Raw genomic sequence first — 95,285 nt, 5'->3', positions numbered from 1 at the left:
CCTCGCGCTGTTCATAAGGCTTGCCTTCCGGACGCGGCCCTTTGCTGAATGGCCGGTCGCCGCCTTTGAAGTCGCGCTTCGGCCGCTCGCCTTCGGCAGCTGCCGGCCGGTCGCCGCGCGGCGCATAAGGCTTGCGTGGACCCTCGCGCTGTTCATAAGGCTTGCCTTCCGGACGCGGCCCTTTGCTGAATGGCCGGTCGCCGCCTTTGAAGTCGCGCTTCGGCCGTTCGCCTTCGGCCGCCGCCGGCCGGTCGCCGCGCGGAGCGTAAGGTTTTTTGGCGCCGAAGGACGGCTTGCCGCCCTTGCCGGGAGCGCTATCGCGACCACGCGTCCCTGCCGGCTTCGGGCCGGCCTTGCGCGGGAATTTCTTGTTTTTGTCGTCCATGTGGCCTTTGCTCGTTTGCGCGGGTAGTAACAGGATCGCGCTCTAGTGGCGAGGAGATAATCGGAATGGAAACCGCGTGAAGCGGCAGGATTTCATGGCACTGGCGCTGAAAGAAGCCGAAGCCGCCGCCCAGCGTGGCGAGGTGCCGGTTGGCGCGGTCGTCGTCGGCGGCGATACGGTCGTTGCGAGTGCCGGCAACCGCACCCGCGAGTTTGCCGATCCCACCGCCCATGCCGAGATGCTGGCGATCCGCGAGGCCTGCCGCAAGCTTTCCAGCGAGCGGCTCAGCGGCCACGATCTCTATGTGACGCTGGAGCCGTGCGCCATGTGTGCCGGCGCCATCTCCTTCGCCAGGCTGCGCCGGCTTTATTTCGGCGCTGCCGACGAGAAGGGCGGCGCAGTGGTCAACGGCGTTCGCTTCTTCACGTCACCGACCTGCCACCATGTGCCCGACATCTATCCGGGCATGGCCGAGAACGCAGCAGCAGCATTGCTGAAGGACTTTTTTCGCGAGCGACGCGGAGCCTGATTTTCTGGTCCGGCAGACGGTCCATCCAAGTCAGCCAATCCAGGGCAAGAACGTCTCTGGCGCCGTCAGCCTACCAGGGCAGCCAGTCGAACATGCCGCCGCTCTTACTCTTGGCGGCCGCCTCCCTCTTGAGGCGGCGTTCCTTCTTGTACTCGTCCTCGCCGAGGTCACCCTGCGGCGCGGTGGCGGCGGCAGCGCGGTATTGCACCGGTGGCTCGCTCAGATATCTGCGGGTGGTCGGGTCGCCCTGTTTGCCTTCAGCCCGGCGGCGCATGATTTCCGCGGCGCGGCTCTTGTCCGAATCGGCCGGAGTCCAGGCTGGCGGGTGGCTCGAGCCCGACAGCTTCAGCGCGGCCTTGACCGACGCCGGATCCGTCTGCACGTCATCGATGACCTGCGCCTGGTAGGCCGGGTCGTCCTGATGCAGGGTGGCATCGGCGCGCAGGCGGGCACGGCGCTGCTCCGGCGATTCGGGCCATTCGGCACTCGCCGTCTCGATGCTTTCCTGCGGCGGCGGCAAGACTTCCTTCTGCCCCGGCCCTGGCTTCACCAGTGTGGGGCGCGGCTTGTAGTCGATACTATCCTTGCGCTTGGGTGCGAAGGAAAAAGCCCCGGTGAGGTCGCCGGCAAGCTGCGCGCCCGCGGTCTTGTCTGTCCCGTAAGTGGGCGAGCCCATGCAGCCGGACAAAGCGAGGCCCGATACGACAAGCGGCGCCAGCAGCGCAACGCGCGCGTAAGTTCTCTCGGTCATGCCAAAAAGTCCCACTGTAGACAGCCTCTCGATTGCCGCCGGCCAAAGAAAGGTCCGGTCCCCATCGCCTATGCTCTTCCGACGGAATTCCGGCGACAATTTGTCGTCCGGAGTTTCGCGTGTTTACCTCAACCACTCGTTAAGGGCAACGCGCGGGGGCCGATCGGCCGCCCGCCGTGGCATTTGTGCACCGCCTTAAAGACGGCTCAAAGCCTTCAGCTCATGCAGAACAGCGGCGTCACGGGCCGAAACATCCGGGAATTCCGGATCTGAGCCGACATCGGCGGTGTAGCGCCAGGAGCGCGCGCACTTCACCAGGCCACGGTCCTCCGCCTTCTCGACGACCACGGCGACGCCCTTGACGTCGTCGAGGGTAAAGCTGCCCGCCGACGCCTTGCCGTGCACGATTGCCAGATCGCTGGTGATCGCCATCTCGGCCATATCGACATCGGCGATCGCCGCTTCGAGCACGGCATCGTCGAGGGTAACGACCGGCACCGCTTCCAGCGAAGAGCCGATGACCTTCTGCGCGCGGGCAATTTCCAGCGCGCCGGTGACGACACGGCGAACCTGCCGAACCTTGCGCCACTTCTCCGCCAGCGCTTCGTTCCTCCAGTCCGCCGGGATTTCCGGGAACTGGTCGAGATGCACGGAGACCGCATCCGGATGACGGTCGAGCCAAGCCTCTTCCATGGTGAAGGGCAGCATCGGCGCCAACCATTTCACCAGGCAGTCGAAGAGATGGCGCACCACCTGCACTGAAGCCTTGCGCTTCACGCTGGAAGGCGCTTCGCAGTAAAGCGCGTCCTTGCGGATGTCGAAATAGAAGGCCGACAGCTCTACCACCATGAAGTCGAGCAGCGCGCGGGTGATGCGCTTGAATTCGAACGCGTCGTAGCCCGAGCGTACGACCTCATCGAGTTCAGCGAGCCGGTGCAGCATCAGCCGCTCCAGTTCAGGCATCTTATCCAGCGGCACCTCCTCGCCATCGTCGTGGGCGAGCGTGCCCAGCATCCAGCGGATGGTGTTGCGCAGCTTGCGGTAGGCGTCGATATTGGTCTGCAGCACGTTCTTGCCGAGCCGCTGGTCTTCCCAATAATCGGTCGTCACCACCCACAGCCGCAAGATGTCGGCGCCGGACTGCCTGATGACGTCCTGCGGCACGACGGTGTTGCCGAGCGACTTCGACATTTTCCGCCCCTCCTCATCCATGGTGAAGCCATGGGTGACGACGGTGTCGTAGGGCGCCCTGCCCCTGGTGCCGCAGCTTTCGAGCAGCGAGGAGTGGAACCAGCCGCGATGCTGATCGGAGCCTTCGAGATAGACGTCGGCCGGCCATTTCAGGTCGGGCCGGTCCTCAAGCGTGAAGGCATGCGTCGAGCCTGAATCGAACCAGACATCGAGGATGTCCATGACCTGCTGCCATTTCGAGGCATCGTGATTGCCGAGGAACCGCTCCTTGGCGCCGGCGGCGAACCAGGCGTCGGCGCCTTCTTTCTCGAAGGCGTCCATGATGCGCCGGTTGACTGCCTCGTCGCGCAGCACATTGCCGTCGGCATCGGCAAAGACGGCGATCGGCACACCCCAGGCGCGCTGGCGCGACAGCACCCAGTCGGGGCGCTCCTCGATCATGGCGCGGATGCGGTTCTGGCCGGCGGCGGGCACGAAGCGGGTATCGTCGATGGCTTTCAGGGCGCGGCTGCGCAGCGTCGTGCCGTCGCCAAGTTCCTTGTCCATATAGACGAACCATTGCGGCGTGTTGCGGAAGATGATCGGCTTCTTCGAGCGCCAGGAATGCGGATAGGAGTGCTTCAGGCGGCCGCGCGCGAACAGCGCGTTGCGCTTGATCAGCTCGTCGATGACAGCCTGGTTGGCGTTGCCCTTCTTGCCATTGTCGTCGATGACGCGCGCCGCTCCACCCTCGCGGTCCGGGCCAAAGCCCGGCGCGTCCTTTGTGAAGAAGCCGGCATCGTCGACGGTGAAGGGGATCGCGGTGTCGATGCCACGCTGGCGAAGATCAGAGGCAGCATCCATCCAGGCGTCGAAGTCTTCGCGGCCATGTCCCGGCGCGGTGTGGACGAAACCGGTGCCGGCATCGTCGGTGACGTGATCGCCGGCGAGCATCGGCACGGGGAAATCGTAGCCGCCACCCAGAGCTTTGAGGGGATGCGAAAGCGTAAGGTTTTCAAGCTCTTCGGCGCCAACGCTGCGAAGCCGATTCAGAGTGACCTTGGCCTTCGCGGCAGCGTCGTCCGCAAGCTTCTCGGCAAAGATCAGCTTTTCGCCGGGCTGAGGACCAAAGGCGTTCTCGGCCGCCGTAACCTCGTAGAGACCATAATTGATGCGCGGCGAGTAGTTGACGGCGCGGTTGCCGGGGATCGTCCACGGCGTCGTCGTCCAGATGACGACGTTGGCATCAAGCAGATCGAGCGACGTCTGCGTCAGCTTGGGATCAAGGGCTGGCTGCCCATCCTTGATGTTGATGACCTGGCGAGCGAGGCTGACGACCGGAAACTTCGCCCAGATCGTGTCCGACTCATAGTCCTGGTATTCGACCTCCGCCTCGGCCAGCGCGGTGCGCTCGACCACACTCCACATCACCGGCTTGGAGCCGCGATAGAGCTGGCCGGACATGGCGAATTTCAGCAGCTCGCCGGCGATGCGCGCCTCGGCATGGAAAGCCATCGTCGTATAGGGATTGTCGAAGTCGCCGACGACGCCGAGCCGCTGGAATTCGGAACCCTGCACCTTGATCCAGTGCGCCGCAAACTCACGGCATTCCTGCCGGAACTCGTTGACCGGCACCTCGTCCTTGTTCTTGCCCTTGGCGCGGTACTGCTCCTCGATCTTCCATTCGATCGGCAGGCCGTGGCAATCCCAGCCTGGTACATAGTTCGAGTCATAGCCGCGCATCTGGAACGAGCGGGTGATGACGTCCTTGAGGATCTTGTTCAGTGCGTGGCCGATATGGATGTTGCCATTGGCGTAGGGCGGGCCGTCGTGCAGCACGTATTTTTCGCGGCCGACTGCGTCTTCGCGCAACTTGCGGTAAAGGTCCATGTCCTGCCAGCGCTTGACCAGCAGCGGTTCCTTTTCCGGCAACCCGGCGCGCATCGGGAAATCCGTCTGCGGCAGGTAGAGCGTTTTGGAATAATCGATCGTCTCGGCGGTCTCGGTATCAGTCATTCGTCTGCCATATGCGTTGCCGGCGGCAAAAGAGCCCGGGCGTTGAACTATCATGATCTGGAAAAAGCGCGAGAGGCCGCGCGCAAGATTCCCGGCGGCTCCGGCGGCGGTCAGGCCGCCCGGAGCACCGGGCCTGTAATTCGTAGCGCAGGCGCGAGAAGGCGCGAAAGGCTCGTCATGGCTGGGCTTTTAACCGAGACAGGCGATATTGAAAAGCCCGAACTCTGATGCTTCCTTGCGGAAGGTGCCAATTGCGCATACATTTGTAGGCAAATGGCAAGCAGAATGGCCTGCAGTGCCAAGGAAACAATTCATGTCGGTCGCAGCAAGGGCAATTCGCGCAACACACGACTTTTCCGTCCCTACGGACAAGATCGATCATCTGCGCAGTCTGGGTTTCAGTAGCGAAGAACTCTATCGTATCGTTGCCCCCCGCCGCACGCTGGCGCGTCGCAAGGAACATGCCGAGCCGCTTTCGCCAGCTGAATCCGACCGCGCCCTGCGCCTTGAACGCATCGCCGAGCAGGCGGATCGGGTATTCGGTAGCCATGAGAAAGCCCAGCGTTGGCTGAGAAGCGAGATCATAGCATTGGATGGTGCAAGGCCGATCGATCTCCTTGAGACAGAGACCGGCGCCCACGTCGTTTCCGAAGAGCTTATCCGTATCGACTTTGGCATGCTTGCCTGACGATGCGCATCTGGCGCATCTCCAATTTCGCGGATCTCTCGGGTCGTGGCGGAACGCTCGTTGATGGAAGATGGAACAGGCGCGGAATGCCCATCGTCTATTGCACCGACCACCCTTCGACGGCACTGCTGGAGATACTGGTGCATGCGACGCGCGAAACCGTTCCGGAAACCTACCAGCTTATCGAAATCGACGTTCCGGACGGAATAGAAATGACCGAACCGGTTATCCATGACGGCTGGGACAAGGACATGGAATCAACACGGCGACAGGGCACGGACTTTCTCTCCGCCAATCGTTACGCGCTCATGAAAATTCCTTCGATCATAATGCACAAGGCAAACAACTATCTGCTCAACCCGACCCATGACGATGCGTCACGCATTACGATTGCGGGCCTATACCATTATCCGTTCGACAGCCGTTTGATCAAATGAGCCGACGCCCGCCCGCTCACATCGAGAAATCGAAGCGATAGGTCGTCGACACGCCGATCATGAACTGATCCCTGGAGCCGCGCTCCTTGACCAGGCTGGAATCGGCGGCCGGGCCCATCAGGCGGGAATATTCGCCGAACAGACTGGCCGTCATCGGCTCGGTCACCTTCCAGGTCACTGCGCCGCCCAGGCCCGCCGACTTCACCCCGCCGCCGGGATGATATTCGCTAAGTCCCGAGGCCAGGGACTCCTTGGCATCAACGCCGTAATAGGCGTCGAAATAGTCCGATGAGGCGAACGAAACGCGCGGTCCGGCCGAAATCCTGACGTCGGGCGTCACATCGTAAAAGGCGTCGGCGGCGATGTCGGCGACAAAACCGTTATGGGCGCGAATGCCGTGCCGCAATTCGGCGCGGGCACGCAGCCAATCCAAAGGATAGAATTCGAAGAAGCCGCCAGCCTCGCCGCCCCAGCGCACCGGGTCGAGACCCTTCAATTCGTCGGCGTCACCACCGTCGCGGGAAAACAGGAACTTGCCTGTCAGGCCGGCGCGGACGCCGCCATCGTCGATCAATGCCAATGAAATATTGTCGTTGCGCGAGGTGAAGCGCGCCGCGGGACCAGCCTTGCCGAGCGAGATGATCGGCGAGGCACTGAGCAGGTACTTCTTGCCGCCCTCGAAATTCGGAGCAACCATGCCGGTGGCGCCGACCGTCAGGTACCAGTCTCCGGACAGCCAGCCGAAGGTGCCCTCGCCGGCCTTGGCAACGCCGCAGGTGCCGAGCATGAATGCGGCCAAGATCGTCGGGACAGACCGCATCGTTACTCCATACGTCGAACGCATTGGCCGATACAACCAGCCTTGACTGAAGCCATGGCGCCAGTTCGGTAAAATTTGACTTAATATCCGCAACATTGGCCGCGTTGGCCGGCCTGTTCCGCGTTGCAGTCGATTGTTTGGCGCACCAAGATTCCAGATCAAGTGTTTGGAATACGATAGCAGTTGGCTCGGCAGGGGTTACAAACATTCGCGGACAAACATGCCTGCGCTGTGAAGGGCACGGCGACCGGCGCTCAACCCCGCATTCCAAACCGGCCAAGCGTGAATCATATGCGGCCAAATTTCGAGACCTACTTTAACGTCAGCCGCGCCAGCGGCTTCGGCGAGCCGAGTTGCGTCCGACAACAGCGTCTCGGCCGAACCGGCTTGTATCAGCATTGGGGGAAATCCGCTCAGATCGGCGAACAAGGGCGAGATCAGCGGATCGCGCCGACCAACGCCATTGGGAACATAGGCCGTTGCCAGTTCCTCCAAATACGCCCGGTGGATGATAGGGTCGATTGCGTCCTTGGTTGATAGTGTCGCGCCGGACATCGAAAGGTCCGTCCAGGGCGAAACCAGCCAAAGACATTGCGGCAACGGCTCGCCTGCCGTGCGCAATATACTGACCAGGCACAGAGTGAGGTTGCCGCCCGCACTGTCTCCGCCAACCACGATGCGATCCGACGCGATGCCTTGCCGGCTCAGAAAGCGCCATGCGGTGAGTGCGTCTTCATGTTGCGCAGGGAAAGGATGTTCCGGTGCGCGGCGATAGTCGATCGCGAGGGTGCGCATTCCCATTCCCCGACCTGCCTCGGTCACCATTCGACGATGACTTTTAAGAGAGCCGGAGCAGTAGCCACCACCGTGGAAAAACAGCAGAATCTTGTCCCTGTCACTCCCAGGCGCCAGCGACCACTCTCCCTCGAGGCCATCGAAAACCACATGCTCGCATCGGATGTCCTCCGCGACTGGCCACACCGAACCGACTTCGTCGAGCCGTGCCCGGCGTTCGTCCCAGCGGACCGTTCGAGGCTTTGAGGTCAACAACCTGCGGACGGCGTTGATCTCCGTCAGATCGAGGTGTTCGTCCGCATCGCTCATTTTGCTTCCCTAGCCTCATCAAGCGTAGAAAACGGCATATAGCAGCAGCACACGTCATCGTATAAAGGGCCAATGCCAGCACTGGGAATTTTCGTTACACTTGCGCCGCGGCGAATACACGGGACGACGGGTCGCCCGTAAACCCGCTTGTTATCTTTTAGCACTGGCTCACCCCCCACATGATCGAATCATTCCATCTGGTATTTGGCCGCTTCGGGTCAAAAACGGAGGTCTAGCGGATCGCTCGGGAGTGTGGCGCTCACAGCCTGCTCGCTGGACGGGCAAGGCGATCGGCGCTACCTTCCGGAACAAAGAAGCTAGGCAACCTTGAGGGAAAAGGGCAATGACCGTGCACAGCGATGCCATGAAAGACGCCATTGGCCAGACGCGGGCGAAATGGGGATGGTTCGTCGCGCTCGGGGTGCTGCTGCTTGTCTTCGGCGGCATTGCCTTCGGCAATCTGTTCATCGCAACCGTCGCCTCGGTCTTTGTCGTGGGCTGGCTGATGCTGATGGCCGGCATTGTCGAGATCATCCATGCCTTCGGTGTGAAGACATGGGGCCGCTTCTTCTATTGGCTGCTCAGCGGCCTCCTCTATGCCGTCGCCGGCTTCTTCGCGTTCGACAATCCGGTCCTCGCCTCGACGGTGCTGACCTTCCTCCTGGCGGTCGCGCTTCTTGCCTCAGGCGTGCTCAGGGCCTGGGTCGGCTACAGCCACCGGCCACAGCCCGGCTGGGGCTGGGTGGTCGCGGCCGGCGTCATCAGCGCGCTGGCGGGACTGGTCATCGCCATGGGCTGGCCGGTCAACAGCGTGTGGGTGCTGGGCCTGTTCCTGGCCGTCGACCTGATCTTCCAGGGTTGGAGCTTCATCGCTCTTGGCTTGGCGCTGAAGAGATAAATTCTGGTTGAGCATGATCTTAATCGGAAAACCGGTTCCCACTTTTTTGCTTCGCTGACCTTCGGTTCGGGACCATGCTCTAAAAAGCTATGGCCGCGTCCAGCCCGGAAAGCGGCCTGACGCCGGCGAGCAGTGCCTTCGCCTCGGCCTCGTCACGCTTCATCTGGGCGACCAGCGCGTCAAGCCCGTCGAATCTCACCTCCGAGCGCAGGTAGCCGAAGAAGGACACGGCACAAATCTCGCCGTAGAGGTCGCCGGAAAAGTCGAAGACGAAGGTCTCCAGCAATGGCGCGCCATTGTCGTCGACCGTCGGCCGGCGGCCGAAGCTGGCGACGCCATCGTGAAGCGAACCGTCGGCGCGGCGGAAGCGGACGGCATAAATCCCTTCCTTGAGGGTGGCTTCCGGCGAAAGCCTCATGTTTGCGGTCGGAAAGCCGAGTGTCCGGCCGAGCTGCTGGCCGCCGATCACCTCCGCCTCGACGGTGAAACGGTAGCCGAGCAAACCGGCGGCCTCGGCCACATTGCCCTCGCACAGCAGCGTGCGTATGCGGCTCGACGACACCACCTCGGCGCTTTCGTCACGAAACGCATCCACCAGCGTGACGCCGAAGCCGTGGCGCTCGCCGGCAGCCATCAGATAGGCCGGGCCGCCCTGGCGGTCCTTGCCGAAATGGAAATCGAAGCCGGTGACGGCGTGGCTTATGCCGAGGTTGCGCTCGAGCACGCCGGTGACGAAAGCCTCCGCCGACAAGGAGGCGAACTCGCGTGTGAACGGCTGCTCGACCAGCGCCGCAAAGCCCAGATGCGACAACAGCCGCGCCTTCATCGGCGGCGGCGTCAGCACGAACAACGGCATGTCCGGCCTGAACACCTTTCGCGGATGCGGTACGAAGGTCAGCACCAGGGCGGGTACGCCGCGACGCTCCGCTTCGGCGCGCGCGCGTTCGAGCACCGCCTGGTGGCCGCGGTGGACGCCGTCGAAATTGCCGATAGCCACCACGCCGCCGCGCAGATGGGCCGGCAGCGGTGCGGTTGCGGAAATGCGTTCGAACATGGCCGTCATGGCTTGAACCTATTGCAGCCTGGGAATCACCGCGACCGGCCTGTAGCCATATTTTTCCAGGAAGGCCGCGAGCCTGGCCGGATCCGGCTGCAGCGTCTCACCGTAATCACGGGCATGGATGCCGCCCGATACGTAGAGCACGTCGAAGCCATTGTCGGCCGCGCCCTTGATGTCGGTCATCATGCCGTCGCCGATGGCCAGAACTTGCGAACGCTCGACCGGGCGGCCGAGAATGACGGCGATCTCCTTCATGGCGACATCATAGACCGGCGCGTAGGGTTTGCCGGCGATCAGCGTGCGTCCGCCAAGCTGTGCGTATTCGCGGGCCAAAGCGCCCGCGCACCAGATCATGCGTTCGCCGCGCTCGACGACGATGTCGGGATTGGCGCAAATGAAGGGCAGGTTCCTGGCACGCAGCCGCAGCAGAAGATCGGCATAATCCTCCGGCTTCTCCACCTCGTCATCGAACAGGCCAGTGCAGACCACGCCGGATGCTTCGAACTCCTCGACGAGTTCGACGTCGAGGCCCTCATAGAGCGTGAAATCCCGATCGGCGCCTATGTGGAAGATCTTTCGCGGCCCTTCCGCGATCAGGTCGCGGGTAACGTCGCCGGACGTCACGACACGGTCGTAGGCGGCGGGAGGAACGCCGATGGCGTTCATCTGCGCCACCACGTCGGCGCTGCGACGCGGCGAATTGGTGATCAGCACGACAGGTATTTTCGCCGCGCGAGCAGCGATCAGCGCGGCAGCCGCCGCCGGGAAATGCCATTCGCCGTTGTGCACCACGCCCCAGACGTCGCACAGGATGGCTGAATAGGCTCCCGACAAGTCTGCGAGCGAACCGATGATGTCGGGCGAATCCGCCATGCCGTTGTCCCTGTACCATGATGCTTGCAAGCGCCGCGACCGACGGTCCGCCGCGACCGGCTGGGATTAACCGAAGCGCTTCACCCTGTCACCAGCTTTCATAGCGCCGCAAGATTGTGGCACGGGGACGCCGGCGAGGACGCGAGGTGAAAGCTTTTCTTTTCCAGCGCCTTATCCCCTTTTTTAGAGGCTTTGCCGCGGGAAGCTCGAAGCAGCATTGCCGATTGCGGATGCGTGGTTAACAGGGATTGAAAACCCGTACCGGCCTTGAACGTATTTCAGCAATCGGAAATTTAAAAATGCGTGGCATCGTCCGGGAAAAATGGGGCGGGCGGGAATGCTGAAGGCAATAGTCGGAGAATTCCGACACGACAGACGTGGCAACTACTCGTTAATGACTGCAATCACCATTGTGCCACTGATGGCCGGTCTGGCGCTCAGTGTCGATTACGGGGAGTTGCTGCGCCAAAAGCACGAAACGCTGAACGCCCTTGATGCGGCCGGCCTCGCCGCCGCCCAGCAGATCGTTGCCGGCGCCAGCGACAACGACGTCAAGGCCTACGCCAAGACATTTTTCGAAACCAATCTCGCACGTATCGACCCGGCGAATACAGCGCTGACCGTCACGCTGCCCAACAACAATGCCGGCGGCGGCACCCTGAAGCTCTGCGCCAGCCTCACCTTCCACCCCTATTTTCTACCGGCCGCCAGCCTGCTGATCGGCGGCACGGCAAGTGACACGACCTTCACCGAATGTTCGGAACTCCGCCTCAAGAACACCCTCGAAGTCGCGCTTGTGCTGGATAATTCCGGCTCGATGAGTGATCTCGGCTCCGGCACCGGCGAGAAGCGAATAAACCTGCTGAAGTCGGCCGCCAAGCAGCTTGTCGATACGCTGGCGCTTCAGGCGCAGCAGATGAAGCAGATCACCAAACCGGTGCAGTTTTCTCTCGTGCCGTTTGCGGCCTCGGTCAATGTCGGCCCTACCCACGACCAGGACGGCTGGATGGATCAGGACGGCATGTCCCCGATCCAGCACGAGGATTTCGACTGGACGACGATGAGTGCCGCCAACAATCCGGACAAATATGCCGAGAAGCTCAACGGCGTCTGGTACAAGCGCGGCACCGGCTGGGGCGAGACCAAGGACCAGCCGCTGACGCGTTTCAGCCTCTACGCCGACATGACGGTCGAATCGGGCCGCGAAGAGGTACCCAATTCGAAGCAATATGTCTGCGACACATACAAGAAGAACGGCACCTGCCAGTACGGCCACTGGAGCGCACCGGAATATATCTACACCACAAGCCGCTATGCGAGCTGGCAAGGTTGCGTCGAAGCACGGCCATATCCCTACAATGTCGACGACACCACGCCCGATACAGCCGCGCCGGCCACGCTTTTCGTGCCGATGTTCGCCCCGGATGAGGCTGGCACTCTGTGGCTTGATTTCAACCGTGACGGCATCAACGACGTCATCAGCACGTCCTACAATTACGGCAACAACTGGTGGGCCGATTGGCCCTATGTCGCCGGTCCTACCGCTTCCCAGCGCCAGTCTGACATGCGCAAATATTTCCTGGTAAAACCATACGGTTCGCAATCCGCAGCCGCGGGCGATGGGCCGAATTCCTCCTGCACCACCAACCCGATCACGCCGTTGAAGGACGTCAGCCAGGACGCACAGAAGCAGGAAATCAAGGACGCCATCGACGCCATGGCGCCGAACGGCAACACCAACGTGCCGGAGGGCCTTGCCTGGGGCTGGCGAACTGTATCGAGCAACCCACCGTTCACCGATGGTCGGCCGAACAGCGAGAGGGGCAACGACAAGGTGGTCGTGGTGCTGACCGACGGAGCCAATACCTATAGCGCCGTCAGCGACGGCAGCTACGCCAACAACAGGTCGACCTACGCCTCCTACGGCTACACTGGCCTGACCTATCCGGGATCTGGAAGCGTAACCCGCCTGTTTATGAATACCAGCACCGATATCGGCAAGACCACCTATACCGGTGCCAACTACACGGCAGCACTCGACGAGCAGATGAAAACGCTCTGCGCCAACGCAAAGAATTCGAACATTCTGGTGATGACGGTGGCGCTCGACCTGTCGCCTACGGATGCCGGCGACAAGAAGGCAATCGATGCGCTGAAGGCGTGTTCCTCGGATTCGCGCTTCCGCAAGGATCCGGCGGACCCGAGCAAGCCGGCCAAGCTGTTCTGGAATGCGACGGGCGCGACGCTGTCCGACAATTTCAAGGAAATCGCCAACGAATTGTCGAACCTGCGCATCGTCGGCTGAAGGCGATGGGATTGGCGACTAAGGCAGGGGGGCCCGGCGCGCTGGCGCAAAGGCTCCTGCCGCCATGCCCTTGCGGGTGATGGAAGCATGTGGTGAGTGTCCCCACCGGAGATGCGCTCTTGCCTGAACCCGCCAACCATCTTGCCTTCGCGCTGGTCTGCCTCGGTATGGTGCTGACGCCCGGCCCGAACATGATCTATCTGATCTCGCGCTCGCTGTCGCAAGGGCCGAAGGCCGGACTGATCTCGCTGGGCGGCGTGGCGCTCGGTTTTTTGTTCTACGTGCTGTCGGCGGCGTTCGGCATCACCGCGTTGCTGCTCGCCGTGCCCTTTGCCTATGATGTGCTGCGCCTTGCCGGCGCGCTCTATTTGCTGTGGCTCGCCTGGCAAGCGGTGAAGCCCGGTGGGCGCTCGCCCTTCCAGATCCGCGAACTGCCGAGAGACAGGCCGCGCAAGCTGTTCGCCATGGGCCTGATGACCAACCTGCTCAACCCGAAGGTGGCAGCGCTCTATCTGTCGCTGCTGCCGCAATTCATCAGCCCCGGCAAGGGCCACGTGCTGTCGCAGCTTCTGGTGCTCGGTGCCACACAGGTCGCGATCAGCCTGACCGTCAACGCCATCATCGCGGTGACGGCCGGCTCGATCGCCCTCTTCCTCGCCGGGCGGCCGCTATGGCTGGTGATCCAGCGCTGGATGATGGGCACGGTGCTGACCGCGCTGGCCGTCAAGATGGCAACCGACGCGCAACGCTGATCGGTCCTACATCGGCCGCCGGTCCGGCTGTGCCCGCTCCGGTTCGACCACCCTGCGGTAAAGATGCCAGGTCGCGTGGCCAAGGATGGGCATGACGACGGCAAGCCCGGCAAATAGCGGGATCGAGCCGATGACCAGCAGCACGGCGACCATCAGGCCCCACAGCGCCATCTGCAGCGGGTTTGTCAGAACTGCCCTTGCCGACGTCTCGATTGCCGAGACCGCGCCGACATCGCGGTCGAGCAGCAGCGGAAAGGCGACGACGGTCGTCGCCAGCACGATCGCGGCAAAGGCGAACCCGGCCAGGTTGCCGAGCAGGATCAGCGTCCAGCCCTTGCTGGTCGTCAGCACCTCGCGAATAAAGCCGACAATAGAGGCCGGAGGCTGATTGCCGTACAGGCTGGTATAGATCGATTGCGCGGTGAACAGCCAGAGCAGGAACAGTACCACCAGCATGATACCGATGACCGCAATCGCGGGCAGCGCCGGAGAGTGGCGCACGTCGAGCGCATGCCACCAGGATGTATCCATGCCGAACTCGCGCCGGCGGCTGATTTCGTAAAGGCCGATAGCGGCGAACGGACCGACCAAAGCGAAGCCGGACATCAGCGGATAGATGAGTTGGATGGCGTTCGAGCCCGACGTCCACTGCGTCAGGATCAGGCCGACCACCGGATAGATCAGGCACAGGAACACGTAGTGCGACGGCTTGGCCCAGAAATCCTCTACGCCGAGACGGAGCGCATCGAGCAGATCCTCGGTGCTGATGCGGCGCACCGTGGGCTGTACATGCATTCCACGTGCGTCCGCCATGACATGAAAGCCGGCCATAACTTTTCTCCCGTGGGTCGGGACGGCCGCCGCCAGGATGGCCGCCCGTAGCTGCCACTTCTCGTATAAGCACTATGGTAGTCGATTTAGGGGTGATTGTCGCCAAGTCGATGGTCACGATGGTAAATCCCGGTTATAGATTTCCGACGCCACCATCGACGAGCAGTTCCGTGCCAACGACGAAGCTCGACTCATCCGATGCTAGAAACACCGCCGCCTTGGCGAGTTCCCAGGGTTTGCCCATCCGGCCGATCGGCACTAGCGCGCGTATCTGATCGCCAAGCGCCTTCTCGTCCGCTTCGGGCAGACCCAGCTTGCCCAAGGCCGGCGTCTCGGTCGGCCCGGGGCTGAGGCCATTGACGCGAATACCGCGCTCGATCATCTCACCCGAGAGGGTGCGCGCCAACGACAGGAGGCCAGCCTTGCTGGCGGCGTAGGCGCTACTCTGGGGCAGGCCGATATGGGCACTGACCGAACCGCACAGGATGATCGATGACGGGTTGGAGAACATCGGCAACAGGGCTTGGATCAAAAAGAACGGCCCCTTGAGATTGGTCTGCATCAGACGGTCATAGACCACCTCGTCCCAATCCTGAAGGGGCTGATGCATCACATCGCCGGCGTTGATGTTCAGTATGTCGAGCCGAGGCCAGCACTGCGCGAGTTCGGCGGCAAGCGCACGCTGATCAGCGAGGTTGCCGGCATCATTCCTGATCACCTGCGCCGATCCGCCCAGCTCGCGCTGCGCAGCTTCCAGCCCGGACGGGCTCCTGCCGGTGATTGCCACCGTCGCACCCTCGGCCAGGAACTGGCGCGCGGTTTCGAGACCGATGCCACTGGTTGCCCCGGTAATGAGGGCATATTTGCCTTTCAAGCGACCCATGATTTGGCGACCCATGATTTGCCTTCCCAAAGACGATGAGAATGGCATTGTCGACACGATAGTATGCTTTGTATAGTAGGCACCGAATGGGTACTAAAGGAAATAATTTCATGGCGCAGGCAAAAGCCATCGAGGTAACGCCAGTCGAAGGCGGAAATGGCACTACCGATCGTTGCCCGATGATCGATTTCGTCAATCTGGTTTCGGGAAAATGGGCCATTCCCATTCTTTATCGCCTGATCGTCACCGGTTGTCCGATCCGCTTCGGCGAGCTCCAGAGGGCCGTCGCACCGATTACGCAAAAGGAGCTCACGCGGCAGCTGCGCCTGTTCGAACATCGCGGTCTGGTCTATCGGAGGGTCTATGCCGAGATGCCGCCGCGCGTGGAGTATGAGATAACGCCGCTGGGTAGAACCTTGCGTGGCACGCTGGATTCGCTGGCCGACTGGATGCGTGTCAACGCATCCCACCTGATCACCTGACTAATCGTGCACGGATTGTTTGCCCTGCCCGGCTAAAGCCACAGGCGGTCACCGCGCGGCACCACACTTTGGCGCCGCGCGGCTGAGATGCGTGACAAAAGCTAGGCAGCGAAACGATCGATCACTTCGGCCAGGGGGACATGGCCAAGACAGGCACCCGAACCCGCCGGCTTTTCGCCACCCTCGATGGCCTGCGCGTATCGCACGGCCGGATCGGCTTCGATGCGGCGGCGTAGCGCCGCCAGCCTGGGATAAGCGGCGCCGTCGACCGCCTGGTGGAACTCCGCCCAGCGCGCTACGCCGATCAGCGTGGTATCGGCAAGCGTCGGCCGGTCGCCGACCAGGAAATCCGTGTCGAGGATCATCGCCTCGAGCTGGTCATGGCGGTTGGTAACGACCTTGCGGCCGAAATCACGCAAGGTCGCCAGCAGCACCGGTTCGGCCGATTCCATTTCATAAGCCGCCCAGAGCGGGGTGAAAGCGGCGGTGAAACCGGTGTTCACGAAAGCCATCAGCTGATGCATCCGGTCGCCCTCCGGCGAGCGAGGATCGAAGCTGATACGGCGTTGCGTATCGCGGGCTTCGAGCCAGGCGGCAATCGCCATGGTCTCGGTGAGCACCCTGCCCTCGTCCGTGATCAACACCGGTGTTTCCTGACGACCGTTGATGCTGGCATAGGCGTCGTTCTTCATCTCAGTGAGCATATCGACGCGACACAGGCGGTAGGGTTGTCCGACGCGTTCAAATGCAGCGACAAGCCCCATCGAACTTCCCAGCGGGAAGCCGTAAAGGAGAATAGGTTCCATTTCTTTGTCTCTTCCATGATTTAGGGATTACGCTGCGCAGCGAAACTTGACCCTAAACGCTGGTCGCCCCATGTAAATTACGCACTATTCTGTAACCAGGTCCCCGCCATGAAAGATGTCGTCTCACGCTGCCCGATCGAGGAGACTATGCGTGTGCTCAGCGGTCGCTGGCCCACCTTGCTGCTCTACTACCTCAAGGACGGGACCAAGCGCTTCAGCGATTTGAGGCGTGACAACCCGACAGTTTCGCACCGCATTCTGGCGCTGGAACTGCGCAAGCTGGAGGAAGCCGGGATCGTGCGGCGAACGGCGCGTACCGGCTATCCGCTTCGCGTGGATTACGACCTCACGGAGCCCGGTCTCAAACTTGTGCCGCTCATCGACGCCCTGGGCGATTGGTGGGAAGATACCGAGGACGATCGGGCCGACCGGGCTACATCGACGCCGGAAACCAAACTCGTGGCGGCGGAATAGCCGACCGGCGATCACCGCCGCAAAGAACTGCCGGCGAGAGCCCAGAGCGCTCCAAGCCGTTCATACATTAGATTCCGCAAGACCAAGGCGGCCGGCTATGGGGCGCGCCATTGTGGCCAGCCAAACCGGGACAAGGCACCGCCATCCGGCACCAACTCCTGTAGCATAGCTCGCCAATCCTGATCACCTGATCCGCCGTTCGATCTCGTTGCCCGATCAGATCGGCTTGACCATGCTGGCTGGCTGTCGCTTTCGATCCTGACGTGAACGAAGAGCCTACTTATCCTCTTGAAGTTTCTCCTGAGACTTTGCCATTTGATCGTCCCCAAGTTCCATATTGTGCATCGTTGCAATCAACCATTCATCATGATCCCGCGTCGCCACTACGCTGATTAATCCGCGCCGACGCGGCCATTCGTTTCCCATCGGATCGAGCGCGCCAGTCATGGACCACCGCAGGTCGAGCGTGGCAACATCAGGGCGAACAAGCCTGTTCCGCACGCTTTCGGCGGATAGGTGGCTGTGCTTGAACATCTTCTCAAAAATTGGGGCATGGAACTGCTCGATCTTGTCACGTCCAGTCGCCTGCATCCCGAAGACGTTTGTAAATTCGGCATCTGCCGCGAATACGGCGGCAAAGGCGCGAGCATCGTGACGATTCCAAGCTTCGATCAGCCTGTGCGCGACACTTTCCACCCCTTCAGTTCGGACGTTGCCGGTAGCCATGCTGATCTCCTGTCATATAGTTCGGTTGCCATACTATATGGGCACCATATAAGTTTGAAAAGATGGATAATCAGCCCTACACGCAGTCTCTGCTTCTCTATGCTTATCAATCGTCGGCGAGCGCTTTGGTCCAGGTTCTCCGGGAGAGCGGCCATTCGGCAATCAAGCCCAAACACGGCGCTGTATTCGCCAACATCGACGCAGAAGGAACCCGACCCAGCGTCCTCGCAGAGCGTGCGGGCATTGGCAAAGCATCGATGGGTGAGTTGATCGATGAACTGGAGCGCCTCGGTTATGTTCGGCGTTCGCATGATCCGAACGACAGACGGGCCAAATTAATCGTTGCAACTGACGCGGCGCTTGCGGTGATCCGGACCGTCCACGATTTCAATCAGCGTCTCGAAGACCAATACCGAAGGCTGCTTGGTGCTCAGGCGTACGAATCGCTGCGGTCGTCACTGCAAGCGATATCCCCCAGCGAAAATTTGCAACCGAGGATACCTCGCCAGCGCTCGTGAAGCCGCAAAGGTAGGGCAAAAGAAACTCTCTGTCCGTGAAGGCCTGACTGGGTATCGAGCTCCTGGGAGTATCGAGCCCGAACAGCCGTCTGGGCGAATGCTGCCATCCGAGCAGGCCTGTTTCGATTGAGCGGTGAAATCAATCTGACAAAGTGTCATCGCGTCGAAACCATTCATCACGCATTTTCACGGCCCTGCCCGGCAAAAGCCATGATCGCGGTTATGTCAGGCGGGCATGACCGTTACGAAAATCGAAAATTACGAGGTCCAACCAAGCCTAAGCAGGCGCGTGCTGCTCAGAGCTGCCGGCCTTGGCGCCCTTGCCGGGCTCACCGCCTGCGCAACCGCCGTGCTGCCTACCGGTGAAAGCGCCGGTGTCTCTGCTTCCGCCGCCGGCACGCTGGCCGGCATCCGCGCTTCGGCGGGTCTGGGGCCGCTCGCCCCCGATGCCCGGCTCGAGCAGGCGGCGCTCCAGCAGGCCGGATATATGGCGCGCGGCGGCCGAATGAATCACACCACCGGCTGGGGCAAGGACTTTGCCTCGCGCGTCAAAGACAATGGCATTGCCGGCGCTGCCGCCGAAAATATTGCCGAAGGCCGCTTCGACCAGCAGAAGCTGTTCGATATCTGGGTGCATTCGCCAGGCCACCGCCGCAACATGCTCGACCCGCGCTTCACCCGCTTCGGCCTCGCCTATGTGCGCGACGGCCGCGACAGCACGCTTCGCTACTGGTGCCTTGTGCTCGGCAGATAATTTCCACCATTTGGACGGCGGAAGCCTGCTGGCGACCGATCCGTCAGTCTTTGCGGCCGCCGCCGAGCAATTCCTCGATGTCCTGCGCACAAACCGGCCTGCTGAAATGATAGCCCTGCATTTCGTCGCAATTGTTCCTGCGCAGGAAAGCAACCTGATCATCTGTCTCAACGCCCTCGGCGATGACCCTCAGGTTGAGATTTTGCCCCAATGAAATCACCGCGCTGGCCACAGCCTGATCGTTCTCGTCGGCGGCGAGATCCTTGATGAAGGACTTGTCGATCTTCAGCCGCGCCACGGGAAAGGTCTTGAGTGCACTGAGGCTGGAATAGCCGGTGCCGAAATCATCGATCGAGATCTGGACACCCAGGCTTTGCAGGGCGTTCATGGTGGCGACCGCCAGCTCGATATCCTGCATGATAAGGCTCTCGGTCACCTCCAGCTCGAGATACCTGGCCTCCAGGCCGCTGTCCTTCAGCGCGCTGACGATGCGATCGATCAGGTTGCGCTCCCTGAATTGCCGCGCCGACACATTCACGCAAACGGTCAAGGGCGGCAGTCCTGCGTCTTGCCAGGCTTTGTTCTGCCGGCACGCCTCATGCAGAACCCAGTCGCCGATCGGTACGATCAGACCTGTCTCCTCGGCGGTCGGGATGAACATCGTCGGCATTACCGTGCCAAGCGTTGGGTGGTTCCAGCGTATCAGCGCCTCGACCGCAAAAACCCGACCTGACCGAAGGTCCACCTGCGGTTGGTAGAGCAGCGTGAATTCCGAACGCGCCAAGGCGTTTCGCAACTCTTCCTGAAGCACGAATTTTTCATGCGCCCTGGTGTTGAACTCCGGAGCGTAAAACTGGAAATTATCGCGGCCGAACTCCTTGGCGCGATACATGGCCGCGTCGGCATTTGCCAGCAGCGTATCGGGATCCGTCCCATCCTTGGGATAGTTGGCAATGCCGATGCTGGCCGTCGCCCGCACAAGATGCGCTCCGAGCCGAACCGGTTCGGCGAGTGCAGCCCTGAGCTTTTGCAAGGTCTCGGAAACGAGATCGACGTTCGCCGGCTGGTCGAAAAGCACGACGACGAATTCGTCGCCGCCAAGCCGCACGACGGTATCGGTCGCCCGGACGCAGTCGACCATGCGACTTGCGACGGTCTTCAGAAGCTCGTCGCCGGCATTGTGGCCGAGCGTGTCGTTGACGAATTTGAAATTGTCCAGATCAATGAACACCACCGTCACCCAGCGATCGTATCGCTGCGCGTACAAGACCGCCTGTGAAAGCCGGTCCTCCAACAAGGCGCGATTGGGAAGCCCGGTCAGCACGTCATGATTGGCCATGAAGTGGATCCGGTCTTCGGCCTGTTTGCGTTCGATGGCGATCCCGGCGATGCGCGTGGTGAAATCGATGAGGCGAGTCTCGGCCTTGGTCGGTTCGCGCACCGTCATAGAATACATCGCAAAGACGCCGAGCACGGCGCCCTGATGCGACAGGATCGGCGTCGACCAGCATGAACGCAAACCGTGTGGCCGCGCGAGTTCGCGATAGTCCTGCCAAAGCGGATCCTGCATGATGTCAGCGACAATCACCGGCTCGCGCCGATAGACTGCGGTACCGCAAGACCCTGCCCTTGGGCCTACCGCGGCGCCGTCGACGGCGTCGGTGTAGTCTCTCGCCAGGCTCGGCGCGGCGGCGTGGCGCAAGTGGCTGCCATCCTTGTCGAGCAGCAAGACCGAACCGAATATCCCCGCCAGTTGGGACTCGACCAGACGCATGAGCCGCTCGAGCACGTCTTCGAGGGGAGCGCTCTTTGCGATCATCTCGAGGATATGCGCCTGCCCGTCGCGAAGGATTTCGGCCTGCTTGCGCGCAGTGATGTCACGGGCAATGCCGACGAGGCCGAAAATGTTGTTCTGAACGTTGCGCAACGGCAGTTTCGTAGACAGGAACCATTTGCCGGTGCCTGACGCATCGACGACGAACTCCTCCTCGTCGATCATCGGTTGTCCGTCGCGCATCAGTTGCTGCTCGATGAGGCGAAATTTCTGCGCAAGATCCGGCGCGTGAAGGTCGAAGTCGCTCAGACCGATCATGTCGCTCGTGCTGTCTCGACCGCTGTCGGACGCAATGGCTCGGTTGGCGACGACGAAGCGGCTTTCGGTGTCCTTCACCCACATGTAGTCAGGCACCAGGTCGATGAGCGTCTGCAAGGAGATACGCTCGTCGACGACCAAGCGGTTGGCGCTGAGCTCGCTGATGTCCTCATGCGTGGCCACCCAGCCGCCGTCAGGCATCGGCTGATGGCAGACCTGAATTGTCCGGCCATCGGCGAGCTCGGCTGTCCAGTTCCCCGAAGCCGTGCCCGAATTGACTGCCCGGGCCAACGCCAGATAAGCGTCCGCATTCATTGCCGAGGTTCCGACAGCGACGCGCCGCTCGACGATTTCGCGCAGCGCCGCACCCGGCTGCAATTGCTCCGGGGCAAGGCGATAGATTTCCGCGTAGCGTCGATTGCACAGGATCAGCCGTTCACCGGCATCAAAGAAACAGATGCCTTGCGAGATGTTCTCTATCGCGGTCTGGAACCGCAGTGCCTGGTCCTGAAGTGCCGCAATCGTGGCGCGAAGCTCGCACTCGAGGGCCTCATATGAGGCAGTCGCCAGTTGTGCCAGCGTCGTCAAATTTGCGGATTCGGGCGCGTCGGCGGTTTGCCTGGATGACTTCGTGGCCAAACACAATTCCTCCCGCTGATGCTTGAGGCAAGCAAAGGAGGCTCGCCTTCAACCCAAAAGCGACTGCATATTGGTCCGGATATACTAATGGCAGGTGAACCTGGCTCAACGCCGACGCGACCGGCACGGCAACGGAAACCGTGGCCGGTCGCGGTTGCCGTAAGCCCTGAGGCTTAGTCCATATGCGCGGCAGGCGCCCCACCGGCGGGCGGCGCAGCCTTTGGCTTGCGCAGCAGGAAAACAAACGGGACAGCAAGCAGCGTCATCATCATCAGCAGCTTGAAGTCATTGACGTAGGAGATCATCATCGCCTGGATATTGACCATGCGATCCATCAGCGACAGCGCCGTCGGATCGCCGCCCGCCGCTGCCGGCGATGCCGCCCAGAGGTTGGGATTGAACGGATTGATATAGGCCGAGAGCTCGGCGTGGTTGATCTGCGTGTTGCGTACCAGCAGAACCGTCACCACCGATACGCCGATCGACGAGCCAAGATTGCGCACCAGGCTGAACAGCGCCGTTGCATCGGTGCGGAAACGTGCGTCGAGCGTGGCGAAAGCCACGGTGGACAGCGGCACGAACACCATTCCCATTCCAAGGCCCTGGATGACGCCGGAGCTGAGGATAAGCCAGTTGTCCATCTGCGGCGAAAAGCTCGACATCGTGTAGAGCGATTGCGCGGTCAGCAGGAAGCCGATGACGACGAGGATCCTGGCATCGATCCTGTGCATGATCCGCCCGACGAACAGCATCGCGATCATCGTGCCGACACCGCGCGGCCCCAGGACGACGCCGATGGTGAGGGTCGGATAGCCGAAGATGGTCGACAGCATTGGCGGCAGCAGCGACATGCTCGCCAGGATGAGCACGCCCATGACAAAGATGAACGCCAGCCCGGTGACGAAATTGCGATCGAGGAAGATCTTGGGGTCGATAAAGGGGTGCTCCGCCGTCAACGTATGTATGGTGAATACCCAGAAGCCGGTGATGGAAAGACCAAGCTCGATCCATATCTCGATCGAGGAAAACCAGTCGACCTCGCCGCCGCGATCGAGCATCAGCTGCAGCGCGCCGACACCCAGCGAGAGCATGGTGAAGCCGAAGAAATCGAAGCTGCGCACCCGCCGGGCGACGCTGGGAAGATATGCCGCCATGCCAAGGAAGGCGATGATGCCGACCGGCAGGTTGATGAAGAACACCCAGCGCCAATTGAAATTCTCGGTCAGCCAGCCACCCAGCGTCGGGCCAAGGATTGGTCCCAGCATGATGCCGGCGCCCCAGATGGCCATGGCCTGGCCGTGGCGTTCCCTAGGGTTGATGTCGAGTAGGAAGGTCTGTGACAGCGGCACGATGGCCGCGCCGAACACGCCTTGCATGAGCCGGAACAAAACGATGGTCTCAAGGCTCCAGGCGATGCCGCACAGCATTGAAAAGACGGTGAAACCGACCACGGCCGTCAGGAACAGCTCCTTGCGGCCGAAGCGGTCGGCAAGCCAGCCGGTCACCGGCGTCATGATCGCCGCGGCAACGATGTAGGAGGTCAGCACCCAGTTGATGTTGTCGGGGGAGGCGCCGAGATCGCCGGTCATGGTCGGCAGCGCAACGTTGGCGATCGTCGTGTCGAGCGCCTGCATGATCGTCGCAAGCATGAGCGCAACTGTGATCAGGCCGCGGTGCGGTACTTCGCGAAAGGGTTCTGGGCTGCTCATGACGTAAAACTTCCAGCAGGTAACAAAAACGTGTACATTAGGTTTCCGGACGGCGAGGCCCCGCTGTAGAGAGACCCTCATCGCGGTGGGACGCGAGCATCGATGTGGGGGTTACATCGACTGAGCGTCTCGACAAAGCGGGCGCCTGCCGCCCGGAAACCTGAGGACCGAAGATCCTGCGCGGCGTTGTCTGCTCAGGCAGGCTACAGCGCAGCCCGTCCACGCATTCAACTTTTCCCGCGCCTCCCTCGGACCAATCCTGCATCCATCTCGCTGTTTGCTATGCGGCCGCTACCAGGCCTCTTTACCTGGCCTCGCCTGTCGTGGCGCGGCGGAAAATGCTCGGCAGCCCGCGGGAAACGCCGGTGTCCACCGTGACGGTCGCGCTCATGCCGGTGCGCAGCGCCGCCTTGGCGTCGGCATCGGTCAATTCCAGGCGGACCGGAATGCGCTGCGTGACCTTGACCCAGTTGCCGGTAGCGTTCTGCGCGGGCAGCAGCGAGAACTCGGCGCCGGTGCCGGCGCCGATCGCCTTGACGGTGGCTTCGAACGTCTTGCCCGGATAAGTATCGACCATGATTTCGGCCTTCTGGCCGGGTTTCATGTTGGTGAGCTGGGTTTCCTTGAAATTGGCGTCGACCCAGGTGTCGCCGGTCTCGACCAGCGAAAACAGCGGCGTGCCCGAACCGACATACTGGCCGACCTTGAACGAAGCGGCCTGGCTGATGATGCCGTCGGCGGGTGCCTTGACCGTGGTCTGGACCAGATCGTAGGCCGCCTTGTCGCGTGCGGCGAGCGCCGCCATTACCGTTGGATGCTTGTCGGTCTCGATGTCGGGATTGCCGCCAAGTGCCGCCTTGGCGCTGACGATCCCTTGCTGGGCCACGGCCAGCTGCTGCTTCGCCTTGTCGAGGTCGTTCTTGGCTTCGTCCAGAGACGACTTGGCGTTGATGCCCTTCTGGGCAAGGTCGGCGGCGCGGTCATATTGCGACTGCGCGTACTGGACCTGGCTTTCGTCGGACTTCTCCTGCGCCAGCGCCTGGCTGTAGGCCGCACGCAACTGCTCGACATTGAGCCGTGCGCCGGCCACCGCCGCGTCGGCCTGGGCCAATGCGATCCGGTAGGGCTCGGGATCGATAGCGAACAACACGTCGCCCTGCTTGACAGACTGGTTGTCGAAAATGTCGACCTGAACGATGCGGCCCGCCGTATCGGCGGCTATCGACACCTTGGCCTGCTGCAGATTGGCGTTCTCGGTCTCCTGATAGCGGCCGCCGGTCACCCAGACATAGCTGCCGCCGGCGATCAACGCAGCGGGCAGCACAAACATCAAAAGGAAGCGGCCGGCACGGCGCTTCTGCTTCGGCGCCACCGGCGCCGGAGCTATCTGCGGAGCGACCGTTACCGGAGCTGCCGCCGGCTTCGCGGGAGCTTCCATCTCCAGCTTGGCCGCATTCTCATCTAGTTTGGCTACCGCGTTCATGCTGCTGTGCCTTCCGTATTCTTCACTTTTTCCGAGGGCGGCGCCTCACCATCTGCAAGATTCTGCACCATTGTCTCCAGCGCCCTGACCAGGACGCGGCGATCTTCCGGCGAAACGCCAACGAGCGATTCCTCATAGACCTCGCCGGCAAGGCTCTTGACGTGGGTGTAGGCCGCGTTTGCCTTGGCGGTCGGGAAAATCATGCGCACTCGCCTGTCGGTTGCGTCGGGACGGCGCTCGATCCAGCCGCCCTCCTCCATGCGATCGACAAGACGCGAGACGCTGATCGGCTCGATCTCAAGAAGCTCGGCAAGCCGCGCCTGCGCGACACCCGCCTCCTTGGCGACACGTACCAGAAGCCGCCATTGCGCTGAAGAAAGGCCGAAACCACTGGCGCGCGCCTCGAAGCGCTTGCGCATCAGGCGCTGCACGTCGTGGATCACAAAGCCTAATCTGTCGATGCCGTCGGAAACCATGAGCGACGTATATAATAAGCGTGCTCATAATTCAAGGAGCCGGATTGTGCCAGAAGCCGGCGAGTGTGCATGGCAGTTGGTGCAGGGCGATCGTAGTTAGCAATTTATTACGCCGGGCGCTTGTAACGCGAAGCGATGCGGTTCTCGAGCGGCGCCCCGGATGAGCTGAGCCTGGATGCAGCGCTTGTGACGGCGCCCTCGGGCGAACGCTTCTTCAGCATATCGGCGTGCTACATCGGCCCACTCGACGAAGGCCAGCAAATCATTCAACCTCTGAGAGAGTATGGCACGCCAGTTGAGCGCCGGATTGCTCCTGTCCCCTATCTTCAAATCCAATCGGCCGGGGACAGCCTCTTTCCGCGCGGGCGGCGCTACTACTGGAAGGCGCAGTTCATGCGCGAAATCACAGATCAGGCGATCGATACCATGCTTGCGACTTACATGACTGCACCCAGCGAATCGCTTCTGGTCCTGCAGCAGGTTGGCGGCGCCATCTCGCGAGTACCGATGGACGGAACGCCCTCGCCAACAGAGATGCACTTTACGATTGCTTCCCGATATCGATCTGGGACAATCCGTCTGACGACGAAACGCACATCCGATGGGCGCGCGACCTGTGGGATGCAATGAGACCGTTCTCGACCGGCGGCGTCTATGCGAACAATCTCGGCGAAGAGGGCACTGATCGGGTTCTGGCGGCTTACGGCGAGAATTATCCGAGATTGGCCGCACTAAAGAACAAGTATGATCCCACCAATTTCGTTCGCTTGAACCAAAACATTAAGCCTGCGGCCTGAGCGACCGCCCCAGGCTGATGCTCGAAATTCTGCGGCACCGCTACAGCTCCAAATTCCAGTTCTGGCCGACCAGATCCTTGCCGAAGGAATGGTGGCGCTCCTCGTTGGTCAATTTAAAGCCCGCAGCCTCATAGATGTGGCGGGCGGCGGCGAGCACGTCGTTGGTCCACAGCGTCAGTGTCGTGTAACCCGTGGCGCGGCAAAAGCCGATACATTCCTCGACCAGCCGCTTGCCGATGCCGAGGCCGCGCGCCGACGGCTCGACATAGAGCAGGCGCAACTTCGCCACCGCGTCCGACTGGCGCACGACGAAGACCGAGCCTACGACCTCCCCGTCCCGCTCGGCGATCCAGCTGCGTTCCCATTTCGGATCGAAGGATTTGACGAAGGCACCGAGGATTTCGGCGACCAGCGCTTCATAGGTTTCGTCCCAGCCATATTCCTGCGCGTAGAGCAGGCCCTGCCGATGGATGATCCAGCCGATGTCGCCGACTTGCAGGGACCGCAGCATATAGGGAATTTTGGGCTCGGTGCTTCCGCCCAGCAGAAGCTGCACCGTCTGCATGGCCTTGACCAGCCTGTCCTGTTCGGCAACCGAAAGCCGTTCGAGCAAAGCCGCGACCTGGTCGTGCGAACCCTGGTTCAGCGGCGCGAAGGCCTGCCGCCCGGCCTTGGTCAGCGCGATCGACGAGCGCCGCGCATCCGCCTCGATCGTGGCGCGCTCGACCAGATCACGCTCCTCGAACTTCTTCAGCAGCCGGCTGAGATAACCGGCATCGAGGCCGAGATCGCGCGCAAGGTCGGTGGCGGTCAGGCCATCGCGATGCGCCAGCTCATAGAGCACCCGCGCCTCGGTCAGCGAGAAGGTGCTTTTCAGCAGCCCTTCGTCGAGCAGCCCGATCTGGCGGGTGTAGAAGCGGTTGAAGGCTCGCACCGCGTCGATCCGCTCCTTGCCTGGGTGATGATGAATGGTCATGGCATCCTCCTCCCGGCAAGATCAGCGATTTAGTTGACTTGGTCAAGTATCCGTTTGAAGCAATTGTCCTGATTATGCCCAGCGGGCGCCTTGACTCGCACGAGCTGCCAGCCTATTTCAGCGCCACGTTAGCACTCCCCCAAGATGAGTGCTAACCACATGTCCGGCGCCGCCGGACGGAGGAACTGTTCTCACCATTCTCATCGAGGAATAAAAAATGGCAAAGTCGAAGTTCCGCCCGCTTCATGACCGCGTGGTCGTTCGTCGGGTCGAATCCGAATCCAAGACCGCGGGCGGGATCATCATCCCCGATACGGCTAAGGAAAAGCCGCAGGAAGGCGAGATCATCGCCGTCGGTTCCGGCGCCCGCGACGAAGCCGGCAAGCTCGTCCCGCTGGACGTCAAGGCCGGCGACCGCATCCTGTTCGGCAAGTGGTCGGGCACCGAAGTCAAGCTCAATGGCGAAGACCTTCTGATCATGAAGGAATCCGACATTATGGGCATCATCGGCTGAATATCGGCCTCACCCTCGTTTAAATCTTCGGGCTCAATCCAAGCCCCTGCCAGGAGCTAAAAATGGCTGCCAAAGACGTAAAATTCTCCCGCGACGCTCGTGAGCGCATGCTGCGCGGCGTCAACATCCTCGCCGACGCGGTGAAGGTCACGCTCGGCCCCAAGGGCCGCAACGTCGTCATCGACAAGTCGTTCGGCGCACCGCGCATCACCAAGGACGGCGTCACCGTCGCCAAGGAAATCGAGCTTGAGGACAAGTTCGAAAACATGGGCGCGCAGATGGTCCGCGAAGTTGCTTCGAAGACCAACGACATCGCCGGCGACGGCACCACCACCGCGACCGTTCTGGCACAGTCGATCGTCCAGGAAGGCCACAAGTCGGTTGCCGCCGGCATGAACCCGATGGACCTCAAGCGCGGCATCGACCTCGCCGTCGCCGACGTCGTCGCGACGCTGATCAAGAACGCCAAGAAGATCAAGACCTCGGAAGAGGTTGCCCAGGTCGGCACCATCGCCGGCAATGGCGACGTGTCGGTCGGCTCGATGATCGCGGAAGCGATGCAGAAGGTCGGCAATGAGGGCGTCATCACCGTCGAGGAAGCAAAGACCGCCGAGACCGAGCTTGAAGTCGTTGAAGGCATGCAGTTCGACCGCGGCTATCTCTCGCCCTACTTCGTCACCAACGCCGAGAAGATGGTTGCGGATCTGGAAGACGCCTACATTCTTCTCCACGAGAAGAAGCTCTCCAATCTGCAGGCCATGCTGCCGATCCTCGAGGCCGTCGTGCAGACCTCGAAGCCGCTGGTCATCATCTCGGAAGATGTCGAAGGCGAGGCCCTGGCCACGCTGGTCGTCAACAAGCTGCGCGGCGGCCTGAAGATCGCTGCCGTCAAGGCGCCGGGCTTCGGTGATCGCCGCAAGGCCATGCTGGAAGACATCGCCATCCTCACCGGTGGCCAGGTCATTTCCGAAGACCTCGGCATCAAGCTCGAGAATGTCGGCCTGAACATGCTCGGCCGCGCCAAGAAGGTGTCGATCTCCAAGGAGAACACCACCATCGTCGACGGCGCCGGCAAGAAGGCCGAAATCCAGGGCCGCGTCGCCCAGATCAAGCAGCAGATCGAGGAGACCACCTCGGACTACGACAAGGAGAAGCTGCAGGAACGTCTCGCCAAGCTGGCGGGCGGCGTTGCCGTCATCCGCGTCGGCGGTGCGACCGAAGTGGAAGTCAAGGAAAAGAAGGACCGCGTCGATGACGCCCTCAACGCGACCCGCGCGGCCGTCGAAGAAGGCATCGTTCCCGGCGGCGGCGTCGCACTGCTGCGCGCTTCGCTGAGCATCAAGGCAACCGGCGCCAACTCCGACCAGGCCGCCGGCATCAACATCGTGCGCCGCGCGCTGCAGGCTCCGGCCCGCCAGATCGCGGCCAACGCCGGTGCGGAAGCATCGATCGTTGCCGGCAAGATCCTTGAGAACAAGGGCGCGACCTTCGGTTACAACGCCCAGACCGGCGAATATGGCGACATGATCGCCATGGGGATCGTCGATCCGGTCAAGGTTGTGCGCACAGCCCTGCAGGACGCGGCCTCGGTCGCCGGCCTGCTGGTCACCACCGAAGCCATGATCGCGGAGGCTCCGAAGAAGGAGTCGGCTGGCGGCGGCATGCCTGGCGGCATGGGCGGCGGCGGCATGGGCGGCATGGGCGGCATGGACTTCTAATCCAGCCAATCTCGCAAGCTTACGGAAAGGGCGGCAGCGATGCCGCCCTTTTTCGTTGATGTGGCGGAAATTGAGAGGCCGTCCGATCCCAAGTAAGCAGGCGCGTATCCCGCAGGACGCGTCTGTTCGGCTACCATGCCGTTGCTTCCAGGCGGCGCGGCGGCGCAGAACATGAATCGTCGAGCTGCAGCCTTGGCCCTTTTGGCGGAACGCCGCGCCGCCTTCGATGCGATGAAGGCATAAACGTCAATGCACCGCGGCAGCGGCACTCTTGGCCGGCAATGCCCCCTCAATCAGCGCCGCGACCTCATCGGCTACCGCCAGCACCGGGGCGCGGTCGTGGGTGGCGCGTGCGATCACCATCAGTCCTTCAAGCGATGATTCGACCAGCAATGCCAGCGCGTGCGCGCGTCGCTCGGGCACCCCTGCCCTGACGAAGGCCGCCCTGAGCAAGCCTATCCATTGCTCGAAGGCGGACCGGCACAATTCGGCCAGTTCCGGCATGTCGATCGGCGAGTCCAAGACCACGGGCGCGATCGGGCAACCGAGCGTGAACCGATTGTCTTCCAGCATGCGCGCGACCGACTGGTAGATGTGGTGGACGGCCACCGCCGGGTCCTTTTCGGCCGCAAGGGCCTCGCCCAGCCTTTTCGAGACGTCCTCGACGCTGTCGCGCGTCACCTCGATGACCAGCTGGTCCTTGCCGCCCGGAAAATGAAAATAGAGCGAGCCTCTCGGCGCGCCTGAGGCGCTCAATATGTCGTTGAGCGAAGTGCCGTGATAGCCGCGCTGCCGAAGCAGGCGCCCCGTGGTCTCGAGTATGCGGGTACGGGTGTCGTTCGCCATGTCAACCTCTGTCAGGAGTGAGCATTATAGGCCTTGCCTCGAATATGACAATCGGTCTACATAATATGTAGATCAGTCTACATATCGAGAGGCAAATGCGCAGTTATCGTCTTGAAGGAACCTGCGGGACCAAGTGCCTGGTGATGCGCGACGAGGCGCAGCCGACGCCGAAGCCGCACGAGATCGTCGTGCGTGTCCGCGCCGCTTCGCTCAACCGCCGCGACACGATGATCCTCAACGGCAGCTATCCACTGGCGCCGCGCCAAGGGGTCGTTCCGCTGAGCGATGGTGCCGGCGAAGTCGTTGCGGTCGGCGAGGCCGTCACCCGCTTTGCCGTCGGCGACCGCGTCACCGGCAGTTATTTTGCGCGCTGGATCGATGGCCGCATCAATGCCGGTCTGATCGACCAGCTTGGCTGCACGCTGGACGGGATGCTGGCCGAATACGCCGTGCTCGACGAGCAATGGGCGGTGCGGCTTCCCGATCATCTCGACTCGCATCAAGCGGCGACACTAACCTGCGCCGGCCTGACCGCCTGGAATGCCGTGACGGCGGCCGAAATGCCGAAGCCCGGCCAATGGGTTCTTGTCATCGGTTCAGGTGGCGTCGCGCTATTTGCGCTGCAATTCGCCAAGCTGCTCGGCTGCCGTGTCGTGGCAGTCAGCTCGCGCAACGAGAAGCTGGACCGGCTGCGGGCGCTGGGCGCCGACCTCGTCGTCTCGACCGCCGACATGCCGGAATGGGGTGCTGCGGTGCGCGAGCAGACCGGCGGCATCGACCTCGTCGTCGAGACCGGCGGCCCGCCGACCTTCGCGCAATCGATGATCGCCTGCGCGCTTTACGGGCGCATCGTGCTTCTCACCATACAGGATGCGAAAGGCGGGACGGTGCAGATCCCCGGCCCGGTCTACCAGCGCAGCCTCGCCACCATCAGCCGCCTGTTCGTCGGCAATCGCACCAACCTCGAAGCCATGCTGCGCGCCATCTCGGTGCATCGCCTCAGGCCTGTCATCGACAAGGTGTTCGCCTTCGACGAGGCCAACGACGCCTATCGCTATTTCCAGCAAGGCGACGTCTTCGGGAAAGTGGTCGTCGACAGCGCCTGACTGGTCCGCCCCAAAATCTGATCGACCCTCAAATCAAAGGAGAGACACAATGACCATTCGTGAAGCAAAGGCCCAATGGCAGGGATCGTTGAAGGAAGGTTCGGGCCGGCTGAAGCTCGGCAGCGGCGTCTTCGAAGGCGCCTACTCGTTCCCGTCGCGTTTCGAGAACGGTCCCGGCACCAACCCCGAGGAATTGATTGCGGCGGCGCATGCCGGCTGCTTCTCGATGGCGCTGAGCGCCGTCCTCGGCCGCGAAGGTTACACTCCCGCACGCATCCACACGATCGCCAAAGCGCATCTCGGCGCCACCGCGGCCGGACCGACGCTGACCCGCATCGAGCTGGAGACCGAGGCAAGCGTCGCCGGGCTGGCGGCGGGGGAGTTCGAGCGGCTGGCGCAGACGGCCAAGGAGAGCTGCCTCGTGTCGCGGGCGCTGGCCGGCGTCGCAGTGATCACGCTCAAGGCCCGCCTCATCGAAACCGCTACCGATCACTGAAGGGAAGGAATATCCAATGACACAGGAACTCGTCATCGACATCGCCGCCGCCAAACGCTCCGCCGAAACGGCCGAGATCATGCGGCGCTACAACGACGTCTTCCAGCGCCACGACCCGTCGGCGCTCGACGATCTGGTGGCGGAAGATTGCGTGATCGAGAACACCACGCCGGCCCCGGACGGCGCCCGCCGCATCGGCAAGGGCGCCTGCGTCGAACTGTGGTCGGCGATCGCAACCGGACCCGGCACGCGCTTCGACATTGAAGAAACTTTCGTCGCCGGTGATCGGGCGACGATCCGCTGGCGCTACTGGATGGCCGACGGCAATTCGCTGCGCGGCGTCAACCTGATGCGCGTGGCGGACGGGCAGATTGTCGAGGCCATGGGCTATGTGAAGGGATAGATTTGCGCTGCCCGCGACCTTCCTGTCTACCGGTCCGCCAGCGCCAGTTTGGCGCCGAGCATGACAAAGGCTCCGGCGAAGGTACGGCGCATCCAGGTCAGCACCTTTGGCCGCGACACGACATGGCTGCGGATTGACGCCGCGAAAACGCCGTAGCCGACAAAGACCACGAAGGTGAGCAGCATGAAGATGCTGCTGAGCTCCAGCATCTTCGACAGCGCATGCGGTTCGGTGGTGCTGACGAATTGCGGCAGGAAGGCAAAGAAGAAGATCGACAGCTTCGGATTGAGGATGTTGATGAGGATGCCCGAAGTGATCACCTTGCCGGCCGAGCGCGGCGCAACATTTTCTTCGACGCTCAGGCCACCCTTCTCCTTCAGCGTGTTCCAGGCCATGTAGAGCAGGTAGGCGACGCCGAGATATTTCAGCGTCTCGAAGGCGACGGCACTGGTATGCAGCAGCGCCGCGAGGCCGGTGATGGCGGCCGCCATGTGCGGAATGATGCCGAGCGTGCAGCCGAAAGCGGCAATGATGCTGGCGCGCGCACCACGCGAGAGCCCGGCGCTCAGCGTATAGAGAACGCCGGTACCGGGCGAAGCCACGACAATCAGCGACGTCAATAGAAATTCGATGCTCACGGATGGTCTCCCGGTGCTGGCCCTGCCGCCGGCAGCCTAATCAGCGAAACGTGCGGGCACAAGCCAACCTGAGAGCCTATGCGCATTCAGATCATGCTGTTGGCGTGCAGCTTGCTATCGGCAATAGGCTGCCGAACTTCCCAGTGTTCGACCAGCTTGCTGTCCTTCAGCCTGAAAATGTCGACAATGGCCAGGCCCTCCTCCTCCGGTTCGCGTTTTGCGTGCATGTGCACGATGACGAAATCCCCTTCGGCAAAAATCCGCTTCACCTCTCCCCTTACGAGGGGAAATGACTGTTTGAGCTGCTGCAGATAGGCTTTGAAGCCGTCCGCACCATCCGCAATGTTCGGATTGTGTTGGATGTAGCGTTCGCCAAAATGCGTCGAAGCAGCTTCGATGTTGCCCTGGTTTACTGCTTTGTCGATGAAGTCCAGGACGATCGTTTTGTTGGTCTCGAGCGAATTATGGATCTTGGCTGGAACTGGATTTGATGGTTCGTCACGCATGTTTTTGCTCCGTGAGGTGCCTGCTTCTGCCCGACGTGGACAGGGGCGTCCGCAGGCCGATATTGCCAACATGATCAGCCACGCTTGTGAGATGGTCGATACGCTATTCGCCTAGATTCTTATCCAATCGTCTAATATCGTCATCTGGTTCATTGTCGGAGGATGGTTCTCATGGACGCCTTGTCCGAAGTTCTTGCTTCGCTGAGATTTGGCAGCGCCATGATCGGCAGCGCGACCCTGCATCGGCCCTGGGGCATTTCAGTCGATCCGACAAGGAATGCCGCCATCCACGTCATACAGAACGGCGAATGCTGGCTGCGGTTAGCCGGTGAAAGGGAGCCGATCCGCTTAGGCGAGGGAGATGTCATCCTTGTCGCGAGCGGTATCGGGCATACCCTTTGCAATCCGGCGGATGCACCGACGGCATCGATATCCGCCGTCCTTTCCGCAAATCGGAGCGGACTGGAACCGAAAAGCGAGAGCGACGCGACAACTCTTCTTTGTGCGAGATATTCACTCGACGGCGTCGGGCCATACCCGATGGTTTCGCTGCTTCCTCCGCTGATCCATTTGACCCGAAATCAGATTGGCACCAGCGAGCCGCTGCGGCTTGCCCTGGAACTTCTGCAGGTCGAAGCGAAAGGCGATCTCGGCGGCCACGACATTGTCGCCCCACGCCTTCTCGACAGCACGTTGATCTTCTTGTTGCGTGCCTGGATCGAACATCAGCCACTCGGAACAGGGGAATGGTTTGGCGCCTTGCGCGACAAAGGCATTGCGCAGGCTTTGCGCCTGATCCACGAGCGGCCGGGCAATCCCTGGACCATCGCTTCCCTTGCCAGCGGCGCAGCACAATCGCGGGCCACCTTCGCGCGTCGCTTCGCTCAACTGGTAGGACAGCCGCCGCTATCCTATGTGACCCGGTGGCGGATGAACCTTGCCGCCAGGGCTCTGCGGGAAACGAACCAGAACATTGGTGAGATCGGGCGCGCCGTCGGATATGAATCGGTGCCGTCGTTCTCGCAGGCATTCAAACGGTTGACCGGACGATCACCCGGCCTCTACCGCAGCGACTTTCGCTCATCTGATTGAGGAATTTCAAAAGTGAGACGCCAGCCCGAGGGCCGCCATTACAGCGTCGGCAGTCCGTGAGCCCGGCGCGCCATCAGGCAGTCGTCATCGCCCGGCATGCAGGCGCGGCAGACGTCGGGGCGGATGTCGTAGATGCCGCAGGCCGTTGACTTGCCGACCTCGCCGCACAGTGCCGAACAGCGCGCGCCGTCGCAGCGCATACCGGCTTCGTCGGCAGCCACGTATTTTTGCGGGATAAGGTCGAGCTGCGCGTCATCCTCGGTGGAGAAGCGCGGCCATCTGGACGAGTAGGCGCAGCAGGCGCCACAGGTCTGGCAATCGAAGGCAATCGGACCGACGCCCTCTTGTGGCGACGAAAACTCCTCTGCGACCGCCAGGGCAAGCAGCCTTGGCGCAGATTTCCGGTCGGCATTTTGCTGCAAGGGCGCTATTTCTTCTTGGGCTTGCGCGGCGGTGCTTCCGCCGGCGACCTGAACAGATCAGTGCCCGCTTCGGCGGCTTCGCCGGTTTTTGGCGCGGCCGCCGGCTTGGCCGGCTTCACGGCGGCAGCAGGCGCTGCCGGCTGGCCCTTGGCGGAAAACTTGATTGCCATATCAATCCTCGTCAGAGAAACGCGATGATGGCGCATTCGGATTGCGAAGGCGGCCGATAAGCGCCGAAACGGCCGTGATGTTCATTTCTTCGGGCGACCAGTTCCTGGCTTCCTCGATGTGCCGGGGCGCCAGCTCGCGATGCGTGCTGCCGCTGTAGGCGGCATCCTGAAAGGTCACGCGCTCGCGGGTCTTGGTGTTTTCCCGGACGTATTCGATCAGATAATTGGGGCATTCGGCACGACCGCGCACGCCGAGCCGAACCTGGGCATCGCCGTGGACACGCCTGCAGCGCTCGAGCTTTTCGAGCACGCGCCGGACATATTCGACCGGCTTGTCTAGTTCGCCCACGACATCGGCGATGGTCGAATCTGCGGCGATCGCCTTTTGAGGCACGCGTTTGGTGGCCATCAGCGTTTGCCTGCGCGTTTCGGCGAGGCCGCGAGCGCAACCGCCGCCGCCATGTCGTCGGCTTCCTTCTCCAGGCGCAATTCGCGCAGCCGCGCGGTCTTGGCTTCGCGGGCCTGGCTGACGGCATCCCGTTCGGAATTGATGCGGTCGAGCGACATCGACTGGGTCCGCGTCTTGCTGAAAATGGATTCGGCCTGGTCGCGGGGTTTTTTTGAAGTTGCGGTCAAGGTCTTTCTCCCGGGTCGGAGCACGCCGCCGAAAAGTGGCGAGACTGGTCTTTCGGCCAGGATCCCGCACAAAGCAATACGGCAGCCGGTTTCAAATTGCTGGAACGTCCTTAGCACGTCCGGGCCGTCGAGCAGCGCTCTTTCGGCGGTCGAAGCGCAAAAATGAAAAAGGCCAGGCACCGCCTGACCTTCCATAAGAGCGCCTGCGCATCCCGAGAGACGCGCAAAGAAACGTTCTTCTCATGCGCATGAGCGGGACTTAAAATCCCCGCGATCGTGCGCTGGAATTTGCCATTCACCGGTGCCAGTACATCCGTGGTCACCGGTGAGGCTTAATTCCGTTTTAGGCCGCCTTCAACTGGTCGGCGGACATCTTGCCCGACTTGTTGTCGCGGACCATCTCGTAGCCAAGCTTCTGGCCCTCGACGATGTCGCGCATTCCGGCGCGCTCGACGGCTGAGATGTGGACGAAAACGTCGGCAGAACCGTCGTCAGGCTGAATAAAACCAAAACCCTTGGTGGCGTTGAACCATTTAACTGTGCCTGTGCTCATAACGAACCCTTTCCATGGCAAATATTCGTTCGCCGTCATGCGGATGCACAACAACGTTTGTCTCGATTTTGATGGGGGAAGTTCGCCAAAGGCGCGCCTAAGCACGCGGATAACAAAAGTCGGTCAAACAAATATCGACAAAATTCTTATAGACTTCTTTGCGCGCTGTGTCAATTTTTTTGATTTGTCGGTGGTGTCGCAGTTTGAAATTTGACGCCTCTCTTGTCGCGTTGCGACGCTCTGTCCTATACGCTCGCCGTATGAGTGAGCAACCAGACGAAACGAACGACCTTGTGAATTCGCTCCTGCGACAGGCGGCGGAAGCGCGGGTAACTGCGGCAACTGCTATGATCCGCGCTCTGACAATGGGTGACCCGGAAATATGGGAACCAACGCCTGAGAAGATCGCCGAATATAAAGCGGAGCTAGCTGAGGCAGAAGCCGAGTTGGCGGACTTGAACAATGCCGACCGGACCTAAAGGCCAGAAGCGCCCGGCCGACGTGATCGGCAATGCAGTCCGCATCAACTTCATTCACATTTATAAGACGCATAAGACGTCGCCAGCCATGGCGGCAGTCCGAGGCGCTCTGGTCAATGGCCGATCTTTGCGAGAAGATGGACGCCGTTGCGCCGAAGCCGGGTCGCGCGGGCCCATACAAGAAGAACACCGGCGAAGTCTAGGGGCAGGATGCTGACTTGGACCACCCTTAGTTCACTAGGGGAAAACGATCTCCTCTACCGTGGCGCGGTGTTCCGCTTCCGCGCTCGAACTCCAGTAGAGGAAATCCGAGAGTACATGCTGTTTGAAACGTCTGAGGCATCAGGTCTGGGTCTTGTACGGTGCAGCGGCTATGGCGCAGGTCACGTGCTCGTTTACCTGCCAAAAGAAGCGAAGGCAGAAGGGGCAGTGGCAATATCGCCCAAGTGGCTCGCCTCGCATTGGCGCGAATGGATCGGTCATTCTATTCCAAGCCAAGTTTGGGTATCCAAGGAGGCGCCAGTGCGGCCGGAGCGGCTGCCAGACGAGTGATGCCCTTTGACATGTCGGGCAGCCTTCCGCCCAATTCTGAAAATTCAAACTGAGACACTACCGATTTGTCACACTCGCCGAGGGCGCCGCGACTGCCCGTGCAGGCATATTGGAGAGCGAAAGCCGGGCGAGCCGAAGCCACTTAGCCGGGAACCATTTTGGCGCCGGAGCATTTTCTTCGGTGTCGAAAGCCGTTCTCGAAAGAGCGATCTTGAGAAAAGGCGGACGACAAACAGGACGCCCCCCGCGCAGATAAAAGGCACGAGGGGCGTTCCTGTGTGATGCGACCATTCGCGCCGCTGCCCCTGCTCCTCACAGCATGCCGCGGCTGAGCCCGCCATCCACCGGCAACGCCACGCCGGTGACATAGGCGGCGGCGGCGCTGGCCAGGAATGCGGCAACGGCGCCGAATTCAGCGGGCGTGCCGTAGCGCTTTGCCGGGATTTCGGCCTGACTCTCGGCGGCGATCACAGCAGCGTCGACACCCCTGTCGGCGGCGTCCATGGCGTCGAACTGTTTCGTCCGGTCCGTCGCAAAACGGCCCGGCAGCAACAGGTTGACCGTGACGCCGTCCGCCGCCACTTCGCCGGCCAGCGTCTTGGCCCAGCCGGCGAGCGACGCACGCAGCGCGTTCGAAGCGGTAAGCCCGGGGATCGGCTCGCGGACGGACGTGGAGGAAACGGCGATGATGCGTCCCCAGCGCCGTGCCCGCATGCCTGGCAGGAAAGAAATGGCGATGCGCATCTGGCTCAGCACCATGCTGGTGAACTGCTTTTCCCAGACGCTCGCATCGAAGACGCTGGCCGCGAAGGGCGGCGGGCCGCCGCCATTGAGCAGGACGATGTCGATCCGCTGATGCTCGTCCTCGATGGCACGGATCAGCCGGGAGACGCTGTCGTTGTCGGAAAGATCGGCGCTGAAGGTCGAGCAGACGGGGCTGGCGGACTCGATCGCGCACCGCGCCGCATCCAGGGTCTCCTTCCCGCGTCCGACCAGGATGATCTCGGCGCCTTTCGCCGCGAGCGCTTCGGCAACGCCGAAACCGAGGCCCTTGCCTCCGCCGAGGACAAGCGCCTTCCGCCCCTCAAGATTTGCGCTAATCAAGCCAAGTCTCCTCCTGGTTTTTGTTTCACTGCGCAGCCTCGGGATCAGGCCCGAGGCCATGCTTTGGGCGTGCATCAGCGAACATGCACGATAGCGTCGGCTTCGACCGGAACATTGGCCGGCAAGCCGGCCATGCCGAGCGAGCAGCGGGCGTGCTCGCCACGCTCGCCGAAAACATGGAGCAGAAATTCGGATGCTCCGTTGCCGACCTCCGAATAGGCCGAAAAGCCGGCCGCCGCATTCACATAGACGGTCAGCTTGGCGAATTTCACGACGCGGTCGAGATTGCCGTCCAGTCCCTTGTCCAGCCAATAGACGATGTTGGCCGCGCAGAGCCGGGCGGCGTTCCGCGCCGCGGCCAGATCGATCTCCCTGCCGACCTGGCCGATCGCAGCGATCTCCTGCCCGATCTCGGGGATCTGACCGGAGACATAGACGATGTCGGCGACCCGAACCGTCGGCGAGAACGGCAAAACGGGCCGCTCAAGCGACGGCCAGGCGACACCGAACTCCTCAAATCTTCTTCTGTAGGACAAGGTGGCTGCTCCTGTTTTCGTTGGCGCGAGCGGACCTTGAATTCAGATCGGGCTTTCGGATAGCCTGATAGTGCTGACACAGCTATCAGGAATTCTTATGACTGGTGATATCGACGTCAGGCTGCTGCGCGCCTTCGTCACCGTGGCCGACACGGGAACGGTGAGCCGGGCGGCCGATCGGCTTGCCCGCACCCAGGCGGCGGTGAGCATGCAGCTTCAGCGCCTCGAGGGTGCAGTCGGAGCCGAGCTGCTGCGCCGTTCGCCGCGCGGCGTGACGCTGACCGAGGCCGGCGAGATCCTGCTCGCCTTCGCCCGCAAGGCCATCGCGATCGGCGACGATGCCAGGCGCGAAATAGAAGGCCGCAGGCTGGTCGGCCGTGTCCGGCTGGGCATCGTCGAGGATTTGGCGGTGACGCGGCTGCCGCTGATCATTGCCGAATTCCGCCGCCGGCACCCCTCCGTTGAGATCGAGCTGACATCGGCCAGCAGCAGCGATCTCAGCAAGTCGCTGGGCGAAGGAAGATGCGACATCGTCATGGCCGATCCGGCGCGCTTCACAATGGCGCCGCGAGGCCATGTGTCACGACAGCTGGTCTGGGCGGCAAGCCGCATGATCGAGATCGATGACGAGGTCGAGCTTCCGCTGATCATCTTCGAAGGCGCCTGCTCCTGGCAGGACAGAATGCTGGCCTCGCTCGCCGAGGCCGGGATCGGCTGGAAGATCGGCTGCCGCGTGTCGACTTTCGCGACGCTGATCTCGGCGCTGAGGGCCGGGCTTGGCATCGGCCTTCTGCTGCAGGAAGGACTGCCGCCCGACTGCCAAAGCCTCAACGGACGCTTCAACCTGCCGTCGGCGCCGATGGCGGATTTCGGCGTCTACCTCGCGGGGGACCCGTCGCGGCTGGTCGAGGAGTGTGGCGATTTCCTGCGGGCGGGATTTGAGGCGTAGCGAAAATATCTGACGCCGTTCACCGTTCCTGGTCGGTCGGGCGGATGACGATCTCGTTGACGTTGACGTGTGCCGGCTGGCCCACGGCGTAGAGAATGGCCGCGGCGATGTCCTCGGCGGTCAGCGCCTCCATGGCGGCGAGCCGCTGGTCGAGCCCGGCTTTCGCCGCCGGGTTGGTGACATGGTCGCCGAGTTCGGTGCGCACAAGGCCAGGCTCGATGACGGTGACGCGAACCTTATCGGCATAGACTTCGCGGCGCAGCGATTCGGAAAAGCCGACGACGCCGAACTTGGTTGCGGCATAGCCGCTGGCGCCGGGATTGGCGACGCGTCCGGCGATCGACGAGACATTGACGATGTGACCCTTGGCGGCCCTCAGATGCGGCAGCGCCGCCTTGGTGACGCCCATCAGCGCCAGCAGGTTGAGCTCGATCATGCGGCGCCAGTCGTCGAGCATCGCCTCGGCGGCCGGCGACAGAAGCATGACACCTGCATTGTTAACGAGGATGTCGAGGCGGCCCCATTCGGTGACAACCTTGTCGACCATGGCGGTGACATCGTCGTTGCTGGTGACGTCGGCCTCGATGCGGAGCGCCGTGCCGCCGGCCTTTTCGATACGTGCGGCCAGCGCTTCGAGACGATCGGCGCGGCGTGCGGCAATCGCCACCTTGGCCCCGGCGGCTGCGAGCGCCACAGCCGTTGCCTCGCCGATGCCCGAGGAGGCGCCGGTGACGAGTGCGACCTTGCCGGCCAGTGCGGAAGAAACAGAAGTCATTGTGAAGTCTCCAAGGCCCCTGCCCGATCTTCAGATAGGCCGCGGGCCGCGAAGTGGAAGACCGGCTTTGCTCGGCTCTACTCGTCTGGGCCGGGCTCCGGCCAAGGCTCTTTCGCCGCCTCGGCATACCAGTGCCGCATCGCCGGCATCGAAAGCACGGCGTCGACATAGGCGCGGGTGTCGGGCGCCAGCGTGCCACCATAGGTGTCGAAGCGGGTGACGACCGGCGCGTACATGGCATCGGCCGCGGTGAAACGGCCAAACAGAAACGGCCCGCCTTTGCCGTATTTTTCGCGGCATTCGCGCCATAGCCCTTCTATGCGCGCCCGTTGCGCCTCACCTTCGGCGTCGAGCGGCTTGTGGCCTTTCGGCCGGCGCAAATTCATCGGCCAGCTATAGCGGACCTCGCGAAAGCCCGAATGCATCTCTGTCGCCGCCGAGCGGGCCAGCGCACGAGCGCCGATGTCGGCCGGCCAGAGCTTTTTCTCGGGAAACAGCTCAGCAAGATATTCAAGGATGGCAAGGGTTTCCCAGACGATCCGGACCTCGCCAGTCGGCAGCCGATGGTTCAGCACCGGCACCTGGCCGGTCGGCGATATCCTGGCCAGATTGGCCGCGGTCTCGGGCGTGCGCAGGCGCACAAGACCTTCCTCGAACGGGATCTCCAGATGCTTCATCGCCAGCCATGGCCTCAGCGACCAGGACGAGAAGCATTTGTTGCCGATGAAGAGCGTGAATTCAGCCATTGTCCCTCCGGCCCTGTCTGTTCGGGCTTCTCGCGCACCCTATCCTGTCGGCTTCGCGGCCGGAAGCTATCCCAATCGACGGGCAGAACCCGGAACCTAAGCGATCCGCGACCGCTTCTCCAGGCGAACGGTTCAGGAGATGCGAGATGGTGAACAAGGATCAGGTTGCAAGCAAGCCAAGGGCTCGGTCAAGCAGACCGCCGGCAAGGCCACCGGCAACAGGCGCGCCGAGGCCGAAGGCGACGTCGACAAAGCGACCGGCAAGATGCAGAAGGCTTACGGCGACGTGAAGGAGAAGGTGAAGAAGGCGCTTTGACGCCGGCCCTTCGTGAACCAGGAAAAGGCGGCTCGGCCGCCTTTTTTGACCCTCTCCTGCCCGTCAGAAAGTCAGGCTTTTGCTGTATGCATTGGTGAAGGTGACCTCGCCATGATCTCCGGCGGCGTCGCCCAGCACCACATCCATGCTGTTTCCCGTCACCCGCGCCAACGCAAAGCCGCCCATGAAGGCGGCCTTCGGCTTGAACAAGTCGACCCCGTCACGGTGGTAGATCATCGGCGTCGCGTGCTGGTGGCCATGGAAGATGCCGACGACGTTGTAACCCTTCAGCACAGCCAGCAGCGCCTGCCTGTCGGCTTCGCTCCACCAGTGGGGCGGACCCTTGCCGCCGTCGTCGAAGGTTTTCTCGGCGGCGTCCCATCTTTCGATCGAAAAAGTATCCCAGCCATAATGCTGGAACAGGATGACCGGGCGGCCGTCGCCGGCATAAGTCGCCAGGTCCTGCTTCAGCCATGGCAGGCTGCTGACGGCGCCGTGGCCGGTATCGCCGGCGAAACGGTGCGTCTGTACAAGATGCAGGCCGCCCCAATCCCATGAATAGCAATCGGTCGCGACATCGTAGTCGGTCGCCGGCGCAGGCGGCTTGAAGAACACGCCGGGGCGGTGGTTGACCTCGACGTAGTCGCGCATTTCGCGGCGGTACCAGTCGACATGCGAGCGCGGGCCGTTCTGGTCGAGGTCGTGGTTGCCGAGGCCGACATAGACCGGCATGTGCACGCGGTCGGGGCCGACGCCTTGCTGGTAGCGCTGGCTGAACTGAAGCAGTTGCGTGCCCTCGCTGGGCTGGGTGATCTGGCCGCCGCCATCATCGGTGATGTCGCCGCCAACGACGAGGCCGAGCGGCGTGCCGATTTTGCCCGTCGAGCGCAGGGCGGTGGCAACGCCATCGATTTCAGCCGGCCATTGCCTGTCGCCGACGCCGTTGAGTGCGGCGACGTTGCGCAGCAAGGCAGCGTCGGTCTTGCCCTCCTGCTCGCAATGCGGGCTCAATCCGTTCGCCGTGCGGCAGGCATGGACATCAGCGATAAACAAGAAGGTGGCGTCGATCGGCGGGATACGCTGGCCGGTCTGGCCGAAGGCCGGGCGCGAAACAGCGCCGGCCGCGGCAACGGCCGCTGCCTTCATCAGGAACCTGCGCCGGGAAACCGGCCGGGCGGAAATACGATGCATCATGCGCTAAAATTCAGCACGACGCGGACCGGCAGTCCAGTTGCTCGCAAAGTGTGTCGACACGTTCTCTCAGGTCTGGCATTGCTTTCGGCATTCAACTTGCGCGGGCAGAGGAGGACGCCGTGAAAGCTACATCCATCGGCATGACAATGGCGATTCTGGCGGTGACGAGCGCAGCGCATGGCGCCGGGTGCATCGACGCCAAATCGGCCAAGGCCGGCTTCATTCTCGAAAGGCCCGGCATCCACAGCGAATTTCGTCCGGCGGCGGGCGGAATGGTGGCGGTTGCCAACAAATACCAGTCGCAATCGCCGCAGTCGCAGTACCTGTTCGGCGGGCTGATCGAAGTTGTTCGCGACAGCAGCACGGGGCAGCTGGCGATGATCCCGTTTTCCGATCTCAGGAAGGTGTTCCCGCTGAAGGCGGGTGCCAAGAGCAAGATCGTATTTGCCCGTCTCGCACCGAACAAGCCGCCGAAGGGCACCGAAACGCTGGAGATCAACGTCAAGGGCAAGGAGACGTTCAGCCTGGGTGATTGCAAATACTCCGTACTCGCGGTCAAGCAGACGATCAGGAGCGAGGCCGGCGAGACGCGGGACGAGTTCACCGCGCTTTACGCACCCGACCTGCAGGCAGTTGTGGCCAGGCGCTATGACGAGGGCACTAGCGCCGAAAGCGTGGTAGGCTACGAGCTGATCAAGCCGCTGCCGAATTAAGAGCTCGGCCTCCCGCCTCGGTCGCGATATCAGCGACTGCGGCCTTTGTCCTGCCAGCGTTAAAGCGCTCTGTGCAGTATCCTGCGACGTCGCCTCGTGACTCCCTGTTCCAATGCCATCAGGCAATCGCGCAACACGCTTGCGTCCTGCGCGGTCTTGGCCATCGACATCGCGCCGGAATAGGTGGCGACAGCCAGCGCCGCGAAGCGCTGCGGATCGATGCCCTGCTCCCGGCCCGCCTGCTGGTCGGCCCTGATCTTGTCGACGATCGCCTGACGCCAGGCCGAAAAAATGCTGGCAAGGGCAATGCGGAAATCCGGATCGGCAAGCGACAGTTCATGCGCCAGGTTGTTGAGCGGGCAGCCGCGCACGAAACCCTGCCGCTCCAGCTCCGCCGCGACGGCCGCGAACACGGAGCGCACGCCCTCGCGCGCTGAGGGAGCCATCCGCACCGGCGCGATCCATGTCTCTTCGACCGCGGCGGCGACCCGCTCCTCGATCACTGCGAGCGCCAGCGCCTTCTTGGTCGCGAAATGGTGGTGCAGCGCGCCGCCGGTGACGCCCGCCGTCGCCATCAGGTCGCCCATGCTGGACGCATGATAGCCGCGTGCCTGAAACGCCTCCTCGGCGACATCGAGCACCTTTTTGCGCATGCCTTCGGGGTCGTTGGTGCGTTTTTGAGCACGCGAACTTGGGCGAGCGGATATCTCTGCTGACATCTTCACACGATAGCAGATTGACAAAACAGGACAACCGGTCTGTTTTGTAAAACAGGATGACTGTCCTGTTTTGGAGATCGCGCAATGAACCTGCCTTTGAACGTCGAATCTAAATCCGAAATGCTCGCCTCGCCCGTTGTCGAACTCAGGCAATACACGCTGAAGCCTGGCAGGCGCGAGACGCTGATCGGCATCTTCGACAATCACCTGATCGAGGGCCAGGAAACCGCGGGGATGACCATCATCGGCCAGTTCCGCGATCTCGACCGGCCGGATATGTTCGTCTGGCTGCGCGGCTTCGGCGGTATGGAAGCGCGGAAAAACGCTCTGACCGCCTTCTATGACGGGCCGGTCTGGGCCGCCTGGCGCGACGCCGCCAACGCCACGATGATTGATTCTGACGACGTGCTGCTGCTGAAGCCGGCTTGGCCAAGCGCCGGCCTAGACCTCTCGGGATTGCAACGATTACCCCAGGCGGATCTCGAAAAACCGAGCGCAAGCAGCGATTTGCAGGCAATTGTTGTCATCAGGATTCATCATTTGCAACCGGGCCTGGAAGCCCGTTTCGCCAACGACTTCCATACCGCGGCCCTTCCGGTGCTCGCCGCATTTGGCGCGTCGCCGCTCGCCGCCTTCGTTACCGAACATGCCGAGAACAGCTTTCCGCGGCTGCCGGTGCGGGCCGGCGAAAACGTCTTCATCAGCATCACCGGTTTCGCCAGCGCCGATGCACATGCCCGCCGCGAGGCAGCCTTGGCCGCATCCCCGGAGTGGCAAGTGTTCGAGCAGAGCGTCCAGTCACGTATGGCCAAGCCGACTGAGACTTTGGTGCTATCGCCAACCTCACAATCGCTGCTTGGGCGGTGAGACGAGGCGAAGTTTCATACGCTGGGATAGGCAGGCGACTTGACCCGGAGTGCAGGCAGCGCTGCTCTGGGGTTCATGCCGCCGGCGGAAGACGGCAATGCGCGGGAGTGTTGGATGAGACTAGGCGGCAAACGGGCACTGGTCACCGGCGGCTCGGACGGGATCGGGCTGGCAATCGCCGAGGCTTTCTTGCGCGAAGGCGCGGACGTGCTGATCGTCGGCCGCGACGACAAAAAACTCAACGCCGCCCGCAAGCAGCTCGGGGATAATGTCGACACGCTGTCGGCCGATTTGTCGGCCGTTGCCGGCATCGATGCCGTGGTCGAGCATGCCAGGCGCGGCCCACCTGTCGATATCCTCGTCAACAATGCCGGCGTAGCGTTCCTTGTGCCGTTCGAGACCGTCAGCGAGGACCAGTTCCAGCAGTCATTCGCGCTCAACGTCACGGCGGTATTCTTTCTCACCCAACGGCTGTTGCCGCATCTCGCGCCGGGTGCGGCTTCGGTGATCAACATCTCGTCCTATTTCGCGCACAAGATGATCCCGAAGCGGCCGTCCAGCCTCTATTCGCTGTCGAAGGGCGCGCTCAATTCGCTGACCAAGTCGCTCGCCTTCGAGCTCGGGCCGCGCGGCATAAGGGTCAACGCGATCGCGCCCGGCACGGTCGACACAGCGATGCGGCGCAGGTCGATCGAAAACCTGCCTGAGGCCGCGCAAGCCGAGCTCAAGGCCTATGTCGAGCGCAGCTATCCGCTCGGCCGCATCGGCCGGACCAGCGACCTTGCCGGCATCGCGGTCTATCTCGCCAGCGACGAAGCGGCATGGACCAGCGGCGGAATCTTCGCCGTGGATGGAGGATACACGGCGGGGTAAGGTTGCGATCTCCCCCCTCGAGGGGGAGATGGCCGGCAGGCCAGAGGGGTCGTCTCGCGTGGAACACCAGCCTGTTCCGTCCGCTATGGGAGTTGCGTCAAGACCTGACCGCCCCCTTCTGTCGCCTTCGGCGACATCTCCCCCTCAAGTGGGGAGATTGCCAGCACCTTCAACCGATTTGCATTCCCGTCACCCGCAATCTCCGCTTGAAGGCATTTGTGCAACGCGATACGCCGTTTGCAAATTGCAAACCGGAGAGACTTCGTGAGCGCGCCAGAGACCAGAACCGAAACCGACACGTTCGGTCCCATCGAGGTCGCCGCCGACCGCTATTGGGGCGCGCAGGCGCAGCGTTCGCTTGCCAATTTCAAGATCGGCTGGGAGAAACAGCCGGCGTCGATCGTGCGGGCGCTGGGCATCGTCAAGCGGGCGGCAGCGGAGGCCAATATGGAGCTGAAGCGGCTCGATCCGGCGATCGGCAAGGCCATCATCGAGGCCTCGCAGGAGGTCATCGACGGCAAGCTGAACGAGCATTTCCCGCTGGTCGTCTGGCAGACAGGCTCAGGCACCCAGTCCAACATGAACGCCAATGAGGTGATTTCCAACCGGGCGATCGAGCTTTTGGGCGGCGTCATGGGATCGAAGAAGCCGGTGCATCCCAACGACCACGTCAACATGAGCCAGTCGTCGAACGACACCTATCCGACGGCCATGCACATCGCCTGCGCCGAGCGCATCACTCACGACCTGCTACCGGCGCTAAGACATTTGCATACGGCACTCGAGGCCAAGACCAGGGCTTTCGCCCACATCGTCAAGATCGGCCGCACCCACACCCAGGACGCGACGCCGCTGACGCTTGGCCAGGAATTCTCCGGCTACGCGGCGCAGGTCGCCTCGTCGGTCAAGCGCATCGAAATGACCCTGCCCGGCCTGCAGGAGCTGGCGCAGGGCGGCACCGCGGTCGGCACCGGCCTCAATGCGCCGGTCGGTTTTGCCGAAAAGGTGGCGGCGCGCATCGCCGCGATCACCGGCATCGATTTCGTCACCGCGCCGAACAAGTTCGAGGCGCTGGCCGCCCATGATTCCATGGTCTTCTCGCACGGCGCCATCAATGCCTGCGCGGCGGCGCTGTTCAAGATCGCCAACGACATCCGCCTGCTCGGCTCCGGCCCGCGTTCGGGCCTCGGCGAATTGTCGCTGCCGGAAAACGAACCGGGCTCCTCGATCATGCCAGGCAAGGTCAATCCGACCCAATGCGAGGCGATGACGCAGGTTTGCGTGCAGGTGTTCGGCAACAATGCGGCGATCAGCTTCGCCGGCAGTCAGGGCCATTTCGAGCTCAACGTATACAATCCGCTGATGGCCTATTGTTTCCTGCAATCGGTACAGCTGCTGGCCGACGCTTCCGTGTCGTTCACCGACAATTGCGTCGTCGGCATCGAGGCCCGCGAAGACAACATCAAGGCAGCACTCGACCGTTCGCTGATGCTGGTGACGGCGCTTGCGCCGACGATCGGCTACGACAACGCCGCCAAGATCGCCAAGGCGGCGCACAAGAACGGCACCACGCTGCGCCAGGAAGCGCTGGCCACCGGGCTGGTCAGCGAAGCCGATTATGAGCGGCTGGTGCGGCCGGAGGACATGACGCATCCAGGCTAGGGCGTTGATATGCCTGGATCTCAACACCCATGTTGATCGCGAAAACGTTACCTTGGTGAACAATCCGTAACCAATCTGGCATCTTTGGTGAACAGTCGGCCTGCGCTAACTAGACGGGTATCCCAAGCCGTTTGGCCAAATCCTTCTGGAGAGTTACGCATGTCCACCAACACGTCCGCCAATACTTCGTTTGCCGGTTCCGGCACCGCCGCCGGCGCCTCGGGCACGATCCTGCTCGGCCGCATCCTGCTTTCGGTCATCTTCCTGCTTTCGGGTTTCGGCAAGCTGACGGCGATTGCCGGCACCGCCGGCTATTTCGGCAGCCTTGGCCTGCCGCTGCCGATGGTGACCGCCATTGTCGTCGGCCTTATCGAACTGCTTGGCGGCCTGGCCATCCTCGTCGGCTTCCAGACCCGGATCGTCGGCTGGGTAATGGCGATTTTCACCGTCGCCACCGCGCTGGTCGCCCACACCGGCTGGGCCGATCAGATGCAGATGATCAATTTCATGAAGAACCTCGGCATTGCCGGCGGCTTCCTCGTGCTCGCCTCCTCGGGCCCAGGCGCGTATTCGATCGACGCCAAGCGCGGCTGAAGCAGTCCAGCATTTCCTGAACAAAAGGGGCGCGGAATTTTCCGCGCCCCTTTTTCGTTGTCGTTTGTGCCTGTCGGTCCGCTGACCGGAATTCTGCTAGGATCGGGCTCTTGGCCACCCGGCCGACAACGGAGGTTACCATGCCCCGCAATGCGCTGCTTTTGCTTTCCCGACTGCTGTTCGCCGCACTGTTCGTGCCGTCCGGCTTCCACGCGCTGACCGACATTGCCGGCACGACCGGCTATTTCGCCGGCCTTGGCCTGCCGCTGCCGACGCTGGCTGCCTGGGGCACCGGGCTGTTCGAACTGATCGCCGGGCTGCTCATCCTCGTCGGCTTCAAGACGCCGATCGTGGCGCTGCTGCTCGCCGCCTTTTGCGTCGCGACAGCGTTCATCGGCCACTATGGCCAGGGCGGCGGCGATCCGACGCTGACCTTCATGCATTCGCAGATGCTGATGAAGGACATCGCGATATCAGGCGGTTTTCTGGCGCTGGCGATGGCTGGCGCGGGTGCATGGTCGGCCGACGGCAGAATGCTTGGAGCCCGCGCCTGAGCGCCACCCGCACCTGTCTACTTGGTGTCTAGGAAGACGAAATTTGCGAGGCGACTTATATTGACGGGCACCGACGCAAAACCGCGGAACCCCATCTCCCCCACTCCCACATACAGACAGAGCTGTTTCTTCTTTACCGCCATTGCCACCCACTCGGATCCAAAATCGTTTGGGTCCTTGACGTAATTTCGAAGATTGCTGTCAATGGCGACGTACACATAACCATCTGATTGAATCAGTTCTTGTCTCTTCACGTATGGTAACAGATCGGACCGACCCACGATGGGCTTGATCGACCCGCCGATGGTCTGAGCCTTGTCGGAAAGAGTTCGATCGACCCCTCTCGAACACGGCTCGAGGCGTGAGAATAAATCGCTCTTCGAGAGGGATTTCATGAGCTTGAATATGTCGGCGCTCGGCTTGAACACGAAGTAGTTTATTTTCTCTCTGTTTTTGGGTGCGCGAAGCATTCTATGAAAATTGAATGGCGTTCTGACGCCCGGCTCTTTGGGATAATGTCGATCCAGATCGAACGTCCCCTTGGCCACGACGGACAGGGTGTACAGCGTCTGGGCACTGGCGGCGCCCGCGAAGAGGACGAAGATCGCCGCAACCAACAGCTGAAGAACCTGCCTGGATTTCACGGCGTTTCCCTTCTTTCCTCAACGGTCGCGACGCGACAGCGCGGGCGTCTATTTGACAGACATGCTAGGCCCGCCCTCGACCGCCAGCACCAGCCGGCGATTGGTGACCCTTGCCAGTTGTGCCAGCCGGCCGGCGGGCCGCTCGCCGTAAAGATCGGCCAGTGCTGCCGGCAGCACCAGCGCCAGCACGCCATTGCCGCGGTTTTCCCATTTCAGCCGCGGCATGACGCCGGGCATTGCCGCGCTCAGCAAATAGACGACGCGCAGCAACGCCGCCAAGACGCGGGCGCGCTCGAGATAGCGCGGCGTCGCCAGTCCGCGGATTTCCGGCGCGGCTTCATTGAACACGCCCTCGTGGCGAAACAGGCTGACAAGCGCCAGGAAGGCGCGGCCGGGATGGTCGACGCCGATGAACGAGGCGTGGGCGATGATGTTCAGCGATTGCTTGCCGCGATATTCGGGATGGGCACGCCAGCCGATATCGGCGAGCAGGCAGGCGGCGTGGCGGTAGCGCGCCTCGTCCCTGGTTTCGTCGATGCCGAAGGCAGAGAAGGCCTTGCCGGTCCACTCGACAAGCTCATGCGCGTGGTCGACCGAGCGCGAGCGCAGGCGGGCAAGCTCTTCCGCCGCCGAGATCAGCGGATCGGCTTTCTGCTCGGCCTTGTCGAGCAGCGAATAGAGAAAGCCCTCGCGCACGCCCAGCGCCGACACGATGATCTTCGACGGCTGCATCGCCGCCATGATCTCCTGCAGCACGATGGCGCCATAGGGCAGCAGCGAGCGGCGGTTCTTGGAGATGCCCTCGATGCCTTTGATCTTGTCGATCTCGGCCTTGGCAACCTGCCGGAGGAAGTTCGCGGCGCTTTCGATGCCGATCTCGTAATGGTGCATGACGCCGAGCGGGTAGTTGGTCATTTCCATGTGCAGCCGGGCGAGGTTTCGCCAGGTGCCGCCGACCGTGTAGAACGCCCTGCCCTGCCCGCCCTTCAGCAATTTCGCCCGCGCCAGTTGCTCGCGCGTGATCCTTGCCGCCTGGATCAGCGAGTTCTTCGCCATGTCCTGCAGGCGCAAGCCGCCCAACGGCAGCGTGATGCCGTCACCGATCGTCTCACCGTCAATATCGATCAGCTCGAGGCTGCCGCCGCCAAGGTCGCCGGCAATGCCGTTGGCCGGATGGAAACCGGAAATGACGCCGAGCGCCGAATAATGGGCTTCCTCGCGGCCGCTCAGCACCTGGATCTCGGTCTTGAGCACATCCTCGGCGCGGTGGATGAAGTCGGGGCCGTTGACGGCCTCGCGAGCGGCGGCGGTCGCCAGCACATATATGCGCTCGGCGCCGGCCTGGTCGGAGAGCGCGCGGAAGCGGCGGAACTCTTCCATCGAGCGCGTCACCGCCTCGGGATCGAGCTTTCCGGTCGAAACGATGCCGCGGCCGAGGCCGGCCAGCATCTTTTCGTTGAACAGCAAGGTCGGCGAGCGCGCCAGTCCTTCATAGATGACAAGACGGATCGAGTTCGATCCGATATCGATGATGGACAGCGGTCGGCGGTCCTGAAGCCGGCCCTGGGACGCTGAAATCATCAGCCCGTCGCTGCGTTCTGTTTCTTGCGGCGCTTGAACTGCGCGATGCGCTTGGGCGCATGCGACTTCAACGCATCGCCCCGTCCGGACAGGCTCGGATTGGTCATGAAATATTCCTGCGCGTTGAACGGTTCCTCGCCCTCCTCCAGCACAACGCGCCGGGAGGTTCCGTCAGCCAATACGTCGAAACTTTGCTGGTTGTCCATGATGTTGCCGAGCATGATCTGGCCGAGCACCTGCTCATGCACAGTTGGATTGGTGATCGGCACCATGGTCTCGACGCGGCGGTCGAGATTGCGCGGCATCAGATCGGCCGAGGAGATATAGACGATCGCCCCGTCCGAGGGCAGGCCGTGGCCGTTGCCGAAGCAATAGATGCGGCTGTGCTCGAGGAAACGGCCGACGATCGACTTCACCCTAATGTTCTCCGATAGGCCGGGCACCTGCGGTCTCAGGCAGCAGATGCCGCGCACGACGAGATCGATCTCGACGCCGGCGCGGCTGGCATCGTAGAGCGCATCGATGACGATCGGGTCGACCAAGGCGTTCATCTTCATCCAGATGCGGGCCGGCCTGCCCTCCAGCGCGTGGCTGATCTCATCCGAAATGTGCTGGAGGATGCGGTCGCGCAGCGTAAACGGCGAGATGGCCAGCCGCATCTGCTCGGCCGGCTCGGCATAGCCGGTGATGAAGTTGAACAATTGGGCGACATCGCGCGCGATCGTCGGATCGGTGGTGAAGAAGGACAGGTCGGTGTAGATGCGTGCCGTGACCGGGTGGTAGTTGCCGGTGCCCAGATGCACGTAATTGCGCAGCCTGCCATCCTCGCGCCGCACCACCAGCGACATCTTCGCATGGGTCTTCAGTTCGAGAAAGCCGAAGACGACCTGGACGCCGGCGCGTTCGAGGTCGCGGGCCCAGCGGATGTTGGCCTCCTCGTCGAAGCGCGCCTTGAGCTCGACCAGCGCCGTCACCGACTTGCCGGCCTCGGCGGCGTCGACCAGAGCGCGTACGATCGGGCTGTCGTTGGAGGTGCGGTAGAGCGTCTGCTTGATCGCCACCACTTCCGGGTCGGCCATTGCCTGGCGCAGGAACTGCACCACCACGTCGAAAGATTCGTAAGGATGGTGGACGATGATGTCCTTCTCGCGGATCGCCGCAAAACAATCGCCGCCATGCTCGCGGATGCGCTCGGGAAAGCGCGGATTGTAGGGGGTGAATTTCAGATCGTCGCGGGCGACGGCGACGATCTCCGAGATCTGGCTGAGCGCCAGCGGACCGGTGAGCACGCTGATGCGGCTTGCCGAGACGCCGAGCTCGCCGGCGACGAAATCGCGCAATTCGGCCGGCATCAGCTTGTCGAACTCGATGCGGATGACCGAGCCGCGGCGTCGGCGCTTCAGCGCCGTCTCGAACAGCCGCACCAGATCCTCTGATTCTTCCTCGACCTCGATATCGCTGTCGCGGATGATGCGGAACGTGCCGGAGCCCTTGACCTCATAGCCGGGGAACAGCTTGCCGATATAGAGACTGACCGCCTCTTCGAGTGGAATGAAGCGGACATGATGCTTGCGATCCGGCAAACGGATGAAGCGCCTCAGCGCCACCGGCAGGCGCAGAAGCGCGCTCATTTCCTCGCCGTTCTTGCGATGGCGCAATTGCAGCGCCATCGAGAAACCGAGATTGGGAATGAACGGAAACGGATGCGCCGGGTCGATCGACAGCGGCGTCAGGACCGGAAATACCTGCTCCTGGAAATGGTCCTCGAGCCAGGTCTTCTCGTCCTTGGTCAGCGCATCGCGGGTGATGCTTTCGATGCCTTGTTTGTCGAGCAGCAGCATCAGCGCCGAAAGGCTGTTCTGCTGGTCCTCCTGCAGGCGCTCGACCTCGCGCAGCAATTGTTCGAGCTGCTGCTCGGGAGTGCGCCCATCCGGGCTCTTCAGCACGATGCCTTCGCGCACCTGGCCGGCAAGACCGGCGACGCGGACCATGAAGAACTCGTCGAGGTTGGCGGCCGATATCGACAGGAAGCGAACACGCTCGAGCAGCGGATGGTTGGCGTTCAGCGACTCTTCGAGCACGCGCCGGTTGAATTGCAGCCAGGAAAACTCGCGGTTGACGAAGCGGTCGGGATTGCCGCCTTCGCGGCTCGCCGCCTCGACGGTGATGAATTCGTTCTGCACCGGCTTCAGTTCGTTCATGGTTTCCGCTCTTCCCACACCGTTCGACGACCATAGCCTTAACCGGCTTAACTTATCCTCTGACAGGCTTTTGCGACAGTTTCATTTCATCGATCTTGCAAAGAGACGGGTTATGATCCAGATGCAATCGACAAGATCAGGAGACGACGATGGCAGGCGGTTCCATTCCCCATTTCCAGAACGATGCGGGCTATCCGGCAATCGACATCGGCGTCAAGGAATTCATGTGCACCGGCGCCAATCCGCCTTTCGACCATCCGCATGTATTTCTCGACATGGGCGACGACAATGAAAAGGTCTGCCCCTATTGCTCGACGCTCTATCGCTATTCGCCGAAACTGAAGGCATTGGAAACGCAGCCGCCGGGCTGCCTCTATATCGACCAGGCCGCCTGATTCTTCCGCGACAAGCCTGATGCAGGAAACGCAGTCCCGGCAGGTGGTCATCGCCGGGGCGGGCGTCGCCGGGCTGACCGCGGCACTGGCCTTCGCCGAGCGCGGCTATCGCGTAAAACTGTTCGAACAGGCGCAGCACCTCGAGGCTGCCGGCGCCGGTATCCAGCTTTCGCCCAACGCGACGCGCATCCTACGGCAGCTCGGCGTACTCGATCGGCTGCTGCCGACGTCGGTGCGCCCGGAGGCGGTCGTGCTCAAGGATGCCGCCACGCTGCGCAAGCTGGCGCGCGTACCGCTTGGCCAGGCGGCCGACACGCGCTGGGGAGCGCCCTATCTCGTTGCCCACCGCGCGGATCTGCAGTCAGCGCTGATGCAGCGAGTTTCGGAGCAGCCCGGTATCGATCTGATCGCCGGCGCGCGGGTGACCGACATCGCAGCCGGATCGAAAGGTGTTACCGTCACTGCATCGGCTGATGGCGACACGGTCGAGGCTGGCTGTCTTTTGATCGGCGCCGATGGCGTCTGGTCGTCGGTGCGAGAAACGCTTGCCCGCAACGCAGCCGATTTCCGGAGAAGCCGGTTTTCGGGCGAGCTTGCCTGGCGCGCCACGGTGGCCGCGGACAGCCTTGCCGGACAAGCCTTCAGGGCGATCGGTGCGCCCGATTGCGTTACCGCATTCCTCCATCCAGGCTTCCATATGGTCGCCTATCCGGTCAGCCGTGGCACTGCCTTCAACCTCGCTGCCTTCACCAAGGGCGAGCGCATCGCCGAAGGCTGGTCGGGGTATGCCGACCCCGCCAGCCTCGCCAGCGCCATGCGCGGTGCCGCGCCGGCGCTGGTTCGCCTGGCGAACGAGGCGGCGCCGTGGACGGCATGGCCGATCCACATTGTCGAGCAGCGGCGGTGGACGACGCCGCAAGGCATCGCGCTGATCGGCGATGCGGCGCACGCGATGACGCCGTTTGCCGCACAGGGCGCGGCGATGGCGATCGAGGACGCGGCGACGCTTGCCGGCTTCGTTGCGGCCTCCACAGCCGATCTTGAGGGGGCGCTTGTCGCCTGGGAACAGGCGCGGCGGCCGCGCGTCGCCCAGGTCGCCCGCCGTGGCGCCATCAACCGCCTCGCCTGGCATGCGACCGGGCCGGTGGCGATGGCCCGCAACCTGTTCCTGGCGATGCGCTCACCCGAAAAGCTCGCCGCCGATCTCGACTGGCTCTACGGCTGGCGGACGTAGGACGTTCGGCGGTCCTAAGTCGCCCGGTCAATTGTAAAGCCGCATCGACAGGCCGAGCGATGCCGGCAGCGGGTTCCACCAGCCGGTGCGCAGCCCGGCGATGCGCAGTGCCGCCGCCGCCCAGGTGTTGCAGCCGACCAGCGCGTTGAAACGGCCATTGCCTTCGAAGAAACGATCGAAACGGGAATACGCCGCATTCTCGATCGGCATGGCCCCGTTCGGTCCCTGCCGGAAGCTTCCCGCAATGTAATCGAGCAGCGCCGTAAACCGCTCCTCGCCGATGTCGAAGCCGGCGAGGTCGGGATGCGGCTCGGCGATTTCGCCTGAAATGTCGACATGCATCACCGAGGCATCGACGGTCAGCGCCTTCATCACCGGCACTGCCTTCAGTTCCGACCAGGTCGGCGTCTCGAGATAGAAGGCGCGGCCGCCCCAGCCGAAGACGATGTAGCGGACTTCCGCCATGTCAGCGGGAATGCCGGCATCGACCAGGAAATGGAAGCGCCGGCGCACATCGTCGTCGACCGGGATGGCGATGTCGGTGTGGATCGGATTTTGCAGCACCAGGATACGGTGGCTTGTGCCGATCGGATCGGCAACGGCCGCCGGCCAGAGCGGGCGCGGCAGCAGCGTGCCCAGCGCCACCGCAAGGACTGCTGCAACGACCAGCAGGCCAAGAAAACGGGCAAGCTTCTTCATGGGAAAGGCATAGAACAAGCAATGCTCAAGGTGAAGCCCCTCCGAATGTTGCACAGCTGACTTAGAGCTTGACGCGTATCCTCCCCGGGAGGATATGCTCAAGCATGTCAGATCACCTCCACGCCTCGCATCCTTCCATCATAAAGCGCCTGAAGCGCGCGCAAGGCCACCTTGCGGCGGTGCTGGCGATGATCGAGGCGCATCGCCCTTGCGTTGACCTGGCGCAGCAGCTTCATGCCGTCGAAAGGGCCATCAGCAGCGCCAAGCGCGAGCTGATCAACGATCACATCGAGCATTGCCTGACCGACAGCGTCGAAACCGGCGGCAACTCGCTGGCGGAACTCAAGCAGCTGGCGAAATATCTATGAATGCCATCGTAGCCCGCATTCTGGACTGGCTCGGGTTCGGCTCGCACGCCGCACATCATCACGGCGATCACGGTCCGCACGGTCACAGCCATGGCGTCATCGACGCGACAATTGCCACCACCGACCGGGGCATCTGGGCAATCAAATGGTCGTTCGTGATCCTGGCCATCACCGCGGCATTGCAGATGGTCGTGGTTGCGTTGTCGGGGAGCGTGGCATTGCTGGCCGACACGATCCATAACATCGGCGACGCGACCACGGCGATCCCGCTCTGGATTGCGTTCGTTCTGGCGCGGCGCAAGCCGTCGCGGATCTTCACCTATGGCTTGGGCCGGGTCGAGGATCTGGCCGGCATCATCATCGTGCTCATCATCCTGTTCAGCGCTGTAGTCGCCGCCTACCAAGCCATCGACAGGCTGATCAATCCACAAGTGGTGACACACCTCGGCTGGCTAACGGCGGCGGGCATTGTCGGCTTCCTCGGCAACGAGGCGGTTGCCGTGTTCCGTATCCGCGTCGGCCGCGAAATCAACAGCGCGGCACTGATTGCCGACGGCTACCACGCCCGCACAGATGGACTTACCAGCCTTGCCGTGGTCATCGGAGCCATCGGCGTCTGGTTTGGCTTTTCCTTGGCCGATCCGATCGTCGGCCTGCTGATCACGATTGCGATCTTCGGTATCGTCTGGCAATCGGCCCGCTCGGTGCTGACCCGCATGCTGGATGGAATCGAACCCGGTGTGATAGACGAAATCCGACATGCCGCCGAGCATGTTCCGGGCGCGCGCATTGTCGATGCCAAGGCGCGCTGGATCGGTCATAGATTGCACGCCGACATCGCAATTGCCGCGGACGAAACCCTGCCGCTGTCGGCGGCCAACAAGATCGCCGCAGCGCTGAAGGACGAACTATCCCAGCATATGCCCGCCCTGGCTGAGGCGAATGTGCGGTTTTCAACGGAACGTGGAGAGAACGACCATCCGCATGAGCACACGCATGACCACGGCCACATGCACTGACGCTCGCCGATTTTCTGCTAGTCTCGTCCGATGTTCCAGACGCTCGTCGAATTTCAGCGCACGATCTATCTGACGCTCGGCGAACAGATCAAGCTGCTTGCGGCCGGAGGCAATTGGCTGGCGTTCATGGCCTTCCTGCCGATGGGCGTCCTGTTCGGGGCTGCCCATGCGCTGACGCCGGGGCACAGCAAGGCCGTCCTGGCGACTTATCTTGCCGGTTCGGATGCGAAGGTCTCGCGTGGTCTGCTCGTATCTATCACGCTATCGTTCACGCATGTGACGATTGCCGTTCTGATTGCGGCTCTCTCGCTGCCACTGGTCTCAATAGCATTGGGCAGCGTCGGCCGCGCTCCGCTTCTGGAGCACATCAGTCGCGGGCTGCTCGGCCTCATTGGCATCTGGATGCTCTGGCGCGCTTTGAGCCACAGCCATCACCACAGGCACGAGGGCGAGGCTGTCGGCGTCATGGCGGGCCTGATCCCATGTCCGCTTACGCTTTTCGCGATGACTTTCGCGATGTCCAGGGGTGTTCCGGCAGCGGGCGTCCTGTTTGCCATCACCATGATGGTCGGCGTGGCGCTGACGCTGTCCTGCGTCGCCGTGTTGTCGATCGTGTTTCGGGAACGGCTTGTACAGTTTTTCGCGCGCCAGCCACGGCTGTTCGAAACCATCTCCCGGGCCATCGAGGGCGGCGCCGGTCTCGCCCTTGCCGGCGTCGCTGTCTGGCAGATCACCTCAGCTTGAGAGAAAATTTGGCCCCAGCCACTGCATGGCGTCCGGGCCGGTGCACCGGCTGGAACGAGCCTAGGCGACGCCGGTCATGTCACATCGATCACGACCATCAGCCCGCCGCCGCCCTTCTCCTCGACATTGTTGTTCGTGGTGTGATGCGGGATGTGGCAATGGATCAGCCATTTGCCCGGACGCTGCGCCTTCCAGATCACGTCGTAGCGCTGACCCGGCCCGACGTTGATCGTATCGGCAAGGAAACGACCCGAAGCGGGGACCGTCTCGCCGTCGCGGGCAACGACCTCGAACGGTCCGCCATGGATATGCATCGGATGGATGAAGCCGTTGTTGGTGCCGATGAACCGCACCTTGAGCGCCTCGCCGACCTTCATCGGGATCGTCTCGGTCGAGGGATAGGCCTTGCCGTTGATGGTGAAGAAATTCGGCATGCCGCCGTCCATCGGCATCGACGGGTAGGTCAGCCCTTCCCGCACCAGCCATTCCTGAAGCTGGATGACGTAATCATGGTCGGCCGCGACCTCGTCGGCAGGATTGGCGGGATCGATGATCAGCGCACCGTAGAGGCCAAGCGCCTGGGTCCGGTCCGGCTTGGCATGGGGATGATAGAAATAGCTTCCGTGCTGGGTCGCGGTGAATTCGTATGAATAGGATTGCCCGGGCTCGATCGGCGCCTGCGTGATTTCGGCCGGCCCATCCATCTGGTTCGGCAAGATCAAGCCATGCCAATGCACTGTCGTTTCCTCAGGCAGGCCGTTGGTGACGTTGATCCTGACCCGATCGCCCTGGCGAATGTGAATTCGCGGACCGGGAATCTGGCCGTTATAGGCATAGGCGTCGACCGCGACGTCCGGCAGGATCTGCCAGCGGACCACTGAAGGCCTGAGCTCGAACACCTTGATGCCGTTCTCCATCCGAAACGGCAGTTCCTGGTCGCCCCTTGCCGTCAGGCCATAAGAGGCGGCCACGAGGCGTGGATCGGTAGCGGCCATGTCACGCATCGTATCGGCCGGCGTGTCGCGATCCATGATCATGCCTTGCGGCATGATCACCCCGCCGACGTCGCGTGCCGACAGCGTCAGGTTCAGCCAGTTCGCCGGCGCGACCATGCCGATGGCGAGCGCCAGCAGGGAGACGGCACCCAGGGCAGCGACCTGCGGCGTCGTGGCATCCGTCTCCATGTGATGGCCGCCGCCTTTGCCTTTGTGGGAAACCATATCGTGGTGCTGCCCGCGATGGCCGCTGGCGTCGGCCTGCTGCATTTGTATCTGCGCATGTTGCCTCGTGGCAGGCTGCTCCCGGACATCGATGCCGGCTGCCTGCGCACGCTGCGTCATCAGCCCATGCTTCAGCCCCCGGGCGACCAGCCAGACATTGGCCGGATAGGCAAGCGCAAAACCGGCGATGACGCCGATCGACATCACGCCCCAGAACAGCAGCTCCGTCGGTTCCATCGCGCGCATGTCGCGGCCCATCATCAGGAAGCTCATGACCGGCGCCATGCCGGCCATCATGAAGTTCATGGAGATAAACTCGGGCAGGAAGCTCTTGCGGACGTTCTCCCAATAGGTGCCGCCCATCATCGATTTCATGAACAGCGACTGGAAGATGAACAGGCCGAAGGCAAAGCCGGCGAGATATTCGACGATCAGGTCGATCCACATCGGCAGGCCGAGCGCCGCCGTGACGGCGGCGGCAAGAATGATGCCGGTGGCATCGCCGGCGACGCAGTGGATGGTGGAGCCGACGCCCTGCTTCCAGAGCGGCCGGGTGAAGAGTTCATGCTCGCCCGGCCGGGGCTCCTTGTCGGCGAGCACGTAGAGCAGCAAGCCGAGCGGACCCATATAGAGGGTGACCAGGATGAAGCCCCATTTCATCACCACCGGCTCGGGATTGTTGCGATATTGGTCGAAGCCGACGTAAAGCGTCGAAGCCAGCGCCAGCGCGAACCAGACGACGAGGAAATAATCGATCGGTTGGATGAGCATCAGGATGAACCCGTGACCTGCCGCCGCACGCGCCCACGCGGCTCGTTATACAACTCCCAATGGCAATGAACGCAGCCGGCGCGCTTATGATCCGTGCCGGCCTTAGTTACCAGGTTGCAATGTGACCACTCGAACGGCCTGAAGCACGCTTGCTATTTTATCGCGCAGCGCACGGTCAGCGCTCGTCGAATACGCGCGAAGCCAGCAAGACACAGAGGCGTGATCCGCCGGTCTTGTCCCGAACCGGCGTACAGATCAGTGCAGGATCTGCGACAGGAACAGCTTCGTGCGCTCATGGCGCGGGTGGTCGAAGAACTCGGCCGGCGTGTTCTGCTCGACGATCTGGCCTTGGTCCATGAAGATCACCCGGTTGGCGACTTTGCGCGCAAAGCCCATTTCGTGGGTGACGCAGAGCATGGTCATGCCCTCCTCGGCCAGCCCGACCATCGTCTCCAGCACTTCCTTGATCATTTCCGGATCGAGAGCCGAGGTCGGCTCGTCGAACAGCATGATGCGCGGATTCATGCACAGCGAGCGGGCGATCGCCACGCGCTGTTGCTGGCCGCCGGAAAGCTGGCCGGGATATTTGTTGGCCTGTTCCGGGATCTTGACGCGCTTGAGGAAATGCATGGCGATTTCCTCGGCCTGTTTCCGCGGCATCTTGCGCACCCAGATCGGCGCCAGCGTGCAATTCTCCAGAATGGTCAGATGCGGGAACAGGTTGAAGTGCTGGAACACCATGCCGACCTCGCGACGCACCTCGTCGATCTTCTTCAGATCGTTGGTCAGTTCCTTGCCGTCGACTATGATCTTGCCCTTCTGGTGTTCCTCCAGCCGGTTGATGCAGCGGATCATCGTCGATTTGCCGGAGCCCGACGGGCCGCAGATGACGATCCGCTCGCCGCGCATCACCTTTAGATTGATGTCCTTCAGCACATGGAATTCGCCGTACCATTTGTGCATGGCGATGATGTCGATGGCGACATCGGTGGTGGAAATGTGCATCTTGGCGGCATTGACCTTGATCTCTTCCGCGCTGACGGCGTTTTCTATGGCCATGACAAGGTCCCCTTTTTAGCGTTTGTGGCCGGTGTCGAGACGGCGTTCCGTGTACATTGAATAGCGCGACATGCCGAAGCAGAACAGCCAGAAGATGAACGCCGCGAACACCAGGCCGGATCTGGCCGTCTGCGGCGTCGCCCAATTGGCGTCGGAGAAGTTCTGCTTGACGATGCCGAGGAGGTCGAACATGGAGATGACGATGACCAGGCTGGTGTCCTTGAACATGCCGATGAAGGTGTTGACGATGCCGGGAATGACCAGCTTCAGCGCCTGCGGCATGACGACCAGGCCCATCTTCTGCCAGTAGCTGAGGCCGAGCGAATCGGCGCCCTCATACTGGCCTTTGGGGATCGCCTGCAGGCCGCCACGCACCACTTCGGCCATGTAGGCGGCGGCAAACAGCGACACGCCGATCAGCGCGCGCAGGAACTTGTCGAAGCTGACGCCGGCCGGCAGGAACAGGGGCAGCATCACGCTGGCAAAGAACAGCACCGTAATCAGCGGGATGCCGCGTACCGTCTCGATGAAGATCACGCACAGCAGCTTGACTATCGGCATGTTCGAGCGCCGGCCAAGCGCCAGCACGATGCCGATCGGCAGCGACACGGCAATGCCGACGAACGACAGGCTGAGCGTCACCAGCAGTCCACCCCAACGCGAAGTCTCGACATGCGGCAGGCCGAACATGCCGCCGACCAGCAGAACGAAGGCGACGACCGGCAGTACAAAAAAGAGAAGAATGGCATTCAGCCCCTTGCGCGGTATGCGCGGAATGAGCAACGGCACCAGCAGTGCCACGAACAGGATGGCCACCACGATCGGCCGCCAACGCTCCTCGATAGGATAGGTGCCGAACATGAACTGGCCGAACTTGGCGTTGACGAATGCCCAGCAAGCACCGGTCCAGCCATCCGGCTGGATGCCGCCTTGCGCCACGGTGGCGCAGACCGAGCGGTCCGGTCCAGTCCACTGGGCGTTGATGAAGGCCCAATTGATGATTTGGGGCAGGATCACAGCGACCAGCGCAATGCCAACGATGGTGAGAATGGTGTCGCCCGTGGTGGCAATCAGGTTCTTGCGGATCCAGGCGGTGAGGCCACGCTCGCTCGACGGCGCCGGTTGGGCCAGCGCCATCTCAGTCCGCACCCAGGACATGTCGTGTTCCTGCATGGCCCTACCTCTCCACCAGCGCCATCCTGGCATTGACGACGTTCATGATCGCCGACGTGATCAGGCTGAGCGCGAGATAGACAGCCATCATGATCACCACGCCTTCAACCGCCTGCCCGGTCTGGTTCAAGACAGTGCCGGCAGTCGCCGTCAGGTCCGGATAGCCGATGGCGATGGCGAGTGAAGAGTTCTTGGTCAAGTTCAGATACTGGCTGGTCAGCGGCGGAATAACGATGCGCATCGCCTGCGGCACGACGACAAGCCTGAGGATCGATCCCGAGCGCAGCCCGAGTGCCGCGGCCGCCTCGGTCTGGCCCGTGCTGACGCCCCTGATGCCGGCGCGCACGATCTCGGCGATGAAGGCGGCCGTATAGCAGGACAACGCCAGATAGAGTGACAGGAACTCCGGTCTGACCTGAAAGCCACCGACCAGGTTGAAAGTCGATTGTTTCGGGAATTCGAAGGTCAGAGGAAAGCCGCTCAGCGCGTAGGCCAGCAGCGGCAGGCCGACGATCAACGCTATGGATGTCCACAGCACCGGGAACGGCTGACCCGTCGCCATCTGCCGCTGCCGCGCCTTGCGGGCGACGAACCAGGCCATGGCAAGGGCGAGGAGCAGGGCGACCAGGATCAGCCAGGAGCCCTCGCCCCAGACAGCGCGCGGAAAATAGAAGCCGCGCTGGTTGAGAAAGGAGCCGAACGGCAAATTAATGCTCTCGCGCGGCGGCGGCAGCACGGCGAGCACGCCGGAATACCAGAAGAAGATGACCAGCAGCGGCGGGATGTTGCGGAAGACCTCGACATAGACCGTGCAGATCTTCCTGATCAGCCAGTTGCGCGAAAGCCGGCCGATGCCGACGATGAAACCGATAATGGTCGCGGTGATGATGCCGACGACGGCAACGATCACGGTGTTGATGAAGCCAACCAGGATGGCTCGGAAATAGGTCGAATCCGACGAATATGCGATCGCGCTTTCGCTGATGTCGAAGCCGGCGCGGCCCCTGAGGAAGCCAAAGCCGGAAGCGATGTGCAAGCGCGTCAGATTGACGATGACGTTGTGGGTAACCCACCAGACCCCCGCTACCAGCAGGACGAGGACCAGCGCTTGAAAGAATATTCCGCGGACACGAGGATCATTGATGAAGGAACCGCGGCTTGGCTCCTCGCGAAGAACTTCCTGCGATGCCATTCGACAGTCCCCTGGAAAGAGAGACCGGAAGGCAGACGATCTGCCTTCCGGATCCATTTTCGATCAGCGGATCGGCGGAGCGTACTGCAGGCCACCCTTGGTCCACAGCGCGTTGATGCCGCGCGCGATCTTCAGCGGGCTGCCCGAGCCGACATTACGCTCGAACATCTCGCCGTAATTGCCGACGGCCTTGACGATGTTGACGACCCAGTCGTTAGAGACGCCGAGATCGGTGCCGATCTTGGTGTCGGCTTCCTGGCCGAGCACGCGCTTGATCTCTGGACTGTCCGAGTTCTTCATCTCGTCGACATTGGCCTTGGTGATGCCGAGTTCCTCGGCGTCGAGCAACGCGAAATAGGTCCACTTGACGATGTGGTACCATTGGTCGTCGCCCTGGCGTACGGCCGGCCCAAGCGGTTCCTTGGAGATGATCTCGGGCAACACGACGTGGTCGGCCGGCGCACCGAGCGTCAGGCGGATGCCATAGAGGCCCGACTGGTCGGTGGTGTATACGTCGCAGCGGCCGGCGTCATAGGCGGCGTTAACCTCTTCCAGCTTTTCGAAGACGACAGGATTGTACTCCATCTTGTTCGACTTGAAATAGTCGGCAAGGTTGAGCTCGGTCGTGGTGCCGCTCTGCACGCAGACCGCCGCGCCCGAAAGCTGCAGCGCCGAGTTCACGCCCGGTAGCTTCTTGGCGTTGATCATGAAGCCCTGGCCGTCGTAATAAGTCGTGCCGATGAAGTTCAGGCCGAGTGCGGTGTCGCGATTGATGGTCCAGGTGGTATTGCGCGACAGGATGTCGATCTCGCCCGACTGCAGAGCGGTAAACCGCTCCTTGGCGCTGAGCGGCGTAAACTTCACCTTGGTGCCATCGCCGAACACGGCGGCTGCCACAGCGCGACAGAAGTCCGCGTCGATGCCTTGCCACTCACCCTTGTCGTCCGGCGCCGAGAAGCCGGCCAGACCGGTCGAGACGCCGCATTGGATGAAGCCCTTCGCTTTGACATCGTCGAGCGTGGCCGCCGAAGCCGCCGAAGCCGCGAATCCAAACGCGGCGGCGCCCAAAACGCCGATTGCAATGTGTTTCATGACCCACAGACCCTTTTCTGTTTTTTCCAGGCGAACCTGACTTTTTCCCGTGTGAACGCAGCTATGTATCCCGGCCCATTACCGGAATCCCGCATCGTAACCGACGCGCTGCCTCCCATTCACGAACAACATCGAAGGCGATTATTCCTGTGAGGTCAAGGGAAATGACCAAATCCGAAAGACTTTGAAAACCAACCGCCTGAAATGCCTGAAATTGCAGACAAACGCGCTCGCAAATTGGTCAGCGCGCCAATAAAGCCGGCAAAGTCGGACCGTGACTTGCCAAGCGCACCTGGCAGCCGTCCAGAGGATCTACGGCGCATTGCTGAATTGGCATATTCAAGACCTTGGCCTGGCGAGTGCGGTGCGGTTGCGCGGCCAATGCCGCCGCACTATGGCTAACGACCTACTCATGGGATAAAAAGCAATGGCAAAAGACGGCAGCGAGATGGGCATCAACACGCGGCTCGCCCATTCCGGCAACAACCCGCATGACTATTTCGGCTTCGTCAATCCGCCGGTCGTGCATGCCTCGACCGTGCTCTATCCCAATGCCGCGACAATGGCGGCGCGCAGCCAGAAATACACCTACGGCACGCGCGGCACCCCGACCACCGATGCGCTGACCAGCGCCATCGATGCGCTGGAAGGCTCCGCCGGCACGGTCGCGGTGCCGTCCGGCCTGGCGGCCGTGGTGCTGCCGCTGCTCGCCTTCCTGTCGGCCGGCGATCATCTGCTGATCGTCGATTCCGTCTATCATCCGACCCGCAATTTCGCCGACACGATGCTGAAGCGGCTGGGCATCGAGGTCGAATATTACGAGCCCCGCGTCGGCGCCGGCATTGCGGCGCTGCTCAGGCCCAACACCAAGGTGGTACTCACCGAATCGCCGGCCTCCAACACCTTCGAGGTGCAGGACATACCGGCCATCGCCAAGGCAGCACACGCCGCCGGCGCCATCGTCATGATGGACAACACCTGGGCGACGCCGCTCTACTTTCGCCCGCTCGACCATGGCGTCGACATCTCGATCCACGCGGCGACGAAATACCCGGCCGGCCATTCCGACGTGCTGCTCGGCACCGTGTCGGCCAATGCGGACTGCTGGAAGCAGCTTTGCGAGACGTTCAACACGATGGGCTGCTGCGCGGGGCCGGACGACGTCTACCAGGTGCTGCGCGGCCTGCGCACGATGGGTGTGCGGCTGGAGCATCATCAAAAGAGCGCGCTTGCCCTCGCCGGCTGGCTCGAGGGTCAGCCGGGCGTAGCGCAGGTGCTGCATCCCGGGCTGCCCAGTCATCCCGACCACGCCATGTGGAAGCGCGATTTTTGCGGATCGAGCGGCATCTTCTCGATCGTTCTCGCGGGCGGCGGACAGAAGCAGCAGCACGCCTTCCTCGACGCGTTGAAGTTTTTCGGCCTCGGCTATTCCTGGGGCGGCTATGAGAGCCTTGCCGTGCCGGTATTCCTTGGCGACCGCACAATCGCCAAGGGCCCGTATGACGGGCCGCTGGTGCGCTTGCAGATCGGGCTCGAGGATGTCGAGGATTTGAGGGCCGACCTGGCGCGCGGGCTGGCGGCGGCCGCACAGGCCTGAGCCAAGCACCTTTCCAGGCTGAGTCAGGAAATCGGCGTAACAGCTTGGAAAAATTGCGATCCTGAGTGATGTCATGGCGACCGATCAGCCGATGACACGGCGTCTACAAAATAGAGACGCCGGTGTGGTGGAGGCGTTAGAATAGCCTCTGCCGGCGCTTGAAACGGATCGAGGCCGGCCGGCGGATCGGTCGGGAACCTTTTGTCGGCCGATTCATCCAATGTCCGATGAGAAGCCTATCAGGAGATCGGCCATGCCTGCTGCGTTGACGGCAACGCCCGCCGCTTCCGGCGACATGCAGCTTGTCGGCCGCGCGCTGGCACGTGATAGCGATGCATTCCGCACCATCATCAAGACGCACAACCAAAGGCTCTACCGCATCGCCCGAGGCGTCGTGCGTAACGACAGCGAGGCCGAGGACATCGTCCAGGAGGCCTATGTCAGTGCCTTTGCCCATCTCGAGTCCTTTCGCGGCGATGCCTCGCTCGCCACGTGGCTATCGCGTATCGTCATCAACGAAGCGCTCGGCCGTTTGCGCAAAAGGCGGCGAATGGTAGCGATGCCTGAAAACCCGCAAGCCGAAATCATCCGGTTTCCCCTCAACCCGAGCGACGATCCGGAGCGGACGATGGCGCAACGGCAGATCCTTGAGCTTGTCGAACGGGCAACCGACAGTCTTCCCGATGTCTACCGGATGGTGTTCGTGGCGCGCGTCATCGAGGGATTGAGCATCGAAGAAACCGCCGAACTGCTTGGCGTGCGACCAGAAACCATCAAGACCCGGCTGCACCGCGCCCGCGCGCTGGTGCGCAAGGCGCTGGACGACCAGATCGGCCCGGTGCTGCTCGACGCCTTTCCCTTCGCGGGCCGGCGCTGCGAACGGCTGACCAATGCCGTGATGCGGCGGCTCGGTCTTTCCGGATAGGCCGCGCCGATTTTCGCGGGAACGTTTGGCGGCGACCTGCATCCAATGAGCATCACTGAAAACGAAGCCCGATGCAGTTCCGCGTCGGGGCGAAGGAGAGCATCATGTTTATTCGATCGACCACGGCACTGGCCGCATTTTTCCTGCTTAGCGCAGCGCCCTTGTCGCAAGCTGCCGACAAACCGACCGATCCGCAGATCGCACATATCGCCTACACAGCAGGGGTGCTTGACGTCGAGGCGGCCAAGCAGGCGCTGAAGAAATCGAAGAACAAGGAGGTGGTGGATTTCGCCAAGGACATGGTGCGAGATCACGAGGCGGTCAACAAACAGGCTCTCGACCTGGTCAAGAAGCTCAAGGTCACGCCTGAGGACAATCCGACCAGCAAGGCGCTGACCAAGGCGGCGGCCGAGGAACGTGCCAAGCTTGCCAAGCTCAAGGGCGCGGCGTTCGACAAGGCCTATGTCGCCAACGAGGTGGCCTACCACAAGCAGGTCAATGGCGCGCTCGAAACACTGTTGATTCCGTCGGCCAGCAATGCCGAGCTGAAAAGCCTGCTGGAAACCGGCCTGAAAATATTCCAGGGCCACGAACAGCACGCCGAACACGTCGCCGGCATGCTGAAGTGAGGATCGAGCCAATGGCGTCGAGGCGGCATCTGTGGGTTGCGCTGGCATTGGCCATGGGTGCCCAGCCGGCCAAGACCGACACCATCGAGGTGACGATCGAGAAGCTTGTGTTTTCGCCGGCAAAGATCGAGGCGAAGGTCGGCGACACGATCAGGTGGGTGAACAAGGACGTGTTCGCCCACACGGCAACCGTCAACGGCGCCTGGGAAGTGATGATCCCGCCGAAGAAGGCGGCGAGCCTGACGGTGAAGAAGGCGAAATCGGTCGATTATTTCTGCCGCTTCCATCCTAACATGAAAGGCCATCTGACAGTGACATCGCCCTGACTGGCTGATGCATGTCGCGCAAAAGTGCAGCGGTTTTGCGATAACGACATGCATAAAAAAGAGCCTGAAGCGCGCCGCATCAGGCCGGTCTAATGCGACGCGCTTTTAGGCTGCCAGCCATGCCGTCCCTACAAGCAGCGTGACCAGCGTCAACGGCAGGCCGACCTTGAAGAAGGCGATGAAGCCCAGCGGTTTGCCGGAGATTCGCGCGTGCTCGGCAACGATCAAATTGGCGACCGAGCCGAGCAGCGTGAAATTGCCGGCCAGCGTCGAGCTCATGGCGACGACCAGCCAGGCCCGCTCGGGGTTTTCCAGTCCGGGCACGAACGGCTTCAGCGCCAGCACGGCCGGGACATTGCTCATGATGTTGGACAGCACCGCGGTGAAGCCGGACAGCCGCCAGACATCATTCAGTCCGAGGTCCTTTGCCGAGGCGACGATGTCGGGCGTCAGCAGCGTCTTCTCCGCCCCGGCGACGACGATGAACAGCCCGGCGAACATGAACAGCAGCGGCCCATCGATCTCGCGATAGATGCGCTCAGGTTTGATGGCGCGGGTCAAAAGAAGAATGGCGCCGCCGATCAGCGCTGCCTTGGCGACTGGAACGCCGGCGAAGAAGGCGATCGCCAAACCGACACAGACGACCACCGCCTTCACCACCTGCCCCGGCAGCATGCGGCCGCGATAGACTTCGGGGCTGAGCTCGGCCTTGCGCGAAAATTCGGCGCGGTAGACGATGCGGATGATGACGATGACGGCGACGAGGCCGAACGCCGCGACCGGCGCCAGCGCCGCCGAGAAGGCCGGATAGGAAATCCCCGACAGCGCGCCGATGACCATGTTCTGCGGATTGCCGGTGATGGTCGCGACGCTGCCGCAATTCGAGGCCGTGGCGGTGGCGATCAGATAGGGAACCGGGTTGCGGTTGATGACGCGGGTGACATGGACGACGATCGGCGCCATGACCAGGCAGATGGCGTCGTTGACCAGGAACGCCGACAGGACGCCGGTCAATAGCGTCACCATCACCAGCAGCATGAACGGCGCATGCGCATGCTCGATGGCGAACCCGCCGAGCGCGCGAAAGGCGCCCGACACTTTAAGATGCGCCACGACGATCATCATGCCGAGCAGAAGTGTGATGGTGTCGAAGCTGATGGCGCGGTAGGCGTCTTCCATGTCGAGCGCGCCGATGGCGATCATCGCCGCACCGCCGAGCAGCGCGATGCCTGCCCGGTCGAGGCGCAGTCCGGGTATCCTGCCGATTGCGACGCCGGCATAGGTCAGGACCAGGATCAGCAATGCCGCCGCGCCCATCGCTGTCATGTGTTGGAAATCCTGTGCGACTGGCGAGTGAACCTGTCCGGAATGGACCCTGAAAATATTGGCGATCCCGACAGGATTCGAACCTGTGACCATCGGCTTAGAAGGCCGGTGCTCTATCCAGCTGAGCTACGGGACCGCTGGCCGGCCGCATGACCGGCGGATTGTGCCGGCAGGGCCGGTATGGGATCAATGCGTCCAGGGCGTCCTGCGGTCATAGCGGAAATTCTCCGCATAGGAAATCTGGCGGCGCTTGATTTCCTTCGGCTCCTCGACGCGGAAAGCCAGCCCTTCCTTCTCGGCATAGGCGACCGCGTCTTCTCTTGTGTCGAAGGTCAGCCTGATCTGGCTTCGCATGTCGCCGGACGTGGTGTAGCCCATCAGCGGATCGATCTTCTTGCGCTGCTCCGGATCGAATTCCAGCACCCAATAGCCGGTCTTGGCCTTGCCGGACTGCATCGCGGTTTTGGCTGGGCTGAAAATGCGGGCTGACATGACCACCTCATTGCTGGTTGCAAGCACACGACCCCGAGACCACATTACTGTTCTCTGGCCATGCACTAGCCCGTCATTACTGCGCAATGCCGCCGGCAGCAAGGCCGATGGCTTTTTACGCTTGCTTTGGCGGACTGAAATCACTAGGCAACAGACCGTTCGGAGTGTAGCGCAGCCTGGTAGCGCATCTGGTTTGGGACCAGAGGGTCGGGAGTTCGAATCTCTCCACTCCGACCATTCATCAAGCAAATCTCGTCGACAGGGCAAGCGGATCACGCTCGAGTGTGTCTCCCGTCGCCGGTCATGTTTAAGCGACGGACGGACACCACGAGCCCGCGCTGCCCGTCCGACATGTAAGCCGTCAGCCCTGGATGAAGGCCAGCAGATCCGGATTGATGATCTCCGGATGCGTGGTGCACATGCCGTGCGGCAGGCCCTTGTAGACCTTGAGCGTGCCGTGCTTCACCAGCTTGGCCGCAAGCAGCGCGGAATCGGCGATCGGCACGATCTGGTCGTCGTCCCCGTGCATGATCAGGACGGGCACGGCAATCTTCTTGAGATCGTCGGTGAAGTCGGTCTCGGAAAAGGCCTCGATGCAGTCGTAATGAGCCTTGGCGCCGCCCATCATGCCCTGGCGCCACCAATTGTCGATAGCCCCTGGCGAGACCTTGGCGCCCTCGCGGTTGAAGCCATAGAACGGGCCGGCCGGCACGTCCCTGTAGAACTGGGCGCGGTTAGCGGCCAGAGCCGCGCGAAAGCCGTCGAAGACTTCGATCGGCAAGCCGCCGGGGTTGCTGTCGGTCTTGACCATAATCGGCGGCACGGCGCCGATCAGCACCGCCTTGGCAACACGGCCGCCGCCGCCATAAAGCGCGACGTAACGCGCCACCTCGCCGCCACCGGTCGAGTGGCCGATGTGGATCGCATCCCTGAGATCGAGATGCGCCGCCAGCGCCGCAACATCGGCGGCGTAGGTGTCCATCTCATTGCCGGTCGCGGTCTGCGACGAGCGGCCGTGCCCGCGGCGGTCATGGGCGATGACGCGGTAGCCCTTTTCGAGGAAGAACAGCATCTGGTTGTCCCAGTCGTCTGAGCTCAGCGGCCAGCCGTGATGGAACACGATCGGCTGGCCCTTGCCCCAATCCTTGTAGAAAATCTCGGTGCCGTCATGGGTGGTGAATGTGCTCATCGTCCTACTCCTTGATGGAAAAGTTAGGGGTAACAGGGAGTTTTAGCCCCTTCAGCTGGACAAATTATAACAGTGCGGCCAGGGTGAGCATTGGCAAAACGGACATTCAACGTGGCAAAACTGACAATGACGGCGGCGCGTGATCTGATCGAAATCGGCCTTGTCTTGTATCCCGGCGTGCAGGAAGCAGCCGTGCTCGGCCTGACCGATCTTTTCATGCTGGCAAACCGGCTGGCTGTCGAGCGGTCGCCCGAGGCGGCGAGGCTTCGCGTCAGTCATTGGCAATTGGAGGACGCGGGCCACACCGTAGTCCGCACCTTCGACAGCGACCCCGGCGCCGACAATGAACCAGCCATGGTTATCCTCCCGCCGACCTTGGGAGATCCGATCGCTCGGGAAGCAGCCGCGCCCTATGCCGGCTGGCTCAGGGACCGTCATGCGGCAGGCGCGACGCTCGGTTCGGTCTGTGCCGGCGCTTTCGTGCTTGCCGAGACCGGCCTGCTGTCGGGTCGTGCTGCGACCACGCATTGGGCCTATCGCGACGCGCTGGCGCTACGCTTTCCAGACATCCTGCTCGACGCCGACAGGCTGGTCATCGACGATGGCGACATCATCACCGCGGGCGGCTACATGGCCTGGACTGATCTCGGCCTGAAGCTGGTGGACAGGGTGCTCGGGCCGACCGTCATGATGGACACGGCGCGTTTCATGCTGGTCGACCCGCCGGGCCGCGAGCAACGCTTTTACAGCCCGTTCGCGCCGCGGCTGACCCACGGCGACGAAGCGATCCTCAAGGTGCAGCACTGGCTGCAGGCGAACGGCGCGCGCGATGTGACGCTTGGCGCCATGGCCGATCACGCCGGGCTGGAGGAGCGGACTTTTCTGCGGCGCTTCCGCAGCGCCACCGGCCTCAAGCCGACCGAATATTGTCAGCACCTGCGCGTCGGCAAGGCGCGCGAGATGCTGGAAACCACGATACGAGCGATCGACCAGATCGCCTGGGAGGTCGGCTATGACGATCCCGGCTCCTTCCGCAAGGTATTCGCCAGGATAACCGGCTTGGTGCCCGGCGACTATCGCCGGCGCTTTGGCGTGGAACGAGCGGCGCTTGGGGGAGACGATCGGTCTGAAACAGTAGCGAGGCTAGAGCAATGACGGACCGACCATCGCGACCTGCGATGAGTGCGGCAGCACGTATTTTTCCGACAGCAGCGCAATGGCCAGTCTATGTGCCGAATGCGCATCTCTGCTCTATGGATATCCAAACTGCGAACATCATTTCGAAAGCGGCCGATGCACGGCCTGCGGGTGGGACGGCTCTCGATCAAAATACGTCGCCGACATCATTTCCAGGCAAGACCGACAGCGTTGAGAATAGCGCTATCAGCTGGCGAGAAAATCACACTTCAAGGCGACTGGTCGGATCCCGCATATGGCAAGCTCGCCGGGAAGAGAACCCCAACCGCCCCATCTCCCGGCGAGCCTACAACCTGATTTGGTACGCAATCAGGACCGGGGTTAGCCGGCAACCTGTCAGGTGCAAGACAGATGCCAGGTTTGTTTCCCGAAATGAGACACCGGCCGAGGTAAGAACTAGGTATATGCACCTTCCCCGGCCCAGCCAAAAACCATTGGCCGTAGTTCTTCAAGGGCGGCTTGCAGCATTTCGGGAGACGCGTGGCGTTCCTCTCTAGCACCCCATTGTGTAGCGCTTTTAGGATCCAGCACCGACGCCACAATGGTTACGTTGCCGTTGACGTCAGGCAAATTGAGCCACAACTGAGCACGACGATTGCCATTCTTGCCGTAAACCCAGATAGAACGGACATCGTCGTCGCGATATTTCGTGGCGACCCGTATTCCGTGCCGATTTGCCCACGACATCAGAAACGGATCAATGATGTCGTATGCACTGAATTCAGACGTCATTTTGTATCCTCTAAATCTCGAACTCGCCCTGCCCTTCGTCCATGGCGCTGACCGTCTCCGCGGCGAGCGCGCGGGTGATCGGCGTCTTGCGCTCGAGCGCGGTGCGGTCGAGCCGTTCGACCACCCGCATGGCGGTGGCCAGCGAGCGCTCGATGCGGCGCACCAGATATTGCACGACATGGGGCTCGACCTCGACCTGGCGGTCGGCGAACAGCTTTGTGATGACGCCGGCCAGCAGAAGATCGTCGGGTTCGTGGATCTCGACGGTCGCCGCCGCCTTCAGCCGCGACGCCAGGTCGGGCAGCCTGACGCCCCAGGCGGACGGGAAGCGCCGCGCCGTCAACAGCAAGCTCGAGCCGGCGCCGCGCACCGCGTTGATCAGGTGGAAGAGGCCGTGCTCATCGATCGGTTCGGCATCGATGTCGTCGATCAGGGCCGGATGCGCACCGAGGTTTTCGATGCAGTCGCCGATGCGGCCGGCCTCCACTTTCACGGCGTCGGCGCGGGTCCGCCAGATCGAGGCCAGATGGGTTTTCCCCGAGCCGGCCGGCCCGGCCAGCACAACGACCGGCGACGGCCAGTCCGGCCAGCGGTCGACAAGCGCCGCCGCCTGGCTGTTGGTGCTGGAGACGACGAGCTCGTCGCGCGAATAGCCGGTGCCGTGGCCTAGATCGAGCGGCAATTGACGCGGCGGATCGATCTTGTCCGACATCTGGCTCAACCGCGCGCGCCCCCGCGGCGCCGCACCTGCAGCGGCGGCACCGGCTCGTCGGCATGGCCCTTGTAGAGCGGCGATTCCAGATAGCGGGCGATGGCGAAACGCACCAGAACGGCAACGGCGGCGGAAGCCGGCACGGCAATCAGCAGGCCGACGAAGCCGAACAGCGCGCCGAAGGCAAACAGCGCAAACATCAGCCATACCGGATGCAGGCCAACGCTTTTGCCGACCAGCCTTGGCTGCAGGATGTTGCCCTCGATGAACTGGCCGACGAAGAACACACCGGCCACCGCTGCGATCATGGTCCAGTCCGGCCAGAACTGGACGAAGGCGACGCCGACGGCCAGCACCAGGCCGGTCAGCGAGCCGACATAGGGGATGAAGGAGATCAGTCCGGCGAACAGACCGATGAGGATGCCGAAATTCAGGCCCGTCAGTGTCAGGCCGGTGGCATACATGGCGCCCAGCACCAGGCACAGCGTGCCCTGGCCGCGCACGAAGCCGGCGGTCGCCGTGTTGATGTCCCTGGCGATCGTCCTGACGGTCTTGACATAGTCGCGCGGCACCCAGCTGTCGACGATTGTCACCATGCGGTCCCAGTCGAGCAGCATGTAGAAGGCGACGACCGGCGTCACCACGAACAGGCTGACCACCGAGACCAGCGCCACGCCGGAGCTCCAGATCGAGGTGAACACGGTGGTCAGGAGGCCGAAGCCGGAGGTCAGCAGCGAGTTCAGGCCTTCGCGCAGGCCGTTGGCGTCGACGCCGAATTTCTCTTCCAGCCATTTCGGGTCGAAGCTGGTGATCAGGCCCTGCAGCCGGGTCAGATAGTCCGGCAGCTTGCTGGCGAAATCAGCCATCTGCGAGGCGAGCACCGGAACCAGGATGACGACGGCCAGCACCAGGACGACGATAAAGGCGATGAGGATGACCACCGTCGCCATCAGCCTGGAGAGGCCGAGCCGCTCCAGCCGGTCGGCGACAGGGTCGAGGAAATAGGCAAGCACCATGCCGGCGACGAAGGGCAGAAGGATGCCGCTGAAGACATAGAGGAAGACGGCGAGGATGATGGCGCTGATCAGCCAGAAGCGGATCTGGCGGCGAAACGATGCCGATGCCGCAGCCTCCGCTGCCGCAGCCTCAGCTTCAGCGTCGATGGACCGTTCGTCAGGTGCCGGGTGTGGAGCCTTCGCCATAGCCGCTCATATGCCTCAGCCAAGCCACGAGATAGGCCGCGGCCGAAGCCACGGTCAAGACCCCGGACAGCAATATGAGGGCCGGCCTCAGCGGATCGAGATGGATGTCGAAGGCGAGTTCGCCCAACACCACTGCCGCCAGCACGATCTGGATCGCGGTGTTGGCCTTCGACACCAGGAGCGGCTTCATCTCGACGGGATGCGCCATGACGGTGGACAAAAGCACGGCGCAGACGATCAGTGCGTCGCGCGACACCATGGTAACGACCAGCCACAGCGGTAGTTCGCCGCTGAAGCCCAGGACCACGAAAACCGAGACCAGCAGCAGCTTGTCGGCCATCGGATCGAGATAGGCGCCGAGCCTGGAAAACTGATTGAAATGGCGGGCGATGAAGCCGTCGACGCCGTCGGAAATGCCGGCAATGAGGAAGCCCGCAAAGGCCCAGTCCCAGCGGTCCTGCAGCATTGCCAGCACCACCGCCGGCACCAGCACGAAGCGCATGATCGTGATCATGTTGGGGATGGTCAAATGCATATCCCGTCGCTCTTGTTTGCCGATACATGATGGAGATGGAGGGTTACGGCAAGTGAGAAGCGACACAGGAACGCGAAGGCTAGCGTGAACCACCCCCCTCTGTCCTGCCGGACATCTCCCCCTCAAGTGGGGAGATTGGCAGCTTCATTTATCGCGCCCTTCCTGCAACGTTGCAGGTTGGCGAAAGCCGAGGCGACATCCAATCTCCCCACTTGAGGGGGAGATGTCCGGCAGGACAGAGGGGGGCGCGAAGGATCGCCACATTCGGAACTGCAGGGCCTGCCAACCTTTGTTATTATCGGGGGCAAAAGCTCCACCTCCCGCCGTTATCCTTGCGGACCGAAACCGTTCATGCGAAGAGCCCGAGAAAGCAGGGAAAGAGTATGAGCAAGCGCAAGAACGGGCTCACCTATGCCGAAGCGGGCGTCGACATCGACGCCGGCAATCTCATGGTCGAGAAGATCAAGCCGCTGGTGCGCGCCACCCGCCGGCCGGGCGCCGATGGCGAGATCGGCGGCTTCGGCGGTTTGTTCGACCTCAAGGCCGCCGGCTTCACCGATCCCGTGCTGGTGGCCGCCAACGACGGCGTCGGCACCAAGCTGAAGATCGCCATCGATGCCGGCAAGCACGACACGATCGGCATCGACCTCGTCGCCATGTGCGTCAACGACATCGTCGTGCAAGGCGCCGAGCCGCTGTTCTTCCTCGACTATTTCGCCACCGGCAAGCTCGATCCCGACCAGGGTGCCTCGATTGTCGGCGGCATTGCCGCCGGCTGCCGGCAGGCCGGTTGCGCGCTGATCGGCGGCGAGACGGCGGAGATGCCCGGCATGTATCACGACAAGGATTATGACCTTGCCGGCTTTGCCGTCGGTGCCGCCGAACGCGGCCAGCTGCTGCCGACCGACGACATCGTCGAAGGCGACGTGCTGCTCGGCCTCGCCTCGTCGGGCCTGCATTCGAACGGCTATTCGCTGGTCCGCCGCATCGTCGCCGTAAGCGGCCTTGGCTGGAACGATCCGGCGCCGTTCAATGACGAAGCGACGCTGGCCGAGGCGCTGCTCGAGCCGACGCGCATCTACGTCAAGTCGATCCTCAAGGCGATCCGCAACACGCATGGCATCAAGGCGCTGGCCCATATCACCGGCGGCGGCTTTCCCGAAAATATCCCGCGCGTTCTGCCCAAGGATTTTTCGGCCGAGCTCGATCTCGGCGCCATCGAGGTGCCGCCGGTGTTCTCATGGCTGGCCAAGACCGGCGGCGTCGCGCCGGAAGAGATGATGCGGACCTTCAATTGCGGCATCGGCATGATCCTGGTCGTCGCCTCCGGCCAGGCGGCGCAGGTCGCCGCCGTTCTGCAGGAGGCCGGCGAGACGGTGACGCCGATCGGCCAGATCGTGCCGCGCCGCGATGCCGGCGTCATCTATCGGGGCTCGATTGGCCTATGACCAGGAAACGGACGGTCGTACTGATCTCGGGGCGCGGCTCCAACATGACGGCGCTGGTTGCGGCGGCGAGCAACCCGGCCTATCCGGCCGAGATCGTCGGCGTCATCTCCGACCGCGCCAATGCCGCCGGCCTTGGCATCGCCGCGGCGCGCGGCATCGCCACCAGAGTGATTTCGCGCTCCGACTATGCCAGCAAGCAAGCGCATGACGAGGCGATCGATGCGGCCCTCTTGTCGTTCGGCGCCCAGATCGTCGCGCTGGCCGGCTATATGCGCATCCTCGGCGCGCGCTTCGTAGAGAAGTGGCAGGGCCGCATGATCAATATCCACCCTGCCCTGCTGCCTGCCTTCAAGGGGCTGGATACGCATGCGCGGGCCCTCCGCGCAGGCATGCGCATCCATGGCTGCACGGTGCATTTCGTCACGCTCGACATGGATGACGGGCCGATCATCGCCCAGGCCGCCGTGCCGGTGATGGTCGGCGACAATGAGGACACGCTGGCCGCGCGCGTGCTCAAGGCCGAGCACCAACTTTATCCGCTGGCGTTGGGCCTTGTCGCCGAAGGCAAGGCGCGGATGGAAGGCGGCCGCACGGTGTTTTCGCGCTTCGCCGACGATGCCGACAACGCCACGTCGGTGGTGATCGCGCCCGACCCGCTGCGCGAAGAGACCGATCTCGAGCACCTGGCGCGGATCACGCCGTGAGGGTCCGCAGAAACGGCCAATAAATCGCCGGGGAATGACAGAATAGATCAATGGACGTGTTCGACAGCGCGATCCGGACAAAAGGTGATCTGGCCGGCGTCTTCGAATACGAAGAGGCGGAGGATCCGAAAAGTGCCACGGCATATTTCTATCTTTGTCGAACCGAGGACGGGCGGGCCGATTCTGTCATCGATGCAATTCACATTCGATCGGGCGATTGGGCCATCACTGAAGCAGACATTTCGGTCGGTTGGGATAAAGATGAACGGCGTGTAGGCCTGTTCATCTTTGGTGCACTTTGGGCGAGTTTTGATACCGTCACAGGTGCAAGACATGGTGGCGGATATGGGAAAGACTTTCAGCCCGACATCCCCTTGGACTTGAGTTGAATCCATGAAGCAACTGCTGCTCCTGCGTCACGCCAAGTCGAGTTGGGACGATCCCGACCTCATCGACTTCGACCGGCCGCTGTCCGCGCGCGGGCTGAAGGCAGCACCACTGGTCGGGCGCGAACTGGCCCGGCGCGGCTGGCTGCCGGAGCTGGCGCTGGTGTCGCCGGCGCTGCGCACCCGCGACACGTGGCGGCTGGTCTCGGCGGAATTGCCGGCGAAGGTGCAGGCCAAATTTTCCCAGGCGCTCTACGAGGCAGCGGCGGCGGACATCCTCGCCAAGGTGCGGCAAGTAAAGGCGGGGACTGGAACGCTGCTGGTGCTTGGCCACAATCCCGGGCTGGAGGAGTTCGCGCGCGGGGTTGCCGGGGCTGGATCGGACCAAGCGGCGCTGAAGAAGCTGGCGGAAAAATACCCCACCGCGGGCCTGGCTCGGTTCGACGTCGACGGCGATTGGACCGGTCTCACCTTCGGCAGCGCCCGACTGACCCACTGCATTTGGCCGAAGGATCTTCGCTAGCGACTGCCTGACAGGCCGGGGGATCGCCGACCTTTCGACCAAACCCGGCTTCGCGCAAACAAAAGCGGCGGGCCAAGCCCGCCGCTCTTCGTGCTCCGGGGTTTGAGGAACTATCGGCCCCAGTTGCCCCGGCCAGATTGGGGCACTACGGGTTGATCCGCGCCGAACCGGGTCGTCGCCTCGGTGTCGACAGCGTTGTGCTCGGTCGTCAGCGGCTTGCGGATGGAACCGGTAAACCCGCTGTCGATGCTGCCGACAGGCGCGTTGCCAACAGGCGCGGCCGGCTGGTTGACGCCGTCCGAACCATAGTGATCACTGCCTGCAAAGGCGCTGCCCGTGGCGACGAGGACGACGGTGGCGACGGTAAGAGCAATCTTGGTCATTTCAGGTACTCCAGTGTACTGGTCATTCGTGAGTTGTCGTTGCTTTCGACGCATTCGAGATGAGAGCGCTGTCCGCGCCGACGAATACGCACCCGGCTTTTTCCGATGTGCACGTTGCTGGACGATTTCAGCAACCGAGATTGTGGCTACAGATGAAACCTGCAAATCAAAGTATTCGATTGGCGCAGGATGCTATTCGGCGCACACGCCCGTTGATACGCGAAAGCAAGAGTAGCGGGCCAAGCCCGCCGCTCTATGTGTTGCAGGCCGTGATAATCAGCGGCCCCAGATGCCTTGGCCGGATTCAGGCGCCACCGACTCGGAGGTTATCTTGGCACTGGTATGCTCGGAAGTGACCGGCTTGCGGATCGAACCGGTGAAGGTGTTGTCGACGTTGGCAGCAGTAGCAGCCGGCTGGTTGACGTTGTCCGAGCCATAATGGCCGCTGCCGGCAAAAGCAGTGCCGGTGGCAACGAGGATGGCGGCGGCGGCAAGAGCGAGCTTGGTCATTTCGGGTACTCCGGTAGTTCTCTGGTCTGTCCGTCAAGTAGCGTGCCTCGGGAGGAATTCGCGTCGCTCGGACCACCCCGAGATGAGTCGGCAAGTCTGTCGTTTCCAATCACGAAAATTTTGTGCCGGTGCGCCAAATTGGCCGCTTGAAATCCGGCATAAGGTCCCCTTCTGCCACAATCTTCTGTTTTATTTCAATTAGTTACGCGGTCAGTGGTGATTTGCCGCGCGAACATTCTTTGAGCCGGCGTTCACCCTTTCCTGTACGCTCTGTCAGCAGAACCGAACCGTTCGGTTCGAGTAGTTTTACGGTTGGCTGATCAGCGCTTTCAGAGGCTCGATCGACATTCCTGCCGACGGGCGCCGTGAAATTCACGCTGCCAGCTCAGCGCCGGCGGCATCGTGCTTGGGCCGCGCGCTGGCCAGAAGCACGACCGGGCAGTTGCAGGCGGCTAAAACAGCGCCGGCTGTTTCACCGAAGAACAGGTCCTCACCCGGACGTTGGGTGACGCCCATCACGACGATCGCCGCTCCTTTGGCCGCCTCCCGGGTGATCGCCTTGTCGGGTGTGACGCGGGTATGGAACGCTGTGTCGATATGCAGGCCGTAGCGGCCCGCCAGATCAGCGATGTCTTTCAGGACGGCCTCTTCGCGGCTATGCGACACCGATGTCGACCTGCGGCCCTTGGCTGCCTTTTGCGAGACGTAGAGAACCTTGATCCGCGCCCGGTTTGGACGGGCCAGCGCCAGCGCCAAGTCGGCGGCGCGACGCGCCACCTGGGTACCGTTGACGGGGACGAGAATGCTGGTGCCGGCCCTCAGCGTCGGCATCTTTTCGCCAGCATTGCCGCCGTTCAGGACCAGGCAAAGCGGGCCATCAAATCCTGCGGCAATGTCGTTGAGGGCCGGCGCGAAGGCGCCATCGGCGGTCAGCACATTGTCCAGGCCGACCAGCAACAGGCCGTATCCCTTGCGGGCCTCTTCGGCGATCGTCTCACCCGTGGCCTCCAATTCGGTGCGGGCCGTCAGATGGACTTTGTCGACAAGCGTATCTTCGATCCGTTTCACCGCCTGAGCGCTCTTTTTTGCACCCTTTTTGATTTCCTGGAGGGCGCGCTCCTGTCCCTTGCTGTCGGTCGGCCTGTCAACTCGGCCGTCTTTCGGCTGAAGCAAGGTGGTGGGCAGGCGAAGCAAGGTGGTGGGCATGCCGCTGCCTCCGCCGACCAGTCCGGCGAGATATGCAGTGAACTTGCCGATCCTGCTGTCGTCGACCAGCACCAGCAGCCGCTCCAGCCTGGAAATGAAGCCGTATTCGTCCAACGCCTCGCGCTCGACACGCTGCTGCTCGTCGTGCCCAACCGGCAGCCGGCCGAGCGCCCAGCGCAGCATCGGCGGCATGGCCAAGGTGGTGATCACGGCCATGGTGACGATCATGGTGAAGAGATTGTGCGACAGGATGTTCATCGACAGGCCGATGCTGGCGACGATCACCTCGGTCGAGCCGCGTGCGTTCATGGCACTGCCGACGGCGATTGCTTCCTTGAGCGACATGGCGGCGAGCTTGGCGCCGATGAACGCGCCGCCAAACTTGCCGATGCTGGCGATGATCACGAGAGCGCCCGTCAGCATGGCAAGGGTTGGATCGGCGAGCACTGTGAGATCGGCGGAAAGCCCCGCCATGCCGAAGAAGATCGGCATGAACAGCGCGGTGATGACGCCGCGAAGCTGACCTTCGATATGGCTGGAGAGGATGGGCGATTCCCCGACCAGGATGCCGGCGACGAACGCCCCCAGCACGGTATGGACGCCTATCAGATTAGTGATCAGCGCCATCGCTCCCATGATGATGAGGATCATGGTGATCACCGCAAACTCGCTGCGGAATTGATCGTTGGTCCAGCGGATCAAGGTGAAGACAAGACGGCGGCCAATGGTGAAGGAGAACACCATGAACAGTGCCACCGCGGCGATGGTGGTCACCAGCGGCGCGAACTGTAGCTTGCCATTGGTGGCGATGCCGAAGGTTACGGCGATGACCAGCCAGCCGATCGTGTCCTCGATGATCGCCGAGGAAATAATCACCTGTCCGAGGTTGCGGCGCATGAAGTTCATCTCGCGCACCACCATGGCGACGACCTTGACCGACGAGATCGACAGCGCCGTGCCCAGGAACAGCCCGGCGACGGTGCGCTGCGTGGGGTCAGCCAGCAATGCGTCCGGCAGGAACTGCGCCAGCGCAAAACCGAAGATGAAGGGCACCACGACGCCGGTAGCCGAAATGGAAAAACAGGCCGCGCCAACCCGGCGCACCAGCCGCAGGTCCGTCTCCATGCCGGTCAGCAAAAGCAGCATCAGGATGCCGAGCTGCGAGACGGCGTCGATCATGCCCTTTTGCGCAGGATCACTGGGAAAGATCAGGTGCTGGGCCGACGGCCACAGCCAGCCGAACAGCGAAGGACCGAGCAGGATGCCGCCGATCAGTTGGCCCATGATTGCCGGCTGGCCATAACGCTGCAGCACTTCGCCCAGGCCGCGCCCGACAAGCAGCAGAAGCACGATCTCGGCGACGAAAGCGCCTTCGCCCGAACCACCCATGCCGGAGGCCCGGGTACCGGCAACGAGCGTCTGCGCTGCCCAGGCCGCGCCCGCGGGGACGAAAGCGCAAACCAGCAGTGTCAGGCTGGAACGTGTCGGAGCCTGCCAAGCCATGAAACCCCCATCGCCCAATGCACGTGTCCAACAACGCGCGACAGGGCGTTGCGTTGCTAGACAGGGCGTTGCGTTGCTAGACGTGGACGTCACCGAAGGAGAGTTCGCCGTCGTCGCTCTCTGTCAGAAAGGCTGTCACCAGCAGGCCTGCATAGAGGACGGCGACCAGCACGACGATGGCGCCACCAGGAACGGGACCCAGGGCAGCACTGGTGACGGCCTCACGCATCGACCCGACGAAGCCGATGCGGACGCCTTCGGTCAGAAGACTGGGGGTCGACAGTTTGAGGATCCAGGCCAGCAGCAGAATCAGCAGCATGTAAATGTAATTGCGACGCAGGCGGCGCGCCAAAGCCACGCGTTGCGAAATCAGGAATTTCGGCGCGCGCAGGCTCTCGCCGACGATCAACAGCCAATCGGACGCGAAGTCCGGCTGCGGCGAGAATATCTGCGCGAAATAGTGCCGTTCGAACTGGCGCACGCGAGCCCGATAGAAGTCGAAGAAGCGATATCGGCGGGCCTCTATCCACAGCAGCAGCAGAACAAGCAGCATGGCAAACAGCAGCACGCCATGGTGAGCGCTGGCTGTCGAAAGCGAAACGGACAGCATGGCTGCGACAACGGTTATCGCCCAGTTGCTCGTCCGGTCCAGGCGGTCACGCCACCCAGCCATGCGCGCAATCTCGGCGCGATGAAAGTGGGACATTGTGGTTACGAGTTCGCCGGACGACAGTGTCCTTCCGATAGGATCCGGCGCCGGCAACACTTCTGCCATGACAATGCCTCCACCCGCCACGCGAAAACGGCCGGATGGAGATATCGTTCCGACGCTCAATCCGCCGGGCGCAGCCAGACCTTGTTGTCGTGGAAGGCGGCGCCGCCATAGGGCGCCGGCGCATCGGCGCCGGTCAGCACGTTGATGCCCTCGCCGCGCTCATGGGCGCTGTTGGGCCAGATGCCTTCGGCGACGACGACGCCGCGCTTGATGCCGTCGAACAGCTTTGCGTGCAGCACCACCTCGCCACGCTGGTTGCCGACCTCGACACGGCCGCCGTCGGCGACGCCGAGTGCCGCCGCATCATCGGGATGCAGGAGCAGCTCCGGCCGGCGCTCTTTTGCCTGCGATACCGGCGTTTCGGCAAAGGTCGAATTGAGGAAATTGCGCGCCGGCGAGGTGGTCAGCCGGAACGGGTGCGCCTCGTCCGCCACTTCGATCAGGTCGACATGGTCGGGGAATTCCGGCAGGCTCGCCACCGGCCCGAACAGGCCCATGCTTTTCGGTGGCCGGTTGGGTGCGGCCTGGCCCGTCCAGTCGGCGCGAAAATGGAACTTCTTGTCGGCATGGCCGAAGCCGTCGAGGAAATGCGCGGCCTCGAAATCCGGCTGCAAATCGACCCATTTCTGCTCTTCCAGGCTCGAAAAGCTGCCCAGCCCGCGCTTGCCCAGGATGATATCGATATGCTGCTGCTCGGTCATGCCGAAGCCCGGACGGTCGGCGACACCGAGCCTCTTGCCGAGCTCCTCGATGACGAAATGGTTGGTGCGCGGGCCTTCCGGCGGGTCGATCAGCTTCGGCCCGAGTGTGATGTGCTGGTTGCCGCCACCCTTGTAGACGTCGTCATGCTCGAGAAACATCGTCGCCGGCAGGACCACATCAGCGAGCTTGGCGGTGTCGGTCATGAACTGCTCGTGCACGCAGGAAAACAGATCGTCGCGCAGAAAACCTTGCTTCACCAGCCGCTGCTCCGGCGCGACATTCACCGGATTGGTGTTCTGGATCAGCAGCGCCGTCACCGGCGGGCCGCCATAGAGCGCATCCTCAGCCCCGGTCAGCACCGGGCCGATCCGCGAATGATCGAGATGACGGATCGCGGGGTCGCGCATCCGTGTGCCTTCGAGCAGTTCCTGGTTGAGCTTGAAGATGCCCGAATTGGAATGGAAGGCGCCGCCGCCCTCATATTGCCAGCAGCCGGTAACCGCCGCGATCGAGGCCGCGGCGTGCATGTTGACCGAACCGTTGCGCTGCCGCGAAAAACCGTAGCCGAGGCGGAAATAGGTCTTCTTCGTCGTGCCGACGAGACGGGCGAAGGCCTCGATTTCGTCGACGGAAAGCCCGGTGATGTCAGCGGCCCATTGCGGTGTCCGCGTCTTGAGATGCGCTTCCAGACCGTGCGGGTCGTCGGTGTATTTTTCCAGATAGGCGCGGTCGGCCATGCCGTCGCGGAACAGCACGTGCATGACAGCGCACGCCAGCGCGCCGTCGGTGCCGGGCTTCAGCACCAGGCAGAGATCGGCCTGCTTCATCGTTGCATTTTCGTAGACGTCGATGACGACGATCTTGGCGCCGCGTTCCTTGCGCGCCTTGATGGCGTGGGTCATGACGTTGACCTGCGTGACCACGGCATTGGTGCCCCAGATCACAACGCAGTCGGACTTTGCCATCTCCCGCGGGTCGGGACCGCGCAGCGCGCCGGCGCCCATCATCCAGCCGGTCCAGGCCAGATTGGTGCAGATCGAACCGAAGAAGCCGGAGTATTTCTTGGCGTGCCTGAGCCGCTCGATGCCGTCGCGCTGCACCAGCCCCATCGTGCCGGCATAGTAATAGGGCCAGACCGTCTCCGAGCCATATTTTGCCTCGGCGGCTATGAACCTTTCGGCGACGAGGTCGAGCGCCGCCTCCCAGCTGGATTCCTTCCAGGCGCCCGCGCCCTTGCCGCCGGCACGGACCAGCGGCTTCATCAGGCGGTCGGGATGATGGACGCGATCGGCGTAACGGGCGACCTTGGCGCAGATGACGCCGGCCGTATAGCTGTTGGCCTTGGCGCCATGGACACGGCCGATGCGCTTGTCGTCGAGCAGCTCGACCTCGAGCGCGCAGGTCGAGGGGCAATCATGCGGGCAGGCCGAATGGCCGATTTTGAGCTTGGCATACTGATTCATGGGTGCAAACTAGCCGTTTATGGCGGCGGCGTGTAGGGCCAGTTACCCGCCATCAATGCGCTTGAGCAAGGCGTTGTAGGCGCCGCATTTCGGGCAATGTATGTGGCGCTCGACATGCGATGACCCGGCTCCGGCGTCGATGACCAGCAGATTGCCGTCTCCACACTCAGGGCATTTTACGACAGCTTCGGAATTGACAACCAAAACCTTGGCAGCTTCGATCCAAAGTTTTGTCGACATCGTCCTACTCCGCCGTGCCTTCCTCGTACTCCGCCCACATCGACAGCCATTTTTCCTCATGGCCGGCCAGCTGTTGCGCAAGTTGTGAGCGCTCCTTGGCCAGCCTTGTCGCGGTCGACGGGTCCTTTTCGTAGACGGCCGGGTTGGCGAGTTCGTCCTCGATCAGGTCGATGCGCTTGCGGAGGCGGTCCATCAGCGCTTCGGTGGCGCGGATTTCCTTGGCCAGCGGCTCGAAGGCGGCGCGGCGCGCGGCCGCATCGCGGCGGCGGTCGGCCTTCGAGGCTTTGTCCGCCTCGCGCTTGCCGCGGCGGTCGCCGGAGACGCCGGTGACCAGCGTCTTGTAATCCTCGAGATCGCCGTCATACGGATTAACCGCGCCGTCCTTGACCAGCCACAGCCGGTCGGCGGTCGCTTCGAGCAGATGGCGGTCGTGCGAGATCAGGATGACCGCGCCGGGAAAATCGTTCAGCGCATGGATCAGCGATTCACGGCTGTCGATATCAAGATGGTTGGTCGGCTCGTCGAGGATGAAAAGGTTCGGCCCCTCGAAGGCCGACAGGCCCATCAGGAGCCGCGCCTTCTCGCCGCCGGACAGATCCTTGGCCGCGGTATTCATCTTTTCGGTGGTCAGGCCGAACTGGGCGACGCGGCCGCGCACCTTGGATTCCGGCGCGTCCGGCATCAGCCGGCGGACGTGTTCATAGGCGTTTTCATCGGGCCTGAGGTCGTCGAGCTGGTGCTGGGCGAAGATTGCCACCTTCAGCCCGGGCGCCACGGTCATGGAGCCGGTCTCCGGCTTCAGCCGGCTGGCCAAAAGCTTGGCGAAGGTCGACTTGCCGTTGCCGTTGGCGCCGAGCAGCGCGATGCGGTCGTCGGCATCGATGCGCAGCGTCATCTTCTTCAGGATCGGCGCACCCTCGACATAGCCGACATTGACGTTGTTCAGCGCAATGATCGGCGAGGCCACCGCCTTCACCGGCTCCGGAAAGGAGAACGGCCGCACCGTGTCGTTCACGATCGCGGCGATCGGCTTCATCTTCTCCAGCGCCTTGATGCGCGACTGCGCCTGCCTCGCCTTCGATGCCTTGGCGCGGAAGCGCTCGACAAAGGATTCCATGTGCTTGCGCGCGGCTTCCTGCTTGACGCGGCCCTTCTCCTGCAATTCGCGCTGCTCGGTGTATTGGCGCTCGAACTGGTCGTAGCCGCCGCGCCAGAAGGTCAGCTTCTTCTGGTCGAGATGGACGATCGAATTAACGGCGCGGTTGAGCAGGTCGCGATCGTGCGAAATCAGCAGCACAGTATGCGGATATTTCGACACGTAGTTTTCCAGCCACAGCGTGCCTTCGAGATCGAGATAATTGGTCGGCTCGTCGAGCAGCAGCAGATCGGGCTCGGCAAACAACACGGCGGCCAGCGCGACACGCATGCGCCAGCCACCGGAGAAGGACGAGGCCGGGCGCCGCTGCGCGGCATCGTCGAAGCCGAGGCCGGCGAGAATGGTGGCCGCGCGTGACTCGGCCGAGTGCGCATCGATATCGGCCAGCCGCATGTGGATGTCGGCGATGCGGTGCGGGTCGGTCGCCGTCTTTTCCTCTTCGAGCAGTGCACTCCGTTCGAGGTCGGCCTTGAGCACGATCTCGATCAGCGGCTCCTCGGTGCCCGGCGCTTCCTGCGCCACCTGGCCGATGCGCGTGTTCTTGGGCAGGCTGATCGAGCCGGTCTCGGAGGCGAGATCGCCGGTGATCGCCTTGAACAGGGTCGTCTTGCCGGTGCCGTTGCGGCCGACAAGGCCAGCCTTGCTGCCGGCCGGCAAGGTCAGCGAGGCATGGTCGAGAAGCAGGCGTCCGGCCATGCGGAGCGAAAGGTCGTTGATGATCAGCATGGCCGGGCTTTTGCACGGGACAACCATGCTTCGCAAGGGCTTGAGCCCCGGTTCGCCGCATAAGCCGCGAAAACCGACAAAGCTGGTGATGTCGACCCCGCGCGCCGCGACTTCCCGCAAAACGCAAAAAGAACCCGCTATCCTGAGGGGGGACAAGGAGAGCGGGCTCTTTCGTGAACGGCGGCCTTGGGAGCGTCCGATCGACATCCAAACACGCAGCAGCTTGGTTTGTTCCATGGGAAGAATGAACTATGTGATGAACAAACGCTGCTGTGGCCGGCAGGTTTGTCCACAGGGGCGTGCCGTCTGTACGCTATCGACCATGACGCTGCGGAAAGACTCGGCTATCCTTGGATGTGCGGCGGGCCTGATCTCCGCCTGGCCGGCGCCATCAGCTTCCTCCCAAGCGGCGCCGGCCACCTTCCTTGACCGGCGCCGACGCCATTTGAGGCGGTCATTGTTTCGGCGGCGTGCCGGGCTGATCGCCGCCGGTCGTCGACTTCGGCACCGGATTCTTGTCGACCTGCGGGTTCTGATCGACCGTGTCGCCAGGGGCCTTGGTCGGCTGGATGTTGTTGTCGCAACCCGCAACAGTCAGAGCTGCCATAAGCAGCAGGATTGAGCGCTTTTTCATCGCAGTCTCCTCTCGCCCGACAACGAGGCGTCGGCGATTTGGTTGCGCGGCCGGTGTCGTTCCCGCATTCGCCGAGGGGCCCGGGAACAAAATGCCGCGTCTCCGGTTGCTGCACAATCAATGGAGGAAGGCATGATCCGTCTGCTCATCGCCGGGGCAATCGTCTATGTCGCCTATCGCGTCGCCAAGAAAGTGATCGACGAGGTGCCCGACGATTTCGATCCGCTGCTGTTGCCACCGCCACAGGACGATCGCGAGGCGCTACGGCGGCAATCGGCAAGGATGGGCGTCGAGCCCGAGCGTTAGTCGACAAGCCTGCCCGCAAGGCTTCTTCGTTCACGAGCCCTATTGCGGCTCCGCAAACCGTTGCGAACAAAGCAGAAACGATGCTTGATGGGCGATGAACCTCGCCGCCCGTGATTCGTCCTTCCAGCCGGCCTATCTGGCGAAGCTCAACGCCGAGCAGCGGCTTGCCGTCGAACATGGCGACGGCAAGATCGCTGGGCCGTTGCTGGTCATTGCCGGCGCCGGCTCCGGCAAGACCAACACGCTGGCGCACCGGGTCGCGCATCTGATCGTCAGGGGTGCCGACCCGCGCCGCATCCTTTTGATGACATTTTCGCGCCGTGCCGCAGCGGAAATGGCCAAGCGGGTCGAGCGCATCGCCGGCGAGGTGCTTGGGCGCGATGCCTCGGTGATTACCGATGCGCTGAGCTGGGCCGGCACGTTCCACGGCATCGGCGCCAGGCTGCTGCGCGATTATGCGCTGGAGATCGGTCTCGATCCGGCCTTTACCATCCACGACCGCGAGGATTCCGCCGACCTGATGAACCTCGCCCGCCACGAGCTTGGGTTTTCAAAGACCGAAGCCCGCTTCCCGACCAAGGGCACCTGCCTGGCGATCTATTCGCGCGCCGTCAACGCACAGGCGCCGCTCGGCGAGGTGCTGGGTTCGGTGTTCCCATGGTGCGCCGGCTGGGCCGAACAGCTGAAGCAATTATTCGCACGATATGTCGAGGCCAAGCAGGCGCAGAATGTGCTCGATTACGACGACCTGCTGCTCTACTGGGCGCAGATGGCCGGCGAGCCGGAAATCGCCGCGCATCTGGGTGCACGTTTCGACCATGTGCTGGTCGATGAATACCAGGACACCAACCGGCTGCAGGCCTCGATCCTGACGGCGCTCAAGCCCGACGGATCGGGGCTGACGGTGGTCGGCGACGACGCGCAGTCGATCTATTCGTTCCGCGCCGCGGAAGTGCGCAATATCCTGGATTTTCCCAAACAGTTCGCGCAGCCGGCGGAAGTCGTCATGCTGGAGCGCAATTACCGCTCGACCGAGACCATCCTGGCGGCCGCCAATGCGGTAATCGGCGAAGCGTCGGAACGTTTCACCAAAAATCTCTGGACCGAGCGCAAATCGGCGGAAAAGCCGAAGCTGGTCAGCGTGCGCGACGAGACCGAGCAGGCGAGCTATGTCTGCCAGGCGATACTCACCGAACGCGAGGCCGGCACTGTTCTCAAATCACAGGCGGTGCTGTTTCGCGCCTCGCACCATAGCGGCCCGCTGGAGATCGAGCTGACGCGCCGCAACATCCCCTTCGTCAAGTTCGGCGGGCTGAAATTTCTCGATGCAGCACACGTCAAGGACTTGCTGGCCGTACTGCGCTTTGCCGAAAACCCGCGCGACCGCGTCGCCGGCTTTCGCGTGCTGCAACTTCTGCCGGGCATCGGCCCTTCGGCCGCCAATGCGATCGTCGAGACCATGGCAAATTCGCTCGACGAGACGATGGGGCTTGCCCGCTATCGGCCGCCGCAGCGTGCCGCCGACGACTGGCCGGGTTTTGTCGCGCTCTATAGCGGCCTGCGCGCCGGCGCGCAAAAATGGCCGGCCGACATCGAACAGGTCAGGCTCTGGTACGAGCCGCATCTGGAACGTATCCACGAGGATGCAACGACGCGCCGGGCCGATCTCCTGCAGCTTGAGCAGATCGCTTCCGGCTATGCGTCGCGCGAGCGCTTCCTCACCGAGCTGACACTCGATCCGCCGGACGCGACCAGCGACGAGGCTGGCCCGCCGCACCGCGACGAGGATTATCTGATCCTGTCGACGATCCATTCGGCCAAGGGCCAGGAGTGGAAGAACGTCTTCGTGCTCAACACCGTCGACGGCTGCATCCCGATCGATCTCGGCGTCGGCAGCAAGGAGGACGTCGACGAGGAGCGGCGGCTGCTCTACGTGGCGATGACGCGGGCCAAGGACAGCCTGCACATGGTCATGCCGCATCGCTTTTTCGTCCACGGCCAGGCGGCGCGCGGCGACCGCCATGTCTATGCCTCGCGCACGCGCTTCATCCCGCGCTCGATCCTAGGCGCCTTCGAACAGCTGGCTTGGGCCAGCGTCCAGGCCAGAGACGATCCGCGCCGCCAGCCGCAGGTACGTGTCGACCTCGGCGCCCGCATGCGCGGCATGTGGAAATAGGCACCTGCCTCGACGTCGGCGCTGCTCGCCCGGCGACCGCTCCCGGAGCCGGCGAAAAAACAATCCCGGCAACATGGAACCTCGCGCCGTGATCCGCGTTTCTGCCCGACCCCCAGACCGGAGAACGGCGTCCGCCGTGACCTCCGCCCATTCGAGAGGCCAGAATGCACGACAGGACGTTTTCCACCCCGGTCGCCCTAACCGTTGGCGCCGGCTACAAGCGTACGATCGCTTCGTTCTCCGAGATGCACGAATTCCTGACCGAGTTCCCGCCTTCGCGCCGCCGGCTGAGCTATGGCGCCGCGGTGAAGGCCTGCGAGGCGGCACGTGCCGGCGATATCTCGGCCGAAGCGGCACGCGACGCCCTGATCACCTTTGCCGTAACGGCAGGCATCCTCTGGCCGGCCGCCCAGCCGGCGGTCTCGGTCAAGCCGGTCGCCCGGGGCCTCGGCGGCTACGCCGCCTGACAGAAACGACCATCAATGGACCGTCATCGGGCCGCCGCCCGGCGGGTCGCCCGCTGCCGCGGTTTCGAAACTGACCTGATCGCGGCCGTTCGATTTGGCCCTGTAAAGGTGCTTGTCCGCCACCACGAACATCTCGGCGTAGGTGGTCGGCCCGCTGAAGGCGACGCCGCCGATGCTGACCGAGAGAGGACAGGGCCGGCCGCCAGGCGAGAACTCCGCCTCACGGACGCGCCGGCGAATTGTCTCCGCCACCAGCCAGGACTGCGAAGGATCTGCGCCGGGAAGGAAGACCGCAAATTCCTCGCCGCCGATCCGGCCGACGATGTCGGCGCCGCGTAGCTGGCCCTGGATTGTCTTGGCGATCAGCTTGAGCGCCTGGTCTCCGCAGTCGTGGCCGAGGCGGTCGTTGACGGATTTGAAATGATCGGCATCGACGATCAGCAAGGCTCCGGCATTGACGACGGAATGGCTGCGGGCCTGTTCGAGATAGGCCTCGACGAGCATGGAAAACGCACCCCGGTTGAATACCGCCGTCAGGCTGTCGGTCGCCGCGACGACGGCCAGTACCTTCTGCGCGATCGCCAGCTGGCGCATTTTCCACATGAGGAAGAAGAAGAACGAGCTGGCCAGGACAAGCGGCAGCAGCAGGTCAGTGAGCTGCGCCCGCCACAGCGCTTCCGGCGACAAATACGGGAAATTGAAGGAATCGACGAGGAATGCGGCTGCAATGCAGACTGCCGTGCCCGCGACGGTAACGGCCACGACCCTGCCCCAGCTCGTCGGGGACAAATCGATCTGCATGCTTTTGCTCCTGCTTCAGCCGGCTACCTTGAAGCAACAGCGCAAACGAAGTCCTAAGACTTTGCTTCAATTCGATCGCAGTCGAAGCGAAACCAGCCGTCGAGATGGCGGCCAGATAAGGAGATCGGTCCTAAATCAGCTGCCTTCTGATGCTCATCCGGGTGACCGCGGTCACAAGAATGGCGCCGATCATGAAATAGATGGTCGCGACAATGTCGCCCTGGTGGAAATAATAACCGGAGTTGAGAAGCGCCAGGACCACGGCGAAGAACGCCACGAGGCGCAAGGGTTCATTGGGCATGCGTGCCAATTCTCGCTGTTGCTGCTGAATGCTGCTGAAGCGGCCGCCCTCACGACCGTCCGCTCCATAAAATGTTTCGGCGCGTTTTGCAATCTCGGCAGATTGTCCTCTATCCACCGTCCGCTTCACCAGCCGCCCCGGGGTCAGGCGAAAGCCCTGCCCTCCTCGCTGCGCTGGAACGTCGTCAGGTCCAGTCCGAGGCTTGGCTTGCCCAGAATGGTCAGGATCGCATGCGCCTGGCCGCGGTGGTGGGTCTGGTGGTTGAAGAAGTGGTCGAGCGCCGGCGCCAGCCGCTGCGAGACGGTGCGCATATCCGAGACGGTCATGTAGGAGAAGCGGCCCGACAGCGCCTTGTCGCTCAGGCCGTCGACCCAGTCGATGATCCGTTTGTCCTCGACCTCGCGCGCCAGCCGCAAGCCTGGCAAGGCGCGGTGCAGGATCGTGTCGAGCCTTGCCGGCGCGTCGCCCTCGCCGGTGAAGCGTTTCATCCAGATACGGTCGGCTGCCAGGAGGTGGTTGAGCGTTCCCATCATCGAACCGAAGAAGACGCCGACATTGCGGTCGAACTCTTGCTCGTCGAGATCGGCGGCGGCATCGTAGATGCGGCCGTTGGCCCATTGATTGTAGGCCGCAAACATCCTGAAATGCTGTTTCATTTTCTCTCGACCTGCGAGACCCCCTGCGCGGGTCCGTTTCGGGCATAGTTAAACTGCAAGGACGCTGCCGCCAATGACCATTCTGCTCTATGACCTTGTCGGACGCGATGCCGCCCGCCCATTCAGCCCACATTGCTGGAAGGCGGCGATGGCGCTGGCCCACAAAGGGCTCGACATCACCAGCGTGCCGACCCGTTTCCTCGAAGTGCCGAAGGTGGAAGGCGGCGTCTCGAAGCTCGTTCCGGTGATCCGAGACGGCGAGACGGTGGTCGCCGATTCCTTCGCCATCGCGCTCTATCTCGAGGAGGCCTATCCCGAGCGGCCGACATTGTTTTCCGGCGACGGCGGCAAGGCGACGGCGCGCTTCATCGAACGCTGGTCGCAGCTGACCATCCATCCCTACGTCACTTCCGTGGCGATACTGGACCTGCATGCCATGCAGGACGAGGCGAACGCCGCCTATTTCCGGCAGAACCGCGAGCAGCGCTTCGGCAAGCCCCTGGAGGCGGTTTACGCCACCCGCGACGCCGGGCTCGCCGGCTTCCGCGCCTCGCTGGAGCCGCTGCGCTCGATGCTTGGCTATCAGCCCTTCATCGGCGGCCGGTCGCCGCTATTTGCCGACTACATCGTTTTCGGCGCGCTGCAATGGGCGCGCATCGCCACGCCCTACCGGCTGCTCGACGACAGCGACGTCGTGGCGCAATGGTTCGAACGATGCCTCGATCTGCATGGCGGCCTCGGCCGCAACGTCGCGGCGGCAGCGATCGCCCCGCTCGAGAGTTGAAATCGGCAGTTTTTATCGGCGGCGCCACATTTTGTTCTTGCTTTGTGCCGGCAGCTATGCTACTAATTTCGATATGGTGATGATTCGCACCGACGCCCGCCCGGCCTGCCGAGGCGGGTTTTGTTTTGCCGATCGAGGTCCAACGGCGTTGCCGGCAGGGATGTCGTCCGGCCTTAGCTGCAAGTTGCCAGCCGGCGAAATGCGACAATGCGGGTAGACGAAGTGTCGCTCGAAGCGCCTCATCAGCGCCTGGATCGAAGCAAACAAGACGAACATCCGGCGAACCGGGCAATCACAACAAAGGCAACGCGCCATGACGGCAAACCCAGAGTTCCCGGCCGATTTTCGCGCTGCGCTCGCCAACCTTTTCCTGTGGCGGCGCGACGTCAGGCGGTTCAAGCCGACGCCGCTCCCCGATGGAGCGCTGGAGCGGCTGCTCGAGCTTGCCAGCGCCGCGCCGTCCGTCGGGCTGAGCCAGCCCTGGCGCTTCGTCGTCGCCGAGAGCGAAGCATGCCGCGCCGCCGTCAGGGCCTGCTTCGAGCGCTGCAACGCGGAGGCACTCCAAACCTTTTGCGGTGAACGCGCCGCCCTGTATTTGCGCCTGAAGCTTGCCGGCCTGAATGAGGCGCCCTGCCAGCTTGCGGTTTTCGCCGACCGCGCAACCGAGCAAGGGCATGGGCTCGGCCGCCAGACCATGCCAGCCACCATAGACTATTCAGCTGTCATGGCGGTCCACACGATGTGGCTGGCGGCGCGAGCCGAAGGAATAGGCATGGGCTGGGTCTCGATCCTCGATCCGGCCGAGATGGCGACGATCCTGGACGTGCCGCCTGAGTGGACACTGATCGGTTACTTCTGCATCGGCTACCCCAGCGAGAACCACAGCGTGCCGGAACTGGAGCGGGAAGGCTGGGAAACCCGGCGGCCGTCTATCGTGACAAGGCGGTAGTGGAATGGCGGCGCTGCGCGGGGAAGAATGACTCCTCCCTGCAGGGCTGTGGATGTCATGGATGGTTTCGCCGATCATCAGCATTGCCAGCGAGACACCATGGCAAAGCCAGTCGTGACGGGCTTGACCTGAGGAAGGGCATAGAATGTTTCGCTACGACATGCAGGCCGAGATCTGGGTCTATCCGGGCAAGGGCGGCTGGCATTTCGTGACGCTGCCGCCGGAGCTTGGAGCCCGGATCAAGACGGCGATGGTGGGGATGGCAAGGCCCTGGGGCTCGCTTGGCGTGGAAGCCGTCATCGGCCAGACCAGATGGCGGACATCGCTGTTTCCCGACAAGAAATCCGGCAGCCTGCTCTTGCCGATCAAGACCGCGGTGCGGGTTCGCGAAGGCCTCGGGGCTGGCGACACGGCCAACCTGACGATCGAGATGCAGTTATGACGACGTAGTCTCAGGCTGGCGACGACGCGCTATAGGGCGGCCAGTCGGTCGGATCCAAAGTGAGTACGGTTTCTGGAAAATCCGATGCTCAACAAAAAGATGAGCGGCGGCATGGTTCGACTTGAAAGTCCGCCGCCCCAGCGCAGAAATGCGCGCTGCGCCGGCCTCCCCTTGGCAAGCCGGCGGGCGGCTTGTATAGAGCCCGCCACCTTCAATTCCACTCTCCATCACAAGGACGATCCCATGGCGCTCGAACGCACTTTTTCCATGATCAAGCCGGACGCGACCCGTCGCAACCTCACCGGCGCTATCACCAAGATACTGGAAGATGCCGGCCTGCGCGTCGTCGCTTCGCGCCGGGTGTGGATGAGCCGCCGCGAGGCGGAAGGTTTCTATGCCGTCCACAAGGAGCGTCCGTTCTTCGGCGAGCTGGTCGAATCCATGTCGTCGGGCCCGACAGTCGTACAAGTACTGGAAGGCGAGAACGCCATTGCCAAGAACCGCGAAGTGATGGGCGCCACCAATCCGGCAAGCGCCGCCGAAGGCACCATCCGCAAGCTGCACGCGCTGTCGATCGGCGAGAATTCCGTGCATGGTTCCGATGCGCCCGAAACCGCCGCCCA

At 62.6% G+C, this 95,285-nt stretch carries 105 protein-coding genes, 2 tRNA genes and 1 pseudogene (1 of these 108 cut by a window edge); 50 read left to right on the top strand and 58 right to left on the bottom strand.

The genetic code is table 11. The features are described 5' to 3' along the window. Positions 1-385: pseudogene (locus NKH41_RS11620) on the bottom strand (pseudouridine synthase); the annotation flags it as partial. A gap of 76 nt (positions 386-461) precedes the next feature. Here NKH41_RS11620 and NKH41_RS11615 point away from each other — a divergent pair. Continuing rightward, positions 462-914: a nucleoside deaminase gene (locus tag NKH41_RS11615; RefSeq protein ID WP_352474534.1), complete on the top strand. Its 453-nt coding sequence runs from the start codon at positions 462-464 to the stop codon at positions 912-914. A 70-nt stretch (positions 915-984) separates the two neighbouring features. Here NKH41_RS11615 and NKH41_RS11610 read toward each other — a convergent pair whose 3' ends face one another. Both NKH41_RS11610 and ileS read right to left on the bottom strand, forming a co-directional pair. Then, on the bottom strand, positions 985-1,665 hold the full coding sequence (locus NKH41_RS11610) for a hypothetical protein (RefSeq protein ID WP_352453465.1): 681 nt from the start codon (positions 1,663-1,665) through the stop codon (positions 985-987). A gap of 195 nt (positions 1,666-1,860) precedes the next feature. Continuing rightward, positions 1,861-4,851: an isoleucine--tRNA ligase gene (ileS, locus tag NKH41_RS11605; RefSeq protein ID WP_352541588.1), complete on the bottom strand. Its 2,991-nt coding sequence runs from the start codon at positions 4,849-4,851 to the stop codon at positions 1,861-1,863. A 42-nt stretch (positions 4,852-4,893) separates the two neighbouring features. Between ileS and NKH41_RS11600 the strand changes: the two genes are divergently transcribed. The 3 genes from NKH41_RS11600 to NKH41_RS11590 all read left to right on the top strand — a co-directional run bounded on the left by NKH41_RS11600 (position 4,894) and on the right by NKH41_RS11590 (position 5,976). Continuing rightward, positions 4,894-5,079, top strand: a complete 186-nt coding sequence (locus NKH41_RS11600; RefSeq protein ID WP_352772778.1) for a hypothetical protein — start codon at positions 4,894-4,896, stop codon at positions 5,077-5,079. Positions 5,080-5,164: 85 nt separating this feature from the next. After that, positions 5,165-5,539 (top strand): Xre family toxin-antitoxin system antitoxin, encoded by a 375-nt coding sequence (locus tag NKH41_RS11595; RefSeq protein WP_254817430.1) that lies wholly within the window; start codon positions 5,165-5,167, stop codon positions 5,537-5,539. A 2-nt stretch (positions 5,540-5,541) separates the two neighbouring features. After that, the gene (locus NKH41_RS11590) at positions 5,542-5,976 is read left to right on the top strand and encodes an RES family NAD+ phosphorylase (protein ID WP_352541589.1); all 435 of its coding nucleotides are present in this window, start codon (positions 5,542-5,544) and stop codon (positions 5,974-5,976) included. A gap of 16 nt (positions 5,977-5,992) precedes the next feature. On the opposite strand, the gene NKH41_RS11585 is transcribed toward NKH41_RS11590, so the two are convergent. Next, positions 5,993-6,796, bottom strand: a complete 804-nt coding sequence (locus NKH41_RS11585) for a MipA/OmpV family protein (protein WP_352453469.1) — start codon at positions 6,794-6,796, stop codon at positions 5,993-5,995. 198 nt (positions 6,797-6,994) lie between these two features. Next, a complete protein-coding gene (locus NKH41_RS11580) occupies positions 6,995-7,900 on the bottom strand; it encodes an alpha/beta hydrolase (RefSeq protein WP_352772782.1) in 906 nt (301 codons plus the stop codon). A gap of 343 nt (positions 7,901-8,243) precedes the next feature. Here NKH41_RS11580 and NKH41_RS11575 point away from each other — a divergent pair, with 343 nt between their 5' ends. Then, on the top strand, positions 8,244-8,798 hold the full coding sequence (locus tag NKH41_RS11575) for an HdeD family acid-resistance protein (protein WP_352685523.1): 555 nt from the start codon (positions 8,244-8,246) through the stop codon (positions 8,796-8,798). 79 nt (positions 8,799-8,877) lie between these two features. Here NKH41_RS11575 and NKH41_RS11570 read toward each other — a convergent pair whose 3' ends face one another. Together NKH41_RS11570 and NKH41_RS11565 are read right to left on the bottom strand one after the other, a co-directional pair. Continuing rightward, positions 8,878-9,861: a bifunctional riboflavin kinase/FAD synthetase gene (locus NKH41_RS11570; protein WP_352772785.1), complete on the bottom strand. Its 984-nt coding sequence runs from the start codon at positions 9,859-9,861 to the stop codon at positions 8,878-8,880. A gap of 9 nt (positions 9,862-9,870) precedes the next feature. Continuing rightward, the gene (locus NKH41_RS11565; protein ID WP_352503369.1) at positions 9,871-10,731 is read right to left on the bottom strand and encodes a TIGR01459 family HAD-type hydrolase; all 861 of its coding nucleotides are present in this window, start codon (positions 10,729-10,731) and stop codon (positions 9,871-9,873) included. A 337-nt stretch (positions 10,732-11,068) separates the two neighbouring features. Between NKH41_RS11565 and NKH41_RS11560 the strand changes: the two genes are divergently transcribed. Further along, positions 11,069-13,036, top strand: a complete 1,968-nt coding sequence (locus NKH41_RS11560; protein ID WP_502895757.1) for a pilus assembly protein TadG-related protein — start codon at positions 11,069-11,071, stop codon at positions 13,034-13,036. A 119-nt stretch (positions 13,037-13,155) separates the two neighbouring features. Then, positions 13,156-13,788: a LysE family translocator gene (locus NKH41_RS11555; protein ID WP_352685524.1), complete on the top strand. Its 633-nt coding sequence runs from the start codon at positions 13,156-13,158 to the stop codon at positions 13,786-13,788. A 6-nt stretch (positions 13,789-13,794) separates the two neighbouring features. Here NKH41_RS11555 and NKH41_RS11550 read toward each other — a convergent pair whose 3' ends face one another. Together NKH41_RS11550 and NKH41_RS11545 are read right to left on the bottom strand one after the other, a co-directional pair. After that, positions 13,795-14,619, bottom strand: a complete 825-nt coding sequence (locus NKH41_RS11550; RefSeq protein WP_352503372.1) for a DUF2189 domain-containing protein — start codon at positions 14,617-14,619, stop codon at positions 13,795-13,797. A 133-nt stretch (positions 14,620-14,752) separates the two neighbouring features. Beyond that, positions 14,753-15,502, bottom strand: coding sequence for an SDR family oxidoreductase (locus tag NKH41_RS11545; protein WP_352569766.1), 750 nt, complete (start codon positions 15,500-15,502; stop codon positions 14,753-14,755). A 110-nt stretch (positions 15,503-15,612) separates the two neighbouring features. Here NKH41_RS11545 and NKH41_RS11540 point away from each other — a divergent pair, with 110 nt between their 5' ends. Then, complete coding sequence (locus NKH41_RS11540; RefSeq protein ID WP_352503373.1) at positions 15,613-15,984, top strand: winged helix-turn-helix transcriptional regulator; 372 nt, start codon at positions 15,613-15,615, stop codon at positions 15,982-15,984. Positions 15,985-16,085: 101 nt separating this feature from the next. Here the strand turns inward: NKH41_RS11540 and NKH41_RS11535 are convergent, their stop codons facing one another. Beyond that, positions 16,086-16,790 (bottom strand): glutathione S-transferase family protein, encoded by a 705-nt coding sequence (locus NKH41_RS11535; RefSeq protein ID WP_352503374.1) that lies wholly within the window; start codon positions 16,788-16,790, stop codon positions 16,086-16,088. 108 nt (positions 16,791-16,898) lie between these two features. Here NKH41_RS11535 and NKH41_RS11530 point away from each other — a divergent pair, with 108 nt between their 5' ends. After that, positions 16,899-17,264 (top strand): winged helix-turn-helix transcriptional regulator, encoded by a 366-nt coding sequence (locus NKH41_RS11530; RefSeq protein ID WP_352474516.1) that lies wholly within the window; start codon positions 16,899-16,901, stop codon positions 17,262-17,264. Between the two features lie 276 nt (positions 17,265-17,540). Here NKH41_RS11530 and NKH41_RS11525 read toward each other — a convergent pair whose 3' ends face one another. Continuing rightward, positions 17,541-17,990, bottom strand: coding sequence for an SgcJ/EcaC family oxidoreductase (locus tag NKH41_RS11525; protein ID WP_254817420.1), 450 nt, complete (start codon positions 17,988-17,990; stop codon positions 17,541-17,543). 62 nt (positions 17,991-18,052) lie between these two features. Between NKH41_RS11525 and NKH41_RS11520 the strand changes: the two genes are divergently transcribed. Both NKH41_RS11520 and NKH41_RS11515 read left to right on the top strand, forming a co-directional pair. Further along, on the top strand, positions 18,053-18,508 hold the full coding sequence (locus NKH41_RS11520) for a MarR family winged helix-turn-helix transcriptional regulator (RefSeq protein ID WP_352453713.1): 456 nt from the start codon (positions 18,053-18,055) through the stop codon (positions 18,506-18,508). 235 nt (positions 18,509-18,743) lie between these two features. Then, complete coding sequence (locus NKH41_RS11515; RefSeq protein ID WP_352541602.1) at positions 18,744-19,262, top strand: CAP domain-containing protein; 519 nt, start codon at positions 18,744-18,746, stop codon at positions 19,260-19,262. Between the two features lie 43 nt (positions 19,263-19,305). On the opposite strand, the gene NKH41_RS11510 is transcribed toward NKH41_RS11515, so the two are convergent. The 4 genes from NKH41_RS11510 to NKH41_RS11495 all read right to left on the bottom strand — a co-directional run bounded on the left by NKH41_RS11510 (position 19,306) and on the right by NKH41_RS11495 (position 25,661). Continuing rightward, positions 19,306-21,993, bottom strand: a complete 2,688-nt coding sequence (locus NKH41_RS11510; RefSeq protein ID WP_352772795.1) for an EAL domain-containing protein — start codon at positions 21,991-21,993, stop codon at positions 19,306-19,308. 173 nt (positions 21,994-22,166) lie between these two features. Then, a complete protein-coding gene (locus NKH41_RS11505; protein ID WP_023674328.1) occupies positions 22,167-23,702 on the bottom strand; it encodes a DHA2 family efflux MFS transporter permease subunit in 1,536 nt (511 codons plus the stop codon). A gap of 304 nt (positions 23,703-24,006) precedes the next feature. Beyond that, positions 24,007-25,185 (bottom strand): HlyD family secretion protein, encoded by a 1,179-nt coding sequence (locus NKH41_RS11500; protein WP_352772798.1) that lies wholly within the window; start codon positions 25,183-25,185, stop codon positions 24,007-24,009. Then, on the bottom strand, positions 25,182-25,661 hold the full coding sequence (locus NKH41_RS11495; RefSeq protein WP_352772800.1) for a MarR family winged helix-turn-helix transcriptional regulator: 480 nt from the start codon (positions 25,659-25,661) through the stop codon (positions 25,182-25,184). Before NKH41_RS11495 ends, NKH41_RS11500 begins: the two co-directional genes overlap by 4 nt. Before the next feature lie 135 nt (positions 25,662-25,796). On the opposite strand from NKH41_RS11495, the gene NKH41_RS11490 reads away from it, so the two are divergent. Next, on the top strand, positions 25,797-26,291 hold the full coding sequence (locus tag NKH41_RS11490; RefSeq protein WP_352772803.1) for a hypothetical protein: 495 nt from the start codon (positions 25,797-25,799) through the stop codon (positions 26,289-26,291). Continuing rightward, positions 26,288-26,458 (top strand): BBE domain-containing protein, encoded by a 171-nt coding sequence (locus NKH41_RS11485; RefSeq protein WP_352772806.1) that lies wholly within the window; start codon positions 26,288-26,290, stop codon positions 26,456-26,458. Before NKH41_RS11490 ends, NKH41_RS11485 begins: the two co-directional genes overlap by 4 nt. A 40-nt stretch (positions 26,459-26,498) precedes the next feature. Here NKH41_RS11485 and NKH41_RS11480 read toward each other — a convergent pair whose 3' ends face one another. Further along, complete coding sequence (locus NKH41_RS11480; protein WP_352772808.1) at positions 26,499-27,434, bottom strand: bifunctional helix-turn-helix transcriptional regulator/GNAT family N-acetyltransferase; 936 nt, start codon at positions 27,432-27,434, stop codon at positions 26,499-26,501. 217 nt (positions 27,435-27,651) lie between these two features. Here NKH41_RS11480 and groES point away from each other — a divergent pair, with 217 nt between their 5' ends. Continuing rightward, the gene (groES, locus tag NKH41_RS11475; RefSeq protein ID WP_006203049.1) at positions 27,652-27,948 is read left to right on the top strand and encodes a co-chaperone GroES; all 297 of its coding nucleotides are present in this window, start codon (positions 27,652-27,654) and stop codon (positions 27,946-27,948) included. Between the two features lie 62 nt (positions 27,949-28,010). Further along, the gene (gene groL, locus NKH41_RS11470) at positions 28,011-29,666 is read left to right on the top strand and encodes a chaperonin GroEL (protein WP_352541606.1); all 1,656 of its coding nucleotides are present in this window, start codon (positions 28,011-28,013) and stop codon (positions 29,664-29,666) included. A gap of 246 nt (positions 29,667-29,912) precedes the next feature. On the opposite strand, the gene NKH41_RS11465 is transcribed toward groL, so the two are convergent. Then, positions 29,913-30,512 carry a TetR/AcrR family transcriptional regulator gene (locus tag NKH41_RS11465; RefSeq protein ID WP_352771820.1) on the bottom strand — a complete coding sequence of 200 codons (600 nt, stop codon included), beginning with the start codon at positions 30,510-30,512 and terminating at the stop codon, positions 29,913-29,915. A 95-nt stretch (positions 30,513-30,607) separates the two neighbouring features. On the opposite strand from NKH41_RS11465, the gene NKH41_RS11460 reads away from it, so the two are divergent. The 3 genes from NKH41_RS11460 to NKH41_RS11450 are packed head-to-tail and all read left to right on the top strand — an operon-like array spanning position 30,608 to position 32,517. After that, positions 30,608-31,618, top strand: coding sequence for a zinc-dependent alcohol dehydrogenase family protein (locus NKH41_RS11460; RefSeq protein WP_352932618.1), 1,011 nt, complete (start codon positions 30,608-30,610; stop codon positions 31,616-31,618). 49 nt (positions 31,619-31,667) lie between these two features. Further along, positions 31,668-32,114 carry an OsmC family protein gene (locus tag NKH41_RS11455; RefSeq protein ID WP_352771819.1) on the top strand — a complete coding sequence of 149 codons (447 nt, stop codon included), beginning with the start codon at positions 31,668-31,670 and terminating at the stop codon, positions 32,112-32,114. Positions 32,115-32,130: 16 nt separating this feature from the next. Next, complete coding sequence (locus NKH41_RS11450; RefSeq protein WP_352569753.1) at positions 32,131-32,517, top strand: nuclear transport factor 2 family protein; 387 nt, start codon at positions 32,131-32,133, stop codon at positions 32,515-32,517. A gap of 26 nt (positions 32,518-32,543) precedes the next feature. On the opposite strand, the gene NKH41_RS11445 is transcribed toward NKH41_RS11450, so the two are convergent. Continuing rightward, positions 32,544-33,155 carry a LysE family translocator gene (locus NKH41_RS11445; protein ID WP_352684918.1) on the bottom strand — a complete coding sequence of 204 codons (612 nt, stop codon included), beginning with the start codon at positions 33,153-33,155 and terminating at the stop codon, positions 32,544-32,546. Positions 33,156-33,241: 86 nt separating this feature from the next. Next, positions 33,242-33,733 (bottom strand): nuclear transport factor 2 family protein, encoded by a 492-nt coding sequence (locus tag NKH41_RS11440; protein ID WP_352770802.1) that lies wholly within the window; start codon positions 33,731-33,733, stop codon positions 33,242-33,244. A 99-nt stretch (positions 33,734-33,832) separates the two neighbouring features. Between NKH41_RS11440 and NKH41_RS11435 the strand changes: the two genes are divergently transcribed. Continuing rightward, positions 33,833-34,753, top strand: a complete 921-nt coding sequence (locus NKH41_RS11435) for an AraC family transcriptional regulator (RefSeq protein ID WP_352503386.1) — start codon at positions 33,833-33,835, stop codon at positions 34,751-34,753. A gap of 38 nt (positions 34,754-34,791) precedes the next feature. Here NKH41_RS11435 and NKH41_RS11430 read toward each other — a convergent pair whose 3' ends face one another. The 5 genes from NKH41_RS11430 to NKH41_RS11410 all read right to left on the bottom strand — a co-directional run bounded on the left by NKH41_RS11430 (position 34,792) and on the right by NKH41_RS11410 (position 36,534). Then, the gene (locus NKH41_RS11430; RefSeq protein ID WP_352503402.1) at positions 34,792-35,130 is read right to left on the bottom strand and encodes a YkgJ family cysteine cluster protein; all 339 of its coding nucleotides are present in this window, start codon (positions 35,128-35,130) and stop codon (positions 34,792-34,794) included. A gap of 50 nt (positions 35,131-35,180) precedes the next feature. Further along, the gene (locus NKH41_RS11425) at positions 35,181-35,345 is read right to left on the bottom strand and encodes a hypothetical protein (protein WP_023722752.1); all 165 of its coding nucleotides are present in this window, start codon (positions 35,343-35,345) and stop codon (positions 35,181-35,183) included. A 1-nt stretch (position 35,346) separates the two neighbouring features. Then, positions 35,347-35,754, bottom strand: a complete 408-nt coding sequence (locus tag NKH41_RS11420; protein ID WP_352503387.1) for a hypothetical protein — start codon at positions 35,752-35,754, stop codon at positions 35,347-35,349. Further along, on the bottom strand, positions 35,754-35,981 hold the full coding sequence (locus NKH41_RS11415) for a hypothetical protein (RefSeq protein WP_023677608.1): 228 nt from the start codon (positions 35,979-35,981) through the stop codon (positions 35,754-35,756). The genes NKH41_RS11420 and NKH41_RS11415 overlap by 1 nt, the downstream gene beginning before the upstream one ends. Before the next feature lie 343 nt (positions 35,982-36,324). Then, positions 36,325-36,534, bottom strand: coding sequence for a cold-shock protein (locus NKH41_RS11410; RefSeq protein ID WP_010915421.1), 210 nt, complete (start codon positions 36,532-36,534; stop codon positions 36,325-36,327). Between the two features lie 689 nt (positions 36,535-37,223). On the opposite strand from NKH41_RS11410, the gene imm45 reads away from it, so the two are divergent. Then, positions 37,224-37,565, top strand: a complete 342-nt coding sequence (gene imm45 / locus NKH41_RS11405; RefSeq protein ID WP_352771816.1) for an Imm45 family immunity protein — start codon at positions 37,224-37,226, stop codon at positions 37,563-37,565. 312 nt (positions 37,566-37,877) lie between these two features. Here imm45 and NKH41_RS11400 read toward each other — a convergent pair whose 3' ends face one another. Together NKH41_RS11400 and NKH41_RS11395 are read right to left on the bottom strand one after the other, a co-directional pair. Beyond that, positions 37,878-38,669, bottom strand: coding sequence for an SDR family oxidoreductase (locus tag NKH41_RS11400; RefSeq protein WP_352771814.1), 792 nt, complete (start codon positions 38,667-38,669; stop codon positions 37,878-37,880). Between the two features lie 74 nt (positions 38,670-38,743). Continuing rightward, positions 38,744-39,205 carry a RidA family protein gene (locus NKH41_RS11395; protein ID WP_352503389.1) on the bottom strand — a complete coding sequence of 154 codons (462 nt, stop codon included), beginning with the start codon at positions 39,203-39,205 and terminating at the stop codon, positions 38,744-38,746. A 97-nt stretch (positions 39,206-39,302) separates the two neighbouring features. Between NKH41_RS11395 and NKH41_RS11390 the strand changes: the two genes are divergently transcribed. Then, positions 39,303-40,154, top strand: coding sequence for a LysR family transcriptional regulator (locus NKH41_RS11390; protein WP_352771812.1), 852 nt, complete (start codon positions 39,303-39,305; stop codon positions 40,152-40,154). Positions 40,155-40,173: 19 nt separating this feature from the next. On the opposite strand, the gene NKH41_RS11385 is transcribed toward NKH41_RS11390, so the two are convergent. Both NKH41_RS11385 and NKH41_RS11380 read right to left on the bottom strand, forming a co-directional pair. Then, positions 40,174-40,929: an SDR family NAD(P)-dependent oxidoreductase gene (locus NKH41_RS11385; protein WP_352771810.1), complete on the bottom strand. Its 756-nt coding sequence runs from the start codon at positions 40,927-40,929 to the stop codon at positions 40,174-40,176. A 77-nt stretch (positions 40,930-41,006) separates the two neighbouring features. Continuing rightward, positions 41,007-41,675, bottom strand: a complete 669-nt coding sequence (locus NKH41_RS11380) for a glutathione S-transferase family protein (protein ID WP_352771808.1) — start codon at positions 41,673-41,675, stop codon at positions 41,007-41,009. A gap of 139 nt (positions 41,676-41,814) precedes the next feature. Here NKH41_RS11380 and NKH41_RS11375 point away from each other — a divergent pair, with 139 nt between their 5' ends. Next, positions 41,815-41,991 carry a CsbD family protein gene (locus tag NKH41_RS11375; protein WP_352771806.1) on the top strand — a complete coding sequence of 59 codons (177 nt, stop codon included), beginning with the start codon at positions 41,815-41,817 and terminating at the stop codon, positions 41,989-41,991. A 63-nt stretch (positions 41,992-42,054) separates the two neighbouring features. Here the strand turns inward: NKH41_RS11375 and NKH41_RS11370 are convergent, their stop codons facing one another. Next, positions 42,055-43,185 carry a metallophosphoesterase gene (locus NKH41_RS11370; protein WP_352771804.1) on the bottom strand — a complete coding sequence of 377 codons (1,131 nt, stop codon included), beginning with the start codon at positions 43,183-43,185 and terminating at the stop codon, positions 42,055-42,057. Between the two features lie 119 nt (positions 43,186-43,304). Here NKH41_RS11370 and NKH41_RS11365 point away from each other — a divergent pair, with 119 nt between their 5' ends. Continuing rightward, the gene (locus tag NKH41_RS11365) at positions 43,305-43,898 is read left to right on the top strand and encodes a hypothetical protein (protein WP_352771802.1); all 594 of its coding nucleotides are present in this window, start codon (positions 43,305-43,307) and stop codon (positions 43,896-43,898) included. 59 nt (positions 43,899-43,957) lie between these two features. Here the strand turns inward: NKH41_RS11365 and NKH41_RS11360 are convergent, their stop codons facing one another. Further along, a complete protein-coding gene (locus NKH41_RS11360; protein ID WP_352684937.1) occupies positions 43,958-44,551 on the bottom strand; it encodes a TetR/AcrR family transcriptional regulator in 594 nt (197 codons plus the stop codon). Positions 44,552-44,701: 150 nt separating this feature from the next. Between NKH41_RS11360 and NKH41_RS11355 the strand changes: the two genes are divergently transcribed. The 5 genes from NKH41_RS11355 (at position 44,702) to NKH41_RS11335 (ending at position 49,167) form a co-directional block, all read left to right on the top strand. Continuing rightward, entirely contained in the window at positions 44,702-45,484 is a 783-nt protein-coding gene (locus tag NKH41_RS11355; protein WP_352771800.1) for an NIPSNAP family protein, read from the top strand. A 114-nt stretch (positions 45,485-45,598) separates the two neighbouring features. Then, entirely contained in the window at positions 45,599-46,357 is a 759-nt protein-coding gene (locus NKH41_RS11350) for an SDR family NAD(P)-dependent oxidoreductase (RefSeq protein WP_352780016.1), read from the top strand. A 264-nt stretch (positions 46,358-46,621) separates the two neighbouring features. Further along, complete coding sequence (gene fumC / locus NKH41_RS11345) at positions 46,622-48,019, top strand: class II fumarate hydratase (RefSeq protein ID WP_352588580.1); 1,398 nt, start codon at positions 46,622-46,624, stop codon at positions 48,017-48,019. Positions 48,020-48,178: 159 nt separating this feature from the next. Continuing rightward, entirely contained in the window at positions 48,179-48,613 is a 435-nt protein-coding gene (locus NKH41_RS11340; protein WP_352501902.1) for a DoxX family protein, read from the top strand. Positions 48,614-48,753: 140 nt separating this feature from the next. Beyond that, the gene (locus tag NKH41_RS11335; RefSeq protein ID WP_352771177.1) at positions 48,754-49,167 is read left to right on the top strand and encodes a DoxX family protein; all 414 of its coding nucleotides are present in this window, start codon (positions 48,754-48,756) and stop codon (positions 49,165-49,167) included. 17 nt (positions 49,168-49,184) lie between these two features. On the opposite strand, the gene NKH41_RS11330 is transcribed toward NKH41_RS11335, so the two are convergent. From NKH41_RS11330 to NKH41_RS11320, 3 genes are read right to left on the bottom strand one after another with little or no spacing between them, the layout of a single operon-like run. After that, the gene (locus NKH41_RS11330; protein ID WP_352771175.1) at positions 49,185-49,811 is read right to left on the bottom strand and encodes a hypothetical protein; all 627 of its coding nucleotides are present in this window, start codon (positions 49,809-49,811) and stop codon (positions 49,185-49,187) included. Positions 49,812-49,859: 48 nt separating this feature from the next. Next, positions 49,860-51,392 (bottom strand): exopolyphosphatase, encoded by a 1,533-nt coding sequence (gene ppx / locus NKH41_RS11325; protein ID WP_352771795.1) that lies wholly within the window; start codon positions 51,390-51,392, stop codon positions 49,860-49,862. After that, positions 51,392-53,593, bottom strand: a complete 2,202-nt coding sequence (locus tag NKH41_RS11320; protein ID WP_352771793.1) for an RNA degradosome polyphosphate kinase — start codon at positions 53,591-53,593, stop codon at positions 51,392-51,394. The genes ppx and NKH41_RS11320 overlap by 1 nt, the downstream gene beginning before the upstream one ends. A 149-nt stretch (positions 53,594-53,742) precedes the next feature. Between NKH41_RS11320 and NKH41_RS11315 the strand changes: the two genes are divergently transcribed. Together NKH41_RS11315 and NKH41_RS11310 are read left to right on the top strand one after the other, a co-directional pair. Then, positions 53,743-53,988, top strand: a complete 246-nt coding sequence (locus NKH41_RS11315; protein ID WP_254820632.1) for a zinc-finger domain-containing protein — start codon at positions 53,743-53,745, stop codon at positions 53,986-53,988. 19 nt (positions 53,989-54,007) lie between these two features. Continuing rightward, positions 54,008-55,222, top strand: a complete 1,215-nt coding sequence (locus tag NKH41_RS11310) for an FAD-dependent monooxygenase (RefSeq protein WP_352771791.1) — start codon at positions 54,008-54,010, stop codon at positions 55,220-55,222. A gap of 27 nt (positions 55,223-55,249) precedes the next feature. Here the strand turns inward: NKH41_RS11310 and NKH41_RS11305 are convergent, their stop codons facing one another. Next, positions 55,250-55,921, bottom strand: coding sequence for a TIGR02117 family protein (locus NKH41_RS11305; protein WP_352771789.1), 672 nt, complete (start codon positions 55,919-55,921; stop codon positions 55,250-55,252). Between the two features lie 104 nt (positions 55,922-56,025). Between NKH41_RS11305 and NKH41_RS11300 the strand changes: the two genes are divergently transcribed. Genes NKH41_RS11300 through NKH41_RS11290 form a run of 3 tightly spaced genes read left to right on the top strand, consistent with a single transcriptional unit; the run spans position 56,026 to position 58,052 of the window. Next, on the top strand, positions 56,026-56,289 hold the full coding sequence (locus NKH41_RS11300) for a metal-sensing transcriptional repressor (protein WP_023719742.1): 264 nt from the start codon (positions 56,026-56,028) through the stop codon (positions 56,287-56,289). After that, positions 56,286-57,308 (top strand): cation diffusion facilitator family transporter, encoded by a 1,023-nt coding sequence (locus tag NKH41_RS11295; RefSeq protein WP_502900217.1) that lies wholly within the window; start codon positions 56,286-56,288, stop codon positions 57,306-57,308. Before NKH41_RS11300 ends, NKH41_RS11295 begins: the two co-directional genes overlap by 4 nt. Positions 57,309-57,338: 30 nt before the next feature. Continuing rightward, a complete protein-coding gene (locus tag NKH41_RS11290; RefSeq protein ID WP_352771787.1) occupies positions 57,339-58,052 on the top strand; it encodes a nickel/cobalt transporter in 714 nt (237 codons plus the stop codon). Positions 58,053-58,126: 74 nt separating this feature from the next. On the opposite strand, the gene NKH41_RS11285 is transcribed toward NKH41_RS11290, so the two are convergent. From NKH41_RS11285 to NKH41_RS11265, 5 genes are all read right to left on the bottom strand, one after another. Beyond that, positions 58,127-60,043 carry a multicopper oxidase domain-containing protein gene (locus NKH41_RS11285; RefSeq protein WP_352771785.1) on the bottom strand — a complete coding sequence of 639 codons (1,917 nt, stop codon included), beginning with the start codon at positions 60,041-60,043 and terminating at the stop codon, positions 58,127-58,129. 255 nt (positions 60,044-60,298) lie between these two features. Next, positions 60,299-61,048, bottom strand: a complete 750-nt coding sequence (locus tag NKH41_RS11280) for an amino acid ABC transporter ATP-binding protein (protein ID WP_031212005.1) — start codon at positions 61,046-61,048, stop codon at positions 60,299-60,301. Between the two features lie 69 nt (positions 61,049-61,117). Then, positions 61,118-62,275 carry an amino acid ABC transporter permease gene (locus NKH41_RS11275; RefSeq protein ID WP_352771783.1) on the bottom strand — a complete coding sequence of 386 codons (1,158 nt, stop codon included), beginning with the start codon at positions 62,273-62,275 and terminating at the stop codon, positions 61,118-61,120. 4 nt (positions 62,276-62,279) lie between these two features. Next, on the bottom strand, positions 62,280-63,467 hold the full coding sequence (locus NKH41_RS11270; protein WP_352472636.1) for an amino acid ABC transporter permease: 1,188 nt from the start codon (positions 63,465-63,467) through the stop codon (positions 62,280-62,282). A 63-nt stretch (positions 63,468-63,530) separates the two neighbouring features. Then, positions 63,531-64,559, bottom strand: a complete 1,029-nt coding sequence (locus tag NKH41_RS11265) for an amino acid ABC transporter substrate-binding protein (RefSeq protein ID WP_254820740.1) — start codon at positions 64,557-64,559, stop codon at positions 63,531-63,533. Positions 64,560-64,986: 427 nt separating this feature from the next. Here NKH41_RS11265 and NKH41_RS11260 point away from each other — a divergent pair, with 427 nt between their 5' ends. The 4 genes from NKH41_RS11260 (at position 64,987) to NKH41_RS11245 (ending at position 68,036) form a co-directional block, all read left to right on the top strand. Beyond that, complete coding sequence (locus NKH41_RS11260) at positions 64,987-66,156, top strand: cystathionine beta-lyase (protein WP_352501891.1); 1,170 nt, start codon at positions 64,987-64,989, stop codon at positions 66,154-66,156. Positions 66,157-66,409: 253 nt separating this feature from the next. After that, positions 66,410-67,081, top strand: coding sequence for an RNA polymerase sigma factor (locus NKH41_RS11255; RefSeq protein WP_352684963.1), 672 nt, complete (start codon positions 66,410-66,412; stop codon positions 67,079-67,081). 104 nt (positions 67,082-67,185) lie between these two features. Beyond that, entirely contained in the window at positions 67,186-67,710 is a 525-nt protein-coding gene (locus NKH41_RS11250) for a DUF4142 domain-containing protein (protein WP_352541632.1), read from the top strand. 11 nt (positions 67,711-67,721) lie between these two features. Further along, complete coding sequence (locus tag NKH41_RS11245; RefSeq protein WP_352771780.1) at positions 67,722-68,036, top strand: cupredoxin domain-containing protein; 315 nt, start codon at positions 67,722-67,724, stop codon at positions 68,034-68,036. Positions 68,037-68,141: 105 nt separating this feature from the next. Here the strand turns inward: NKH41_RS11245 and NKH41_RS11240 are convergent, their stop codons facing one another. The 3 genes from NKH41_RS11240 to NKH41_RS11230 form a co-directional block, all read right to left on the bottom strand. Continuing rightward, positions 68,142-69,362: an anion transporter gene (locus tag NKH41_RS11240; RefSeq protein ID WP_352771778.1), complete on the bottom strand. Its 1,221-nt coding sequence runs from the start codon at positions 69,360-69,362 to the stop codon at positions 68,142-68,144. A 59-nt stretch (positions 69,363-69,421) separates the two neighbouring features. After that, positions 69,422-69,498, bottom strand: a tRNA-Arg gene (locus tag NKH41_RS11235). Positions 69,499-69,548: 50 nt separating this feature from the next. After that, a complete protein-coding gene (locus tag NKH41_RS11230; RefSeq protein ID WP_352472630.1) occupies positions 69,549-69,854 on the bottom strand; it encodes an ETC complex I subunit in 306 nt (101 codons plus the stop codon). Positions 69,855-70,014: 160 nt separating this feature from the next. Between NKH41_RS11230 and NKH41_RS11225 the strand changes: the two genes are divergently transcribed. Further along, a tRNA-Pro gene (locus NKH41_RS11225) sits at positions 70,015-70,091 on the top strand. 124 nt (positions 70,092-70,215) lie between these two features. Here NKH41_RS11225 and NKH41_RS11220 read toward each other — a convergent pair. Next, a complete protein-coding gene (locus NKH41_RS11220) occupies positions 70,216-71,043 on the bottom strand; it encodes an alpha/beta fold hydrolase (protein WP_352541634.1) in 828 nt (275 codons plus the stop codon). A 126-nt stretch (positions 71,044-71,169) separates the two neighbouring features. On the opposite strand from NKH41_RS11220, the gene NKH41_RS11215 reads away from it, so the two are divergent. Then, entirely contained in the window at positions 71,170-72,198 is a 1,029-nt protein-coding gene (locus tag NKH41_RS11215) for a GlxA family transcriptional regulator (protein ID WP_352615799.1), read from the top strand. A gap of 438 nt (positions 72,199-72,636) precedes the next feature. Here NKH41_RS11215 and NKH41_RS11210 read toward each other — a convergent pair whose 3' ends face one another. The 4 genes from NKH41_RS11210 to NKH41_RS11195 are packed head-to-tail and all read right to left on the bottom strand — an operon-like array spanning position 72,637 to position 75,415. After that, a complete protein-coding gene (locus NKH41_RS11210; protein ID WP_352615716.1) occupies positions 72,637-72,972 on the bottom strand; it encodes a hypothetical protein in 336 nt (111 codons plus the stop codon). Between the two features lie 10 nt (positions 72,973-72,982). Next, complete coding sequence (gene hdaA / locus NKH41_RS11205) at positions 72,983-73,684, bottom strand: DnaA regulatory inactivator HdaA (protein ID WP_352771825.1); 702 nt, start codon at positions 73,682-73,684, stop codon at positions 72,983-72,985. Positions 73,685-73,689: 5 nt separating this feature from the next. Beyond that, a complete protein-coding gene (locus NKH41_RS11200) occupies positions 73,690-74,886 on the bottom strand; it encodes an AI-2E family transporter (protein WP_352492624.1) in 1,197 nt (398 codons plus the stop codon). Next, positions 74,858-75,415, bottom strand: a complete 558-nt coding sequence (locus NKH41_RS11195) for a CDP-alcohol phosphatidyltransferase family protein (protein WP_352472672.1) — start codon at positions 75,413-75,415, stop codon at positions 74,858-74,860. Before NKH41_RS11195 ends, NKH41_RS11200 begins: the two co-directional genes overlap by 29 nt. Before the next feature lie 389 nt (positions 75,416-75,804). Between NKH41_RS11195 and purM the strand changes: the two genes are divergently transcribed. Genes purM through NKH41_RS11175 form a run of 4 tightly spaced genes read left to right on the top strand, consistent with a single transcriptional unit; the run spans position 75,805 to position 78,482 of the window. Further along, the gene (gene purM / locus NKH41_RS11190; RefSeq protein ID WP_352771776.1) at positions 75,805-76,869 is read left to right on the top strand and encodes a phosphoribosylformylglycinamidine cyclo-ligase; all 1,065 of its coding nucleotides are present in this window, start codon (positions 75,805-75,807) and stop codon (positions 76,867-76,869) included. Further along, a complete protein-coding gene (gene purN / locus NKH41_RS11185) occupies positions 76,866-77,573 on the top strand; it encodes a phosphoribosylglycinamide formyltransferase (protein WP_023677650.1) in 708 nt (235 codons plus the stop codon). Before purM ends, purN begins: the two co-directional genes overlap by 4 nt. Before the next feature lie 50 nt (positions 77,574-77,623). Beyond that, positions 77,624-77,962: a DUF2251 domain-containing protein gene (locus NKH41_RS11180; protein ID WP_352771774.1), complete on the top strand. Its 339-nt coding sequence runs from the start codon at positions 77,624-77,626 to the stop codon at positions 77,960-77,962. A 4-nt stretch (positions 77,963-77,966) separates the two neighbouring features. Continuing rightward, positions 77,967-78,482 carry a SixA phosphatase family protein gene (locus tag NKH41_RS11175; RefSeq protein ID WP_352615697.1) on the top strand — a complete coding sequence of 172 codons (516 nt, stop codon included), beginning with the start codon at positions 77,967-77,969 and terminating at the stop codon, positions 78,480-78,482. Positions 78,483-78,592: 110 nt separating this feature from the next. Here the strand turns inward: NKH41_RS11175 and NKH41_RS11170 are convergent, their stop codons facing one another. The 8 genes from NKH41_RS11170 to NKH41_RS11135 all read right to left on the bottom strand — a co-directional run bounded on the left by NKH41_RS11170 (position 78,593) and on the right by NKH41_RS11135 (position 87,780). Then, positions 78,593-78,865 (bottom strand): DUF680 domain-containing protein, encoded by a 273-nt coding sequence (locus NKH41_RS11170; RefSeq protein ID WP_352541641.1) that lies wholly within the window; start codon positions 78,863-78,865, stop codon positions 78,593-78,595. A gap of 276 nt (positions 78,866-79,141) precedes the next feature. Further along, a complete protein-coding gene (locus NKH41_RS11165) occupies positions 79,142-79,375 on the bottom strand; it encodes a DUF680 domain-containing protein (RefSeq protein ID WP_352771772.1) in 234 nt (77 codons plus the stop codon). Positions 79,376-79,747: 372 nt separating this feature from the next. Then, positions 79,748-81,970 carry a cation:proton antiporter domain-containing protein gene (locus tag NKH41_RS11160; RefSeq protein ID WP_502895728.1) on the bottom strand — a complete coding sequence of 741 codons (2,223 nt, stop codon included), beginning with the start codon at positions 81,968-81,970 and terminating at the stop codon, positions 79,748-79,750. A 190-nt stretch (positions 81,971-82,160) separates the two neighbouring features. Next, the gene (locus NKH41_RS11155) at positions 82,161-82,859 is read right to left on the bottom strand and encodes a DUF2270 domain-containing protein (RefSeq protein WP_352616706.1); all 699 of its coding nucleotides are present in this window, start codon (positions 82,857-82,859) and stop codon (positions 82,161-82,163) included. Positions 82,860-82,915: 56 nt separating this feature from the next. Continuing rightward, positions 82,916-85,024 carry a molybdopterin-containing oxidoreductase family protein gene (locus tag NKH41_RS11150; RefSeq protein ID WP_352771768.1) on the bottom strand — a complete coding sequence of 703 codons (2,109 nt, stop codon included), beginning with the start codon at positions 85,022-85,024 and terminating at the stop codon, positions 82,916-82,918. A gap of 42 nt (positions 85,025-85,066) precedes the next feature. Further along, a complete protein-coding gene (locus tag NKH41_RS11145; protein ID WP_352541645.1) occupies positions 85,067-85,264 on the bottom strand; it encodes a hypothetical protein in 198 nt (65 codons plus the stop codon). A 4-nt stretch (positions 85,265-85,268) separates the two neighbouring features. Next, the gene (locus NKH41_RS11140) at positions 85,269-87,146 is read right to left on the bottom strand and encodes an ABC-F family ATP-binding cassette domain-containing protein (RefSeq protein ID WP_352771766.1); all 1,878 of its coding nucleotides are present in this window, start codon (positions 87,144-87,146) and stop codon (positions 85,269-85,271) included. 454 nt (positions 87,147-87,600) lie between these two features. Continuing rightward, positions 87,601-87,780 carry a hypothetical protein gene (locus tag NKH41_RS11135; RefSeq protein WP_023677659.1) on the bottom strand — a complete coding sequence of 60 codons (180 nt, stop codon included), beginning with the start codon at positions 87,778-87,780 and terminating at the stop codon, positions 87,601-87,603. Between the two features lie 132 nt (positions 87,781-87,912). Between NKH41_RS11135 and NKH41_RS11130 the strand changes: the two genes are divergently transcribed. From NKH41_RS11130 to NKH41_RS11120, 3 genes are all read left to right on the top strand, one after another. Continuing rightward, complete coding sequence (locus NKH41_RS11130) at positions 87,913-88,086, top strand: hypothetical protein (protein ID WP_023677660.1); 174 nt, start codon at positions 87,913-87,915, stop codon at positions 88,084-88,086. Between the two features lie 94 nt (positions 88,087-88,180). Beyond that, positions 88,181-90,262, top strand: a complete 2,082-nt coding sequence (locus tag NKH41_RS11125) for an ATP-dependent helicase (RefSeq protein WP_352501874.1) — start codon at positions 88,181-88,183, stop codon at positions 90,260-90,262. 164 nt (positions 90,263-90,426) lie between these two features. Further along, positions 90,427-90,729 carry a DUF982 domain-containing protein gene (locus NKH41_RS11120; protein WP_023677662.1) on the top strand — a complete coding sequence of 101 codons (303 nt, stop codon included), beginning with the start codon at positions 90,427-90,429 and terminating at the stop codon, positions 90,727-90,729. 12 nt (positions 90,730-90,741) lie between these two features. Here the strand turns inward: NKH41_RS11120 and NKH41_RS11115 are convergent, their stop codons facing one another. The 3 genes from NKH41_RS11115 to NKH41_RS11105 all read right to left on the bottom strand — a co-directional run bounded on the left by NKH41_RS11115 (position 90,742) and on the right by NKH41_RS11105 (position 92,487). Further along, the gene (locus NKH41_RS11115) at positions 90,742-91,530 is read right to left on the bottom strand and encodes a GGDEF domain-containing protein (protein ID WP_352501873.1); all 789 of its coding nucleotides are present in this window, start codon (positions 91,528-91,530) and stop codon (positions 90,742-90,744) included. Positions 91,531-91,660: 130 nt separating this feature from the next. Next, on the bottom strand, positions 91,661-91,960 hold the full coding sequence (locus tag NKH41_RS11110; protein ID WP_352771763.1) for a hypothetical protein: 300 nt from the start codon (positions 91,958-91,960) through the stop codon (positions 91,661-91,663). A 14-nt stretch (positions 91,961-91,974) separates the two neighbouring features. Beyond that, positions 91,975-92,487: a DinB family protein gene (locus tag NKH41_RS11105; RefSeq protein WP_352771761.1), complete on the bottom strand. Its 513-nt coding sequence runs from the start codon at positions 92,485-92,487 to the stop codon at positions 91,975-91,977. Between the two features lie 73 nt (positions 92,488-92,560). On the opposite strand from NKH41_RS11105, the gene NKH41_RS11100 reads away from it, so the two are divergent. From NKH41_RS11100 to ndk, 4 genes are all read left to right on the top strand, one after another. Next, the gene (locus tag NKH41_RS11100) at positions 92,561-93,271 is read left to right on the top strand and encodes a glutathione S-transferase family protein (protein ID WP_352771759.1); all 711 of its coding nucleotides are present in this window, start codon (positions 92,561-92,563) and stop codon (positions 93,269-93,271) included. A gap of 313 nt (positions 93,272-93,584) precedes the next feature. Further along, positions 93,585-94,220, top strand: a complete 636-nt coding sequence (gene bluB / locus NKH41_RS11095) for a 5,6-dimethylbenzimidazole synthase (protein ID WP_352771757.1) — start codon at positions 93,585-93,587, stop codon at positions 94,218-94,220. A 145-nt stretch (positions 94,221-94,365) separates the two neighbouring features. Beyond that, complete coding sequence (locus tag NKH41_RS11090) at positions 94,366-94,662, top strand: DUF1905 domain-containing protein (protein ID WP_352479261.1); 297 nt, start codon at positions 94,366-94,368, stop codon at positions 94,660-94,662. A 243-nt stretch (positions 94,663-94,905) separates the two neighbouring features. Next, positions 94,906-95,285 carry the 5' portion of a nucleoside-diphosphate kinase gene (gene ndk, locus NKH41_RS11085; RefSeq protein WP_023677669.1) on the top strand. Its footprint extends 43 nt past the window's final position, so 380 of the gene's 423 nt are visible here — the first part of the coding sequence; it begins with the start codon at positions 94,906-94,908; its stop codon lies off the right edge, out of view.

It is taken from the genome of Mesorhizobium sp. M1169, assembly GCF_040318345.1.
Taxonomy (GTDB): domain Bacteria; phylum Pseudomonadota; class Alphaproteobacteria; order Rhizobiales; family Rhizobiaceae; genus Mesorhizobium.
This window is presented reverse-complemented; position numbering and strand designations above follow the sequence as displayed.

What these genes read in the sequence shown, in the direction of transcription:
- NKH41_RS11610 (WP_352453465.1), bottom strand. Translation starts at nt 1,665, where the DNA reads ATGACCGAGAGAACTTACGCGCGCGTTGCGCTGCTGGCGCCGCTTGTC.
- ileS (WP_352541588.1), bottom strand. Translation starts at nt 4,851, where the DNA reads ATGACTGATACCGAGACCGCCGAGACGATCGATTATTCCAAAACGCTC.
- NKH41_RS11595 (WP_254817430.1), top strand. Translation starts at nt 5,165, where the DNA reads ATGTCGGTCGCAGCAAGGGCAATTCGCGCAACACACGACTTTTCCGTC.
- NKH41_RS11590 (WP_352541589.1), top strand. Translation starts at nt 5,542, where the DNA reads ATGCGCATCTGGCGCATCTCCAATTTCGCGGATCTCTCGGGTCGTGGC.
- NKH41_RS11585 (WP_352453469.1), bottom strand. Translation starts at nt 6,796, where the DNA reads ATGCGGTCTGTCCCGACGATCTTGGCCGCATTCATGCTCGGCACCTGC.
- NKH41_RS11580 (WP_352772782.1), bottom strand. Translation starts at nt 7,900, where the DNA reads ATGAGCGATGCGGACGAACACCTCGATCTGACGGAGATCAACGCCGTC.
- NKH41_RS11575 (WP_352685523.1), top strand. Translation starts at nt 8,244, where the DNA reads ATGACCGTGCACAGCGATGCCATGAAAGACGCCATTGGCCAGACGCGG.
- NKH41_RS11570 (WP_352772785.1), bottom strand. Translation starts at nt 9,861, where the DNA reads ATGACGGCCATGTTCGAACGCATTTCCGCAACCGCACCGCTGCCGGCC.
- NKH41_RS11565 (WP_352503369.1), bottom strand. Translation starts at nt 10,731, where the DNA reads ATGGCGGATTCGCCCGACATCATCGGTTCGCTCGCAGACTTGTCGGGA.
- NKH41_RS11560 (WP_502895757.1), top strand. Translation starts at nt 11,069, where the DNA reads ATGCTGAAGGCAATAGTCGGAGAATTCCGACACGACAGACGTGGCAAC.
- NKH41_RS11550 (WP_352503372.1), bottom strand. Translation starts at nt 14,619, where the DNA reads ATGGCCGGCTTTCATGTCATGGCGGACGCACGTGGAATGCATGTACAG.
- NKH41_RS11545 (WP_352569766.1), bottom strand. Translation starts at nt 15,502, where the DNA reads ATGGGTCGCTTGAAAGGCAAATATGCCCTCATTACCGGGGCAACCAGT.
- NKH41_RS11540 (WP_352503373.1), top strand. Translation starts at nt 15,613, where the DNA reads ATGGCGCAGGCAAAAGCCATCGAGGTAACGCCAGTCGAAGGCGGAAAT.
- NKH41_RS11535 (WP_352503374.1), bottom strand. Translation starts at nt 16,790, where the DNA reads ATGGAACCTATTCTCCTTTACGGCTTCCCGCTGGGAAGTTCGATGGGG.
- NKH41_RS11530 (WP_352474516.1), top strand. Translation starts at nt 16,899, where the DNA reads ATGAAAGATGTCGTCTCACGCTGCCCGATCGAGGAGACTATGCGTGTG.
- NKH41_RS11525 (WP_254817420.1), bottom strand. Translation starts at nt 17,990, where the DNA reads ATGGCTACCGGCAACGTCCGAACTGAAGGGGTGGAAAGTGTCGCGCAC.
- NKH41_RS11520 (WP_352453713.1), top strand. Translation starts at nt 18,053, where the DNA reads ATGGATAATCAGCCCTACACGCAGTCTCTGCTTCTCTATGCTTATCAA.
- NKH41_RS11515 (WP_352541602.1), top strand. Translation starts at nt 18,744, where the DNA reads ATGACCGTTACGAAAATCGAAAATTACGAGGTCCAACCAAGCCTAAGC.
- NKH41_RS11505 (WP_023674328.1), bottom strand. Translation starts at nt 23,702, where the DNA reads ATGAGCAGCCCAGAACCCTTTCGCGAAGTACCGCACCGCGGCCTGATC.
- NKH41_RS11500 (WP_352772798.1), bottom strand. Translation starts at nt 25,185, where the DNA reads ATGAACGCGGTAGCCAAACTAGATGAGAATGCGGCCAAGCTGGAGATG.
- NKH41_RS11495 (WP_352772800.1), bottom strand. Translation starts at nt 25,661, where the DNA reads ATGGTTTCCGACGGCATCGACAGATTAGGCTTTGTGATCCACGACGTG.
- NKH41_RS11490 (WP_352772803.1), top strand. Translation starts at nt 25,797, where the DNA reads ATGCGGTTCTCGAGCGGCGCCCCGGATGAGCTGAGCCTGGATGCAGCG.
- NKH41_RS11485 (WP_352772806.1), top strand. Translation starts at nt 26,288, where the DNA reads ATGAGACCGTTCTCGACCGGCGGCGTCTATGCGAACAATCTCGGCGAA.
- NKH41_RS11480 (WP_352772808.1), bottom strand. Translation starts at nt 27,434, where the DNA reads ATGACCATTCATCATCACCCAGGCAAGGAGCGGATCGACGCGGTGCGA.
- groES (WP_006203049.1), top strand. Translation starts at nt 27,652, where the DNA reads ATGGCAAAGTCGAAGTTCCGCCCGCTTCATGACCGCGTGGTCGTTCGT.
- groL (WP_352541606.1), top strand. Translation starts at nt 28,011, where the DNA reads ATGGCTGCCAAAGACGTAAAATTCTCCCGCGACGCTCGTGAGCGCATG.
- NKH41_RS11465 (WP_352771820.1), bottom strand. Translation starts at nt 30,512, where the DNA reads ATGGCGAACGACACCCGTACCCGCATACTCGAGACCACGGGGCGCCTG.
- NKH41_RS11460 (WP_352932618.1), top strand. Translation starts at nt 30,608, where the DNA reads ATGCGCAGTTATCGTCTTGAAGGAACCTGCGGGACCAAGTGCCTGGTG.
- NKH41_RS11455 (WP_352771819.1), top strand. Translation starts at nt 31,668, where the DNA reads ATGACCATTCGTGAAGCAAAGGCCCAATGGCAGGGATCGTTGAAGGAA.
- NKH41_RS11450 (WP_352569753.1), top strand. Translation starts at nt 32,131, where the DNA reads ATGACACAGGAACTCGTCATCGACATCGCCGCCGCCAAACGCTCCGCC.
- NKH41_RS11440 (WP_352770802.1), bottom strand. Translation starts at nt 33,733, where the DNA reads ATGTTGGCAATATCGGCCTGCGGACGCCCCTGTCCACGTCGGGCAGAA.
- NKH41_RS11435 (WP_352503386.1), top strand. Translation starts at nt 33,833, where the DNA reads ATGGACGCCTTGTCCGAAGTTCTTGCTTCGCTGAGATTTGGCAGCGCC.
- NKH41_RS11425 (WP_023722752.1), bottom strand. Translation starts at nt 35,345, where the DNA reads ATGGCAATCAAGTTTTCCGCCAAGGGCCAGCCGGCAGCGCCTGCTGCC.
- NKH41_RS11420 (WP_352503387.1), bottom strand. Translation starts at nt 35,754, where the DNA reads ATGGCCACCAAACGCGTGCCTCAAAAGGCGATCGCCGCAGATTCGACC.
- NKH41_RS11410 (WP_010915421.1), bottom strand. Translation starts at nt 36,534, where the DNA reads ATGAGCACAGGCACAGTTAAATGGTTCAACGCCACCAAGGGTTTTGGT.
- imm45 (WP_352771816.1), top strand. Translation starts at nt 37,224, where the DNA reads ATGCTGACTTGGACCACCCTTAGTTCACTAGGGGAAAACGATCTCCTC.
- NKH41_RS11390 (WP_352771812.1), top strand. Translation starts at nt 39,303, where the DNA reads ATGACTGGTGATATCGACGTCAGGCTGCTGCGCGCCTTCGTCACCGTG.
- NKH41_RS11385 (WP_352771810.1), bottom strand. Translation starts at nt 40,929, where the DNA reads ATGACTTCTGTTTCTTCCGCACTGGCCGGCAAGGTCGCACTCGTCACC.
- NKH41_RS11380 (WP_352771808.1), bottom strand. Translation starts at nt 41,675, where the DNA reads ATGGCTGAATTCACGCTCTTCATCGGCAACAAATGCTTCTCGTCCTGG.
- NKH41_RS11375 (WP_352771806.1), top strand. Translation starts at nt 41,815, where the DNA reads ATGCGAGATGGTGAACAAGGATCAGGTTGCAAGCAAGCCAAGGGCTCG.
- NKH41_RS11370 (WP_352771804.1), bottom strand. Translation starts at nt 43,185, where the DNA reads ATGATGCATCGTATTTCCGCCCGGCCGGTTTCCCGGCGCAGGTTCCTG.
- NKH41_RS11360 (WP_352684937.1), bottom strand. Translation starts at nt 44,551, where the DNA reads ATGCGCAAAAAGGTGCTCGATGTCGCCGAGGAGGCGTTTCAGGCACGC.
- NKH41_RS11355 (WP_352771800.1), top strand. Translation starts at nt 44,702, where the DNA reads ATGAACCTGCCTTTGAACGTCGAATCTAAATCCGAAATGCTCGCCTCG.
- NKH41_RS11350 (WP_352780016.1), top strand. Translation starts at nt 45,599, where the DNA reads ATGAGACTAGGCGGCAAACGGGCACTGGTCACCGGCGGCTCGGACGGG.
- NKH41_RS11340 (WP_352501902.1), top strand. Translation starts at nt 48,179, where the DNA reads ATGTCCACCAACACGTCCGCCAATACTTCGTTTGCCGGTTCCGGCACC.
- NKH41_RS11335 (WP_352771177.1), top strand. Translation starts at nt 48,754, where the DNA reads ATGCCCCGCAATGCGCTGCTTTTGCTTTCCCGACTGCTGTTCGCCGCA.
- ppx (WP_352771795.1), bottom strand. Translation starts at nt 51,392, where the DNA reads ATGATTTCAGCGTCCCAGGGCCGGCTTCAGGACCGCCGACCGCTGTCC.
- NKH41_RS11320 (WP_352771793.1), bottom strand. Translation starts at nt 53,593, where the DNA reads ATGAACGAACTGAAGCCGGTGCAGAACGAATTCATCACCGTCGAGGCG.
- NKH41_RS11315 (WP_254820632.1), top strand. Translation starts at nt 53,743, where the DNA reads ATGGCAGGCGGTTCCATTCCCCATTTCCAGAACGATGCGGGCTATCCG.
- NKH41_RS11310 (WP_352771791.1), top strand. Translation starts at nt 54,008, where the DNA reads ATGCAGGAAACGCAGTCCCGGCAGGTGGTCATCGCCGGGGCGGGCGTC.
- NKH41_RS11305 (WP_352771789.1), bottom strand. Translation starts at nt 55,921, where the DNA reads ATGAAGAAGCTTGCCCGTTTTCTTGGCCTGCTGGTCGTTGCAGCAGTC.
- NKH41_RS11300 (WP_023719742.1), top strand. Translation starts at nt 56,026, where the DNA reads ATGTCAGATCACCTCCACGCCTCGCATCCTTCCATCATAAAGCGCCTG.
- NKH41_RS11295 (WP_502900217.1), top strand. Translation starts at nt 56,286, where the DNA reads ATGAATGCCATCGTAGCCCGCATTCTGGACTGGCTCGGGTTCGGCTCG.
- NKH41_RS11290 (WP_352771787.1), top strand. Translation starts at nt 57,339, where the DNA reads ATGTTCCAGACGCTCGTCGAATTTCAGCGCACGATCTATCTGACGCTC.
- NKH41_RS11285 (WP_352771785.1), bottom strand. Translation starts at nt 60,043, where the DNA reads ATGCTCATCCAACCGATCGATTATTTCCTCGTCGTCTGGTTCGCGCTG.
- NKH41_RS11280 (WP_031212005.1), bottom strand. Translation starts at nt 61,048, where the DNA reads ATGCACATTTCCACCACCGATGTCGCCATCGACATCATCGCCATGCAC.
- NKH41_RS11275 (WP_352771783.1), bottom strand. Translation starts at nt 62,275, where the DNA reads ATGCAGGAACACGACATGTCCTGGGTGCGGACTGAGATGGCGCTGGCC.
- NKH41_RS11270 (WP_352472636.1), bottom strand. Translation starts at nt 63,467, where the DNA reads ATGGCATCGCAGGAAGTTCTTCGCGAGGAGCCAAGCCGCGGTTCCTTC.
- NKH41_RS11265 (WP_254820740.1), bottom strand. Translation starts at nt 64,559, where the DNA reads ATGAAACACATTGCAATCGGCGTTTTGGGCGCCGCCGCGTTTGGATTC.
- NKH41_RS11260 (WP_352501891.1), top strand. Translation starts at nt 64,987, where the DNA reads ATGGCAAAAGACGGCAGCGAGATGGGCATCAACACGCGGCTCGCCCAT.
- NKH41_RS11255 (WP_352684963.1), top strand. Translation starts at nt 66,410, where the DNA reads ATGCCTGCTGCGTTGACGGCAACGCCCGCCGCTTCCGGCGACATGCAG.
- NKH41_RS11250 (WP_352541632.1), top strand. Translation starts at nt 67,186, where the DNA reads ATGTTTATTCGATCGACCACGGCACTGGCCGCATTTTTCCTGCTTAGC.
- NKH41_RS11245 (WP_352771780.1), top strand. Translation starts at nt 67,722, where the DNA reads ATGGCGTCGAGGCGGCATCTGTGGGTTGCGCTGGCATTGGCCATGGGT.
- NKH41_RS11240 (WP_352771778.1), bottom strand. Translation starts at nt 69,362, where the DNA reads ATGACAGCGATGGGCGCGGCGGCATTGCTGATCCTGGTCCTGACCTAT.
- NKH41_RS11230 (WP_352472630.1), bottom strand. Translation starts at nt 69,854, where the DNA reads ATGTCAGCCCGCATTTTCAGCCCAGCCAAAACCGCGATGCAGTCCGGC.
- NKH41_RS11220 (WP_352541634.1), bottom strand. Translation starts at nt 71,043, where the DNA reads ATGAGCACATTCACCACCCATGACGGCACCGAGATTTTCTACAAGGAT.
- NKH41_RS11215 (WP_352615799.1), top strand. Translation starts at nt 71,170, where the DNA reads ATGACGGCGGCGCGTGATCTGATCGAAATCGGCCTTGTCTTGTATCCC.
- NKH41_RS11210 (WP_352615716.1), bottom strand. Translation starts at nt 72,972, where the DNA reads ATGACGTCTGAATTCAGTGCATACGACATCATTGATCCGTTTCTGATG.
- hdaA (WP_352771825.1), bottom strand. Translation starts at nt 73,684, where the DNA reads ATGTCGGACAAGATCGATCCGCCGCGTCAATTGCCGCTCGATCTAGGC.
- NKH41_RS11200 (WP_352492624.1), bottom strand. Translation starts at nt 74,886, where the DNA reads ATGGCGAAGGCTCCACACCCGGCACCTGACGAACGGTCCATCGACGCT.
- purM (WP_352771776.1), top strand. Translation starts at nt 75,805, where the DNA reads ATGAGCAAGCGCAAGAACGGGCTCACCTATGCCGAAGCGGGCGTCGAC.
- purN (WP_023677650.1), top strand. Translation starts at nt 76,866, where the DNA reads ATGACCAGGAAACGGACGGTCGTACTGATCTCGGGGCGCGGCTCCAAC.
- NKH41_RS11180 (WP_352771774.1), top strand. Translation starts at nt 77,624, where the DNA reads ATGGACGTGTTCGACAGCGCGATCCGGACAAAAGGTGATCTGGCCGGC.
- NKH41_RS11175 (WP_352615697.1), top strand. Translation starts at nt 77,967, where the DNA reads ATGAAGCAACTGCTGCTCCTGCGTCACGCCAAGTCGAGTTGGGACGAT.
- NKH41_RS11170 (WP_352541641.1), bottom strand. Translation starts at nt 78,865, where the DNA reads ATGACCAAGATTGCTCTTACCGTCGCCACCGTCGTCCTCGTCGCCACG.
- NKH41_RS11165 (WP_352771772.1), bottom strand. Translation starts at nt 79,375, where the DNA reads ATGACCAAGCTCGCTCTTGCCGCCGCCGCCATCCTCGTTGCCACCGGC.
- NKH41_RS11160 (WP_502895728.1), bottom strand. Translation starts at nt 81,970, where the DNA reads ATGGGTGGTTCGGGCGAAGGCGCTTTCGTCGCCGAGATCGTGCTTCTG.
- NKH41_RS11155 (WP_352616706.1), bottom strand. Translation starts at nt 82,859, where the DNA reads ATGGCAGAAGTGTTGCCGGCGCCGGATCCTATCGGAAGGACACTGTCG.
- NKH41_RS11150 (WP_352771768.1), bottom strand. Translation starts at nt 85,024, where the DNA reads ATGAATCAGTATGCCAAGCTCAAAATCGGCCATTCGGCCTGCCCGCAT.
- NKH41_RS11145 (WP_352541645.1), bottom strand. Translation starts at nt 85,264, where the DNA reads ATGTCGACAAAACTTTGGATCGAAGCTGCCAAGGTTTTGGTTGTCAAT.
- NKH41_RS11140 (WP_352771766.1), bottom strand. Translation starts at nt 87,146, where the DNA reads ATGCTGATCATCAACGACCTTTCGCTCCGCATGGCCGGACGCCTGCTT.
- NKH41_RS11135 (WP_023677659.1), bottom strand. Translation starts at nt 87,780, where the DNA reads ATGAAAAAGCGCTCAATCCTGCTGCTTATGGCAGCTCTGACTGTTGCG.
- NKH41_RS11130 (WP_023677660.1), top strand. Translation starts at nt 87,913, where the DNA reads ATGATCCGTCTGCTCATCGCCGGGGCAATCGTCTATGTCGCCTATCGC.
- NKH41_RS11125 (WP_352501874.1), top strand. Translation starts at nt 88,181, where the DNA reads ATGAACCTCGCCGCCCGTGATTCGTCCTTCCAGCCGGCCTATCTGGCG.
- NKH41_RS11120 (WP_023677662.1), top strand. Translation starts at nt 90,427, where the DNA reads ATGCACGACAGGACGTTTTCCACCCCGGTCGCCCTAACCGTTGGCGCC.
- NKH41_RS11115 (WP_352501873.1), bottom strand. Translation starts at nt 91,530, where the DNA reads ATGCAGATCGATTTGTCCCCGACGAGCTGGGGCAGGGTCGTGGCCGTT.
- NKH41_RS11105 (WP_352771761.1), bottom strand. Translation starts at nt 92,487, where the DNA reads ATGAAACAGCATTTCAGGATGTTTGCGGCCTACAATCAATGGGCCAAC.
- NKH41_RS11100 (WP_352771759.1), top strand. Translation starts at nt 92,561, where the DNA reads ATGACCATTCTGCTCTATGACCTTGTCGGACGCGATGCCGCCCGCCCA.
- bluB (WP_352771757.1), top strand. Translation starts at nt 93,585, where the DNA reads ATGACGGCAAACCCAGAGTTCCCGGCCGATTTTCGCGCTGCGCTCGCC.
- NKH41_RS11090 (WP_352479261.1), top strand. Translation starts at nt 94,366, where the DNA reads ATGTTTCGCTACGACATGCAGGCCGAGATCTGGGTCTATCCGGGCAAG.